Genomic DNA, 115,343 nt, shown 5'->3' with positions numbered 1-115,343 from the left:
AGGCGTCAACGTCAACTTTGACCCATGTGTGGACATCCTTTACAATTGGAGAAACACAATCGTCAATACGCGTGCTTACGGCACGGATGCTGAAACTGTCATCAAGTACACAAATGCTTATTTGGACGGATTGACTGCGGAGAACGGCGAAAACATGGAAGATGGCGTGATCCAGTGCATCAAACACTTCCCTGGCGACGGAACCGAAGAACGCGACCAACATTTGGTTTTGGGAGTGAATGAATTAAGTTCTGAAGAATGGCGCGCTTCATTCGGTAAAGTGTACCAAAATCATATCGATCGCGGCGTTGAAATGATCATGGCAGGACACATTGCTGTCCCTGCTTTGCAAAAAGAATTGAACCCTGCTTTGGAAGACAAAGATATCATGCCTGCAACATTGGCTGAAGAATTGATCCAAGATGCATTGAAGACTGAACTAGGCTTCAACGGCTTGGTCATCACGGATGCAACGCACATGTTGGGTATGACGTCCGCTATGCGCCGTGAAGATTACGTTCCGAAATCGATCGCTGCCGGCTGCGATATGTTCCTGTTCTTCAACAACATCGAAGAGGACTTCGGCTTCATGCTGAAAGGTTACCAAAACGGCGTCATCACGGAAGAACGTTTGACTGATGCTTTGCGTCGTATCTTGGGCTTGAAAGCTAAATTGCACTTGCCTGAAAAACAAGCAAACGGTACTCTGTTGCGCACGCGTGAAGATTTGAACGTCATCGGCTGTGAAGAACATCTGCAATGGAGAGCGGAAGCTGCTGATAAAGGGATCTCTTTGATCAAAGATACCCAAAACAACTTGCCGATCAATCCAGTCGACCACAAACGCATCCGTCTTTACATGCTGGAAGGCGAAAAAGGCGGCATCACGGATAACGGTTCGAAAGCGCAACAACTGTTCGTGGATGAACTGACGAAACGTGGCTATGAAGTGACTGTAAATGAACGCGGCTCTCGTGTTAAAGGCGCAACTTTGAAATACCGTGACGAAGTTGATTTCGCTTTGGAAGTTGCTGACATCGCTGGCTACGGAGCACAAAATAATTACCGTATCCAATGGAGCACTGCCATGGCAAATGAAGTTCCTTGGTTTGTTTGGGAAGTTCCGCATGCCTTCGTATCATTGAACTTCACGACACACCTGCATGATGCGACTATGGTGAAGACATTCATCAATGCTTACCACAACAATGAAGAAACCATCAAACAAGTCATTGATAAACTGGAAGGCAAATCCGAATTCAAAGGCGGCCACAACGACCTCGTTTGGACCGACAAATGGCAAGCAAAATTATAATCAGTGTGTGATGAATCCTGAGCTCAGAGTTTGAGCACTAACGAGGTTCAGGACCAAACAGCCTGGTCTTGGCTGAGTGGGCCTGAACAGCGTTAGGCGGAGAACTCTAGGATTCAGAACCGTTCTAAAACAGAGTGTGATGATTCGCGTTTAGATACCCGGACGTTGGAGCACCCAGCGTAGTGAACCTCTTTTGTTCACCACGCTGGGTGTGAAACGGGAGCGGTATCTGCGAATCAGAACTCAACTACTAGGATACGATGAATTGCGTTTAGAGGGTGAGCACTAAGGGGACATTACGAGAACGGCCGCTTTTTGGCCGTGACGTAATGTCAACTTAGGCGGAACCCTCTGCAATTCAGAGTTCAACTAAAAAGTGTGCGATGAATCCTGAGCTCAGAGTTTGAGCATCTGAATCGTGACCATTGAAGCAATGTACCATTTTGTTCACAAATCACCCAAAACACTGTTGTACCAAATAAAGTCGAGAAAATTTTTCTCGACTTTGTTTTTTTGAACAACAAAAAGCACTCTTGGTCAATGATTTAAATAATCTAAGCATTCCAGGACATTGAATTGTAAACGCTGTTATTTTATACTTTGAAGTGTCAAAGAGAGGGAGGTGACACGTATCGTTGAAAAATTGTTGATCGGATACCACGTCAAAGGACAAGCATATGCCCTTGACTTCCATACACATCCGCAATATGAAATATTCTTGTTCCATGGCGGAAATTGTCGGTTCCTGGTCGGTAATAAAATCTATTATCTTCAGCCTGGCGACTTGCTGATGATGGATGGGATGACGGTTCACCGTGCCTACGTAATTGGAGACAAGGATGCCTATGAACGCAGCATCGTCCATTTCGATGCCGACTGGATCACCCCTTTACTGAATGATCTGAACATTGACTATTTGTTGCGTTTCTTTACTGAAAATCGTAACGGCCTCATTCGGACTTTCCGAAAGAAGAATGAACTCCTTTTAGAAAATGCTATCCGGGAAATGAATCATTTGCAGCAGTTGGACCAATCCTATGCAAATGAAGCGAAACGCAAACTGGCTTTAGTCCAGTTGCTTCTGATGATAGATTCTTCAACGGATAAGATCGTAGAAAAAGGACAGGCTTATGTCGATGAAAAGACACAGATAGCCGAAAAGGTTTCGGAATATATTTTTAAGCATTACCGGGACTCGTTCAACATCGATGATATCGCCTCTGCCCTTAATTTGAGCAAATCCTATTTGTCGCATGCTTTCAAAGAAATCACAGGAAACACGATCATGGCTTATGCGATGGGATACCGGTTATCCCAAGCGTGCACGGCACTATTGATGGAACCAACCAAATCGATCAAAATGATTTCCGGCGAATGTGGGTTTGAAAGCGATGCCCATTTCAGCAGATATTTTAAACAGAACATCGGCACTACACCCAGTAATTACAGGAAAAATAATAGAATCAGCATACAAAAAGGAGAATGATGAAAATGACAGAAAAAGTGAAATTAGGAATTATTGGTTATGGTGCAGAAGGCGGTATGTACGCAGGGTTCTTCAAGAACAACGATGAGCGCCTGAACGATAATATCGAGTTGGCAGCGGTCTGCGACATCGATCCTGCTAAAAAAGCGAAAGTCGCTGAAGACTTCCCTGGACTGCCTTTCTTCGACAATTACCTGGACCTTTTGGAATCCGGTATTGTAAACGCAATCGTAACGACTGTTCCGCACTATGACCACTGCGTGATGGGGATCGCTGCACTTGAACGCGGCATCCACTTATTGGGAGAGAAGCCGGCGGGTGTTTATACGAAAGATGTGGAGCGTTTGATCGAAACATCGAAAAAACACCCGGAAACTACTTTTGCGATTTTCTTCAATCAACGTACAAACCCACTTTACCGTAGAGTAAAACAATTGATGGATGAAAAAGCGATCGGCGACTTGCAGCGTGCTACTTGGATCATCACAACTTGGTGGAGACCGCAAGGCTACTACAATCAAAGCGCATGGCGTGCAACCTGGGGCGGAGAAGGCGGCGGCGTTCTTGTGAACCAAGCTCCTCACCAATTAGACCTGCTGCAATGGATCTGCGGAAAGCCTGAAAAAGTCTACGCGAAACTGCAATATGGCGCAGGCCGTAACATCGTTGTTGAAAATGAAGTGAATGCACTCTTGGACTTCGGCAACGGCGCTACCGGTTCATTCATCACTTGCACAAACGATATCGTCGGCACGGACCGCTTCGAAATCTTTGGGACGAAAGGGAAAATCATCGTTGAAGATTCGAAAAAACTGATTGTGAAGCAATTGACTGCTCCGGAAGCTGAACTGTCCGAAAATATGGACATGCAGGATGTCATGAGACTCTTCATGGGACAGGTCAACATGGAGGACTACGTAAAGGTCACTGAAGAAGAATTTGTGACGCCTCAAGGACTGCAACACATTTCTGTGTTGAATAATTTTGCAGATCATACCGTAAACGGGGAGCCTTTGTTGGCCAATGGCGAAGAAGGCATCAACGGGGTGACCTTGGCGAATGCGATGCACTTGTCCTCTTGGTTGGATAAAGAAGTGGATTACAATGTGGATGGCGACCTGTATTTGGCTGAATTGAACAAACGCATCGCTGAAGAAGGAAAATTCGAACAAAAAAAATAAGAAAGTGACGTGATCAGGGATGTTAAGAGCGGCAATAATCGGATTAGGAGATGTATCGCCTGTCCACAAATATGCTATCGACGTCAGTGACAACGGTGAATTGGTTGCGGTTTGCGACGTAAATGAAGCCTTGAAGACCAAATATCCTGATGTACCTTTTTATACAGACGTAGAAGCGATGTTGGAAAAAGAGGATTTGGATGTTGTACATATCTGCTTGCCGCACTATCTGCATTATCCGGTCACGAAACTCTGTGTTGAAAAAGGCGTGCACGTTTTCCAGGAAAAACCTTTGGCTTTGGATTATGAGGAAGGCTTGAAGACGCTCGCTTTGGCAGAGGAAAGCAGCAAGAAAATCGGCGTGTGTTTCCAAAATCGTTACAACGAAACGTTTTTGGAACTCAAAAGATTACTCGCGGACGAAAACGTCGGAGCTGTGACGGGGGTAAAAGGCTTGGTGGCATGGCATCGGCCTGAAACCTACTACACCATCAAACCATGGCGCGGTCAGATGGAATTTGCCGGCGGTGGATCCATCATCAATCAAGCCATCCATACGCTTGATCTGATGCAGGTTTTGGGCGGCGAAATCGACCGATGCAAAGCCAGTCTGTCCAACATCACGGACTATGACATCGAGGTCGAGGATACTGCCGTCGCGAATTTCACCTTCAAGAACGGGGCGCGCGGATTTTACATGTCGACCAATGCCTATGTCGAGAATTCCAGCGTAGAATTGCAGGTCATCACCGAAAAGGCGAAATTCACGATCAAGGATAACTGTCTTTACCGCACGAATAGTTCGGGTGAAAAAGAACTGCATCTGCAGGACACACCGATTGAAGGAACAAAATTTTATTACGGACCAAGTCATTCTGCACTGATCCAGCGTTTCTACAATGCAATCGAAGCAGACTCGGATGACTATGTGACGGTCCGTGATGCTTTACCGGCGATGCTGATGATCGATGCAATGAAATTGTCATCAAAAGAAAAACGTACAATCGAAATGGAGGAAATCATAAATGGCTAAAGTTAAGATAGGTGTACAAGCGTCAACGGTCAAAAAGAGTTTTGAAGAAGTAGGACCTTATGAAACACTGAAGAAACTGCACGAAATCGGCTACAATTCGATTGAAATTTCGCAAGTGGCGACAACGCCTGAGAACATTGCTGAAATTCAAAAAGCGACCGCTGATTTCGGCATGGAAGTAGCTTCCATGAGTGCCTCCTTGAAACCGCAAGTAAAAGACGGCGAATCTTTGATGACACACTATGATAAAATCGTAGCGGACTGCAAAGCCGTGGGAACGGACCTGTTACGTATCGGCATGTTACCGATCGACGCGATGGCCAGTCTGGATAAAGTGTTGGAATTCTGCCATGACGTCAATGAAGTGACGCAAAAGCTGAAAGAAGACGGAATCACCTTGTATTATCATAACCATCACATCGAATTCCGCAAATATGACGGTAAATTCCTGCTGGACATCATTCGCGAAAAAGCGCCATTGTTGGGCTTTGAGTTGGATGTTCACTGGGTGCAACGTGGAGGTGCAAACCCACTGGAAGTCATCAAAGACTACAAAGGCAAAGTGGAATTGATCCATTTGAAGGACTACCGTATTGCTGAAATCCCACAAGATGGCTTCGATGCTTTATATAGTGGGGATCTTGCCAAATTTATGGATTACTTCACAAATACAATCCAATTCGCTGAATTGGGAACAGGCAGCCTACCTTTGAAAGAAATCATCGAGGAAAGCATCTCATCAGGTGCTCGCTACCTATTAGTGGAGCAGGATGACACGTATGGAGTGGATCCGTTCGAAAGCTTGAAAATATCCCGTGAGCACCTATTGGAATTGGGCTACGGAAACCTGTTCTGATAAAAGCGATGAAGAAGTTCGGAGAGGATTCTCTTCGGACTTCTTCCTATAATAATGAAGGAGGTCATACGATTGGGAAATAAAGATGGAATGAATTATGCTCCGAAAGGGAAAATAAACAGAGTAGTGGAACCGGGAGCGTTCAACGTGGGCGTTACGGCACTGGACCACGGACATATCAACGGCATGACGAACGGGTTGATTGAAGCCGGCGCTACAATCAAATATGTCTACGATCCGGATGCGGAAAAGGTAGCGAATTATCTGGAATCATTCCCGGATGTTACCGTTGCGGAGTCTTTGGAACAAATTTTGGAAGATCCGGAAATCCAGTTGGTTGCCGCTGCTGCTGTGCCTAACTTGCGCAGTGCGTTGGGAAATCGAGTCATGCGGGCAGGGAAAGACTATTTCACGGACAAGACCGGCTTCACGACACTGGAACAACTCGAAGAGACCAAAAAAGTAGTTGCAGAGACCGGTAAAAAATATTGGGTCTATTTCAGCGAAAGACTGCATGTGGAAGGTGCTGTATTTGCCGGCCAGTTGATCGAAGACGGCAGAATCGGCCGTGTCATCCAAGTGACCGGTTTCGGGCCGCATCGATTGGATAAAGAAAAACGTCCGGATTGGTTCTTCAAGAAAGAACAGTACGGCGGCATTTTGGCCGACATCGGCAGCCATCAGATTGAGCAATTCCTTTACTATACGGGAAATACCGATGCCAAAGTGCTGCACAGCAAAGTCGGAAACTACAACAATCCGAATACACCAGAATTGGAGGACTACGGTGACGCTACGCTGATCGGGGACAATGGCGCAACCTTCATCTTCAAAGTGGACTGGCTCACACCGGACGGACTCGGAACGTGGGGCGATGGCCGCACGTTCATCACCGGAACAGAAGGAACGATCGAAATCCGCAAATACATCAACGTAGCGACGGAGCAGACCGGCGATCACCTCTTCTTGGTGACGAAGGATGGCGAGGAGCACTATTCCTTGACAGGCGAAGTCGGGTTCCCGTTCTTCGGCGAAATGATCTTGGACTGCATCAACCGCACCGAAAATGCGATGACACAGGAACATATCTTCAAGGCGCAAGAATTATGCCTGAAGGCGCAGGAACAGGCACTGAACATCACTGCTGCAAGTCTATAAAAAAGTTTTCCCTTTCTTTGCTGCTGGGTGATCCGGATGGCGAAGGAAGGGTTTTTGTTGGTTTCGGGTTGGATGAGCATGCAACTTGAACTATGGCCGACAGCTTGTTATGATGCGGAAGAAGAATTATTGAGAATGAGGTGAAAGGATGCAAACATTGATCATCGTCAGCCATCCGACGCTGGCTGATTCGAATCTGCAAAGGTTTCTGTGGGAAAGTCTTCCGGCTGAAGGAGTGACGTGGTATCATCTCGAGTCGGTTTATCCGGATGGACAGGTCGATCGGGAAGCCGAACAACAGCAATTGCTCCAGTATGACCGCATCATCTTCCAATTTCCGTTCTATTGGTACAGCTCGCCAGCTCTATTGAAGCAATGGCAGGATGTCGTTTTGACAGATGACTTTGCCTACGGAACTGACGGAGGCAGGTTGTCGGGAAAAGAATTCGGCCTCGTTTTGGCACTCGGTGTGAATGAGCGCGAATACCAAGCCGGAGGTAGGGAAGGCTTCACGATTTCCGAACTGACCCGTCCTTACCAGGCGTTGGCGAAAAAATGCGGCATGGTGTACCTGCCGACGCTCACCGTTTCTAAATTCGATTACCTGAACGACAGCAAGAAGAAAGAGTTGCTGATCGCTTACCAGCAATACCTTACCAAAGACAATGATGCCAGCCTCAAGGCTTCAGAAAACTGGTTCAAACGCCAACTGCAGTCGCTTGGGCAAGTGGGACTTTCCGAAGATGACCAGCAACTGGTGGAGTATCTGCTTGCCATTTTGGAGGACAACCGTGAGCAATTGGATGACTTGGCGTGGACATTGGCACAGATGGAAGGCAATCAGTTTGGATAAAAGTAAAGCGGGGGACGAAAATGGAGACTGAAAATTGGGTGCAGGAACAACTGAATCACTTAATGGCAGCAAGTAAAGATTACCGGCAAAAAGCACTTTTCCAGGAAACGAAGAAGCTTTTCCAAGAGCAGTATCAACGGATCGAACAAATGGAGGGCGAATTGGACGGGCGGATCTGGAGCCCGAAAGAGTGGTCGGATTAGATTGCGGCATCGACTTTACCTTACTTCGACTGTCAGCTCCGGGAAACGGGGGCTTCACCGGAGTTCAGACGATATTCTGAGTTATTCTCCGGCAAGCGTAGCTTCGTCGTAGTTGGGGGTGGAAGTTATCGATGTACTCCGGCGAGTAGAAGTCTGGACGGAGCTGCATACGCATATTCCGTTTCGCTCATCCGGTCAGCGGCAGCTGGCCGCGCTCTTTAGGGACAAAAAAGATAGACACTTCACCTTTTTATGGGTAGTGTCTATCTTTTTTGTTTTTATTTGATTGGCAATTGGTAGACGTAATCGTCCATCACGAAGCCGCCTCCAATGGGGGAGACGATGGATTCCGTGCGGACAAAACCGTATTTTTCGTAGAATGCGATGGAACCTTCATTATATTTGTTGACGGTAAGCTCCAGAACTTTTTTCCGTTTTTGCTTTGCCAAATCGACCATTTTTTGCATGATTTGATAGGCGTAGCCTCGCCCACGGGCTTCCTTCAGCAAATAAAGTTTACTGATGAACAGCTTGTCGTCCTGCAATTGGATAGCCAGGTAACCGGCGGATTGCCCCTCGCTTTTGATGAGGAAATAATCCAATTTTCCTGTTTCGATATCTGCTTCCATATTCGCTTTGGACTGGATGTTCTCCAACATATAGGTTACTTGTTCCGGACCTAGAATCGGCAGATAGTATTCATGCCAGATGATGTCAGCCAAGCGGGACAGCTCGTTGATCTGCTCCATGCTTTCGACAGGTTCCAGCCGGAGTGACGTTTCGCGGGAAAGCAGCTGCGGGGTCGTCATATCAAGACACCAACTTTACCAGGAAATATTTCTTTTTGCCGCGGCGCACGAGGATGAAGCGGCCTTCGAAAGAGTTTTCGGCAGTGATGACGAATTCCAAATCCGTGACTTTATCGCCGTTGATGGAAATGGCGCCGTTTTGGATGTCTTCGCGTGACTGGCGGCGTGACGGTTCGATTCCCAGATCGACCAACCAAGTGACCAATTCCTGTTCCTTCAGGTCGGACTCAAAAGTCGGCATATTTTTGAAGCCTTCAGCGATTTCATCGGCAGTCAATTCCTTCACTTCGCCGGTAAACAGGGCTTCGGTGATCTTTAGAGCGTCCTGCAAAGCTTGTTCGCTGTGGACGAAGCGCGTCATTTCGGATGCCAAAACTTTTTGGGCTTCGCGTTTATGCGGCTCTGTTTCCACTTTTTCAGTCAGAGCATCAATCTCTTCCTTCGAAAGGAAAGTGAAGTATTTCAAGTATTTGATGACATCACGGTCGTCTTGATTCACCCAGAATTGGTAGAATTCGTAAGGGGTCGTTTTCTTAGGGTCCAACCAGACAGCACCGCCAGCAGTCTTGCCGAATTTCGTGCCGTCTGCCTTCAGCATCAAAGGAATCGTCAAGCCGAAAGCTTTTGCTTCCGTGCCTTCTTTTTTACGGATCAGATCCAAGCCGGCAGTGATGTTGCCCCATTGATCCTGACCGCCGATCTGAAGGTTGACGCCTTCATTCTGGAAAAGGTGCAGGAAGTCCATGGACTGCAGAATCTGGTAAGTGAATTCCGTGAAAGAAATACCGGTATCCAGACGGCTGGCTACGATATCTTTGGCCAACATCGCATTGATGTTGAAGTTCTTGCCGAAATCACGCAGGAAATCCAACAGCGTCAAATCTTTTGTCCAGTCATAGTTGTTGACGAGACGGATGTCGGCTGAACTGTCGGAAAGGAACAGTTTTTTCATTTGAGCGGTCAAAGCATTTGCATTCTCAACGACTTGATCCATCGATTGCAGAACCCGTTCCTCGCTCTTTCCGCTTGGGTCGCCGATCGAACCGGTTGCGCCGCCGATCAGGATGACGGGTCTGTGTCCTGCCAGTTGGAATCTCTTCAATACGATGAAGGGAATCAGGTGTCCGATATGCAGGCTGTCGCCGGTAGGGTCAACGCCGCAATAGAGGCCGATCTGCTCCTCCTCCGTTAATTTGCGTAAGCCTTCCGCGTCTGTTTGTTGATTGATGGCACCGCGCCATTCTAGCTCGTCGATGATATTCATGTGCTTCATTCCTTTTCTCATAAATTTATATGCAAAAAAATCCCTGTCCAGACAAGAAAATTCTTGTTTGAACAGGGACGATAGTTACCGTGTTACCACCCAGCTTGCAGAGTCATCCGAATCGGAAAAACTTTGCCACTCTGACATGTATCGTATGCCGGACGCTTATGCGCATAAGAAAGCTCCAAAGTGTAATTCGAATCCAGGTTTGCATCAGCTTCCACCAACCGCTGACTCTCTATGGGACAAAATCCCGATTCTACTGTCTTTTTCATCGCTTTTTATTGTATTGGTTAATTGCCGTAAGTATAGCGCAGCAAAACTTCAGATGTCAACCGTGACAATAAAAAAAGCAATGTTACATAAATGTTACAAAGTGGGGAAAGGTAGGAAATATTACTGATTACGCGGATTCAGATACATTAGGCCCGCCGTTTTACAGAAATGTTACAGTTAGGATACAACTTGTCGAAACCGGGTTAAACGAAAAAAAACTATGTTATGATTCATTATGTTGATGAATCTTAAGAAAAACTATAAAAAGTTAAAAGATATATAAGAATTATAACTAACGACAATCGAATGTAAGTGGAGGAATTAGACTTGAAGAAGAAATTAGTGGCTATCGCATTAGCAGGTACGATCCTTGCAACAAGTATAGTAACGCCTTTTACAGCTCAAGCAGATGAAATCTTAACAAAAATCCAACAGCAAGAAACTAAAATTTCTGAATTGGACAGCAAACAAAGCACGGCAGAAGAAAACTTGTCTGCAATCACTGCAGAAGTTGATGCAGCCGAAAAAAGAGCGGATACTCTTTTGGCAAACCGCGTAAAGACACAAGATGAGATTGTTGCTTTACAAGAAGATATTGCCGAATTGCAAGTTGTCATCGCACAACGCGAAGAACAACTGGATGAGCAAGCAAGATCTGTTCAAGTGAACGGTTCAAACGAAAACTACTTGAATTTTATCGTAGCATCCGAATCTTTCACAGATTTGGTATCCCGCATCGATGTTGTTTCAAAAATGGTTTCAGCCAATAAAGAATTGGTAGAGCAGCAAATTGCGGATCAAAAAGCTGTTGAAGATAAGAAAAGTAAAACTGAAGAAAACTTAAGCAAAATTAATGCAATGGCTATGGAGTTGGAACAACTTAAAGGCGATTTGCAAGTGAAGAAAATCGAACAGGAAAGCGCAATTGCCGCTTTGGCTGCTGAAAAAGCAACGGCTGAATCCGACCGTCAAATGTTCTTAGCGCAAAAAGAAGAAGCTGACCAAAGAGCCGCCGCAGAAGCTGCTGCCATTGCCGCTGCTGAAGCTGCCGCAGCAACTGTAGCTGCAACAGTCGCACAAGCAAGCTCAGAAGAATCTTCAACCGCTGCTTCATCCGTTGATATTGCATCAAGCACAGTTGCAAGTTCCGAGTCGGCTGCTCCTGCTCAAACAGTTGCCGCTGCACCAGTTGTTGAAAGTGCACCAGTTGTGTCTGCTCCTGCAGCAGCTGCACCAGTCGTCAGCGCACCAGTTGTGTCTGCGCCAGTCGTGACTGCACCAACATTATCGGCACCAACAGGCGATGTTGTTTCCATTGCCGCAAAATACATCGGCGTTCCTTATGTATGGGGCGGAAAAACACCGTCAGGCTTTGACTGCTCTGGCTTCACGTCTTATGTCTTCAGAGAAGCATACGGCATCGAAATCGGTGGCTACACAGTTCCTCAAGAAAACTCAGGTACACAGATTGCTGTATCATCCGCACAAGCGGGAGATTTGATCTTCTGGGGTTCAAGAGGCGCGACTTATCACGTTGCGATCTACGTAGGCGGCGGACAATACATCCACGCTCCGGCACCAGGCCAAACGGTTACTTATTCTTCTTACAACCTTTCCGGCGCATCATTTGCCGTACGTGTTGCAAGATAATCCAAAATTCACGACAGTCCTCCGGGGCTGTCTTTTTTTGATTTTTGCGTAGTATGAAGAGAAGCTGTTGACCTTAACGCAGCGTGAAGGTGTAAGATAGGATCATCGGAGGGGATAGAATGGAATATACAATCCAAAAATTGAGCCGATTGGCCGGCGTCAGCACGAGGACGCTGCGCTTCTATGACGAAATCGGCCTGCTGAAGCCCAAACGCACCAGTTCCTCTGGCTACCGCATCTATGGTGAGACAGAGGTGGACAGGCTGCAGCAGATCCTGTTCTTCAAACAGTTGTCTTTTTCGCTTGATAAGATCAAAGCCGCGATGGATGATCCGGCATATGATGCGGAACAATCATTGGTCGCACATAAACAGGCGCTGTTGGAGAAAAAGAAGGAAATCGAATTGCTGATCAAAACGGTGGATGCTACGCTTGAAGAAAAAAGAGGAGGCAGAAGGATGAGCGACAAAGAAAAATTCGAAGGCTTGAAGAAGGAACTGCTCGACGAGAACGAAATCCGCTACGGGCAGGAAATCCGCGAAAAATACGGAGAAAAGACCGTAGCGGCTTCGAACAATAAGTTCGCAGGAATGAGCGAAGCGGATTTTGACGCAATGCAGGAGATGGCAGCACGCCTGCAGGAGATGCTGACGGAAGCGATGGCTACGGGGGATGCCGGCGGAGAGGCTGCCTTGGCGGTTGCTGCGCTGCATAAACAATGGCTGAGCTATACTTGGCCGAGCTACTCTCCGGAAGCGCATCGTGGACTGGCCCAGATGTATGTCGACGACGAAAGGTTCACGGCATACTACGACAAAGCATCAGGCAAAGGGGCCTCTGCATTTTTGCGGGATGCGATCCACAACTATACGGATAAGTGACAAATGCTGGATGATGCTGTAGAGGCCGGGAGCTGTAATTTGCTTTCGGCTTTTTTGTGCATGGATCCGGAGGTACAGGCGTTGGCAAGAGGTTGCCGCATGTTTCGAATTTCGCCCCCAAACCCTTGACTTTTGTGGTAGAATGGTACGGTAAGTTGCGTACATTCGCAAAGAACTTAGAATTCAGGGAGGCGCACTCATTCGTGGCTAAAGACAAAAATACATTTTATATCACTACTCCAATCTATTATCCGAGCGGAAAGCTCCACATCGGAAATGCGTATTCTACTATCGCATGCGATGTAATGGCGCGCTATAAAAAACTGATGGGATTCGATGTGTTCTACCTGACCGGTTCAGATGAGCACGGACAAAAAATCGAGAACAAAGCTGCAGAATTGGGCATCACACCGAAAGAATATGTGGACGGCATGGCCCAGGATATGCAGGATCTATGGAAACGTCTGGACATTTCCAACAACAAGTTCATCCGCACCACTGATGATGATCATGTCCAAGCTGTTCAGCAGATTTTTGAACAATTATTGGAACAAGGCGACATCTATCTTGGCGAATACGAAGGCTGGTATTCTGTTTCCGACGAAGAGTTCTTCACGGAAACCCAATTGGCTGAAGTGTACCGCGATGCCGACGGAAACATCATCGGCGGAGTTGCGCCAAGCGGCCATGAAGTCGAATTGGTGAAAGAGGAGTCCTACTTCTTCCGCATGAGCAAATACGCGGATCGTCTTTTGGCGTATTACGATGCGCACCCTGATTTTATCCAACCGGAATCGCGCAAAAACGAGATGGTCAACAATTTCATCAAACCAGGACTTGAGGATTTGGCTGTATCACGGACGACCTTTACTTGGGGGATTCCTGTTAAAAGCAATCCGAAACACGTGGTCTATGTTTGGATCGATGCATTGGCGAACTACATCACTGCCTTAGGTTATGGTTCGGCTGATGACTCGCTTTACCAAAAATATTGGCCGGCTGATGTGCACATGGTCGGAAAAGAAATCGTCCGCTTCCACACCATCTATTGGCCGATCATGCTGATGGCACTGGATCTGCCGCTTCCGAAAAAAATCTTTGGACACGGGTGGCTTTTGATGAAGGAAGGCAAAATGTCCAAATCAAAAGGCAACGTTGTGTATCCGGATATGTTGGTGGAGCGCTTCGGGTTGGATGCTTTGCGCTACTACCTGATGCGCGAAGTGACCTTCGGCAGCGACGGCATCTTCACACCTGAGGATTACGTGAACCGCATCAATTATGATTTGGCCAATGATCTGGGCAACTTGCTGAACAGAACGATCGCCATGATCAACAAATATTTCGGGGGTAACATCCCTGCGGCACTAGCAGCGGAAACGGCTTTCGATGCGGAACTCAAAGCGATGGCAGCGGAAGTGACCGAGAATTACCAGAAGGAAATGGACAACATGCAGTTCAGTTCGGCCTTGTCCGAAACATGGCGCCTCATTTCCCGCGCGAACAAATACATCGATGAGACCGCTCCATGGGTCTTGGCGAAGGACGAGTCCAAGCAAGCGGAGTTGGGAAGCGTTATGGCGCATTTGGCTGAAACCTTGCGCGTCGTCGGCATCCTGCTGTCTCCATTCATGACGCAAGCGCCGTTCAGAATGTATGAACAACTTGGATTGGACTTCGAAAAACAAGGCGCTTGGGAAAACGTAGCTTTCGGAACGTTCCCGGCGGATGTGAAGGTAGTTGAAAAAGGCACGCCAATCTTCCCGCGTCTCGTTACAGAAGAGGAAGTCGCCTACATCAAGGAACAAATGGGCGGCGGAACTATCCCCGCAGAAGAGGAAACAGTTGCTGCAGAGTGGGATCCAACGACTACCGTGCTGACTTCTGAAAAAGAAAAGCAGATCAAATATGAGGACTTCGATAAAGTCGAGTTGAAGGTTGCTGAAGTCATCGATTGCCAGAAAGTCGAAGGCGCGGACAAGTTGCTGAAATTCCGTCTGGATGCGGGGGATGAAGGGCATCGCCAAATCCTGTCGGGCATTGCACAATGGTATCCGGATCCTGCGTATTTCATCGGCAAGAAAGTCATCATCGTCGCTAACCTGAAAGCGCGCAAAATGAAGGGTGAAATCAGCCAAGGGATGATCCTTTCTGCTGAAAAGGATGGCGTACTGCAAGTGATACTCGCACCTGAATCGGCAGCAAATGGTTCAACAGTGGCATAAAGGTTTTTGTGATTCAAGGAGCCTGGGACAGTTGTCCCGGACTCCTTTGTCCATTTTAGATGCAGAAGAATCAGGGCAGGCTTAGCCTTCCCGCAGGAACCGGAAAGGAATCTATGGATAAATTATTATTTGATACACATACGCATCTGAACGTGGATGCTTTTGCGGATGATGCTGCAGCGGCCATCACAAGGGCTCACGAAGCCGGTGTCGGCAGATTTGCGGTAGTTGGCTTCGATGCGGACACAATAAAAAAATCGCTTGAATTGAGCGCAAAATATCCCGAAATCTACAGCATCATCGGCTGGCACCCTACAGAAGCAGCGACTTACACTGCGGCAGTGGAAGACAGCCTGATGGCGTTGCTTGAAGAAAAGAAGGTTGTTGCCATGGGGGAAATGGGTCTGGACTATCACTGGGACACAGCGCCGCATGACGTCCAGTCGAAAATATTCAGAAGACAAATCACGATCGCCAAAGAATTGGAACTGCCGATCAGCATCCACATGCGTGATGCCATCGAAGATACGTACCGCATTCTGAAGGAAGAGGATGTGCGCGACATCGGAGGCATCATGCACAGCTTTAGCGGCGATGTGGACTATATGAAAAAGTTTTTGGGTTTGGGCATGCACATTTCAATCAGTGGCGTCGTCACTTTCAAAAAAGCGACGGAATTGCATGAAGTGGCCAAAGTTGTTCCGATTGAGAAGCTTCTGGTCGAAACCGATGCGCCGTATCTGGCACCAGTCCCTTTCCGTGGAAAGCGGAACGAGCCGGCTTATGTACGCTATGTAGCCGAAAAGATTGCTGAATTACGCGAGCAAACCTTCGGAGAAATCGCGTTGCAGACAACCAAAAACGCGAATAAATTATTTGGGTTGGAAGACAAATGAAAATAGAAGAAATTATAGTGGTTGAGGGGAAAGACGACACCAAACGGATCAAAGAAGCGGTTGAAGCTGATACGATCGAAACGAACGGTTCGGCAATCAATGAAGCAACGTTGCAGCTGATTGCCCATGCGCAAGCGACACGTGGCGTCATCGTCTTCACCGATCCGGATTATCCGGGCGGCAAAATCCGGGCAACAATCGTGGAACGGATACCCGGCGTCAAGCATGCATTCCTGCGCAAGGATGATGCGCAATCTCCGAAAGGGGGAAGTCTAGGAATCGAACATGCTTCCCCGGGGAACATAAGGGCAGCGCTGAAGAATGTTTATACGCAAAGACAGGTTGAAACGAGCGATATCGACAGGAAATTCCTGGATGAATGGCACTTGATCGGACACGCCGATTCAGGGCGCTATCGTGAATTGCTGGGGGATGTGCTCGGAATCGGCCATACAAACGGAAAACAGTTATTGAAACGCCTGCGCATGTTTCAACTGGAAAGAGTAGATGTTGATGCAGCGATGACAGCCATTTTAAAAGAACTGGATGAAAAGGATAGCCTGACCGCTCAGCGGCAGGAGGAGGAAAACAGATGAGTGCATTAGAACACCAGAAGGATATAGCGACACCAAGCAGAACGAACGCCATCTTAAAGAAATACCATCTGACCATGAAGAAAAGCCTAGGGCAAAACTTTTTGGTGGAACCGAATATATTGACGAAGATGGTGGCTGCAGCCGGCATCGACAAAAACACCAATGCGATCGAGATCGGTCCCGGTATCGGAGCCTTGACGGAGCGCCTTGCCAGAGAAGCCAAAAAAGTAGTGGCGTTTGAAGTGGACAGACGACTGGCGCCTATTTTGAAGACGGAACTTGCGGAATACGATAATATCGAAATCATTTTTCAGGATATTCTGCAGGCGAATGTTCCGCAGGTCATCGAGGAGCATTTTGAACCGGCTGAACGATTGGTGGTAGCGGCGAATCTGCCTTACTACATCACGACGCCGATTATCATGAATTTCATCGAGACGGATTTGCCGATCGATACGTTTGTGATGATGATGCAAAAGGAAGTCGCACAACGCATGACCGCCAAGCCCGGAACGAAAGCATTCGGTTCATTGACGATTGCGATCGACTACTATACGGAAGCCGAGATTGCCTTCATCGTTCCGAAAACCGTTTTTGTGCCGCAACCGAATGTCGATTCGGCAATCCTGAAGCTGCAACGCAGAGCGGAACCCAAAGTGAAGGTTACGGATGAGAAGTTCTTCTTTGATTTGGTCCGCGCCGGTTTCAACCAACGCAGAAAAACGCTCTGGAACAATCTGCAGTCGCGCTACGGCAAAACGGAAGAGGTCAAGGCTGCTTTGACAGCCGGACTTGAAGAAGCGGGCATCGAACCCTCAAAACGGGCAGAAGCCCTGAGCATCGAACAATTTGCGGATCTTGCCAACGCCTTGGTCAAGTATTTGGATGTTAAATAAGCGACCAAGTGCTTGCTTGATATTAGAGTTTCCGGAGACCCCGTCGAGAAGACAGCCCCACCTCGCAGCCCCCCTTTCAAATTAAAGGTGAAGGGGAGGTTGTGCTGATTTTCTGTCGGAAGTTTACTAAAAACTGTGAAAAAAGTTGATAAGATTTCTTTAAAGATTTATTCGTTTCATAGTTGCGTGCATACGTCCTCTGTGATATACTTGTTATTTTAATTTATCTGTGTTATACTGTAAATCAGTGAGGTGAAACAGAATGCCGGATAATTTGAGTCAGATTAAAGAACAACTGGAATGTCACTTAGGGCAAAAAGTTATGCTGACTGCGCAAGCAGGACGCAAACGCAAGACGGAACGAAAAGGTATTTTACGAGAAACGTATCATGCTGTATTTGTAGTCGATCTAGACCAAAACGAAAATGCATTTGAACGTGTATCATACAGTTATGCAGATGTTTTAACCGAAGCTGTAGAGATTTTATTTTATGATGAAGAAAAATGCCAGTACGCTTAAATTAGTTAAGAACTTATTCCAAATAAATCAAACAGACATCGAATTGTCTGTTTTTTTTTATCTAAAAATCACAAGCTATGGGCGGAATTGTGCGGGAAAAACGGTTCCGGGCAATTAATCATGCGATATTGCGCATTCAGAAACTAATTCTTGTTTGTTGGCATATATTTCTTTTAAAAAGAGCACGCTTAAGCTAGTATTGTATTATAAGAACAGTGGAGAGGAGCGTGGAGCGATGGAATGGATTGAACGTGCGCCGGCAAAAATAAATTTGGCGTTAGATGTACTGTATAAGCGGGATGACTATTATCATGAACTCGAAATGGTGATGGCTTCAGTCGACCTTGCGGACCATCTTACTTTTACTCCTCTCAAAGAAGATGAAATCAGGATCTACACAAATAAGGTGTTTCTGCCGGTGGATACGCGTAATCATGTGTATCAGGCGGTAAAGCTGCTCAAAGACCGTTGCGGGATAAAGAAGGGAATCAAGATTGAAATCGACAAAAAAATCCCTGTTGCAGCCGGATTGGGCGGTGGCAGCACAGATGCTGCCGCGGCTCTGCGCGCGCTGAATAAAATCTGGGATCTGCAGCTTTCTGTTGAAGAGCTCATTGCTATCGGCAATCAAGTAGGCTCGGATGTTCCCTACAGCATCGTGGGCGGTACCGCTTTTGTATCCGGCCGGGGTGAAATCGTCCGGAAATTGCGGCCGATGCCATCCTGTTGGGTGATTTTGGCGAAGCCGCGCCTAAGTGTCTCGACGAAGACGATTTTCCGTCTGTTGACTGTCGAGGAATTGCAGCACAAATCAACTTCCAGAGTCGTAGCGCAAGCCATAGAAGAAGGCGATTATGAACGGATGTGCCAGAATGTAGGAAATGCTTTGGAACAAGTGACCTTCAATAAACATCCGGAACTGCGCAAATTGAAGGACCGGATGGAGAAGTACGGCCTGGACGGTGTGACGATGAGCGGCAGTGGCCCGACCATCATCGGCTTCAGCAGGAATACATCGCGCATCAAACGTGCCTACAACAGTCTGCGCGGATTCTGCGAAGAAGTATACATGGTCCGACTGCTCAATGAAGAATAATCAGAAATGCAGTGTAAGACCGCTCTGCCTCAACCGCGGAACTCCTTAGGATGTTCGCGGTTTTTGCTTGTGAAACGGAAGCGAAATGGTTGACGCGTTGCGTGCAGGTGTGATAAAGTGTCTATCGGACCTTAAACAGGAATCATTACGTTTTGGAGGAATAATAAATGATGCTTAATAGATTAAAAGTGACAGGTATTTTATCTGCGGCAGCGTTTTTTTTAGTTGGATGCGGAGCAAGTGAAAGCAGCGAAACAGGCATTTCTGAGGACGGTATTAAGGTAGTCACAACCTTTTATCCGATGTATGATTTTGCGAAAAATGTAGTAGGAGACAATGGCGAAGTTTCCGTTCTGCTGGATGCTGGTCAAGAATCGCATGGTTATGAGCCGACACCGCAGGATATTGCGGCTATTGCTGAGGCCGATGTGTTCATCTATAACAGTGATGAAATGGAAACGTGGGTGCCCAGCGTCTTGGAATCGATTGGATCGAGCGATGTGATCGTTGTGGAAGCTGCAGAGAATATCGCGTTATTTGAAATGGTAGAGGATGCGGCTGCCGAAGAAGAACACGATGAAGAAGAGGGACATGAAGAAGGCGAAGATGCACACAATGTCGATCCGCATGTCTGGTTGGATCCAGTGTACGCACAAGAGGAAGTCGATGCCATTTTATCCGGAGTACTTGAGGCTGATGAAGCCAACAAAGAGAGTTACGAAGCAAATGCTGCTGTTTTTAACGAAAAATTGGCGAAACTGGATGCATCTTATCAGACTGCTTTTGAAATTGCCGAAAACCGCACATTCGTCGTCCAGCATGCAGCTTTCGGCTACATTGCCCGTCGCTACGAACTGACTGAGGTGGCGGTGTCGGATGTGTCATCCGATGCGGAACCGAATCCCGCCAAACTGGCTGAACTACAGCGGTTTATGATCGATAATCAAATCACTACCGTTTATTACTCGGACAGTGCCTCCTCAAAAACAGCACAAACCTTGGCTGAAGCAACAGGTGCCGCTCTGGAAGTGTTGAGTCCGCTTGAAGGGATAACCGATGAAGACCAAGAAGCGGGTAAAGATTACTTGAGTGTAATGGAGGAAAATTTGGAAGCTTTGAAAAAAGTGATCCAGTAACAGAAGAGAGGAATTCGAATGGATTACATCGATGTACAGCATCTTTCGTTCTATTACGATGATGAACCTGTCCTGCAGGATATAACCTTCCAAGTGCACGAAGGGGAGTTCGTCATTCTTACAGGCGAAAACGGTGCTGCGAAATCTACTTTATTGAAGAGCATCCTGGGACTGCTGAACCCTCGGGAAGGCAGCGCGACAATTTCTAAAGTGAACTATCGCGGAGAAAAGCTGACGATTGGTTATGCCCCGCAGCAAATTTCGTCGTTCAATATCGGCTTTCCAAGCAGAGTCTTGGAGTTTGTGGAATCCGGCAGATACCAAAAAGGTAGATGGTTCAAAAAATTGGACGAAGAAGATCATACCCATGTAAAAAAAGCTTTGGAATCCGTGGGTATGTGGGAGATGCGCAACAAAAAAATCGGGGAGCTTTCCGGTGGGCAAAAACAACGCATTGCCTTGGCACGTATTTTCGCAACCGATCCGGATTTGTTTGTGCTCGATGAGCCGACAACTGGAATGGACAAAGAATCGCGTGAGCGTTTCTACCGTTTGCTGAAGCACAATTCGCAGGTACACAACAAAGCGATCATCATGGTTACGCATGAGCACGAAGATATCAAAGAATTTGTGGATACTCATATCCAACTGGTCAGAAAGGAGGATTCGCCTTGGAGATGTTTCTCTATGGATTTATGCAAAGAGCCTTCCAAGCATCAACATTAATCGCAATCATGGCGCCCGTTTTGGGCTTGCTGCTGATTTTACGACGGCAGTCCCTGATGGCGGACACATTATCCCATGTATCCTTAGCGGGAGTCGCTTTAGGAATGCTTCTGAACATCAATCCGACGCTCACCACTTTAGGCATCGTTATTTTGGCGGCAATCGGAATCGAATATTTGCGCGTCATCTTCAAAGGGTATTCGGAAATATCGGTTGCAATTCTGATGGCTACGGGGATGGCAGTCGCTTTGGTGTTGATGAGCTTCGTGTCAGGGAAACAGAACGCAAGTGTCGAACAGTTCCTGTTCGGATCGATCATCACGATAAATGATGACCAGATTCTTATCTTGTTGGCTTTGGCAATCATAGTCGTTTTATTGTATCTGATTTTCCGCAAGCCATTGTACGTATTGACGTTTGATGAAGACACGGCCCATACAGCGGGCTTGCCGGTCCGCATGATGTCTCTGTCGGTGTCTGTAATAACAGGGGTTGCCATCAGCGTGGTGATGCCGATTACCGGATCATTGTTGGTTTCCTCGATCATGATTCTGCCTGCAGCCATCTCGATGAGGTTAGTGCATACCTTCAACGGGGTCATCCTGCTTGGGATAGGCATCGGTTTGACGGGAATGTACGGGGGATTGTTCGCATCCTATCAGTACGGGACGCCTCCGGGAGCCACAATCACCCTGGTTTTCGTGGCCATGTTCATTTTGACCAGTATCTACAAGGTCCTAGTCGAAAAGAAGTAGAATCTTAACAATAAGATATATGGACAAGAGCAGAACATTGCTCTTGTTTTTTTTGCTAAAATTCGATTAAAAACGAACGATAAACAATTAAAAGCTTTTATTTTTCAGCAATTAACTATATAATAGAGGAAAGAACGCAATATGAGGAGAGATTTGGAGTGAAAATAAAGCGCAGTGAACGGTTAGTTGATATGACCCGTTACTTACTAGAAAGACCGCATCGGTTGATTTCATTGACCTATTTCGCTAAACGATATGAATCAGCGAAATCTTCCATCAGTGAAGATCTATCCATCATCAAAAAAACATTTGAAGACCGTGGAACGGGGATTGTTGAAACGCTGCCGGGTGCAGCAGGAGGCGTCAAGTATATTCCGACAATCAACAAAGAAAATGCCCGCGAAATTATAGAAGAAATGTGCGAAATCATGAACAGTAAAGATCGTCTGTTACCGGGAGGATACGTTTATCTTTCTGATATGTTGGGCAATCCGGAAATTCTCCAGAAAATCGGACGTGTCATCGCGGCTCAATATGTTGACAAAAAAGTGGATGCTGTCATGACTGTCGCCACCAAAGGGGTTCCGATTGCGCAAGCAGTCGCTACGTATCTAAATGTACCGTTCGTCATTGTTCGTCGTGATTCGAAAATTACAGAAGGCTCAACTGTGAGCATCAATTATGTCTCAGGTTCATCAGATCGAGTAGAAAAAATGGAACTGTCCAAACGCAGTCTGCCCCGCGGTTCCAAAGTTCTGATCGTCGATGATTTCCTCAAAGGTGGAGGCACCATCAATGGTATGCGCAGCATGATTTCTGAATTTGAGTCGGAAACAGTCGGCGTAACCGTATTCGCAGAAGCGGGCTACAATTCCAAACGTGAAGTATTCGATTATACATCGCTTATCCGCGTAAACAATATTGATTTGAAAGACCATTCCATCAGTGTGGGCTTGGGCAATTATTTCGATCCAAGCACCGATTGAAAATAACTATGAAAAAAAGAGCTGGCTCCTTGAACGCATCAAGGGTCGGCTCTTTGTTGCGGATTGGCAAAACAGCGCTATTCACCGAGTTAAATTTCGGAAGAAATCACACATGATCTTTCCGGAAAGAAGTCTCCGGAATTTTTTTGTAGGCTAATTTTTCCAGAATGCTCCCGTAATCAGGATAGGTTTTGATTAATGCATCATAAGTCAATAATTCAAAATCATTATAATCGAATCCTGGGGAAACCATACAGCTCACAAGAGCATAGTCTCCGGACGAGCCTTCTACGCTGCTTCCGAAGATGACCCCTTTCGGAACTGTGAATTGGAAGAGTTCACCTTTTTCTGGATGGCGCCCCATACTGACCGCTTCATAACGGCCATCGGGATGCAACAGGTGGATCGTCAAGGCGCTGCCCTCATGGAAATACCAGACCTCATCGGCCTTCAAACGGTGAAAATGGGATGGGTTATCTGCAGTCAGCAAAAAAAGTATATTACTGTATAGGTAGCGTTCTCTCCGGTCGTCGGTGACGATCAGTTCAGGAGAATGGCCGGTTTCGCGAAAATAGCCACCTTCCGCGTGCGGTTGAAGCAACAACTCGTGTATCCAGAATGATGCAGTCGGTCTTGTCATTGGAACCAATCCTTTCAATGTATCTTTCTGTTCATCATTATAAACAAAAAACCGGTCAATAAAAAATAATGTATACGCATTCTTCGTATTTCCATTAGAAAATGAAAAGAAGTCTGTATTTATATACGGCATCATATTGAAAAAAGCAAGATTTTACGCTAAGATAATTTAGTTGAAGGAATAAAATGAAAAGATAGGAGTTGCTTATGGCTAATCGTTTTGCAATCATACTTGCTGCTGGTCAAGGAACGCGCATGAAAAGTAAGCTTTACAAAGTACTGCATGCAGTTTGCGGAAAACCAATGGTAGAGCACGTCGTGGATCAAGTAGAGGCTGCTGGCATTGAAAAGGTAGTGACAATTGTAGGGCACGGTGCGGATACTGTTAAAGGATGCTTGGGGGATCGTTCGGAATATGTATTGCAGGCGCAACAATTGGGAACAGGGCACGCTGTCCTGCAAGCGCAAGCTGTGCTGGAGAACGAAGAAGGCACTACGTTGGTCATCTGCGGAGATACACCGCTCCTGACGGCTGAAACTTTGGAATCCTTGTTGCAATACCATGAAGAGAAAAAAGCAAAAGCAACTATCCTGACTGCGCATGCTGCTGATCCGAACGGCTATGGCCGCATCATCAGAAATGCGTCAGATAATGTAGAAAAAATTGTGGAACAAAAAGATGCTTCTCCGGAAGAAGTGCTCGTGCAAGAAATCAATACCGGCACATATGCGTTCGATAACAAGTTTTTGTTTGCCGCGCTGCAATCAGTAGGCAACAACAATGCGCAAGGCGAGTATTACTTGCCGGATGTCATCGAAATCCTGAAGAACCAAGGTGAAATCGTGACAGCTTACCAGATGAGCGACATGGGCGAAGCTTTGGGAGTGAACGATCGTGTGGCGTTGGCTGAAGCCTCCGTCTACATGAAGAGACGCATCAATGAAAAACACATGCGCAACGGCGTTACCTTGATCGATCCGGATAATACCTACATCGAGTCGGATGTGGTCATCGGAAGCGACACAGTTATTGAACCGAATGTATTCCTGAAAGGGAAAACGATCATCGGGGAAGATTGCTTCATCGGATCGGGCTCAGAACTGAGCAACACAACAATCGGTGACCGCGTACAAGTCAGAAGTTCAAACTTGGAAGACTCCGTGATGGAATCGGACAGCAACATCGGTCCATTCAGCCACTTGCGACCGAACAGCCACATTGGAAAACGCGTCCACATCGGAAATTTTGTGGAAGTGAAGAATGCGATTTTGAACGAAGACACAAAAGTTGGACATTTGACTTATGTGGGAGATGCTGATCTCGGTAAAAACATCAACGTCGGTTGCGGCACTGTCTTCGTGAACTATGACGGAAAAAACAAACACCGTTCCAGCATCGGTGACAATACATTCATCGGCTGCAACGTGAATATTGTGGCGCCAGTCACTGTTGAAGCCAATACATTCCTTGCTGCAGGCTCGACCATCACGAAAGATGTGCCTGAAGGCGCGATGGGCATTGCCCGCAGCCGCCAGGAGAACAAGCCAGGCTACTGGGAAAAATTGCCGCCAGCCAAAAAATAAAACAAAACCTTATGTATGTATGGTAGAATAATTTTGAAATTATAATATCAACATGTGTTAAATTTGGTAAAAACAAAAGATCAACGGAGGATTATCATGACAGAACATTACAAAGATCCAAAACTTAAGATTTTTTCCTTAAGTTCAAATCGCCCTTTGGCTGAGAAAATTGCGGCTGATGTTGGTGTCGAGTTAGGAACCCTTTCTTCATCTCAATTCAGCGACGGTGAAATTAAGATCAACATCGATGAAAGTATCCGCGGTTGCCACGTTTACGTCATCCAATCGACAAGTTCTCCGGTAAACGACCACCTGATGGAACTTTTGATCATGATCGATGCTTTGAAGCGCGCGAGTGCCAAAACGATCAATATCGTGTTGCCTTATTATGGTTATGCACGCCAAGATCGCAAAGCGCAATCACGTGAGCCGATCACAGCGAAATTAGTGGCGAACATGATCACCAATGCTGGCGCTGACAGATTGTTGACCCTAGATATGCATGCTCCTCAAATCCAAGGTTTCTTCGATATTCCTGTCGATCATTTGTTGGGAGCTCCGCTATTGGCAAGCTACTTCTTGGACCATGAAGTTTTGCATGATGATGTAGTCGTTGTTTCGCCTGATCATGGTGGCGTGACCAGAGCCCGCAAACTGGCTGAATTCATCAAAGCTCCGATCGCCATCATCGACAAGAGAAGGCCGAAAGCGAACGTTGCTGAAGTCATGAATATCATCGGTAATGTCGAAGGCAAAAAATGTATCCTGATTGACGACATGATCGATACTGCAGGTACAATCACATTGGCAGCCCAAGCACTGCAGGATGCAGGCGCGTTGGATGTCTATGCTTGCTGCACACATGCTGTATTGTCAGGTCCAGCCATGGACCGCATCAACAACTCCGTAATCAAAGAATTGATTGTTACTGATTCGATCAATATCCCTGCTGAAAAAGTCAGCGATAAGATCGTAATGGTTTCTGTGTCACAATTAATCGCTGAAGCAATCAAACGTATCCACGAAAACCGCTCAGTAAGCCCATTGTTCCAAGAAAAATTTGTAATCATCGACTAAGAATGCGATTGTTGAAAAAAGTCCTCCCTTGGGAGGGCTTTTTTGTTTGAAGGTGCGGTTGTCCGTTGGTTAGGAGTTATGTGGAGAGAGCAGGCGTAGGCAGGTGTAGATAGTGGTGCTGGAAAAGATGAATAACTAAAAAGAATCCATGTTTTCGAGCCCAAACCAGGGCGAAAAGATGAATAACTAAAAAGAATCCATGTTTCCGATCCCCTTAACAGCCCCCAACCCCAAAAATCAAACCCCACATCACCGAAAACCACAAAAAACAAATAAACACCCGCATTCTCCTATAGGAGGGCGGGTGTTTTGGATTGGAAACGATTATTTTGCGTCCGCTTCGAGGCTGGCGAATCCTTCTTCCAACACTTTTTTCAGTGTTGTAGCGGATAGATCCATTTTTTCCTGTTCTGCATCAGATAAAGGAATTTCGATGATATTGCGGATACCGGAACGGTTGATGACTGCCGGAACGCCGATGAAGACATCTTTGTGGTTGTATTCTCCATCCAAATAGACGGATAAAGGCATAATCGCGTTTTCGTCATTCAGGATTGCTTTTGTGATACGGGCTAAGGCTACAGCGATTCCGTAGAAAGTCGCTCCTTTTTTCTCGATGATTTCATACGCAGCGTCGCGTACTTTGAAGAAGACGTCGACTAAAGCTTTTTCATCGACAGCAGAAGTTTGTTTCACCCATTCGTAAATTTGCAGGCCGCCAACGTTAGCGTGGGACCACACGGGGAATTCGGTGTCGCCGTGTTCCCCTAAGATATAGGCGTGAACATTACGGGTATCTACGCCTACAAGTGCAGCGATGCTTTGGCGGAATCGAGCGCTGTCCAGGGAAGTGCCTGAACCGATGACACGGTTAGCGGGAAGTCCTGAAAATTTCCAAGTTGCATAAGTAAGGATATCCACTGGATTGGATGCGACCAAGAAAATGCCGTCGAATCCACTAGCCATGATCTCTCCGATGATTGATTTGAATATGCGCAAGTTTTTGCTTACTAGATCGAGACGGGTTTCGCCAGGTTTTTGGGCAGCTCCTGCAGTCAATACTACGATATCAGCGTCGTGACAATCTGCGTACGATGCTGCGTAAATTTTCTTCGGTGAAGTATAAGCTAAAGCGTGGGAAAGATCGATCGCATCTCCCTCTGTTTTTGCTTTGTTGATATCGATGATACCCAACTCATGACCGATGTTTTGAGTAACCAATGCAAACGCATAGCTTGATCCAACAGCGCCGTCACCGACTAAAATAATTTTTTGTCCCGTATTTCCACTCAATTCTGCCATTATAATGCTCCTCTCGCTATTTGCTGGTTCTATTATAACACTAAACAAAGGTGATTACTCTTTGGGCCTATCCCGATCGGCAAAGATTTTCAGAACCAACGATGATTGCGCGACAGTGATAGAAAGTGAACAACCTGTGAAATGATATATAAATATATTATAAAATAAAACACTTCTATTTACAATGGGGGTTTGCGAGTTTGTTCACAACATTCATAATATTTTTTGCCCATGCCAATCCGATTTCTTACGAATATGCGAGGAGTATGGTATACTAAGTGCATGTAAACTGTGCGGAGGAAATTCGTGCGGCCTTTTTTGGCGTAAAGGGAAGAAGGTACTTGTTCCCAGACGGAGTGAACAACAACTGGAAAAATAGGGGAATATAAATGAAAATGATCGTTGGATTGGGGAACCCAGGTCCTAAGTATACCGATACGAAGCATAATGTCGGCTTTATTACTTTAGACGAGTGGGCCTTTCAGAATAAAGAGAAATACAATAAAAATAAATTTGAAGCGTTATACATAGAGACCACCGTAGACGGTGAAAAAGTTTTATTCGTCAAGCCGCTGACATTCATGAATGATTCGGGAAGAGCGGTGAGACCATTGATGGACTACTACAACATTGCAATCGAAGATCTGGTTGTCGTATACGATGATATGGATATGCCTGTAGGGAAAATAAGGCTTCGACAAAAAGGTGGAGCTGGCGGGCATAATGGCATCAAAAGCTTGATCCAGCACCTAGGTACTCAGGATTTCAACCGAATCCGCATCGGGGTCGGAAGACCTCAACACAATATGACGGTCGTTCAGCACGTTTTGAGTCCTTTTCCGAAAGATGAACACGCCGAAATGTTGCACTCCGTAAAAGAAAGTGTGGATGCAATCGACCACTTCATCAAAGGGAACAATTTTTTGGAAACAATGAATCAATTCAATAAAAGAGGTTAGGTTCAGCTTTAGCTGGACCTCTTTTGTGTCTGCTGTACAATCTGCAATAATGAATCGAGATGAAAGCGATAACCTTTTCTTCTGCAGAACATATGATTAATGAGGAGAATATCAATGAAAGATATAGAAAAATATTTAAAGGAAACAGTAAATATACAGACGTTATTGTCTGAAATCAATTCAGAACTACCACTGTTGGTAGCAGGGCTTTCCGGATCAGGCCGCAATCTGCTGACGAATATCCTGTTCGAAGAATTGCAGAAGACGATTGTTGTCTTGACCCCGAATTTGCTCCAAGCGACCCAAGTGTACGAAGACATTAGTCAAATGGCGCCGGAGGTTCCTTTGTATATCTTCCCGGTTGAGGAATCGGTTGCGGCGGAACTGGCGTTTTCATCACCCGAATACCGCAGTCAACGGGTTGAAACGTTGGGTTTTCTGAATAGCGGCAAAAAAGGGATCGTTGTGATCCCAGCTGCCGGATTCAAAAAAATCCTCTCTCCAGCTTCAATCTGGGAAACGCATTGTCTAGATTTTTCCGTTGGCATGGAGTTGGATATGGACAGCTTGCCTGAGAAATTGGTTGCAATGGGATATTCACGAGAACGGATGGTTGCCAGCCCAGGTGAGTTCAGCATTCGCGGAGGCATCATCGACATCTATGCCCTGAACGAAGAGAACCCCTTGCGAATGGAACTGTTCGATACCGAAATCGACACATTGCGTTATTTCGATGCCTACACCCAAAAATCCGTCGACTCTATCGAAACTGTCCGAATTTTGCCGGCGCAGGACACAATTTTCACGAAAGCGGAGATAGTCAAGCAGGCCAGTGCGGTAGAGAAAAAGGCTGAGAAGGCCATCAAAGGTATCAAGAATCAAGAAATCAAAGAAAGTATGACTCGTGTATTCTCCGAACTGACGGATAATATGAAACGTGGCGAACTGTCTAAGGATCCGCAGCTCTACACAAGCTTAGTCTATCCGGAACAGCCTACGATTTTGGACTATATCTCCGAAGATGCGCTGCTGATCGTGGACGATTACAGCCGCATACTTGAGGTTGAAAGGACAATAGAAAGCGAATCATCGGAATGGAAAATGTCCAAAGTGTCGGAAGGCGTATGCTTGCCTTCACAGGATTTCAGCGCGGATATCCGCGAGGTGATCAAAAAATCCAAACAGCATCGCATCTATTACGCACTGTTCCATAGGGGCTTCGGAAATATGCGCTTCCACGGAGTCTATCCTTTCCAATACCGAACGCTGAACAACTTCTTCAGTCAGATGCCGCAAGTCAAGCTGGAAATGGAACGTTGGCTTAAGCAGCATATGACGGTTTTTGTCATGGTCCCGTCTTTCGAACGCGCTGAAAAGGTGCAGCGGATATTCGCGGATTTCGGCGTCCATAGCTACATCAAAGGCAACGATCCGTTTATCGAGAATAAGGTGAATATCCTGGTCGGCGGAATGGCGAACGGATTCGAATTGCCGCAGGAAAAAGTGGTATTCGTCACTGAAAAGGAACTTTTCAATAAAGTCACTAAGAAACAGCCGCATCGCCAAAAAATGACGAATGCCGAGAGACTGAAGAGTTACACGGAACTGAATCCCGGTGATTATGTCGTTCACGTAAATCACGGGATAGGACTCTACACGGGCATGGAAACGATTGAAGTTGGAGGTGTCCACCAAGACTACATGTCGATCGCATACCAGGAGGGAGCCAAATTATTCATTCCTGTGACGCAAATCCATTTGATCCAAAAATATGTCTCCTCCGATGCCAAAACGCCCAAAATGCACAAATTGGGTGGGACGGAATGGGCGAAAACGAAAAAGAAAGTTGCTTCGAAAATCGAAGATATCGCTGATGAATTGATCGAACTGTACGCCAATCGCGAATCAGAAAAAGGGTACGCCTATCAACCGGATACGCCGGAGCAACTCGAATTCGAGAACGCCTTCCCTTACACCGAAACGGATGACCAACTGCGTAGTACTGCTGAAATCAAGGCGGACATGGAGAGCATCAAGCCGATGGATCGCTTGCTTGTCGGTGATGTAGGTTACGGAAAAACGGAAGTTGCGATGCGGGCCATCTTTAAGGCAGTGCAGGAAGGAAAACAAGCTGCTTTCCTTGTCCCTACGACCATTTTGGCGCAACAGCACTATGAATCGTTGACCCAACGATTTGAAGAGTACCCATTTGAAATCGGTTTATTGAGCCGCTTCCGCACGAAGAAACAGCAAGATGAAACACTTGCCGGCATCCGGAAAGGAACAGTTGATATCGTTATCGGCACGCACCGGATCTTATCGAAGGACGTTGTTTTCGCTGATTTGGGATTATTGGTGGTCGACGAAGAACAACGATTTGGTGTGAAACATAAAGAGCGCTTGAAACAACTGAAAGCTTCTGTGGATGTATTGACGTTGACGGCAACACCGATTCCGCGTACTCTGCATATGTCGATGCTAGGGGTCAGAGATCTCTCCGTCATCGAAACGCCGCCGGCAAACCGCTATCCGGTTCAGACATATGTGATGGAACAGAATAACGGAGCCGTCCGGGATGCGATCGAAAGAGAGTTGGCCCGCGGAGGTCAGGCTTTCTACCTCTACAATCGGGTGGAAACCATCGAGAAGAAAGCCCAGGAGATCCGCGAACTCGTCCCCGATGTCCGTGTCGCAGTGGCGCATGGCCAGATGACGGAAGTCCAACTCGAAAATGTCATCATGGATTTCATCGAAGGCCGCTACGATGTGCTGGTCACCACAACCATTATAGAAACAGGTGTAGACATCCCGAATGTCAATACGCTCTTCATCGAAAATGCCGATCGGATGGGCTTGTCGCAACTGTATCAATTGCGCGGACGTGTCGGTAGGACAAATCGGATTGCCTATGCCTATCTGATGTATCAGCCGAACAAGATACTGACTGAAGTCAGTGAAAAAAGACTGCAGGCGATCAAAGAATTCACGGAACTGGGCGCGGGCTTCAAGATTGCTATGCGTGACTTGTCGATTCGTGGAGCTGGGAACCTATTGGGTGCGCAACAGCACGGCTTCATCGACTCGGTTGGATTCGACCTCTACTCGGAGATGCTGGGAGAAGCAGTTGCGGCCAAACGTGGATTGAAAGCGAAATCGAAGCGTTCGATCGTCGAAATTGATTTGAGTATAGATGCTTATATACCAGCCGATTATATAGAGGATGAACGGCAGAAAATCGACTTCTACAAACGGATCCAGCGTATCGAAAGTGTCGCCGATCATGATGAAATCGATGCAGATCTGATTGACCGCTTCGGTGATTATCCGCAAGAGGTTTCCGATTTGTTGGAGGTTGGTCTGATAAAAAATTACGCAGAAAAGAGTCAAATCGAAACAATCAAGCGCCAAGGCGAAACGGTCGTCATCACCTTTTCTCAAGAAGCGACTGTCCGCTTGCAGGGGCCTGCAGTGTTTGAAGCCCTCAGCAACATACCATTGAAGGCGCAGATTAATCTGAATAATGCCAAATTGGTTGTCAGTGTGGTTATTGGGAAATTACCGAACCGCCAATGGCTGAATCATTTGAATGCTTTCATCAAAGCTTGCGTAGCTGAAACGGATGGAACAGATGGAAAATAATCGCTTGAAGCAGATGATGAAAGGTGCGCTGTTGCTGTCTTTAGCCGCTTTCATCAGCAAAATACTCAGTGCGGTGTATCGTGTGCCGTTCCAGAATATGGTGGGAAACACAGGCTTTTATGTCTATCAGCAAGTTTATCCTATCTATGGTATCGGTATGACGTTCGCTCTATCGGGTTTTCCGGTATTTCTTTCGAAGATGATTGCGGAAACGCCGGATAGCGGGACCCGCAGGATGATATTGAAACGCAGCCTGGTCATACTTGGCGTCTTCGGATTCATCCTGTTCATGGGGATTTATGGCTTTTCAGGTCGACTGGCGCTACTGATGGGGGATCCGGAGCTGAAGCCGATTTTGCAATCGGTATCCTGGATGTTTTTGTGGATGCCGATATTGGCAACATTGCGGGGGTATTTCCAAGGCAATTACCGCATGGAGCCGACAGCTGTTTCGCAAGTAGCGGAGCAGCTCGTGCGTGTCGGTGCGATTCTTTTTGCGGCGTATCTGTACACACAAACAAAAGGGGATCTCTATGCGATGGGCGCAAATGCCATGAGCGGTGCGACTATCGGTGCGATCCTTGGCAGTCTTATCCTGTTGGTCGCCTATCACAAAGAAAGGCAGAATGATGATACGCTGGTGCTGGATGGGCGACTTCTGAAACAGGAATCGTCGGATGCCCAATGGGGACGTCTGTTCCGCCGTTACGCGACTGAAGGGGCGACGATTTGCCTGTTGAGCGCTATCTTGGTCCTGTTCCAGCTCATTGATTCGTTTACACTCTACAACGGCTTGTTGGACGGCGGTAAAGCCAGCGACTTGGCCAAAAATGTCAAGGGAATCTATGACCGTGGGCAGCCGCTTGTGCAGTTGGGCATGGTGGTGGGGACTGGTTTTTCGGCCAGCTTCATTCCGATGATGAGCCAAGCGCACGCACAAAATCGCCAAAACGAATTCACCCGATCAGCCGTGTCGTTGCTGCGGATGACAAGCGTTTTTTCAGCAGCTGCGGTAACGGGATTGTTGGCTATTTTGCCGAATGTCAACAACATGCTTTTTGGGGACCGGGAAGGAATTGCCGTTCTGTCCGTATACATTTTGGCCATTTTTGCGGCTTCGATCATGACAGCCTATCATTCCATCCTACAAAGTTTGGGTCAGTACAAGATTTCTTTGGTTGCACTGGCAGCGGGGCTTACGGTCAAATTCTTCGGCAATTTGCTGTTGGTGGAACCGCTGGGGACGATGGGAGCAAGCATTGCTTTGATAGCCGGTTTGGCTGCCATGGTGTTGGTGCTTTGGATGAACAGTGAACGCGCCTTGCGGGATGTCTGGTTCACGGATCACTTTGTCCGCAAACTGCTGGCTGGATGCGTTGTCCTTTTTGTTACGGTATGGGCGTTGCGGGTCGGTCTGGAAAGGCATCTCTTCACTGATGGAGACCGGCTGACGGATTCCGTGATAGCCGCGGTGACAGTTTGTGCTGGTGTGGGCGTATTCTTATGGTATATTTTAAAGGTGAGGCTCTTAACTTTGCGGGAGTGGGTAAGTATTCCGTTCGGGAAAAAACTGCTGCGCAAATTGCCGGATAAAACGAGCGATTTAAAATAGGAAAGCTTTCCAGAAGGAGAATTATATGGGTAAAATTGAAATAATGGGGCTTGGAGCCGGAGATTTGGAACAACTGCCTTATGGCGTACACAGTCGCTTGCTGGCAGCTGACTTCGTCCATCTGCGGACCAAAGAGCACCCGGTCGTTGAAAATCTGAAGGCTGCAGGCGTGCAGTTTGAAAGTTTTGATGACATATATGAATCGAAGGATAATTTTGATGACGTATACCGTCAGATCGCAGATCAGTTATTGGAAAAGGCAAAAACGCAGGATCTGATTTATGCAGTACCGGGACACCCGTTGGTTGCGGAGGATTCCGTCAAGCATCTGCTGGAGAACGAGGCGGGGATCGAAGTGGAAATCGTAGGGGGGAAGAGTTTCATCGACGATTTCTTTCAGGCGGTAGCCATCGATCCGATCGAGGGTTTCCAATTGGTGGATGGGTTGACCTTCCACCAGGACCAGCTGAGCTTAGGCAATCACCTGATCATCATGCAAGTTTTCAATGAATTTGTGGCCAGTGATGTAAAATTGAAGCTGATGGAGAAATATCCGGATGAACACCAAGTGGCATTGGTCGATGCGGCAGGGACAAAGATGCAGAAAGTGACTTGGTGCCCGTTGTACGAGATGGACAGGCTAGAGGGCGTGCACAACTTGCTCTCCTTGTATGTTCCACCGCTTGAGAAAGATGAGCGAACGAAAAGCTTTGAGTTGACCCAAGCTTACATGGATGCCATCGTAGAAAAAGATGTTTGGGTGCAATCGCAGACGCACGAAAGCCTGTTGCCTTATCTGAAGGAAGAATGCGAAGAAGTGGCCGAAGCGATCCAGAACGATGATATCGATAACCTGATCGAAGAGTTGGGCGATATTCTGCTCCAGGTTCTCTATCACGCCTCCTTTGGCGAACGGGAAGGCTTCTTCACGATGGAGGATGTCCTGGAAACGTTGAACAGGAAATTGCGCAGACGCCATCCGCATGTTTTTGACGGAGTGAAAGCCGATACGATCGAAGAAATCGATAAGATGTGGCAAGCGATAAAAGCAAAAGAAAAGGGGAATTCCGATGAGACTAGATAAATTTTTGAAAGTATCACGCTTGATCAAACGCAGATCGGTCGCCAAAGAAGTGGCGGACAAAGGGCGCATCCTGATCAACGGCAAGCAAGCAAAATCGAGTTCGACTGTCAAAGTCGGAGATGAAATGACGCTGCAGTTCGGAAACAAAACCGTCGTCGTCCGCATCGACAAAATTGTGGAAACGACTAAAAAGGATGAAGCGCAGGAAATGTATACCCTCATCAGCGAAACGGTCGCACCCAGAACGGAAGAAAATCGCTTCTGATGATGCGAAAGGCCATGGACAATCCGCGCCGTTTCTTCTATACTTTTACATGAGTAAAACGATTCGGAGATAATGCGGGGTTGGAAGTTTCAAGGAGGCGATCAGGGTGAAGGAAAAGACGAAGAAAAGGCCAGCTGACAACGTAACCGTGATGCAAAATGATTTTACGAAGGCGCAGCACAGTCAGAAACGTATATTTCAGAGGGAAAAGAAAGCCCATATGAGAAGATTATCCCTGATTTTTGTCGTCGGCGCTGCCCTGATTGTGCCGTGCCTGTGGAAAACAGTCGGAAACTGGCTGGAAATCCGTAAGTTGGATGCTGCAATCGTTTTGGCCCAAACTGATAAAAAACAGGCTGAGGACGAAAATACGCAATTGACTTATGAAGTCAAACTGTTGCAGGATGACGAATACATCGCCAAATTGGCACGCGGTAAATATTATTTGAGCAGAGACGGCGAGATCATCTTTAGTTTGCCAGAGGATAATCAGACAAAAATGGCCGAGAAACAAGAGAATGCGGAAGATTTGGATTCATGAATACAGCGATGGATAAAGATTCTATTTTTTTCTGCATAATCCATGGTATAATTAGTTGAGCAAAAATGAAGGAGGAACTTTTTTTTTATGTCAATAGAAGTTGGTAACAAAGTATCAGGAAAAGTTACAGGGATTACAAATTTTGGTGCATTCATTGATTTAGGTGGCGGTAAGACAGGACTAGTTCATATTAGTGAAATTTCTGATACTTTCGTAAAGGAAATAAAGGACGTTTTGAAGGTTGGCGATGAAGTGACCGTTAAGGTGATGTCCATTGCGGATGATGGGAAGATCGGTTTATCCATCCGTAAAGCTGTGGACAAGCCAGCAGGGGAAGTTTCCAGACCTCAACGAGAAAGCAGACCGTATCAAAAAAGTACAACTCCTCGCCCGGAAGGCTCTTTTTCTAAAGGCAGAAAAGATTTCTCAGCCCATCAGGATAAAGGTCTTAAAAACGACTTTGACTCGTTGATGAGCAGCTTCTTGAAGGATAGCGAAGACCGTTTGACTTCCATCAAACGCAATACGGAAGGCAAACGCGGAGGCCGTGGCGGCAGACGTGGATAGAAAACAGTAATTTCTAGAGGATGGGCAAAAGGGAAACCGATTGTCACACCCTCTTTTTTGCTTTACGAAGAAAGAAAGCAGGGGTGCTATGCAGGAATATATTCTGCGTCTATGCAAAGAAGTGGAACGTCACCGACTATGGGAAAAAGAAAGCCGCTTGCTTGTAGCGGTATCCGGCGGCGTAGATTCCATGGCATTATTGGGGCTAATCCAACAATTGCCGCGGGAATGGCAACCACAGTTCGCAGTGGTGCATGTCCACCATCATCTCAGGGAAGAATCAGATGATGAATTCCGGATGATTAAAGACTACTGCAGGAATCAAGGAATAGCTTTTTTCGCCGAACATTGGTCAGAAGAAAAACATCCGAAGTCAAACCTGGAAATGGCAGCAAGGGAATTCCGCTATGCCTTCTTTGCCGACATGATGCAAAAATGGCCAGCGACCCACTTGGTGACAGCGCATCATGCGGATGATCAGCTGGAGACGATTCTGATGCGTTTGGTGAGGGGAAGCACGTTGAAGGGCATATCAGGCATCGCTTTTTCACGCGCTTTTGGCCGAGGGCAACTCGTTCGTCCGTTGCTGTCGTTCCAAAAAGACGATCTCTACCGGATCTGCGGGATGGCCGGAATCCCTTATCTGGAAGACAGCACCAATTCGGAACTGACGTTTTCGCGGAACAGATACCGGAACAGCATCATCCCGCTGCTGCAGTTGGAAAACCAACAGGCATCCAGGCATTTCGGCGATTTTTCGGAAGATCTCCAGGATGTGTTGAAGGTCGTTCAGCCAATTGTAGCGGATTCTTTTCGCTCGTTGTTCACCAGAGATGATGCGGATTGGGTTTTGGATCTGGTCGGGTGGCAGGCCTGTGACATTTCCTTGCAGCGGCTTGTGCTCAGCTATTTTGTGACGGAACAGCTGATACCGGCAGGATATGACTTCCGGAGGAGCCAACTGACTGCTGTGATGGATCTTGCCAAGAACCAATCTCCGCAAAAGCAAATATCTTTGGTGGGAGGGTGGCAGGCCAGAAAAAGGTATGATAAACTTATTTTCTTATCCCCTGATTCGGCCAGAACCGCTTTTTCTGCTTTTTCTGAAGAATTGGAGCTAAATAAATGGGTGACCTTGCCATATCATGGTAGAATAGGATTATTTCATAGCGATAATGCGTTTTCAAAAGAACTTCCGAAGAATGCTCTAAGCGTCGTCATCAAGGACGAAACGGCATATATGCCTATTACTGTGCGTTCCCGGCGTTCGGGGGATAAGATCGTTTTGAACAAAGACCAGCCATTCACAAAAAAAGTGAGCCGGCTTTTTGTGGATAAAAAAATTCCGGATGAAGAAAGACGAAAAGCCTGTATCGTCACTGATGGCGAGGGACGTATCTTATGGGTGCCGGGCTATGCCCAGTCCGTCTGGTTGTCCGAGAATGACAACGAACAAACGTGTTACAGATTGATCTACATAAAATAATTTTTTGAGGTGAAAGAAATGTTGCATCCTGATATCGAGGAAGTATTATACAGTGAAGGAGAAATCAGCGCAGTAGTCAAAGACTTGGGCGCGCAATTGACGAAAGAATATGAAGGGAAAAATCCATTAGTGATCGGTGTACTGAAAGGAGCCGTCATGTTCATGACCGACTTATCGCGTGCTATGGACTGCGACCTGGAGCTGGATTTCATGGACGTTTCCAGCTATGGAGCGGGAATGGAATCAAGCGGCGATGTGAAAATCCTGAAAGATTTGGATACGACCGTGGACGGACGCGATCTGTTGATTGTGGAGGACATCATTGATACTGGGCGGACTTTAAGCTACTTGATTGAAATATTCAAATACCGTAAAGCCAAATCCATAAAAGTAGTCACGTTGATGGATAAAAAAGAACGCCGCGTAGTGGATTTGGAAGCGGATTACATTGGTATCAACGTTCCGAATGAGTTCGTTGTTGGATACGGATTGGACTTCAACGAAAAGTACCGCAATCTCCCTTATATCGGTATTCTAAAAACCGAAGTTTATGAGTAAAATCATTCGTTAAAATTGGTCAGATATGATATGATTAATGGGATACTAGTATATTGAGCACACAAAAAAGATGAGACGTAAGATAAAGTCTGCGAAGAACGATATCTGACGAGGAGGTTCTAATGAAAAAAAATAATTTTCTTAAAAGCAGCGGCTTTTATGTTCTGATCTTCCTTGCGATCATTGCAGTGGTTTCGATGATTACAGGCGGCATGGAAACAGAGACGAGCCAAGAAATTTCATCAAGCGAATTTATGGATGCATTGAACTCGGAAGAGGTGGATAATTTTACGATCCAACCGGGTGCAGGCGTTTATGAAATCAGCGGTGAGTACCGCAGCGAACAAGAACTGGAAGTGGCTGATTCGTCAAGCGATTTACTATTGTTTGATGATACGACCAGTACAACAACAAAGAATTTTACAACCAGAGTTTTACCGAATGACGAAACACTGAAACAAATCACGGAAAGCGCTGAAACGACGGAAACACAAATGGTGTCGTTGGAAGAAGATCAGTCCGGTGCATGGATCAGTATCCTGTTCAGCGTATTACCGATCGTCATCTTCATATTCTTCATGTACATGATGATGGGTCAAACTGGAGGCGGACAAGGCGGTAACCGCAATGTGATGAACTTCGGCAAAACGAAGTCTGAAGATGCCACCAAAAAGCCTATCAAAGTACGTTTTTCTGACGTTGCTGGTGCAGAGGAAGAGAAACAAGAGCTTGTTGAAGTAGTTGAATTTTTGAAGGATCCACGTCGTTTCACTGCACTTGGAGCAAGAATTCCGGCAGGCGTTTTGCTTGAAGGACCTCCAGGTACAGGTAAGACCTTATTGGCCAAAGCTGTCGCTGGTGAGGCTGGTGTGCCTTTCTTCTCGATTTCCGGTTCTGAATTCGTAGAAATGTTTGTCGGTGTCGGTGCCAGCCGTGTGCGTGACTTGTTCGATCAAGCCAAAAAAGCTGCTCCTGCAATCATCTTCATCGATGAAATCGATGCAGTTGGGCGTCAACGTGGCGCCGGTATGGGTGGCGGCCATGATGAACGCGAACAAACACTGAATCAACTATTAGTTGAGATGGACGGTTTCTCGGGTAATGAAGGCATCATCGTAATTGCCGCAACAAACCGTTCCGATGTACTCGATCCGGCATTGCTTCGTCCAGGCCGTTTTGACCGCCAGATTTTGGTGGGAAGACCGGATGTAAAAGGCCGTGAAGCGATATTGAAAGTACATTCCCGCAACAAACCGTTGGCAAGCAACGTCGATCTGAAAGTTGTCGCGCAACAAACACCAGGCTTCTCTGGAGCAGATCTGGAAAACCTGTTGAACGAAGCTGCGTTGGTTGCAGCCAGACGGAATAAAACAAAAATTGATGCCCTTGATGTGGATGAGGCGCATGACCGTGTCATCGCCGGCCCTGCCAAGCGGGATCGTGTCATCAGCAAGCGCGAACGCGAAATGGTTGCCTACCATGAAGCCGGCCACACGATTGTCGGTATGGTACTGAGCGATGCGCGCATTGTCCACAAAGTTACGATCGTTCCACGCGGTCGCGCGGGTGGATATGCAATCATGCTCCCGAAAGAAGATCGATTCCTCATGACGAAGGATGAGTTGTTGGAACAAGTTGTCGGATTGCTTGGTGGACGTGTAGCGGAGGAAGTTGTCTTCAACGTCCAAACTACAGGCGCCAGCAACGACTTCGAACAGGCTACGGGCTTGATCAGAAGCATGGTTACCGAATACGGTATGAGTGATAAGTTGGGTACTGTACAGTATGAAGGAAATCATCAAGTATTCGTAGGTCGTGACTACGGTCAAACCAAAGCATACTCTGAAGATATTGCTTACCAAATCGACTCGGAAGTCCGTCGTATGATGAATGATGCGCATATCAGAGCGCGTCAAATCATCGAAGAACACCGTGAACAACTGAATTTGATCGCTGAGAAATTGTTGGAACTGGAAACATTGGATGAGAAAACAATCCGCAGCCTGTTCGAAACCGGCCAAATGCCTTCGGACTCAAATACAGAAGAATATCCAAGCGAAAAAGCACAGTCTTTTGAAGAGGCCAAACGGGCCCTTGAAAAGAAAGAAGCTGAAAAAATTCATCAGGAAGAGCAGATGCTTGCTGATGATGAATCCCAAGATTCATTACCTGCTGCCGATGGAAAAGCAGAAAATGAATCGGAAAATCAAGACACAGATACTGAAGAAAAATAAAACAAATAGAATTTTGCGAAAAGTCTGGGACGAAAATCCCGGACTTTTTGTCATTACCGCGTGGTTTCACAGTACCAAGTGAGCAAAGTGTGGTTGCTTTCAGCTTGACCTATAGTAGAATGATAGAGAAACAATTTAAGAATGCAATGGAGGATTATACATGAGTAGTTATTTAATTAAGGCGTTAGCCTATGAAGGACAATTCCGGGCCTATGCGATCGACGCTACAGAAGCGGTTGCTGAGGCTCAAAAAAGGCATGATACATGGAGTGCCTCTTCTGCAGCTTTGGGCCGCACAATGGTGGGGACTTTGTTGCTGGCTGCGGCTGGATTGAAGAATGAGGAAAAAATGACTGTGATCGTGAACGGAGATGGCTTGGGGGGCCGTATACTCGCTGATGCGAACGGAAAAGGCGATATCAAAGCCTATATTTCTAACCCGAATGTCAACCTTGCATTGAACGGTGATGGCAAACTGGATGTACGCGCAGTTGTGGGGACTGAAGGTACTTTGACCGTCATCAAAGATCTGGGTATGAAGGAACCGTTCACGGGACAAGTTTCTCTGGTCAGCGGCGAATTGGGCGAGGATTTCACCTACTATATGGCAAATTCTGAGCAAATCCCTTCAGCTATCGGGTTAAGCGTACTGGTTGATACGGATGATTCGATCAAAGCGGCTGGTGGATTCATGATTCAAGTGATGCCTGATGCCAGCGATGAAGCCATCACAAAAGTGGAACAAAATATCGCAGCTATTCCCTTAGTCTCCAGATTGATGGAAAATGGTGAAACGCCTGAACAGATCTTGGCGCGTATATTGGGCGAAGAAAATGTGGAAGTCCTGGAAAAGATGCCGGTTCGTTTCCACTGCGATTGTTCAAGAGAACGTTTCGCTGGTGGTTTGAGTTCAATCGGTAAAGATGAACTTCATGAGATGATTGTTGAGGATCACGGGGCTGAAGTGGTCTGCCATTTCTGTGGCGAAAAATACCATTATTCGGAAGCTGATCTTCAGGAATTGGTTACGGCCATTGATGAGAAGCGTGCCGCCAACATCTAAATTAGCCAGCGTTTCACTTGTAATGCGGTTTCGCGTAACCTACAATGAAACTAATCTGTTCGTTTGATGGAAGTGATCAGTAAAATTTAGCTTAGCTGGAGGAATCGACATGGTAAAAATAGTCTCTTCAATTGCGAGTTTGATCGGGGAAACACCGATAATCAAACTGAATAAAGTTGTGCCTGAGGGTGTGGCTGATGTTTACGTCAAGTTGGAGTCTTTCAACGCGGGCGGAAGCGTGAAAGATCGCATCGCTCTGAATATGATTGAAGTGGCTGAAGAAGAAGGACTTCTGAAACCCGGTTATACAATCGTTGAGCCGACAAGCGGAAATACAGGAGTGGGTTTGGCCATGTTGGCTGCTGCGAAAGGCTACAAAGCCATTTTTGTGATGCCGGATACGATGAGCATGGAAAGACGTTTGCTGTTGGCAGCATACGGCGCAGAATTGGTTCTGACGCCAGGAGCGGAAGGAATGAATGGTTCGATTGCAAGAGCAAGGGAAATCGCAATGCAACCGGAACACTTTATGCCGATGCAGTTTGATAACTCGGCCAATCCTGCTGTGCATGAAGCCATCACAGGTCCGGAAATCATCGAGGCTTTTGAAGGCAAGACGCCGGATGCTTTTGTTGCCGGAGTCGGAACGGGAGGAACCGTTACAGGAGTCGGCAAGGCTTTGCGCAAAGTCAATCCCAATGTGGAGATATATGCATTGGAGCCTACCGATTCGGCTGTGTTGAGCGGAAAGCCGAAAGGCCCGCATAAAATACAAGGTATCGGAGCCGGATTCATCCCGTCTGTATTGGATACGACACTGTACAACGGTACTGTCCAAGTCTCCAATGAACAAGCTTTCGAAATGGCTCGACGCGTTGCGCGGGAAGAAGGCGTTTTGGTGGGGATTTCAGGCGGAGCTGCCATCGCTGGTGCGATTGAAGTGGCCATCCGTTTAGGCAAAGGCAAATCTGTCGTGACGGTGGCACCGGATAACGGAGAACGCTACCTGTCCACGCCTCTGTTCAGCGTAGAATAATAGATGGAAAAAGAAGGGCAGGCCGATCGGATGGCTTGTTCTTTTTTCTTATCGGCGAGTCACCATACATAATTGGATAAGATATTTTTCTTTTCTTACGGATTGTAAGATGATAGAATGGTCCAAGAGTTTTTTAGCATCCAAAAAATGGATGGAATCAACATAAATAAATAAATAAAAAAGGGAGTAAAAAATGTATAAAATCGGTAATATTGAAATCAATAACCCCGTTGCAGTGGCACCTATGGCCGGGATCAGCAACGCGGCCTTCCGTGTCACGGTTAAAGAAATGGGCGCGGGCTTGGTTGTCTGCGAGATGATAAGCGACAAAGGGATTCAATTCCGCAATGAGAAGACCTTACGGATGCTACACATCGAGCCTAACGAATATCCGCTGAGTGTCCAAATCATGGGTGGCAATAAGGATACCCTGGTTGAAGCGGCAAAATACGTGGCGGAAAACACGGAAGCGGCCATCATCGACATCAACATGGGCTGTCCCGTCAGCAAAGTGATCAAGGCGGAAGCAGGAGCCAAGTGGTTGTTGGATCCGGGCAAAGTCTATGAAATGGTTTCCGCTGTCGTGGATGCCGTGGATAAGCCGGTTACCGTAAAAATGCGGACGGGTTGGGATTCCGATCATCTTTTTGCAGTGGAGAATGCTTTGGCGGCAGAACGCGCTGGTGCAGCTGCGGTTGCGATGCATGGACGCACGCGTGTACAGATGTATGAAGGACAGGCCGACTGGAACATCTTCAAGGACGTTAAACAGGCTTTGAAGCGTATCCCGTTATTGGGGAACGGAGATGTGAAGTCACCTGAGGATGCGAAACGGATGATGGATGAAACGGGCGTGGATGGTATTATGATAGGCCGCGCTGCCTTGAGCAACCCTTGGATGATCAAACAGACAGTCCATTATCTGGAAACTGGAGAAATGTTGCCGCAATCGACCCCGCGCGAGAAATTGGAAATTGCAAAACTGCATTTGGACAGATTGACCGATCTTAAGGGCGAAACCGTAGCTGTCAAAGAGTTCCGTAGCATCGCGGCTTATTACTTGAAAGGCATTCCGCGTGCTTCAAAAACAAAAGCTGCAGTCACATCAGCATCCAGACAACAAGAAGTAGTTGACTTGTTGGATCGCTTCATTTTCGAAGTAGAGGAACGCGAAGCTTCAAAAGAAGCGCGTACATTCGAAAAAATCGAAATAAATAGCTAAGACGGCTTGATTTTTCACTCTTTTATTGGCAATATTAAGAAGATTATGAATCAAGAAGATTTAAGAACGGAGTGACATCATTGAGTCAAGAAAAACATTCAGAAGAAATGAATGACCAGTTGCTGATTCGCCGTGAAAAGATGCAGGCTTTACGCGAAGAAGGAATTGAACCCTTTCAAAATGGTTTTGTAAGAACACATTTATCTGCAACAATCCATCAAGAGTTCGATGCTTTTACGAAAGAGGAAATCGAAGCAAAAGATGAGACCATCGTTTCAGTAGCCGGCAGAATCATGACAAAACGCGGAAAAGGGAAGGTTGGCTTTGCTCACTTGCAGGACAGTAAAGGCCAAATTCAGATTTACGTGCGCAAAGACGTGGTTGGGGAAGAGGATTATGCGATCTTTAAGCAAGCGGATCTTGGGGACATCATTGGCGTAACTGGCCCGATCATGAAAACTGATGCCGGTGAAGTCACCATCAAACCGACGCAACTTGTGCATTTGACGAAAGCATTGCGTCCGTTGCCTGACAAATATCACGGCTTGACGAATGTTGAACAGAAATATCGTCAACGTTATCTTGACTTGATCAGCAACAAAGAGAGCTTCAATAAGTTCGTGCAACGTAGCCAGATCATCAGCGAAATCAGAACTTACTTGAACGGGCTGGGTTATTTGGAAGTCGAAACACCGACATTGCACAACATGGCAGGTGGGGCTACCGCAAGACCGTTCATCACGCACCATAATGCATTGGACATGGAATTGTACATGCGCATCGCGTTGGAGTTGCATCTGAAGCGCCTTGTGATCGGCGGCATGGAAAAGGTTTATGAAATCGGTCGTGTATTCCGTAACGAAGGAATCGATACAACCCACAATCCGGAATTCACGATGTTGGAAATGTATACAGCCTATACGGACTTCCACGATGTGATGGAAGTGGTCGAAGGCATCTTCGAGACGGTTACAACAAAAGTCAAAGGCTCTTCAACAGTAGTCTATGACGGCACCGAAATCAACTTGGCCGGCCCATACCCGCGCATCCACATGGTTGACGCAGTCAAAGCCGTTACAGGCGTCGATTTCTGGGCACCGATGACGGATGCAGAAGCGCAAGCTTTGGCGGAAAAACACAATGTGCCTTTCACTAAGAACATGACTGTAGGGCATATCATCAATGAATTTTTCGAAGCGTTTGTGGAAGATACATTGGTTCAGCCGACATTCATCTATGGACACCCGTTGGCGATTTCGCCATTGGCACGCAAAAATGAAGAAGATCCGCGCTTTACGGACCGTTTCGAAATCTTCATTATGGGCAAGGAATACGGAAACGCCTTTACCGAGCTTACGGATCCGATCGATCAAAGAGAACGTTTCGAAGCGCAAGCGATGGAGAAAGAGCAAGGAAATGACGAAGCACATGGTGTGGATGAAGACTTCATAGAGGCTTTGGAATACGGTATGCCTCCGACAGGCGGCTTGGGTATCGGCATCGACAGATTCGTGATGATGTTGACGGATAGTCAATCAATCCGTGACGTTCTGCTGTTCCCTACGATGAGAAATCTAGAGATTTAACTTGAATGTGAGGGGCTGCCGCAATTTGCGGTAGCCCTTTTAAATGAAAAAAACGAAAAAAACGGGAAATATTGAAAATAAAACAAGACAAACTGTTGACGGTCAGAAATATACGTGGTATGATTCAAAAGGTGATTTTTGTACACAGATCCCTGAACATATCTTTCAGTCGTGCTGACTGGTGTATGATAGTCACAGAAAGAATAGTAAGTCGAAAATTTCGATTTATTTATTTTTTTAACTAAAAAGGAACCACCTGGATGTGTGGACCTAGCTATCCCATCGAGGAAGGAGGAAAATCAATGCCTACAATTAATCAACTAGTGCGTAAACCGCGCCAATCTGCTATTGAAAAATCAAAATCTCCTGCTTTAGGAAAAGGTTACAATAGCTTCAAAAAATCACAAACAAATACAAACTCACCTCAAAAACGTGGTGTTTGTACGCGTGTGGGTACAATGACTCCGAAAAAACCTAACTCAGCGTTACGTAAGTACGCTCGTGTACGTTTGTCTAACTTGTTAGAAGTTACAGCTTACATTCCTGGTATCGGACATAACCTACAAGAACACAGCGTGGTGCTGATCCGTGGCGGACGTGTAAAAGACTTGCCAGGGGTACGTTATCATATCGTTCGTGGAGCTCTTGATACAGCCGGTGTAAACAACCGTATGCAAAGCCGTTCTAAATACGGTGCTAAGAGACCTAAGAAAAAATAATTAAACATCAAACCTATAAATAGAAAAGTTAAGGAAGGAGGAATTTGAATGCCTCGTAAAGGTCCAGTTACAAAACGTGAAGTAATGCCAGATCCGATTTACAATTCTAAATTGGTGACTCGTTTGATCAACCGTATCATGGTTGATGGAAAACGTGGTAAAGCTGCTACCATCTTATATAACGCATTTGAAATGATTAAAGAATCTACAGGAAACGACCCGTTGGAAGTTTTCGAACAAGCTATGAAAAACATCATGCCTGTTTTAGAAGTAAAAGCACGTCGTGTAGGGGGTTCTAACTACCAAGTTCCTATCGAAGTACGTCCAGATCGTCGTATGGCTTTAGGCTTGCGTTGGTTGGTAAACTACTCTCGTCTACGCGGTGAAGATACCATGGAAGAGCGTCTGGCTAAAGAAATTATGGATGCTGCCAACAACTCTGGTGCTTCAGTCAAGAAACGTGAAGATACACATAAAATGGCAGAAGCTAACAAAGCTTTCGCTCACTACCGTTGGTAAAATTTTCTTGCAAGAATTTTTTCTTGCAAGAAATTTGCTTTATGGTTGCGTAAGTCACCATTTTTCCAATAAAATGGACTTGCAATTACTTTTAAAAGAGAGAGGTGTTGAAATAAGATGGCACAAAGAGAATTTTCTCTAGAAAACACGAGAAATATCGGTATCATGGCTCATATCGACGCAGGTAAAACAACGACGACTGAGCGTGTATTGTACTATACCGGTAAAATCCATAAAATCGGTGAAACCCACGAAGGGGCTTCACAAATGGACTGGATGGAACAAGAACAAGAACGTGGGATTACCATCACTTCAGCTGCCACTACTGCACAATGGAAAGGGTATCGCGTAAATATCATCGATACTCCTGGTCACGTTGACTTCACTATCGAAGTTGAACGTTCTCTGCGTGTTTTGGATGGAGCTGTTGCTTTACTTGATTCACAATCAGGTGTAGAACCTCAAACTGAAACGGTTTGGCGTCAAGCTACAACTTATGGTGTACCTCGTATCATCTTCGCAAACAAAATGGACAAATTGGGAGCAGATTTCTTATACTCTTTAGGCACTCTCCATGATCGTCTACAAGCTAACGCGCATCCGATTCAATTGCCGATTGGTTCTGAAGATACATTCAAAGGAATTATCGATTTAGTCGAAATGAAGGCTGAAATCTATGACAACGATGAAGGTACTGAATACCATGAAGAAGAAATTCCAGCGGAATATCTTGAAGCAGCTGAAGAGTGGCGTACTAAATTGGTTGAAGCTGTTGCTGAAACTGATGAAGCTTTGATGGAAAAATATCTTGATGGTGAAGAAATTACGAAAGAAGAATTGAAAAAAGGTATTCGTACTGCTACATGTAATGTAGAATTTTTCCCGATGCTTTGCGGTTCTGCTTTCAAAAATAAAGGTGTTCAATTATTGCTTGATGCAGTTATCGACTACCTTCCATCACCATTGGATGTTCCGGCTATCACAGGTACTGACGATGACGGTGAAGAAATAAGTGTCCCTGCAAGCGACGAAGCGCCATTTGCAGCTCTAGCATTTAAAGTTATGACTGACCCGTTCGTGGGCCGTCTGACATTCTTCCGCGTATACGCTGGTACTTTACAAAGTGGTTCTTACGTTCAGAATGCTACAAAAGGCAAACGCGAACGTGTTGGACGTATCCTGCAGATGCATGCTAACAGCCGTAGTGAAATTCCTGAAGTATTCTCAGGAGACATCGCTGCAGCAGTTGGTTTGAAAGATACAACTACTGGAGATACTTTGTGTGATGAAAAGATACATGTTATCCTTGAATCCATGAACTTCCCGGAACCAGTTATCGAAGTTGCGATTGAACCTAAATCAAAAGCTGACCAAGATAAAATGGGTATCGCGTTACAGAAACTTTCTGAAGAAGATCCTACTTTCCGTGCTTCCACTAACCCAGAGACTGGTCAAACAATCATCGCGGGTATGGGTGAATTGCACTTGGACATCATCGTTGACCGTATGAGACGTGAGTTCAAAGTTGAAGCTACAGTAGGTGCTCCTCAAGTATCTTACCGTGAAACATTCCGTCAAACTGTTCAATCTGAAGGTAAATTCGTTCGTCAATCAGGTGGTAAAGGTCAATTCGGTCACGTATGGGTTGAATTTACTCCTAACGAAGAAGGCGCTGGATTTGCGTTTGAAAATGCTATCGTCGGTGGGGTTGTTCCTCGTGAATACATCCCTGCAGTTGAAGCTGGTTTGAAAGACGCAATGGAAAATGGTGTATTGGCTGGTTATCCTTTAGTTGACGTTAAAGCTAAATTGTATGATGGTTCTTACCATGATGTCGATTCATCTGAAACAGCATTTAAAGTTGCTGCTTCACTTGCTTTGCGTAACGCAGCTAAAAAAGCTGACCCTGCAATCCTTGAGCCAATGATGGCTGTAGAAATTACAGTTCCTGATGATTATCTAGGAGATGTAATGGGACACGTAAGTTCTCGTCGTGGACGTATCGAAGGTACTGAAGCACGCGGAAATGCACAAATCGTTAAGAGCAGCATTCCATTATCAGAAATGTTTGGATATGCTACAACTCTACGTTCTTCTACACAAGGCCGTGGAACATTCTCAATGACATTCGATCATTACGAAGCTGTTCCTAAAGCTGTTCAAGAAGATATCATCAAGAAGAGCGGAAAAAATAGCGAAGAGTAATCTCGCTGTTGCTTAGCTTGTATATTGCTTTTTCGAGCACAAATCGGTATACTTTATACGATAGACGTTTAGAGTCTAGACAAATTATAAGCACTCAATATGAGGAGGAAATGATTTAAAATGGCAAAAGTAAAATTCGACCGTTCAAAACCCCATGTAAACGTTGGTACAATCGGACACGTTGACCATGGTAAAACAACATTAACAGCAGCTATCACAACAGTTTTAGCTAAAAAAGGGTTCGCTGAAGCATCTAACTATGCTGCAATCGACAACGCTCCAGAAGAAAGAGAACGTGGTATCACAATCAACACTTCTCACGTTGAATACCAAACTGAAACTCGTCACTACGCTCACGTAGACTGCCCAGGTCACGCGGATTATGTTAAAAACATGATCACTGGTGCTGCACAAATGGACGGCGCTATCTTAGTAGTTTCTGCTGCTGATGGCCCAATGCCACAAACTCGCGAGCACATCTTGTTGTCTCGTCAAGTTGGTGTTCCTTACATCGTAGTATTCTTGAACAAAGTCGACATGGTTGACGATGAAGAGTTATTGGAATTAGTTGAAATGGAAGTTCGTGACCTGTTAACAGAATACGATTTCCCTGGTGACGATGTTCCTGTAATCGCTGGTTCAGCTTTAAGAGCTTTGGAAGGCGACGAGTCTTACGAAGAAAAAATCTTAGAATTGATGGCAGCTGTTGACGAGTACATCCCAACTCCAACTCGTGACACTGACAAACCATTCATGATGCCTATCGAGGACGTATTCTCAATCACTGGACGTGGTACTGTTGCTACAGGCCGTGTTGAGCGTGGACAAGTCCGCGTTGGTGACGAAGTTGAAATCGTCGGTATTGCTGAAGAAACTAAGAAAACAGTTGTTACCGGTGTTGAAATGTTCCGTAAATTATTGGATTACGCTGAAGCTGGCGATAACGTAGGAGCTTTGTTGCGTGGTGTTACACGTGAGCAAATCCAACGTGGTCAAGTATTGGCTAAACCAGGTACAATCACTCCACATACAACTTTCTCTGCTGAAGTTTATGTACTTTCAAAAGAAGAAGGCGGACGTCACACTCCATTCTTCACAAACTACCGTCCACAATTCTACTTCCGTACAACTGACGTTACAGGCGTATGTAACTTACCAGAAGGCGTTGAAATGGTAATGCCTGGCGATAACGTTACTATGGAAGTTGAACTGATCCACCCAATCGCTATCGAAGAAGGAACTAAGTTCTCTATTCGTGAAGGCGGCCGTACTGTAGGCGCTGGCGTTGTAGCTTCAATCTCTAAATAATTTTATTTCAAAATAAAATTTAATGTGATTAAAAAAATCCCGAGAGCTTCTGCTCTTGGGATTTTTTTTGATTCAGACAAATGGATATTGACGTGAACCGGGACTGATACAAGACAAAAGAAGATCATCGGATGCGACTCCGGATGATCTTCTTTTATTTGGACTTATTCGGTTGGATATTCCAAAGCTTTCTTGCCCTCGTCGCCTGTGCTGACTCGGATGACATTTTCTACATTATAGATGAATATTTTCCCATCTCCGATGTTGCCTGTGTACAATGCTTTTCTGGCAGCAGCTACTACCTCGTGGACTGGCACGGTGCTGACGACAACTTCGACACGAATTTTCGGCAGCAGATCGGCTTCGGTCTCGACGCCTCGGTAATAAGTTGAATGGCCTTTTTGCATACCATAGCCGAATACGTCGAAAACTGTCATGCCAGTGATGCCGATGTTATTGAGGGCTTTTTTCAGACCTTCGAATTTGCTTTCGTTCGTGATGATTTCAATTTTGGTGATTTTATTATTCGCGCCACTGCTGGCTGTTGTAGTTCCAGATGCTTGGTACTCCACAACTACCGATTGATTCAAGTCTTCTGGATTCGAGTTTGCGAAAGCCAGTTCGGGACCGTTACCCGTGAAAGAGCGCTCCTGAAATTTTTGGAAGGCCGTTCTCAATTCGCCCAGTACGACAGATCCATCGGAATTCGAATGGTTCGGTTCACTTAATGCTACAGCGATGCTGCCGTAAGCAGTTTCTCCGTGTATGGCATAGTCCAATCCGATTTCTTCCTCTTGTGCAGAGACGCGCAGTTGCATGAATTGGCTGATCAGTTTTAATAAGAGATAAGATACAATACCGGCATATGTAACTACCGCAAGGATGCTGATTACTTCTGCAACCAAAAGTCTAATATTTCCGTCCAATAAGCCGCCTTCGATAGCAGGGTTGATTGAACTTGTTGCGAAGATTCCTGTCGCAATCCCGCCCCAGATTCCGCCGATACCGTGGCAACCGAATGCATCAAGCGCATCATCATAAGCAAATTTTTTCTTCAGAACGGTGACACCGTAGAAACAAACGATACCGCCGATCAATCCGATCATAAGGGAAGCGAACGGACTGACGAAACCTGCACCAGGAGTGATGGAAACGAGCCCTGCCACAATTCCGCTGACAAATCCGAGCGCTGTCGGCTTCTTGTGGATCAACCATTCGCAGAACATCCAACTTAGACCTGCAGCTGCTGCGGAAGTGTTCGTTGCGATGAAGGCATTCAAGGCGATGTCGTTGATTGCCAGTGCGCTTCCAGCGTTGAAACCGTACCAACCGAATAGAAGAAGACCGGCACCAATCATTGTCATCGGAATATTATGTGGCTTGATCGAGTCATGGTTGCTTCGTTTGCCGATGTAGATGGCTGCCACCAAAGCCGATACGCCTGAACTAATGTGTATGACACTGCCGCCTGCAAAATCAAGTGCATCCAATTCGCGGATCCAACCGCCATTTCCCCAGATCCAATGAGCGATAGGATCATAGACGAATGTCGTCCATAACAGGATGAACGCTAAGAAGGCTGGGAACTTCATGCGTTCCGCGATACTTCCAGATACCAAAGCCGGCGTGATGACAGCAAATGCCAATTGGAACATCAAGAATAGTTGGTGGGGAATCGTGGGTGCATAGTCGATCGGTGCAAAACTAACGTTGTTGAGTAGGGCGAAAGAACCATCACCGATCAACGGTCCGTAACCACCGAAAACAAATGAATAACCGAAGAGAATCCATTGGATAGATACTACGGCAATGGCTGCATAGCTATGCATCGTTGTGCTGAGGATATTTTTTTTCCGTACCATCCCTCCATAAAAAAGGGAAAGCGCTGGTGTCATTAATAAAACCAAGATTGTTGCAAGGAATACGAAAGTTGTGTCAGCGTAATTTATATTCTCCATTGATAATCTCCTTCCGCTGGCATCTGACGAGTGACCAGCTGCTTGTGATGTTGTTAACTGTACACGCTGAACAAAAGAAAATCATCTAAATGATGACGGGCATTGTGATATTAATTGACACGGGAAGGTACCGAAATGCTTTATGAAAAAGAATGTATCTCTGTTTCGCAATTGGTGTGCGGACTCTCATCGGATAAGGGCTGTAGCTGCATGAAAAAAGTAAAAAAGATGTAAGTGGCGAAAAAGCAAACTGACATGAACTGGCTGCTGCAACAAAATATTATTCTTGCATGAGCCTCCCGAAAAAATTGTGTTTCTTCTATATAAATATAAAGGGCTCTGATAATCCGAGAAAAGCAGTCCGCGATAAAAAAAGGCGCGGTAATAGTTGCGGCGCAGAAATTCAAATTGTTTGCTATCCCGATCGGTTTCTGTATAATAGTGAAAGGGCAAAAAAAGTATTCTGAGAGCAAGAGCAGAAGATTTTGAAAAAATCGGCACTAATTTTATTATTATTTTCAGAAAAGACTTGCTTTGCTTAATGCGATTATGTATAATATATTGGTACGGCATTCATGGTTATGAATAATGTATTGGTTATCGTACAATCGGGAACCGCAGCTAAGAGACGAGAGGTTGCGACACACCCGGTCGCTTTGTCACGGCGGGTGTGCCGGGGAATTTTCGTGGAGCTAGTCTTATGAATTACATCTGACGAAGGAGGGAACAACATGGCAAAACAAAAAATACGTATTCGTTTAAAAGCATATGAACACCGTGCTCTTGATCAATCAGCGGATAAAATCGTGGAAACAGCAAAAAGAACGGGAGCTACCGTTTCTGGTCCGATTCCATTGCCGACTGAAAGATCACTATACACAGTGATCCGTGCTACTCACAAGTACAAAGATTCTCGTGAGCAGTTCGAAATGCTTACACACAAACGTCTGATCGACATCATCAACCCAACAACAAAAACTGTTGACGCTTTGATGAAGCTTGATTTACCAAGCGGCGTAGACATCGAAATCAAATTATAATCAAACCTATCATATAAAAAACAAACGGAGGTGTTACCATGACCAAAGGAATCTTAGGCAAAAAAGTAGGAATGACTCAATTCTTTACTGCAAACGGTGAGTTAGTACCAGTTACAGTTATCGAAGCTACTCCAAACGTTGTTTTACAAGTTAAAACTAACGAAACAGACGGCTACGAAGCGGTACAACTAGGCTACCAAGAAATGCGTGAAGTATTGTCAAACAAACCTGCTAAGGGTCATGCAGCAAAAGCAAAAACTGCTCCTAAGCGCTTCATTCGTGAATTTAACAATGTTGAGCTAGGAGAATACGAAGTAGGAAAAGAAATCAAAGTTGATATCTTTGCAGCCGGCGACATTGTTGATGTTACTGGTACCACTAAAGGACATGGCTTCCAAGGCGTAATCAAACGTCACGGACAAAGCCGCGGACCAATGGCCCACGGATCTCGTTACCATCGTCGTCCGGGTTCAATGGGTGCTGCTTCATTCCCATCCCGCGTATTCAAAGGCAAAAAATTAGCAGGACGTATGGGTAACGATCGCGTTACTATCCAAAACCTTGAAGTCGTTATGGTTGACGTTGAGAAAAACGTAATCCTGATCAAAGGGAACGTACCTGGTTCTAAAAAATCATTAATCGAAATCAAAGTAGCCCGCAAAGCTGCAAACAAATAATATAAAAGAGAGGAGGAACGAGAAAAATGCCAAACGTAGCCTTATTTAAACAAGATGGAACACAAAACGGTGAAGTAACTTTGAATGATGAAATCTTTGGGATCGAGCCTAACGAAAACGTTGTATACGATGCAATCATCATGCAACGCGCTTCATTAAGACAAGGAACTCACGCAGTGAAAAACCGCAGCGCTGTCAGCGGTGGTGGTCGTAAACCATGGAAACAAAAAGGAACAGGCCGTGCACGTCAAGGTTCAATCCGTTCACCACAATGGGTTGGCGGCGGAGTTGTCTTTGGACCAACACCTCGTTCTTACAGCTATAAATTAAACAAGAAAGTTCGTCGCTTAGCTATCAAATCAGTTCTTTCAACGAAAGTTGCTGAAGGAGACTTGATCGTAGTTGAAACATTGAACTTCGATGCACCAAAAACAAAAGAATTTGCAAATGTGTTGAAAAACCTTAACGTTGATACGAAAGTATTGGTTGTTGTAGAAAACGACAACGATTTTGCAGCATTATCAGCACGTAACCTTCCTGGTGTAACAGTCGTTAACGAAACAGGAATCAACGTATTGGATGTTGTTTCAAACAACAAATTAGTCTTGACACAAGCTGCTCTTTCTAAGGTAGAGGAGGCTCTTATATAATGGAAGCAACAGACGTTATCAAACGCCCAATCATCACGGAAGCTTCTATGCTTGCAATGGATGAAAAGAAATATACCTTTGAAGTAGATGTACGTGCTAACAAAACATTGGTTAAACAATCTATCGAATCATTGTTCGGTGTAGATGTTAAAAACGTAAACATCATGAATGTTCGCGGCAAACTTAAACGTATGGGTAAATACAAAGGCTATACAAAAAAACGCCGTAAAGCAATCATCACTTTGACTGAAAATTCTAAAACAATCGAATTATTCGAAAATTAATCTTTTGAAATAATCAAATAGGAGGGGAAAAAACGTGGCGATTAAGAAATACAAACCTACCACAAACGGCCGTCGTAATATGACTGGTTCTGATTTCGCAGAGATCACAAAAACAACACCTGAAAAATCTTTGATCGAACCAATCAAAAGAAAAGCCGGTCGTAACAACCAAGGTAAAATTACCGTTCGTCATCAAGCTGGTGGACACAAACGTGCTTACCGTGTGATCGACTTCAAACGTAATAAAGATGGAGTTATTGGTATCGTCAAAGCTGTCGAGTACGATCCAAACCGCACCGCAAACATCGCATTGATCCAATATGTTGATGGAATCAAAACTTACATTATTGCCCCTAAAGGCATCGAAGTAGGCCAACAAATCGAATCTGGAGTAGGATCTGATATCAAAATCGGAAACGCAATGCCATTGGCAAACATCCCAGTCGGTACTGTTATCCACAACATCGAAACAAAACCAGGCAAAGGCGGTCAATTGATCCGTTCAGCCGGTACAAGTGCTCAAGTACTTGGACAAGAAGGTAAATATACATTAGTTCGTTTGAACTCAAGCGAAGTACGTTTAATCCTTTCAACTTGCCGTGCAACAATCGGTTCAGTAGGTAACGAACAACACGAATTGATCAACATCGGTAAAGCAGGACGTAACCGTTGGTTGGGTAAACGCCCTACAGTCCGCGGTTCTGTAATGAACCCGAACGATCACCCACACGGTGGTGGTGAAGGTAAATCTCCAGTCGGACGCAAAGCGCCAGTTACTCCTTGGGGTAAACCAGCTCTTGGTTACAAAACTCGTAGCAAGAAAGCTAAATCTAGCAAGCTGATCGTTCGCGGACGCAAAAAATAATTATCACAACAATAATTGACTGAAGCAACACATAATCGAAAGGAGGCTTCACCATGGGTCGTAGTTTGAAAAAAGGACCTTTTGTCGATGAACATTTAATTAAGAAAGTTGAAGCTGCTCTAGCTAGCGAAAAGAAACAAGTAATCAAAACTTGGTCTCGCCGCTCTACAATTTTCCCACAATTCATCGGTCAAACGATTGCAGTTTATGATGGAAGAAAACACGTTCCAGTTTACATTCAAGAAGACATGGTAGGACACAAATTAGGAGAATTCGCTCCAACAAGAACATACCGTGGCCATGCCGCAGACGACAAGAAAACAGGTCGCCGTTAATTACGAGGGGAGGAAATAACATGCCAGAACAAATCACAGCTGCAAAAGCATCTGCACAAACTGTTCGCATTGCCGCTCGTAAGGTTCGTTTAGTAGTGGATCTTATCAGAGGCAAGAGCATCGGAGAAGCAATCTCCATTCTGAAATTCACACCGCGTGGCGCTTCGCCCGTTGTAGAAAAAGTGTTGATGTCAGCAATTGCCAATGCAGAACATAATTATGATTTAGATATCGAAAACTTGGTAGTAAGCGAGGCTTATGTTAACGAAGGACCAACGATGAAACGTTTCCGTCCACGTGCAAAAGGTTCAGCTTCACCAATCTTGAAACGTACTAGCCACATCACAATCGTGGTATCAGAAAAGAAGGAGGGATAATCTGTGGGTCAAAAAATTCATCCATTAGGATTGCGTGTCGGCATCATCCGTGATTGGGATGCTAAATGGTACGCTGAAAAAGATTTCGCAGCTTTCTTACATGAAGATTTACGTATCCGTAAATATATCGAAAAGAACTTAAGCGAAGCTTCTGTTTCTAAAATCGAAATCGAACGTGGCGCTAACCGCGTAAACGTTTCTATTCATACTGCCAAACCTGGTATGGTAATCGGTAAAGGCGGTTCTGAAGTTGAAAAAACTCGTAAAGAGTTAAATGAACTGACTGGTAAAAAAGTACACATCAACATCGTGGAAATCAAAAGACCAGATTTGGACGCTAAATTGGTTGCTGAAGGTATCGCTAAACAGTTGGAAAACCGTGTAGCTTTCCGTCGTGCTCAAAAACAAGCTATCCAACGTACAATGAGATCTGGCGCTAAAGGGATCAAAACTATGGTTTCTGGTCGTTTGAATGGTGCAGATATCGCTCGTGCTGAAACTCATTCTGAAGGAACTGTTCCATTGCATACATTGCGTGCGGACATTGACTACGCTTGGGAAGAAGCAGATACAACTTATGGTAAATTAGGTGTTAAAGTTTGGATTTACCGTGGTGAAGTTTTACCAGCAAAAAAAACAACTGAGAAAGGAGGGAAATAACCAATGTTAGTACCTAAACGTGTAAAACACCGTCGTGAGTTCCGTGGAAAAATGCGCGGAGAAGCTAAAGGCGGAAAAGAAGTAGTATTCGGTGAATATGGTTTGCAAGCTGTTGACTCTCATTGGATCACAAACCGTCAAATCGAAGCAGCTCGTATCGCTATGACTCGTTACATGAAACGTGGTGGGAAAGTTTGGATCAAAATATTCCCTCACAAATCATATACATCCAAAGCTATCGGAGTCCGTATGGGTTCTGGTAAAGGGGCTCCTGAAGGTTGGGTATCTCCAGTTAAACGCGGCAAAATCATGTTCGAAGTAGCAGGTGTTCCTGAAGAAGTGGCACGCGAAGCTCTACGTCTTGCATCTCACAAATTGCCAGTTAAAACAAAAATTGTAAAACGTAAAGAAATTGGTGGTGAATCGAATGAAGGCTAATGAACTTAAAGAGTTATCCACTGCTGAAATGATTGAAAAAGAAAAACAATTCAAAGATGAATTATTCAATCTACGATTCCAACTTGCAACCGGCCAGTTAGAAAATACTGCCCGCTTGAAAGAAGTACGCAAATCAATTGCACGTATTAAAACTGTATTGCGACAACAAGAATTGCAAAAATAGTAGATCAGCAAAGGAGGTCACAACGAAATGACTGAACAACGTAACCAACGTAAAGTCTACCAAGGTGTTGTTGTTTCCGATAAAATGGATAAAACAATCGTTGTAGAAGTATCTACAACAAAAACACATCCAACTTACGGCAAACGCGTTAAGTACTCTAAAAAGTACAAAGCACATGATGAAAACAACCAAGCAAAAATGGGAGATGTAGTTAGAATTATGGAGACTCGTCCTCTATCTGCTACTAAAAACTTCCGTTTACTGGAAGTTGTTGAAGAATCAGTAATCATCTAATCAGACAAATAAATATTTTTATATCCGGAAGGAGGATACTGACGTGATACAAACAGAATCCCGCTTAAGAGTTGCCGACAATTCAGGCGCTAAAGAAGTGTTAACTATCAAAGTTTTAGGTGGTTCAAACCGCAAATTCGCAGGAATTGGTGATACAATCGTCTGCACAGTAAAACAAGCTACACCCGGTGGTGTTGTCAAAAAAGGTGATGTAGTTAAAGCTGTTATCGTTCGTACGAAACACGGCGCACACCGTAAAGATGGTTCTTACATCAAATTTGACGAAAATGCTTGTGTAATCATTCGTGACGACAAGAGCCCTCGTGGAACACGTATCTTTGGACCAGTTGCACGTGAATTGCGTGACAACAACTACATGAAGATCGTTTCCCTAGCTCCAGAAGTATTGTAATCAACTGTCATAAATGAAGGAGGTGCAACAAAGCATGCACGTAAAAACTGGTGATAAAGTTAAAGTCATTACTGGAAAAGATAAAGGTAAAGAAGGAGTCATCCTTAAAACTTTCCCTAAAAAAGATCGTGTTATTGTCGAAGGCATTAATATTGTCAAGAAACATCGCAAAGCTTCCCAAACAAACCCAACAGGTGGAATTCTTGAAGAAGCAGCACCTATCCATGTTTCTAACATTATGTTAATTGATGCTAAAACTGGCGAACCTACTCGCGTAGGATCTAAAGTCGTAGATGGCAAAAAAGTCCGCGTTTCCAAAAAAACCGGCGAAATCATTGATTAATTATTAGAGGAAGGAGGATATTCTAAATGAACCGTTTAAAAGAAAGATATACAAAAGAAATCGTTCCATCATTGATGGAAAAATTTGAATACACTTCAATCATGCAAGCACCAAAAATTGACAAAATTGTCATCAACATGGGTGTGGGTGATGCTGTTTCAAATACAAAAAACTTGGATAAAGCAGTTGAAGAATTAACTTTGATCTCTGGTCAAAAACCAGTCATCACGTTAGCTAAAAAATCAATCGCAGCATTCCGTTTACGTGAAGGTATGCCTATCGGCACCAAAGTTACTCTTCGTGGCGAAAGAATGTACGACTTCTTGGATAAACTAGTAACAGTTTCATTACCACGTGTACGTGACTTCCGTGGGATCAGCAAAAAATCTTTTGATGGTCGTGGAAACTATACTTTAGGTATCAAAGAACAATTGATTTTCCCAGAAGTTGACTATGATAGAGTCGACAAAGTGCGTGGTATGGATATCGTTATCGTAACTACAGCTAACACTGACGAAGAATCAAGAGAATTATTGACTCAACTTGGAATGCCATTCCAAAAATAAGCTAAGGAGGCGAATAATAATTGGCTAAAAAATCCATGATTGCTAAAAACAAGCGTCCCGCAAAACATTCTACTCAAGCTTACTCTCGTTGTGAACGCTGCGGACGTCCACATTCAGTTTATCGCAAATTCAAACTTTGCCGTATTTGCTTCCGTGAACTTGCCTATAAAGGACAAATTCCCGGCGTGAAAAAGGCTAGCTGGTAATTTAACCATACTCGCAAAAGGAGGTATAATGTAAATGGTCATGACAGATCCAATCGCAGATTTCTTAACTCGTATTCGTAATGCCAACATGGTACGTCACGAATCTTTAGAAGTGCCTGCATCAAAGACAAAATTAGAGATCGCTAACATTCTTAAGGCTGAAGGTTTCATCAAAAACTTTGATTACACTTCAGACGACAAACAAGGTGTTATCCGTGTATTCTTAAAATATGGTCCAAACAACGAACGCGTCATCACTGGTTTGAAACGTATTTCAAAACCAGGTTTGCGTGTATACGCTAAAACTGGCGACATCCCTAAAGTATTGAATGGTTTAGGAATCGCAATCGTGTCTACTTCTGAAGGTGTTATCACCGACAAAGAAGCAAGAGCGAAAAACATCGGCGGCGAAGTATTAGCTTATATTTGGTAATTTAAAAAAATAAGAGAAAATAAGGAGGTGCAGCCCTGTGAGTCGTATTGGTAATAAAGCAATCGAAATCCCAGCTGGCGTAACCGTTACTCAACAAGGTAACACTGTTACGGTTAAAGGCCCTAAAGGCGAATTAACTAGCACATTTAATGAAATGATCGGTATCAATATCGAAGGAAACACTGTTACTTTCACTCGTCCTAACGAAGAGAAATTCACTAAATCCATTCACGGTACTACACGCGCGTTGTTGAACAACATGGTTGTAGGTGTATCTGAAGGATTTGCGAAAGAATTGGACTTAGTAGGGGTTGGGTACCGTGCTCAATTGCAAGGTAAAAAACTTGTATTGAACGTAGGATATTCTCATCCAGTGGAATTCACACCTGAAGACGGTATTGAAGTGGAAGTACCAACTAACACTAAAATCATCGTTAAAGGTTACGATAAAGCTAAAGTAGGCGCTTTGGCAGCCAACATCCGCGGCGTACGCCCACCAGAGCCTTACAAAGGCAAAGGGATCAAATACGTTAACGAAATTATCCGTCGTAAAGAAGGTAAGACAGGTAAATAATAGTCCGCTATTATTACTTGCTTCCTGAACGACCCAACAAAATTAAATTAAAGAGGTGACAATTGTGATTACTAAACCAGATAAAAACAAAGTGCGCCAAGCTAGACACGCACGCGTAAGAAGAAAAATCTCTGGTACTGCAGAGTGCCCACGCTTGAACGTTTTTCGTTCCAACAAAAACATCTACGCTCAATTAATTGATGACGTAGCGGGTGTGACGCTAGCAAGTGCCTCTACAAAAGAATCAGAAATCGCAAGCGGTACTAAAACTGAAGCTGCTGCTGCAGTTGGAAAACTAATTGCTGAACGTTCTGTTGCTAAAGGTATCAAAAAAGTAGTCTTTGACCGTGGTGGCTATCTGTACCATGGTCGTGTGCAGGCTTTGGCTGAAGCTGCCCGCGAAAATGGACTAGATTTCTAGGAAAAGGAGGATAACCACACATGGTTTATGTTGACCCAGCTCATATTGAATTAGAAGATCGCGTTGTTGCAATCAATCGTGTAACAAAAGTTGTTAAAGGTGGACGTCGTCTGCGCTTTGCTGCTTTAGTTGTTGTAGGAGACAGAAACGGACATGTAGGATTCGGTACTGGTAAAGCAGCCGAGGTTCCAGAAGCTATTCGTAAAGCTATCGAATCTGCTAAAAAGAGCCTTATTGAAGTTCCAATGTCTGAATCAACAATCCCACACCAAGTTATCGGAACTTTCTGTGGCGGTAACGTAATGTTGAAACCTGCTAAATCCGGTTCCGGAGTATCCGCAGGCGGACCAGTCCGTGCCGTTGTTGAATTAGCTGGTATCGCTGATATCACAAGCAAGTCCCTTGGTTCTAACACACCTATCAATATGGTACGTGCTACAATCGATGGCTTGAAACAATTGAAAAATGCTGAAGATGTTGCGAAATTACGCGGCAAATCAGTTGAAGAATTACTAGGATAAGGAGGACTACATCATGGCAGAAGTAAAGATCACTTTAACACGCAGCTTGATCGGACGTCCTCAAAACCAAAAAGATACTTGCAAGGCTTTGGGATTGTCCAAAATCGGCAAAACTGTTGTGAAACCAGCTAACCCAGCTATCTTGGGCATGATTAACACAGTAAGCCACTTAGTAACATCAGAAGAAGTTAAATAATAAATATCAGATTGAAGGAGGTGCCAAGTTACTATGAAACTTCATGAATTAAAACCTGCTGAAGGCTCACGTAAAGAACGTAACCGTGTCGGTCGCGGATCTTCATCCGGTAATGGTAAAACATCCGGTCGTGGACATAAAGGCCAAAAAGCCCGTTCAGGCGGCGGTGTGAGACTTGGATTCGAGGGTGGACAAACTCCATTGTTCCGTCGTCTTCCAAAACGTGGATTCACGAATATCAACCGTAAGGAATATGCTGTCATCAACTTAGAAATCTTAAACCGTTTCGAAGATGGTACAGAAGTTACTCCAGCTTTATTAGTTGAAACTGGTATTGTCAAAGATGAAAAATCAGGCATCAAAGTTTTAGGCAACGGAAGCGTTGAGAAAAAACTGACAGTTAAAGCTAATAAATTCTCCGAAGCAGCACAAAAAGCTATCGAAGCTGCAGGTGGGACTGTTGAGGTGATCTAATGTTTGCTCTTCTGAAAAATGCATTTCAGGCGAAAGACATTAGAAATAGAATCTTTTTTACTCTAGGTATGCTGATTGTGTTCCGTCTCGGAACACATATTACTGTACCGGGTGTTGATGCGGGTGCCATCGCAAACTTGGCATCGACGGGCTTGTTCAGTCTGTTGGACACATTCGGAGGTGGAGCACTGAGTCAGTATTCCATTTTCGCTATGGGTGTCTCGCCATACATCACTTCTTCTATTGTTGTTCAATTGTTACAAATGGATATTGTTCCCAAATTCGTGGAATGGTCTAAACAGGGTGAAGTAGGTAGAAGAAAATTAAATCAAGTAACAAGATATTTGACAGTCATTTTAGCATTTGTACAATCTGTCGGTCTATCGATCGGTTTCAACCAACTCTCAGCATTTGGGCTGGTAAATGATCCGGGGACGACAACTTATATGATCATCGCGTTAGTGATGACGGCAGGTTCGATGCTTGTTGTTTTTATCGGAGAATCGATTTCAATGCATGGGATCGGAAACGGAACCTCATTGATCATTTTCTCTGGTATCATCGCAAGAATCCCTTCAGATCTTTACACTTACTATAATGATCGTTTTGTGGATGCAGGATCCGATTTGATGAACAATATTTTGTTCTCGGTCGCGCTATTGATAGCAATATTATTGGTGGTCATACTCGTTGTGTACGTTCAACAAGCTGAACGTAAAATCCCCATTCAATATTCCAAGCGTGCTTCCGGTTCGAATCAATCCGCGCATTTGCCTTTGAAAATCAATTCAGCTGGAGTCATTCCAGTAATCTTTGCCAGTTCTTTCATGATGACACCGCAGACGATCCTTGGATTTTTCGCGGCAAGTCAAAGTGAAGCCAGCTGGTATCAAATTTTGTCAACCATCTTTAATTACCGTGAACCCATCGGTGCAACAATCTATACGGTATTGATCGTTGTCTTCACTTACTTCTATGCCTTCATTCAGATTAACCCTGAAAAAATGGCAGAGAACTTGCAAAAGCAAGGCGGCTATATTCCAAGTGTACGCCCGGGTAAAGGGACAGAAGATTACATTTCCGGTATGATTATGCGATTAAGTACGGTCGGCGCGCTATTTCTTGGACTGATTGCGCTATTGCCGATCATTGCCTCAGGTTTGTGGGATTTGCCGAACTCGCTCGCCCTTGGCGGTACAAGTCTTCTGATTGTAGTTGGTACTGCATTGGAAACGGCAAGACAAATTGAAGGTCGAATGGTTAAACGTAATTACCAAGGATTTATTCAATAGTAAGTTTGTGAGGGGGAAAGTGATTTCCTCGTCACATATGCTTACATCTTTAGGAGGCAGTAAAATGATGAACCTAATTATTATGGGTCTTCCCGGTGCTGGAAAAGGAACACAGGCTGAAAAGATCATCGCGAAATACAATATTCCGCATATCTCTACAGGGGACATGTTCCGAGCTGCTATGAAAAATGAGACAGCCTTGGGCCTGGAAGCAAAATCATATATGGATAAAGGCGAACTTGTTCCAGATGAAGTTACAAACGGAATCGTTAAAGAGAGATTAGCAGAATCTGATACTGAAAAAGGCTTTTTGTTGGATGGTTTTCCAAGAACCCTCGTACAAGCAAAAGCACTTGAAGCTATCATGAATGAACTCGACAAAAAAATCGATGCTGTTATTAACATTGATGTGAACCCTGAGGTTTTGATGCAACGTCTAACGGGTAGAATCATTTGCCGCTCTTGCGGAGCGACTTACCACAAAACAAACAATCCTCCTAAAATAGAAGGAACGTGCGATCGTTGTGGCGGACACGAATTCTATCAACGCGAAGATGATAAACCTGAAACCGTAGAAAATCGCATTCAGATTAATCTTGAACAGTCTCAACCAATCATTGCATTTTACAGCGAAAAAGGATTGTTGCACAATGTGGATGGCGAAATCGGCATCGACAAGTTGTTTACTGAAATCCAAAAGATTATAGAATAGTTGCAAATGTCATTTGAAGTTAATCGTAAATTTCTTTTCAATAGATACTTGCTATGGTATAATCTAGCAGTTAGAGTAAAAATTGCCAAGACATGAGATTAATCAGCTCAACAGAATGTTAGGAGGTTAGCAGGCGTGGCGAAAGACGATGTCATTGAGATCGAAGGAGTTGTCGTTGAAACTTTGCCCAATGCAATGTTTAAAGTCGAACTTGAAAATGGTCACATAGTATTAGCTCACGTATCTGGTAAAATTAGAATGCATTACATCCGCATTTTGCCAGGCGATAAAGTTACGGTAGAATTATCTCCGTACGATCTTACTCGTGGACGCATTACTTACCGCTTTAAATAATTGCACTCCATCACTAAATAGGAGGGAATTTAAATGAAAGTTAGAGCATCAGTAAAACCCATTTGCGAAAAATGCAAAGTCATTCGCCGCAATGGTCGTGTTATGGTGATTTGCGAAAATCCCAAACACAAACAACGCCAAGGATAATAACAAGGAGGTGCCTATAAATGGCTCGTATCGCAGGAGTAGATGTTCCGCGTGACAAACGTGTAGTTATTTCATTAACTTATATTTTTGGTATCGGATTAAACACAGCTCAAAAAGTTTTAGCAGCAGCTGAGGTTTCAGAAGATACTCGTGTTCGTGATTTAACGAATGATGAATTAGACCGTATCCGTATTGAAGTGGATAAATTAAAGGTTGAAGGTGATCTTCGTCGTGAAGTAAACCTAAATATTAAACGATTGATCGAAATCGGATCTTACAGAGGAATGCGTCACCGTCGTGGTTTGCCTGTTCGCGGACAAAACACAAAGAACAATGCACGTACTCGTAAAGGCCCAGCTAAATCAATCGCTGGTAAGAAAAAATAATAATTAAGTGAAGGAGGTCAAAACTTCATGGCTAAAAAAGTAGCTCGCAAACGCCGCGTAAAAAAGAATGTTGAAGCTGGTGTAGCACATATCCGCTCAACTTTTAATAATACTATTGTTATGATTACAGATGTTCATGGAAATGCTATTTCATGGTCGTCAGCAGGTTCATTAGGATTCAGAGGTTCTCGTAAATCTACTCCTTATGCTGCACAAATGGCTGCAGAAGCAGCAGCTAAAGTTTCTATGGAACATGGCATGAAAACAGTCGAAGTAGCTGTTAAAGGTCCTGGTTCTGGACGTGAAGCTGCCATTCGTTCATTACAAGCTGCAGGATTGGAAGTTACCGCAATTCGCGATGTAACGCCCGTTCCTCATAATGGATGCCGTCCACCAAAACGTCGTCGTGTTTAATTGAGAATTGTACTGTTATGTAACGAAACGCAATGGACTCACTAACATGAACTTCACGTTTTGAAAGGGGTAAATTGATAAATGATCGAAATTGAAAAACCAAGAATTGAAACGATTGAGATCAGCGAAGATGCCAAATTCGGTAAATTCGTTGTAGAACCACTAGAACGCGGTTATGGAACAACACTTGGGAACTCATTACGTCGAATTCTATTATCTTCACTTCCTGGTACAGCTGTAACAACTATCCAAATCGATGGTGTTCTACATGAATTTTCAACGATTGATGGTGTTGTCGAGGATGTTACCCAAATCATTCTGAACATCAAAAAATTAGCTTTGAAATTGTATACGGACGAAGACAAGACAATCGAGATTGACGTAAAAGGTCCAGCAGTCGTGACTGCAGCGGATATTACCCATGACAGCGATGTGGAAATCTTAAACCCTGATTTATATATATGTACAGTTTCAGAGGGAGCACATTTTCATGTTCGTTTGGATGTAAAAAATGGCCGTGGCTATGTTCGTTCCGAATATAACAAAACGGAAGATATGCCGATCGGTGTTTTGCCAGTCGACTCCATTTATACTCCAATCAGCAAGGTGAATTATCAGGTTGAAAATACTCGCATCGGACAAAAAAATATTTACGATAAATTAACGTTGGATGTCTGGACAGATGGTTCCATCAGCCCAGAAGAAGCAGTCAGCTTGGCTGCCAAAATTTTAACGGAACATTTGAATATTTTTGTTAATCTGACCGATGAAGCCCGCAAGGCCGAGATAATGGTTGAAAAAGAAGAAACACATAAAGAGAAAATGCTGGAAATGACTATCGAAGAATTGGATTTATCCGTACGTTCTTATAACTGTTTGAAACGCGCAGGCATCAATACAGTTCAAGAATTGACAGACAAGTCTGAAGCAGAGATGATCAAAGTACGTAATCTGGGACGCAAATCACTTGAAGAAGTGAAGAACAAGCTGAATGATCTTAATCTAGGCTTGCGTCAAGAGGACTAGTACTGCACAAAGGAGGAAAACCTAGGATGGCTTACCGTAAATTAGGACGCACAAGCGCTCAAAGAAAAGCAATGCTTCGTGATTTGACTACTGATTTAATCATCAACGAACGCATCGTTACAACTGAAGCACGTGCTAAAGAAATTCGTTCAACTACTGAAAAAATGATTACTTTAGGCAAACGTGGAGATTTAGCTGCTCGTCGTTTGGCTGCAGCATACGTTCGTAACGAAGTAGCAGATGTTCGTGAAGAAGATGATAAAATCGTTGTTCAATCAGCGTTACAAAAATTATTCTCTGATATCGCACCTCGCTATGCAGAACGTCAAGGCGGATACACTCGTATCTTGAAGACTGAACCTCGCCGTGGCGATGCAGCACAAATGGTTATCATTGAATTAGTATAATTCAATCGCATAAAGATGAAACGTTCACTTTTAGATGAAATAGAGTGTTATGATGATGGGTCTGCTTATTGCCTCCCTAGTCTAGCTCAAGGTTCTTCCGAAGATCGCATGATTTTCGGAAGGGCATTTTTTCATCAAAAAAAGTGCCTTTTTTTATCAAAAGAAACTAGAAAATGCCAATATATTTTCTAGTTTCTTTTGATATATAAATAAAAGCGTTTTATTTCCTTGCTGTGTCAAGACAGTGGATGAAAAATACGGGAGAGTAGTTTATACTTACTAAAGTAGACATTTCCTTGCCGTATTTTTCATCTTTTTTTATACCCGCTTGTCTGCGGGCGGATGATCGGATACGGCCTTATAGATTCAATAAAAGAGAAAGTAGGACTGCAATCATGAATGAAATTATCGAGTTGCGCAATGTGACTTTTTCCTATTCAGAGGAAGATGCAAGACCGGCGTTGAACAACGTTTCGTTGACAATCCAGCAAGGTGAATGGATTGCCATCATCGGGCCTAATGGTTCAGGCAAGTCAACTTTGGCCAAAACGATCAATGGCCTGATAGAAGCGAACTCCGGAGAAGTCATCATCGAAGGAGTAGCTCTGAATGCAGAGACGGTTTGGGATGTCCGTAAGAAAATCGGAATGGTATTCCAGAATCCGGACAATCAGTTTGTCGGTTCAACAGTGCAGGACGACGTTGCTTTCGGCTTGGAGAATGTCGGCATTCCCCGTGAGGAAATGGTCAAGCGGGTAGCCGATGCGGTTGCGGCTGTCAATATGGCCAACTTCTTGGACAAGGAACCGGCAAGACTTTCGGGCGGGCAGAAGCAACGGGTGGCGATTGCTGGAATCGTGGCTTTGTCTCCTGATATCATCATCCTCGATGAGGCAACGACCATGCTGGATCCGGAAGGCCGTCATGAAGTCATCGAGACCATCCAGGAAATAAAAGAAAAAGAAAATCTGACGGTGATCTCGATCACCCATGACATTGATGAGGCTGCAAAAGCGAATCGCATCTTTGTGATGGAGGCTGGGCAATTGACACGGATCGGCTCGCCGGAAGAAATATTCAGTTTGGGCAAGGAAATCATCGATATCGGTTTGGATATACCGTTCCCAGAAAAACTGAAATACCAATTGAAGAGACAGGGACTGGAAGTTCCTGAAAACTATTTGACTGAGGAAGGGATGGTGAACTGGTTATGGACATTACTTTCGAAAAAGTAGGCTACTCGTATTCAGCCGGAACGCCTTTCGAAAGCCGGGCTCTTTATGATGTGAACCTGAATATCCCGGACGGCAGTTATACGGCATTGATCGGGCATACCGGCAGCGGAAAATCAACAGTCACGCAGCATCTGAATGCTTTATTGAAACCCACTGAAGGCAGTGTGAAGATAGGGGACCGCATCATAACGAACAAATCGAACAACAAAAATCTGAAGGACCTCCGGAAAAAGGTAGGGATTGTGTTCCAGTTTCCGGAGTCGCAACTGTTCGAGGAGACGATCGCTAAGGATATCGCCTTCGGACCGATGAACTTCGGCGTCAGTGAAGAGGATGCAATGGCGATTGTGAAGCGCGTATTGCCTTTGGTTGGCTTGGATGAATCCTTCATGGATCGTTCCCCATTCGACCTCTCAGGGGGTCAAATGAGACGCGTAGCGATAGCCGGCGTATTGGCCATGGAACCGGAAGTGCTGGTTCTGGATGAACCAACGGCAGGATTGGATCCTGCGGGCAGACGGGAAATCATGAATATGTTCAATCAACTCCATATCGACAAAGGTCTGACGATTGTATTGGTCACGCATCAGATGAATGATGTCGCGACTTATGCGGATCATGTTGTCATTCTCGAAAAAGGGACAGTCGTCAAAATGGGACAGCCCGATGAGATTTTCCAGGATGCCCAATGGCTGCAAGAAAAGCAGTTGGGCTTACCGGATGGGCTAGCATTTCTGGATAGGTTGAGTAAACGGACCGGAGTAGACTTCGGCGACGAAAGACCGCTTCGTACCGAACAGCTGGCGGCTGTGTTGATCGCTAAAATCAACGAAAATAAAGGCTCCAAAAATGCCGCTAAGGAAGAGGGTGGCAATCATGTTGGATAAATTACTGTTCGGGCGCTATATCCAAGGCAGCTCGTTGGTCCATAGACTGGATCCGCGCGCAAAGCTGATCGGGGCTTTCTATTTCATCATCGTCATCTTCCTGGCCAACAACTGGCAGACTTATTTGATCATGACGTTGTTCACTTTCTTGTGCGTTATTCTGTCTGATATTAAACTGTCAGTCTTTCTGAACGGCGTGAAACCGCTGATTTGGTTGATCTTGTTCACGGTATTGCTGCAGATCCTCTTCACAAGGGGAGGGGAAACGTACTTAGTGCTGGGACCGATCAGCATCACCTCATTCGGGGTCATCAATGGTGCCTTCATCTTCATGCGTTTCGTTCTCATCATCTTCATTTCGACGCTACTGACGCTCACGACGATGCCGTTGTCGTTGACCGATGCGATTGAAAAGCTGTTGGGACCATTGAAACGATTCAAAGTTCCTGTCCATGAAATTGCGCTGATGCTTTCCATCGCGTTGCGTTTCGTGCCGACGCTGATGGATGAGGCTTCAAAGATCATGAATGCACAACGGGCCCGCGGTGTCGAATTCGGCGAAGGCAATATCGTCAAGCAGATGAAGGCCGTCACACCGATTTTGGTGCCGCTCTTCGTCAGCTCCTTCAACCGGGCTGATGAATTGGCAAATGCCATGGAGGCACGTGGCTATCAAGGCGGAGAAGGCCGGACGAAGTACCGCATCCTTGATTGGCAGAAGCGCGATACGTTGAGTATGCTGGCGTTTGTCGCATTGACAGGGTTGTTATTGTTCTTCCGCTCATGAGCGCATATGGGCTGATTAAGCCGCCAGAGAACGAGTCTGGGGACCGGGTAGCAATTCCGGTCCCTTTTAAAATGGAAAAACTACCACATACATCAGCAAAATAAGAAAGGGGCATACGCCAACCATGACTGCACAACGGTACAAATGCATCGTGCAATATGACGGAACAAGTTATGTGGGCTATCAGGTCCAACCTAACGGCAACAGTGTCCAGACGGAAATCGAAAAGGCGTTGAAAAAAATGTCGAACGGGCAGATCATTCCGATCCAAGCTTCCGGAAGGACCGATTCGGGCGTCCATGCGCTTGGACAGGTTATCCATTTCGATTACCCGGCTGCGATTAAGCCGGATCATCTGCTGCGGGCGCTGAACAGCCTGCTGCCCGATGACATTTTAATCAAATCGGTGGAACACGCTGCAGAGGATTTCCATTCGCGCTACCACGCGCTAGGGAAAAAATATATTTACCGGGTCGATCTTGATCGCTTCCCGAATCCCTTCAAACGACTCTACACGACGCACCATCCTTACCGCTTTAATATGGAGAATTTGGAGCAGGCCATCAAAAAACTGGAAGGCGAACACGACTTCACCAGTTTTTGCTCGACAAAGACGGATAAAACCGATCTGGTCCGCACCGTCTATGAAGCCAGCGTCAGGAAAGACGAAGTGAATAACGAGCTGGTCTTCACTTTCAGGGGTAACGGCTTTCTCTATAATATGATCAGAATTTTCGTGGGGACACTTTTGCAGATCGCAGACGGCCTGAAAAAGGTCGAGGAAATCGACCGCCTTTTGGAAGTGAAAGACCGCCGCAAAGCCGGACCGACAGCCCCGTCGCAGGGATTGTATCTCGTGGAAGTCTACTATGATGAAGAAAAATTAAGGAACGGTTAGGGGGAAAAGCGATGTTTGAAAAAGAAAGAGCGGAGATCGATATAATCGACCGGGAGTTGGTAAAACTGTTCGAACGCCGGATGGATGCAGTGACGGAGATCGCGCGGATCAAGAAAGAGCATAAGCTGCCGATTCTTGACCAATCCAGGGAAGATAAGGTGTTGGATAAAGTGCGCCGTCTGACCGAGAACAAAGCCTACGAAGACAGCGTGGAAGACCTCTTCCGCTCCTTGATGACGATCACAAAGGCATTTGAAACCAAACAGAACGAAGAATAAAAAAGTATGCTGAAAAAGCGGCTGCGGAAAAGACGAAATCTTTTCCGCAGCCGCTTTTTGTGCGCTTGAGCAACTTTTATTTTTCGATCTATCTTCTCAGACTATGGCTGTTACAGCAGCCTTCGCAAAGGCCTGGCGCAGATCGGCGATCAAATCATCCGCATCTTCGATTCCAGTCGAGATGCGCAGCAGATCGTCGGTCAAACCATAAGATTCGCGGACTTCAATCGGAATGTCGGCATGGGTCTGGGTGGTCGGATAGGTAATCAGGCTTTCGACGCCACCCAAGCTTTCAGCGAAAGTGAAAATATTCAGGGCATCCAAGACGACAGGGATAGTTGCTTTATCATGCAGCGTGAAACTGAGCATGCCGCCTTTACCCGGATAATAGACCGATTTGATCAGTTTTTCCGATTCGAGATAAGCAACGACTGCCTGTGCATTCGCTTGATGCTGCTTCATGCGCAACGGCAATGTCTTCATTCCGCGGACTAAGAGCCAACAGTCGAAGGCATCCAAAGTACCGCCGGACGTATTCAGCTGGAAAGCCAACTGTTCACCGAGTGCTTTATTGTTCGTTACGACAGCCCCCGCCAACAGGTCATTATGGCCGCCGAGGTACTTGGTGGCGCTGTGGACGACGATATCAGCGCCCAAATCCAAAGGACGCTGCAACAGAGGTGTGTAGAAGGTGTTATCCACAATCACCAGCAGACCGTGTTTTTTGGCGATCTCAGCCACCGCGGCGATATCCGTTTCCTTCATCAACGGATTCGTCGGCGTTTCGATGTAGACTGCGGCCGTATTATCCTGGATGGCGGACGTGATATCAATCGGGTCATCGACATAAGTGAAGGAATAGAAGCCTTTTTTCTCCATATCCTGGAAATAGCGGAAGCTGCCGCCGTAAAGATCCCTGGATGCAACAAAATGGCTGTTGGCCGGAAAAATGCTGAAAGCAAGCTGGATGGCGCTCATGCCGGAGCTGGTAGCAAACCCTTGAACGCCATTTTCAAGAACAGCCAAACCTTCCTGAAGGATGTCCCTAGTCGGATTGGCGGTGCGTGTGTAGTCATAGCCGGTTGATTGGCCCAGACCAGGATGTCCATAAGCTGTGGACAAATAAATCGGTGCACTGACGGCGCCGGTATGCGGATCTTTTCTGTTGCCTAATTGTGCAAGATAGCTTTGAATGCTGATATTTTCCATCGTCGATTCTCCTTTATGCGAAATGACATACACAAGTATATTGCCATCCTTTTATCATTTAAAATTTATGTTAGTGCAATGGTAGCACGAGGGTTTGAAGTGGTCAATATTTTTATGTATTTTAAGTCAGTGATGGTGAGATGAATAATCGATCATGCTTGAACGGTTATTTCTCTCGAATGGTGTTAAAATACTGAAACTCGCGTATAATGGAAGTATAAGAACGAATGAAGGAGCGTGTAAGAATGGTAACGTTCACAAAGGAACTCAAGCGGATCCCACGCGGCGATGTGCCGGATTTTGTGGCTGCTGCTATGCCCCAATTTTATGAAGCAATCGGTTGTCCGAACGATGTGATCCTTTCCGTGCAGGCCAGCATGGCGCATTACTCGACCCCGAAAAAGAATGTCCCGGTTGAAGAATATGAAGCTTTTGAAGTGACGCTCACAAAAAAAGGCGCGTTCGTTGCGGTGGAAGACATCGTGAAAGACCATGCTATTATCGAAGCATTCAAACCCTACAAGACATCCGGAAAAGGGGCCTATCCGTTTGTGCCGGCCGAGGTCATCGAGCAATTATATTTACATCTGAAGAAATAATCAGAGAAGCCTTCACAATCGCAGCTATGTGGTATGTGGAGACTTTTTTTGGGAGATGAAAGGGACAAATTATTTCTTTTGGATCATTGACAATCCTTTTGGAATGTCGTATCATATAAGACGGTATTGTTTGCCCCACGATGAGCCCCGGAAACTCAATTGGATCAAACAGACAGAGAAGAATATGGAGGAAACAAACGTGCGTACAACATACATGGCTAAAGCAAGCGAAATGGACCGTAAATGGTTCGTAATCGACGCAACTGACATCCCATTGGGACGTTTATCAACACAAGTTGCAACTATTTTACGCGGTAAAAACAAACCAACTTTCACACCACACGTAGATACTGGTGATTATGTGATTGTTATCAATGCAGACAAAGTTACATTAACAGGTAAAAAAGCATCTGACAAAATTTATTCCCGTCATTCAGGTTATCCAGGTGGGCTAAAACAAATTTCAGCTGGTGAATTACGTGCTAAGAACTCAAGAAAATTAGTTGAATTGTCTGTTAAAGGCATGTTGCCAAAGAACTCTTTAGGCGCTAAACAATTCACTAAGTTACACGTATACGGTGAAGCAGTTCACCCACACGAAGCTCAACAACCAGAAGTTTTAGACATCACTAACCTAATTTAAGGAGGGAAATTCATTGGCACAAGCACAATATATCGCAACTGGTCGTCGTAAGAATTCGACTGCACGCGTACGTTTATTACCAGGAACAGGTAAAATCATTTTCAACAAAAAAGACATGGAAGAATACATCCCATTCGCTTACTTATATGAAGTAATCAAACAACCTTTAAACCTTACAGGTACTTTAGGTAGCTACGATATCTTCGTTAACGTAAACGGCGGCGGATTCACTGGACAAGCTGGAGCAGCTCGTCACGGTATCTCTCGTGCATTGCTAGAAGTAGATCCTGACTTCCGCGCACCATTAAAAGCAGCTGGTCTGTTAACACGTGACCCACGTATGGTTGAACGTAAGAAACCAGGTTTGAAAAAAGCGCGTAAAGCTTCACAATTCTCTAAACGTTAACATTTATTGTATCAACGTTCTGAAAAATCAATTAACAACCTTAAAGCATCGGCATCTTGCTGGTGCTTTTTTTATGGCATAAATTCAATAAAATGAAAGTATGGAGCATTCCATCAACAAAGGCGGTGTAAACAGTGAGTCCAAAAGAGAAAATGTTAGAGATAATCAAGAATAAACAAGGCGGCGGAAAATCCAAGCAAATCGACACGCCGAAAAATGATATCAAGAATATGCGTAAAGGTCCAAAAATTTTTAATAAGTAAGCCGGCTTATAAAACTTTGGAGCAATGAAAGACTGAAATACTGTACAAGTAATTAGCGTTGTATGAATGAACAAGTTCTGATCGCTAGCATATCTCAAATCTGGAGATCTCATTCGAAAGAATGCGGTCTTTTTGTTTGGAGTCAGAATTAAGTGTAAGATCATTTGAAAAAAGAGAAAACACTCTCGAGAGCTTTGTGATTGCACCTCACCAAATGTAGGAATATAGTAAGGGAAACAATACAAAAGAATAGCCTGTATTCTGCAAAGGACTGGAGGAATTTTTTTTGTGTACGGCAGTGACATATGAAGGGATGAATTTTTATTTTGGCAGAAATCTGGACTTAGATGTTTCGTTCAACGAGAAAGTAACGATTACTCCACGGCAGTTTGAATTTCGGTTCAGGAATGAAGCAGCAATCAAGTCTCACTGGGCGATGATCGGGATGGCTGCGGTAATCGATAATTATCCGCTGTATTATGATGCAATGAATGAAAAAGGGTTATGCATGGCGGGACTAAATTTTCCTGGGAATGCCTGTTATTTGTCCAGAAAAGAAGGAATGGAAAATATTGCTCCTTTCGAATTCATTCCCTTTATTCTCGGCAACTGCAGCAGTGTGGAAGAAGCCGTGGCTGTATTGAAAAATACGATTCTGATAAATGAACCATTCAATGATCTTCTGCCCTTGGCACCGCTGCATTGGATCATCTCAGATCAGAAGCGCTCGATTGTTGTGGAACCTATGTCGCATGGATTGAAGATATTTGATAATCCAGTGGGTGTCCTGACGAATAACCCAACGTTTGATTATCATTTGACGAATCTGAATAATTACCTGAATCTTACATCAGCCCCTCCGAACAATCGATTCTCCGGAAAAGTGGATTTGTCGGTATCTAGCATCGGTATGGGCAGTATCGGCTTACCAGGAGATCTTTCTTCTCCATCGCGATTTGTGCGTGCTGCTTTTACGAAAGCGAATGCGACGGAAGAAACAGATGAAGGCTCAGAGGTGGCTCAATTTTTCCATATTTTGGATGCTGTGGCCTTTACAAAAGGGTGTGCCGTCAACGAAGATGGCAGAGAAGAACTAACGATCTATTCGGCATGCATGAATACGCAAAAAGGCATTTATTATTACAAAACTTACAGTAACAATCAAATCAGTGCAGTCTATTTGAATCGTGCAGATTTGGACGGCAGTAAGCTTGAAACCTTTGAATTGATTACTTCTCAGCAAATCCGAGACATCAATTAATAGCTGTAACGGTTCAAATTAGAAATCGATTGATCAGTCCATCTATTTTCATTGCAAGGCCTTGTCCCAAAGACGAGGCTCTTTTTGGATAGCGGGTAATTTTAAGCAAGTTACTTTACAAAAGTTAGTTCCTGCGTTATGATTGACAGGTCAACAGTTGACAAGTCAATTGTTTGATCAGTCAGGATAATCCGCAAAATCGAGGTGAATTGGTATGAACTTGAGAGAAATCAGCAGATTGCTTTATCAGATTAAGCTCACAAATCAGGAGATCAATACGCTGTTCGAAAAAGAAACAGGTTTCAGCTTGACGCGCTATGAGATGCTGATGTTCCTGAAAGACAAGGGGACGTGTTCCCAAAATCAGATTCAGACAGAACTGAAGATAGACAGCGCGGCTATTACACGCCATCTGAAAATATTGGAACAAAAGGGCTATGTCATCCGGGAACGGAATGCTGAGAACAACCGAGAGGTCTTTGTTCAATTATCCGACAAGGCGATCCAAGATTTGGAGGCTTGCGGAAAAAAACATGATCAGGGGAAATCCTCCCTATCGCTTTCATTAAGCGACGAGGAAGCAGAGCAATTATCCATTTTGCTGAATAAACTATACTTACAAAGTTAAAAAGGAAGAGGCTATAAACATGACCAATAAATTTATCAATAACGATTTTTCGGATATCGCATTCGGAAGAAAATCGATCCGTCTTTATGATGAAAATTTTAAAATCAGTCAAGCAGAAATGTTGGAAATGATTCAGGAAGCTACGACTACACCTTCATCCGTGAATATGCAACCTTGGCGTTTTGTGGTTGTTGAGAGTGAGGAAGCAAAAGCCAAATTGAAACCGCTGATCCGTTTCAATACCAGACAAAATGATACTTCGTCAGCAATGGTTCTGATATTCGGCGATATGCAATGCTACGAGTACGGAGAAGAAATCTACGATGCAGCTGTTGCACAAGGCAAAATGTCCGCCGAAGTCCGAGACCAACAATTAGCCGCAATCATTCCTTACTACAAGAACTTTTCTAAAGAGCAGATGAATGATGTTGTCAAAATCGATTCGAGTTTGGCAGCGATGCAATTCATGCTGGTTGCCCGGGCCCATGGCTATGACACGAACCCTATCGGCGGCTTTGAAGCAGATCAGTTGGCGGATGCGTTCGATCTCGACAAGGAACGGTATGTGCCGGTTATGATCTTGTCAATCGGTAAAGCAATGGAAGAAGGCTATGAATCCGTACGGTTTGCGCCAGAGAAAATCACTAATTTTAAGTAGGTGGAGAAATGATAGTAATCAATGCAGAATTTTATATTGTACCTGAGCAAAAAAAACAATTTTTAAATGAAATTTCGGAATTAATTCAGGCATCCAGAAAAGAAGAAGGTTGCTTGTTTTATCAACTTTACGAAGCAGTTACAGATGAAAATAATTTTGTAATGGTTGAAAAATGGGAAAATCAACAAGCAATTGAGTTACATAATGCAACGTCTCATTTGCAAAACTTCGCTAAGAAAGTTCCGGATTATAGTCGCGATGCACCTAAAATAACGGTTAGTTTTGTAAAAGAGTAATAAAATATCGTTCCGTTAAAATAGTTATACTAAACTCTATCCAAAAAGACCTCATTACTTTATAGTATGAGGTCTTTTTGATATAGATTTTGCTTTTGGAGATGAAAAGCATCTCTGCACAGTGCTTATGCCTTAACCGACGCGCTTGTACCAGCATCCACATCATCGCTGTGGTGGTCTTTGACGGAAGCGCTGGAAACGGCATCGACATCGCCAATCAGTTTTTGGCCGGTCTGGGCCAGATACCAGTCAATGATCGGTTTGAAGTCGAGGATATATTCGTTGACGCCGGCATAGTTGCCGTCTTTGTCATGCAGCGCTTGATAATTATGCACGACATACTTGTCCGGTCCATGCGTCGGAACGTTGACACGGAAGGCATCCATTGTGCCGGAACGCAATTGTTGCAGTACCCATTCCACTCCTTTATGCACTCTTTCCGGGTGGCATTTGGAGAGCGGGTTTCCGACTTGGCCGGGCACGCGCGCAGCCAGCATTTCTTCGGCAGGTTTCGTATGGTTGTAGTAAAGGAATTGGTTGTTGCTGTCTGCATACGTCAATTCCATCGGCATCGACGCCAGGAAGTAATTCAGCTGATCAACAGTCAACAAGCCGCGTTCCAGTTTGACGTAGGTATTGCCTTCCACAGCGCCCACAAGCTCAGCCGCTTGTTCCAACCAGTCATCTGCTTCCTTATCGACGCCTTCAATCGTTGTTGCGATTTTTCCTGTAGCGTATAGGTCTTCCGGTTCGAGCACCGGTTTTTTCGGTCCTTCAACAGCAGAGACCAACGTGATGAACTGAGTGAATTTTTCCAGACAAGTGCCCAGAAAATCGATGGTGCGCTTGTCTTTCAGATTTTCCTGTTCATCGAAGGCTTCTTTGACTTTTCCCAGCAAAAATTCATTGCCTGGAAGGACGATGGCATTGACGCCTGGTGCATCGAGAATTTGGCGCAGGTGCAGTTGGGCACGGGAGGAGCCTTGATCATAGTAGGAAGCTCCAACGATCATGACCGGTTTGTTTTCCAATGGATGGATTTTGAAGGATAACCACTCCAGCACACTCTTCAAGCTTGCAGGGATTGTATGGTTGTGTTCAGGAGTAGCGATGATGATGCCATCCGCCTGCAGGATTTTTTGGTTCAACTTTTGCACAGCAGCGCTGTTCGTTTGGTCATCACTCTGATTGAACAAAGGGATGTCCTTGATTTCCAAAATCTCCAGGTCGAACAAGTGGCTGAATTGCTTTTTGATGTATTTCAACAAGATGCGGTTATATGACACTTCCGCGTTGGAACCTACAATACCGACTAATTTCATAATGTTTGTCTCCGATCTCTAGTTATTTTCCCAAGAAAAGTTTTCAGCTGCTTTAACGTGTGCGGCGTGGGTGTGCGATAGTTGTTTCATGATGTTGATGAACATTTGGAAGTCCTCGAACAAGCCTTCCAGCTCCTGGATCTGTTCTGGATTTTTCAGGTTGTTGTCTGCGTCGAAAGCCTGCAAAGAATGGCTAAGCAGGAACTCAGAACTTGGCATGATGCGGGCTTTCAATTCCGGCGCATCCAAGATCTGACGCAAATGCGCTTGCGCCCGTGACGAACCCAGTACGCCATAGGAAGCCCCTGTGATCATGACGGGCTTGTCGACGAAGGGGTAGATGCCGTAGGATAACCAGCTCAAAGCGCTCATCAGGGAAGCAGGAACTGCGTGATCGTATTCTGGTGTGCTGATGATGACGCCGTCAGCTGCTTCGATCTTTTCCGCCAAGGCTTTCGCCTCAGCCGGGATCTGCATGTCTGCCGGTTTGTCGAAGATCGGCAGGTCCTTGATTTCGACAATCTCGATGTCTGCCTTATCGGAAAAATGCTTTTGGATGTATTGCAGCAGCATACGGTTAGTGGAGTGGTCCGAGTTTGTGCCGACGAGGCCGATTAATTTATTCATGTGAATACTTCCTTCCAATTTGTAAATTTTTTATGAATCATTTAAACACGTGATTGAGAAAGTTGTTTGCGTTGCAGCCGGTTTTCCAAGCCTTTGGAGCAGTAGAGGCTACCGTCTTTCGTGATCAGGATGCCGTTGATGGCTTCCGAGTGATCTAATGCGGCTAGGATCACGTCGGCAGGTTGGCCGAATAAACGCGTCGTCCAGATTTCCCCATCGACAGAGTCATCGGCAACCACAGTCAAGCTGATGACATCCGTTTCTGCCGGATAGCCGGTCTGTGGGTCCAGAATATGGTGATAGTGCTTGCCTTGGGCTTCCAGCTGCCGTTCATACACACCAGAGGTAACCGCTGATTGGTTCTGGATTTTCAATACCGCGCTATAATGCGCGCGGGGAAGCATCGGATTTTGGATGCCGATGCGCCAATAGGGATCTTCATTGTTTTGGGATGGTCCGAACACAACGACATTTCCACCCAAATTGATGAGAGCTGAGGCTACACTGGCTTTCTTGAAGTAGTCCGTCAGGAGATCGGCAATATAGCCTTTTGCCAAAGCCCCCAAGTCTATGGACATACCTTCTTGCTGAAGGAAAACGGTCTGATCCTTCTCGGACAAGAGGATTTTATTGGGATCGGTGATTTCAAGAAGCCGCTGAATCTCTTCGGCATCCGGGACTTTGGCATCACCGAAACCGATCCGCCAAGTCTGCACCAGCGGTCCGATGGCGATATTCAGACGACTGTTGGGGGCTAAGCTATGGTATTTACCCACCTTGATCAAGTGGAACAAATCAGGATGGACAGCAAGAGGAGCTTTGCCTGCCAAATGGTTGATCTGCATCAGCTCCGACTTTGGATCATTGGCGCTGAAAAGTTGTTCGTATATTCGTAGGCGTCGGATCGCCTCCTCCAAAATAGCGTCCGGGTGCGTGTGCGTCACAAGCAGATCGATGATTGTTCCCATCAGACGGACCGTTGCTTTTTTTTGTTCCATATTTTCCACCACCTTCAGGATAACCGTGTCATTCTGTTGCGGGATTCCCCGAAAGGATCGCGCTTTCCAACTGCGCCAATTCTTTCAGCGCAATCGTGTTTTTGTTGATTTTTGAATAGGCTCTGGCATCATGGATCAATTCCAGCACTTCTTGCTGCGGCTTCCCCTGGATGATGGCATTTTTGGCCAACTGGATGGCTGCACGGGCAAGATAGTAGGTCACGTGATTGTCTGAACAAATGGAAACAGCATAAGATAGCAACGCGTTGCTCAGTTCGATCTCATCGATTTGGGAGAAGAAAGTGCCGCTTTGGAATACAATATTCAGTACACGCCAAATGTCTTCTGTCGTTTTGATCGGGTAAGCATAAATTTTTTCGAGCACTTTGCTGAAATAGAACTCTGCCTTATCCGAACTTTTTTCGCGGCTGTAAACCATGCCGATACCTGTATAAGCCAGCAAGCGAAAGATTTCAGTCTCTGCCCTATCATCGGCCAGCAAAATTTGATCGAAAGTGAACAAAATATCTGTCACTGAAATCTGCTGCGCAATCATGACGAACCCGTTCAAATAATGGAAGCGCAGAGCGAGGCTGTTTTCTTCGATTTCGCTCAAAGCGATGCTTCGCAGCAAGTCCGAAGCCTGGTCGTATTCACTTGTGATCAAAAAGAATTCTGCTTTATTCATTTTTTCTGTCGCTTCTGTATACTTGACGCCTACTTTAGGGAACAACTCTCCTAAGGGAAGGTTCAAGCGATTGCACAGTTTAATCAGAATTTTAAGATTCGGGACTTGCCCGTTGTTCTCGAAGCGGCTCAGTGTAGCTTGGGTACAGATCCCCTCTGCCAGTTCCATCTGCGAAAGGTTCAACGCTTTGCGGGCTTCAATAAATCGTTCGATGTTCATATTTACCTCCCTAATCATCCATGTGGCTCGGATGGCTACGACAAAGATTCGGATTCGTTTTGTATTTAATTTCACATTGCTTATATGAGTGATTATACGCTTACTGAATATAAGGGTCAATAGAATATATAAAAAAATATATAAAATGACGATTGGAAGATGCGCCTCGTCTCCTGAAAAGGCTTATCATTTCCAAATTGTAAGTAAATATATTAGACTATTCATACAAAGACAAAGGAGTGAATAAGATGACTGAACCTATTTTGAAGGATCCACGCGAGTTGTATCACACTGGAAAATTTGCAGATCAGGATCAACACACCCCAGCTTTGCAAGATAAGATGCTACCTGAACCCGATTGCGGGGAGGAAAGCTACGTAGGCAACCACTTGTTGGAGAATCGCCGGGTATTGATTACTGGTGGCGATTCCGGAATCGGACGGGCTGCAGCGATAGCTTATGCCAGAGAAGGCGCCGATGTAGCGATTCAATTTTTCCCTGGTGAAGAACGCGATGCAAAAGAAGTCGCTGAATATATAGAGAAGGCGGGCAGGAAGGCTGTATTGCTTCCATACGACCTTCGGGATGAAAGCAAATACCAAGAAATAATCGATAAGACCGTCGAGGTATTGGGTGGTCTGGATACGCTTGTATTGAATGCCGCCCAACAGATTGCGCGGGAGTCCATTTCGGAATTGCCGTTGGAACAAGTCAAAGATACGTTCACAGTCAACATCATCTCGATGTTCGGACTGGTGAAAGCTGCTGAGCCGCATCTGCCGGCGGGAGGTGCAATCATCACGACAACCTCGATCCAGGCTTATGATCCGAGCGGTCATCTGATGGATTATGCCGCAACCAAATCCGCAATAGCCAGCTTCACGATCAGCTTGGCGAAACAGTTCGCAAAGAAAGGCATCCGCGTGAATGGAGTAGCACCGGGACCAATCTGGACGCCGTTGCAATTGGATCACGGACAACCCGACGGCGCCTTGCCGGAATTCGGACAGAAAACCTTATTGGGAAGGGCAGGACAGCCGGTCGAATTGGCGCATGTCTATGTCTTCCTGGCGTCCAACAACGCCAGCTACGTGACCGCCCAAATCTATGGCGTGACCGGCGGCGATGTAATCGATTTGTGATTTCTCAATCATCGATCGGAAATTGTTGAAGACACTGTACAGAAAAAGTAATTTCAAAATAAGAAGAAGGACGAAAGCAGCCATGTGCTCTTGTCCTTTTTTCGCCTTTGCTTTTGCGCTTAACGGCGGTATCCAGCAGTATGCTGTAGCCCATTAGCAAGAAAGCACACCGCTGTTTGTGGCTTTGCCGATTGTCATTGTCTTGGCTGCATTCGTCCTCTACCTGATTTGGAACAAAAAAATCATAAAAAAATAAGTCCAATTTTTAAAAACTGGCGTATTACATGCTCTATCCACATCAAAAGGGATAGAGTTTTTATTTTGTGGAAATGAAAACCATGGACCAAGCCCATGATTTCGGATAGCCTCCATCAGTGTAAAAAAATCCTCACTAAGTGGCAGAATATATTCGATTTGCCAACCAATAAATATCCATGACTTATGAGGATTCAGCTACAGAACGTGCCGCATTTGCTGGAGTCGACCATGACTGAGCTGCATGGCGCGCACGGTTATCTGATCAATCAATTTTTGTCCCCACTGACTAACGAACGGATGCATACGACGGTTCGCTGGAAAACCGTTACTTGTTTCCAAAAGAAATCATCGAGCGAATACGCTTCTCCTTCAAAGGTTCCTTATGGATCAGATTATCCCTGACAGCATACGATGATTCAGAAAAACAAAATAGCTTGAATGATTGGTAAACAATCGGGAAATGGCTTGAAAAAGACGGCATCGATTACATCGACGTTTCCACAGGAGAGCTTCTTGACAAGAAACCGAACATTCCCGTCCGCCCAGGCTATCAAGTCCCTTACACCAATGCGATGAAAGAAGCTGTTTCGATTCCGGTTTCTGCGGTCGGCCTGCTAGACAATCTAGGCTTGTGCGAACACATATCCTCCAAACCAACCAAGCAGCCTGATCCTGCAAGGCAGAGCGCATATCCGCAACGTAAATTGGTTGGCCGATGCTGCTGAGGAGCTTCGCGACACAAATTTTAAAATGTATAATCATTCTTACCAAAGAGGGCAGAGAAGGAGATAGAGTGGTTGCGAGGGAAATTATGCCTGTTAAAATTCAGAACAATATGCAAAATCCGGTTTTAGCAAAACTCTCACAGTTTCAGAAATTTCAATATTTCAATCAATTTCTAAATTGGATAAAGAATTTAAGAGATTTAAAGCATCAGCAGAAATGTCGATGCTTTTTTGATATACTATAACAAAATATCCTTTTAACGGCTGGAGGTTTAAAATGAATTCTTATAGTATTAGAAAAGTAATGAAATTTAATATCACAGAAAAAATTGAGATAAAAAGAACAGAAAACTCTTCTAAAGTTATAGGGACAATAATTCCTAGCAAGAAAAATGGTGTAACTGACACTCAAAAGATAAATGGAGAACAGTTTGAAGTATTCAACTGTGAATTTTATGTAGAAAAACACGGTGACATCATTGTCGATGGAACACCTTACACTGAATTTAAAGTAATTAATCCTTTTAAACTATATTTCTCTAATAGAAGCGGGTTATTGATTGGTCATGTAGGTTTGTCAATAGCTACTCCATTTTTAAAATACTTAAAAGATAGTAATCCATCAATAGTAAATTATTCATACATTAATTTTGATTTTACAAAAATTGTTAGGAATAAGGCTCTAGTTGATCAAGTTTGGTTCGGCACAACTGATGTACATGCAAGGACTAAGGGGTTTAATGGGACCGAGGTTAATAAAAATAAAGAAGCTATGAAAGCAATAAATGATGGCAAAGCTACATATATTAAAGTTTCTATAGATGTTAACTCAAACGGAAAAAATAAAAAAAGGATAGTCGGATTTTCTAAAAAAAGTGGAATAGTTATAGTGAAAAAAAATGATCCATCAATAGACACTCTTGAAAAAGAGTTGAGTCTTTTGATGGACACTTATAAAACATATTCAGAATTTAAGTAATATCTGATAAAGCTAAATAGTTGGAAACGACGTCATCTAGTACTTCTTGACTAGACGACACAATAGTAAGCTCATTATTTGTAATTTTAATTGTACAATTTTGTTGTGTAAATTCTAAAGAGAAAGACTCGATCTCTTTTTGGTCTATCCGCTTTGTCATTAATCCATAAAAAGGGTTTAATCCTGTGAAAGAAAGTAAAAGAGTATATAGAGGTTCATTAAACAACTCATTAAATTCGTTTGGATTTTTTTCGTTAGAGATACTTATATGTTGAGTCATTGTTTGGAAAAAGTTTAGTGCGGCCGTTAATTCTTTTCTTGATTGTTTATAGCTTAAAGTACATTTGTATGCAATAGTTAATTCAAATATGTCATCTTCAATAGTATTCAGACTTAGTGAATATTTTCTAATGTCAGGCAGTTCAATCTGGTATTCTAAATAATTTTCAGTGTCTTGTTGTATGGTAAAAGTATATTTTGATTTTTTTTTTAGGTAATCAATTAACTTTTTATTTGTTGTAATTAAGCAATCTTCATTGTTCGTCTGAATAGCATGAGAAATTTCCCAAGTGACTTGAGGTTTTTTAACCCATTCGTTCCATTTTCTGTTTATAAACGAGAAAATAATAATAGAATCATTATAAAAATATAGAAAGAGGCAGCTTAAAACACTTACCAATGTCCAGACAAATCCATAATCAGGTAGGTATTTAGTGCCAATTGCCTCTAAATATAAATATAAAAGAGAAAATAAAATGATGATAGGGTATTTAATTTTTTTATTCATTTAATCAGCTCCTTCTAAGGTTGGATAGATATCTGTTGATTAATGATACCAAAAATTGAAATATGAATCCAATAAATTCAATGCAGCGGCATATTGTGGCTGTGTCTTAACTGCCTTTAGTTCAAGGCAATAGTGTTGAGTTATTAAAAGCTGTTATGGCTTTAGCGTATCGTCTAGATTCATAGGATACTCTGATATTTTGTTAGAATAAAAAAAGCTCATTCGAAAAAAAGAATAAAAAATATAAAAATATTTTTGCCCATTGTGATAGAATAAACTTAAGTATGTATAACAAACACGGAGGTGAAGTGATGTTATCCAATTTTTCGTTTATTCCAGAGGATTGGGGAATTTTAAGAAGTTTGGGTGAAAGTGCTGAACAATTAATTTATCGTGATCCCAATGCATCTATTGTTAAAATACGCTCTTTAGCCGAAAAAATGACAACGGCAATCTATAAAATTGAGAACATTGAAGTCAAGGATTTGGATAGACAGATAGATAAATTAAATGATTTGGAAAATAAAGGGATCTTATCTGCTGACATCGCCTTTATATTCCATACTATCCGAATGACAGGAAATAAAGCAGCACACCAAGGATCTTTTGGCACTGTTCAAGAAGCAATGGATACACTTAAGTTAGCTTTCTATTTAACTTGTTGGTTTGTAGAAGTTTATGTGATCTACGATTTTATTTCTCCTGATTTTCGGATACCAGTTGACAGTGAAAAAATACAGGCTGAACAAATAAGAGCACTTGAAAAAAAACTTCAGGAACAAGAAGTTGAATTTGAGAAAAAGTTTAAAGAAATCCTGATTTATCCGCTAGGTAATGACGGAGCAGATAAGATGGCCAGACGTCAACGCTCACAAAAATATATTAAAAAAAATCCTCCAAACGAGGAGCAAACGCGTATTTTGATTGATGAGCAGCTCAGAAGTGCTGGATGGGAAGCGGATACAAGGCTGCTCAATAACAAGACTAAAAAAACGATGCCCGAAAAAGGACGTAAAATAGCTATCTCTGAATGGAAATGTGGTACCGGCTATGCGGACTATGCGCTGTTTGATGGGCTGAAATTAGTTGGAGTAGTTGAAGCAAAAAAATATAATAAAGACGTTGCAGGAGATATGCTTCAATCAAAAGAATATGCGCGGGATGTGCAAATTATACCAGGCATTGAACTAATTGGTAAATGGAAAGAGTATAATGTCCCATTTGTTTACGCGACTAATGGACGACCATATCTGAAACAGTTAGCTGAAAAATCTGGCATTTGGTTTTGGGATGCACGTACTCCATTAAAATCATCCTATGCCTTGGAGAGTTGGCATTCTCCAAAGGATTTAAGAAAGAAACTGGAAGTAAACGAAGCAGAGGCTGAAAAAGAACTTGCAGAGACGGCTTATCCTGAGTTTGCCGGAAGATACTATCAAGTTGATGCGGTAAAAGCTGTAGAGGAATCGCTATCAGATAATCAACGAAGAATGTTGCTAGCTATGGCAACGGGAACCGGAAAAACACGAACAGCATTATCACTTATGTATCGTCTCATCAAAACTAAGCGTGTTAGAAGAATTTTATTCCTAGTGGACCGGACTGCATTGGGAAGGCAAACCACGGATGCATTAAAGGATACCAAAGTTGAAAATATATCATTTTCAGACATCTATGATGTTAAAGAAGTGACAGATGTTATGCCCGAGGATGCAACCAAAATTCAAATTGCAACCGTTCAAGGGATGGTTCGCCGTTTATTTTATCAAGATGATCAAGAAAAGGTTCCTTCAGTCGGTACCTACGATTTCATTATAGTGGATGAAGCTCATCGAGGATACACTGAAGATAAAGAAATGACAGAAGATGAAATAACGTATTTTGACGAAAAAGAGTATATCAGCCAATACCGTCGGGTAATAGATTATTTTGATGCAGCTGTTCTGGGATTAACCGCTACTCCAGCTTTACATACCACTCAAATATTCGGGCCGCCTATCTATACTTATTCTTACACTGATGCAGTTGTTGATGGTTACTTGGTGGATCATGATCCACCTTACAAATTTGAAACAGAATTGTCAAAAAATGGAATAAACTTTGTAGAAGGTGAAGAAGTCACACTTTGGGATCCAGAAACTAAACATATTGATAAAGCACATTTAGAAGATGAGTTAAACTTTGATGTAAAAGAGTTCAATAAAAAAGTAATTACTGAATCATTTAACCAAGTTATTTTATCAGCTCTTGCTGACCATATTGATCCGAATGATGATGCAAAGACACTTATTTTTGCCGCTACTGATAATCATGCGGATATGGTTGTGCGCATTCTTAAAGAAGCATATACAGAAAAAGGGATTCCTGTAGACGATGATGCTATTGAAAAAATTACTGGATCAATCAGGCATCCTAATAAGGAAATCAAAAGATTCAAGAATGAAAAAAATCCTAATATTGTTGTTACTGTGGACTTGTTAACGACGGGAATTGATGTTCCAAGGATCAGTAATCTTGTATTCATGCGTAGGGTACGTTCAAGAATTCTATATGATCAAATGCTAGGTCGAGCCACACGACTTTGTCCGGAGATTGGAAAGTCAGCCTTTAAAGTATTTGATGCTGTACATATATATGATACTTTACAAGAAATTACGGATATGAAACCTCTCGTTGCGAATCCCAAACAAAAAGCACTGGATATCTACGAGGCAGCAATAAATTCTAAAACCGATGAAGAATTTGGTTTCTATAAGGCAGAGTTAATAGCGAAACTTCAAAGAAGAAAGCAATCCTTGTCTGAGAGAACGAAAGAAGAAATTAAAGAGCTGAATAATATCGATTATCTTGACTCTTGGATTCAGTCGATTAAAGGCATGGACAAAAAAGAGTTGGAATCAGAATCAGAGAATATTCAACGAATGATAGAATATCGCTCAGGCCAAGTGCCAATAATCGTTTCTAATAAAGAGGATAAGCTTATTTCAACAGATCGTGGTTACGGTGAGGGCAATGTGAAGCCAGCCGATTATCTAAGTGGTTTCAACAAGTTTATACGAGAAAACATCAACCTCATTCCAGCTTTGAAAATTGTGGTAAGTCGCCCTAAGGATTTAACTCGGGAAGACTTGCGGACCATTCTGTTAAAGTTAAAAGAGCATAAGTATGATGAAAGGGCATTGCAGACAGCTTGGCGAATTACTAAAAATGAAGTAATTGCGGCAGATATCATTAGTTTTATCCGGCAGGCAGCTCTAGGTAGCACTTTGGTAGATCATGAAACTCGTATAAAAAATGCAATGAAAAAAGTATATGGAATGAATAATTGGACGACTAATCAAGAAAATTGGCTGATTCGAATTGAAAAACAACTCCTTCAGCAATCTGTATTGGGACCAACCGCAAAGGAAGCTTTTAACGACAATGGAATATTCCAACAAAATGGAGGCTATCCCCGTATGAAGGCAACGTTTGGTGATCAAACAGAATCAATCATTGATGTTATCAATGAAAATTTGTATGCTTAAAAAATCAGCCTCGATTTTTTTCGAGGCTTTTTCTCTGTTATAATACTAATGTTAGACAATTGGAGGACAATACAATGACAAATAATGAAATCGTAGCAAAATTATGGAGCATGGCCAATGTTTTACGAGATGATGGAATCAGCTACCAAAATTATGTTACTGAGCTGACATACTTACTATTTTTAAAAATGATGAAAGAACAAGGAACTGAATCAGCGATACCAGAGGGGTATCATTGGGATGATCTCTTGGCAAAAGAAGGATTGAAATTAAAAACCTTTTACAAACAATTGCTATTAGACCTAGGTAATCCAGAAATCGCTAAAGATAATCGCTTAAATATGATTTATGACGATGCATCGACAAGTATTGATGAGCCAGCTAACTTGGAAAAAATTATAAAAGACATAGATGCATTAGATTGGTACTCTGCTAAACATGAAGGGCTTGGCGATTTGTATGAAGGCTTGTTGGAAAAAAATGCTAATGAGACTAAATCGGGTGCGGGACAATATTTTACACCACGTATATTAATTGATGTAATGGTTCAATTAACCAGACCTGAATTAGGTGAGAAACTAAATGATCCAGCAGCTGGGACTTTTGGATTCATGATTGCAGCGGACCATTACTTGAAAGAGAAATACGACCAATTCTTTGATTTAACTCCTGAGCAAGTTAAATTTCAAAAGAAAGAAGCACTTTCTGGTATGGAGTTAGTCCAAAATACTCATCGCTTGGCTTTGATGAATGCGCTACTTCACGATATTGAAGGTCAGTTGGAGCAAGGAGATTCGCTATCTACTAACGGAAAGTGGATGAAAGGTTATGATGTTGTTCTGACAAATCCACCTTTTGGTACTAAAAAAGGTGGAGAGCGTGCGACGCGTGATGACTTGACCTACGAAACTTCAAATAAACAATTAAATTTTTTACAAACTATCTATAATTCCCTCAAAACAACAGGTAAAGCACGTGCAGCTGTTGTTGTTCCAGACAATGTATTGTTTGCAGATAATGTTGGAGAGCAGATTCGAAAAGATTTATTAAATAAATGTAACTTACATACAATCCTGCGTTTACCAACCGGTATTTTTTATGCACAGGGTGTTCAAACAAATGTTTTATTCTTTGGTCGGGGAGCAAGTGAGAAAGAAAATACGAAAGAAACTTGGATATATGACATGCGCAGTAATATGCGTTCACTTGGGAAACGTAGTCCCCTTAGAAAAGACGATTTCAAAGAGTTTATCGAATGCTTTAATTTAGATAATTTAACTCAGCGGCAAGAAACTTGGAGTTTAGAAAATCCGAACGGGCGTTGGCGTAAATATTCAATCGAAGACATCCGTAAGAGGGCAAATACAAATCTGGATATTTTCTGGATGGAAGCGGAAAAAGATGGACCAGCCTATTCAATATCTGAATTGCTTGATTTGATGGAACAGAAATCAACTGCAATTTCAGAATCGATTACAAAGCTACAAGAATTACTGGGAGATGTAAGCGAATGATTGATACAAAGGCCCTTCGAAAAAAAATCCTTGACTTAGCAATGCATGGAAAATTAGTTGAGCAAGACCAAGAAGATGATTCAGCAAACGAATTGCTTGCAAGTATCAAAGAAAAAAAAGAAATAGCAATACTGAAAAAAAGAATGCAAAATGATAAGAACTTTCTCAAAATTACAGAAAAGGAACAACCTTATGAAATACCTGAGGAATGGGTCTGGGCAAGATTGTCAAGTATTTCAAAAGATATATTTGCTGGCGGTGACAAACCGAAAGAATATTCTAGAGATAAAAATGAGAAGTATAATGTGCCAATTTTTGCTAATGGTGCAACCAATAACGGGTTATATGGATATACTACTGAACCAAAAGTACTTGAAAAGGCACTTACTATTTCCGCTCGAGGAACTATTGGATATTGTGCAATTAGGAACGAACCTTTTGTACCAATTGTAAGGCTTCTTACGATCATACCTTTTGAAGAACATATTAGTATAGACTTTATTAAATATTATTTTGAATTCAGTATTGAAACAGGAGAAGGGACGAGTATTAAGCAACTTACTGTACCTTCAATTAAATCGAGGCTGATTCCCATTCCACCATTGAAAGAGCAAAAACATATTGTTTCGAAAATAGATGAGCTATTCTCATTTATAGAGGTGATAGAAAAAGAATTTACTGAATACAATCAACTTACTATGAAACTAGATGAAAAAATTCTTGATTGTGCAATGAGAGGCGGATTAGTTGAACAAGATCCATGTGATGAACCCGTTAGTGAATTACTCACACGAATCAAGATAAAAAAAGAGCAAATTTTATATAATAAGAAAATAAAGAAGATAAAATTGTCCGAAGATAAAAGTGAAATAGATGGATATATTGAAATACCTGAAAGCTGGGAATGGGTAAAATTAACAGATATTTGTACAAAGATTACAGATGGTTCACATAATCCTCCTAAAAACTCTGGGTTCGGAGTTCAAATGATTTCTGCGACAAATATAACTGATGAAGGGATAGATTTTACAAAAACAAGTCGTTATCTTACCAAAGAACAATTTTTACAGGAAGATAAGCGGACCGAAATAAGAAGAGGAGATGTTTTACTTTCAATTGTAGGATCCATTGGGAAAGTATCAGTTGTTGACACTGATATTCCATTTACAGCACAAAGAAGTGTGTCAGTATTGAAGACGTTAATCGATTCTAATTTTTTGGGATACCAACTAAAAAGTGATTATTTTCAGCGATCATTAATGAGGAAAGCTTCAGGAAACGCTCAAAAAGGAGTATATTTGAGAACACTCGGACAAATGATGATTGCATTACCACCCATTAATGAACAAAAACGTATTGTCAAAGAAATAGGAAAATATAAACATTTACTGAAAAACTAATCAGGCTAACTTATGAATTACCATTTGGATTCCCGGAATAACCTTACTAGGAATATATGTAAAAACGTAATAAACACTGATTATATAGTATTTTAAAGTTTGATTAGCCTAGTTATGCATTATATGCTTAACCAGGCTGAAGTGCTGTATTGTCAAGGGTTTATCAGACCTAGTTACGAATTTGCTAGGAATACAGGCGACTACTTATAATAAATTATGCCGCCGGGACCAATCTGGACGCCGTTGCAATTGGATCATGGGCAACCCGAAGGCGCTTTGCCGGAATTTGGACAGAAAACCTTGTTGGGAAGGGCGGGACAGCCGGTCGAACTGGCGCATGTCTACGTCTTCCTGGCATCCAACAACGCCAGCTATGTGACCGCCCAAATCTATGGCGTGACCGGCGGCGACGTAATCGATCTTTAAGAATAATTGCAGAAAGAGGAACGGAGGCATCTGAGGATTGCTTTCGTTCCTCTTTTTGGAGTCTGCAACATAAAAATAAAAAAATTCAAAAATCTCTATTGACTTTGGGAATCGGTTCCATTATACTCTGTTTATGAAATCGATACCACAACTATGAGAGGAGTGATTCGCATGGCGACGATCAAGGACGTTGCGAAAAAGGCAGGGTTGTCCGTTTCGACAGTATCCCGGTATCTGAACGATCATCCTTATATTTCGGATGAGAAAAAGAAACGCATCAAAGACGCGATGGATGAATTGAACTATTCGCCCAGCATGGTGGCGACGCAATTGCGTTCCAAAAAAGGCACCATGATTGGGATCTTGGTTTCGCGCATAACGAATCCATTCTTCTCCTACCTGGTGGATTCGATTGAAAAGAACAGCAAGCTTTTGGGCTACAATGTGTTGGTTATGCAGACCTATGATGATCCGGCGGCCGAACTGAAGATGCTGGAGCTGCTGAAGCAACAGGTGATTACTGGTTTGATTATGTGCTCAGTAGAAGGGAATCCCGATGGTATAGAAACGTACCAAGAGTACGGACCCATCGTTTTCTGCAATGAAAGGATTCCGGGTTCAACGATTCCGCAAGTCTATACCGACCAGGAACAGGCGACTTTTGAAGCCACAAACTACCTGATCGAAAAAGGCTACAAAAAAATCGCATACTGCACGGGCGGCAGCCTGACAAAGGGAGGCCACGGAAATGCCCGGACCGCAGGATTCGAGAAGGCGCTCTTGGAAAGCCGACTTCCGATGAAGAAGGATTGGATCTTCAAGGAAGTCCATACTATTGCGGATGGCCATCGCATTGCAGAGAACCTTTTGACTTTGCCGGAAAGCAACCGCCCGGATGCAATTTTCACAGGCAGTGACGAAGTGGCCAGCGGCATTTTGCAGAAGTTCTTGGAGGCAGGGAAGAAAGTTCCCGAAGATTTGGCGATCATGGGCTTCGACAATCAGCCGTTCACGGCGATGCTTGCAGTCAAGTTGACGACGATCGCGCAACCGGTCGACGCGTTGGGAAGAGAAGCCACGAAGGTGTTGGTAGCGCAGATCGAAGAGACTGCTTATCAGATAGATACGACAGATTTGAAATTAGAATTGATCAAACGGGAATCCGCTTAGGCGGGTTCTCAAAAAACAGAAATATGGTATCGATACCACAAGTGGAGGAGTCAGCATGAAAAACGCAATCAGGGAAAGAAAGGACAGCGAACACATGGAACAAAAGCAATGGTGGAAAGAGGATGTCGTCTATCAGATTTACCCGAAAAGTTTTTATGATAGCGATAACGACGGTAGCGGCGATATCAAAGGCATCACGCAGAAATTGCCTTACCTGGAGGAACTGGGGATCACGACGCTGTGGATCTGTCCGATCTTCACTTCGCCGATGGTAGACAACGGCTACGACATTTCCGATTACCAAGGGATCCAGCCAGAGTTCGGTTCGATGGCTGATTTTGAAGAATTGCTGGAGGAAGCCAAGAAGCGGAACATCAGCATCATCCTGGATCTGGTCGTGAACCACACTTCCGATGAACATGACTGGTTCAAGCAGGCTTTGCGCAATCCGAAAAGCAAGTACCGGGATTATTACATATTCAAAGAAGGCATGGATGGAAACCCACCGAACAACTGGCGGTCGATTTTCGGTGGCAGCGTCTGGGAGGAGGTTCCGGACGAAGAAAACATTTATTATTTCCATACCTTCGATAAACGACAACCGGACTTGAATTGGGAAACCCCGGCCTTGCGTGAGGAAATTTACGCGATGATCAATTGGTGGCTGGAAAAAGGCATTGCCGGTTTCCGCATCGACTCCATCACCTTTATCAAGAAGGATCAGGATTACGGTGACGTTCCTGCTGATGGAGCCGATGGATTGGCCAGTGTCAAGCACAAGGGCAGGAACCGACCAGGAATCTCCGACTTCTTGGCGGAGCTGAACCGGAAAACATTCAACAACTTTCCATGTGTTTCTGTTGGCGAAGCGCCTGGTGTGACTTATGATGAATTTGACCAATACATCGGTGAAGGCGGCTACTTCAACATGATCTTCGATTTCCGTTATGCGGATATCGATGTGGAGAACGGCAGCGAATGGTTCCGCAAAACCGACTGGAAACCGAAGGAACTGAAGGAACTGATTTTCGAAAGCCAAAAAGCTATCCAAAAAGCCGGCTGGGGAGCGAACTTCCTGGAAAACCACGATCAGCCGCGGTCCCTTTCCAAATACATCAAGGATGAAGCTTATCAGAACGTAATCGGAGCGAAAGCTTTGGGAACCCTCTTCTTCTTTTTGCGGGGAACGCCATACATTTATCAGGGGCAAGAAATCGGCATGAAGAATTTCAAACGGGATTCGATCAGTGAATTCAATGATGTATCCAGTCTGGATAATTATCCGCGCGCGATGCTGGAAGGCTTCACCGCGGAAGAGTCGCTTTCATTTGTGAACCAGCGCTCGCGCGACAACGGGCGTACACCTTTCCAATGGGATGACACGAAAAATGCCGGCTTCAATAAAGGGACGGAACCTTGGCTCAAACTGGTGGGCGATCACGAAGATGTCAACGCTGCGGCCCAAGTGAACAATCCGGATTCCATCTTCAGCTTCTATAAAAAGATGATCCAGCTCAGAAACCATTCCATCCATAAGGAAACGCTGATCTATGGAGAGTTCAGTCCGTTAAAGACGCCTGATGAGGTAATCGGCTATGAACGCGTCAGGGATGAGGCCATCCAGATTTTTGTGAACATGAGCAATCAGGAAACCGCAATCGAGAAGGTTTCCGGCTCAATCTTGTTGAACAACTACGAAACCATTGAACAATCCGGAACGCAATCGATTTTGAAACCATACCAAGCCATCGTGATCAGAAAGGATGAAGAAAATGTCTAAATTATCGAATTACCAGGAGATTGCCAAAAAAATAGTAGCGATAGTGGGGGACGATAATATCGTCTCCGCTACCCACTGCGCGACGCGTTTGCGCCTGCAGGTGAAAGACCGCAAAGCCATCGATGACGATCAGGTGGAGGAAGTGGCAGAAGTCAAAGGCGTATTCTATAACGCCGGCCAATACCAGATCATCCTCGGATCCGGCATCGTCAACAAAGTCTACGCCGAATTGCAAATGCTGTATTCCTTCAATGAAGCTTCCAAAGATGAAATCGCAAAGGATGAATCATCGGCACTGCAGCGGGGAGTCCGCAATATCGCGGATATCTTTGTCCCGATCATCCCGATTCTGGGCGCAACCGGATTGTTTTTGGGACTAAAAGGCATGCTGTTCAATGAGACCGTACTGGGTGCGATGGGGCTTACGCCTGATGCCATCCCGGCTTGGCTGAGCGCCAGCGTCACTGTGTTGACGGATACTGCTTTCGGCTTCCTGACCGCCTTCATCTGCTGGTCGGCGTTCAAAAAGGTCGGCGGTTTGCCGATCATCGGCTTCCTGATCGGATTGATGCTGGTTTCGCCGGCCTTGCCGAATGCCTATGCGGTAGCGGGAGGGACTGCTGAACCGATCATGGCTTTCGGCGTCATTCCGTTGGTCGGTTACCAAGGATCGATATTGACGGCTTTGATTACCGGGATCATCGGTGCCAATCTGGAGAAGAAGCTGCGCAAGGTGATGCCGAACGCGATGGACCTGATCTTCACCCCTTTCGTGGTCATCCTGGTTTCCGTATTCATCGCGCTGTTTGTGCTCGGACCCTTGGTGCACGGATTTGAAGCCCAAGCTGTCAAACTGATCGAAATGTTCCTGCATCTGCCTTTGGGCATCGGCGGCCTGATTATCGGGTTCATCTATCCGATAGCGGTCATGACCGGGATGCACCACATGTTCATCATGATCGAAACGTCGCTCATCGCTACGACCGGATTCAACCCGCTGATCACAGTTTGTGCGATGTACGGATTTGCGAACGCTGCCGTATGTTTGGCGATTGCTTTGCGGACCAACAGTGCCGCCGTAAAAACGGCCGGCATTTCCGCGACCGTCACCCAGATGCTGGGCATCAGCGAACCGGCGCTGTTCGGGGTCGTGATGCGCACCGGTATGAAGGCAATCGGTGTGATGTTGGCGAGTTCCGCGTTGGGAGGCATGGCCCTTTCGCTGCTAGGGATTCAGGCGAACAGCTATGGATTGGCTGTGTTGTTGTCTCCATTGATGTATATCTATGATCCGTACCAATTGACGATGTACGTGGTGATCGGCATCGCAACCTTCATCCTGGCCTTTGTGTTGACGAACGTGCTGGTGATGGGGAATGAAACAATTGTGACGAAGGTCAAAATTCAGCATTAACTTTCAGACCGACTATCCATGTTAACATGCGGATAGTCGGTCTGTTTGGTATCGTTTTCATCATTGGCAGAACAAGAACATGACAGATATCGTGAAAAACGTTCACAAATTGTTAATAATAAATCCGCTGTATGCGCAAAAAAAGCGTGGTATATTTTGTGTGTAAATGTTACGTCGTTTCATTTGGGAACGTTTATCGTTTTTTAATCGCAACCTAGTATCGCATAGTGATATTGTTTCTATCCATTTTATCAACTGGTTCGGCGTCGATTTATCAATATAAGAAAAGGGGTCATGAAATGCAACACGCAAGCGCAAATAAAGTACAAAATGTAACCGATGACAAAAAAAATGTAAGGGAATTCGGATTACTGGATAAATTAGCCTATATGGCGGGGGACATCGCAAATGATTTGTTCTTCATTTTCTCAAGTTCTTTCTTGATGTTGTTCTATACAAAAGTATTGGGAATCAGCGGGGCAGTTGTTGGTACGTTGTTCTTGTCGGCACGGGTTGTCGATGCTTTCACGGATATGGGGATGGGACGTCTCGTTGATACGCTGAAGCCTTCAAAAGACGGTCGTTTCCGGGTTTGGATCAAGCGTGTAGCACCCTTCGCTGTTATCGCCGGGTTCCTGATGTTCTTATCAGTCGTTCAAAACTGGTCTATGACTGCAAAAATCGTCTACATTTTCGTGACATACCTATTCTGGGGCAGCTTCTGTTATACGGCGATCAACATCCCTTATGGATCGATGGCATCCGTGATCAGTGACAAACCTGAAGATCGTGCTTCACTTTCTGTGTTCCGCAGTATGGGAGCCAGCATCGCCAGCATCTTCATTTCCTTCTTTGTTCCATTGTTCGTTTACACAACTGATGCAAATGGTGCACAAGTGGTTATTCCGGAACGTTTCACAATCATTGCTGCTATCTTTGCAGTTCTAGCTTTTGCGCTTTATCAATTCTGCTATCACTTTACAATCGAACGCGTACAGATTCCACAAAAACCGGATACAGAAAAAGAATCCTTCGGTAAAGAATTCGCAAAAATCGCAAAAGGTCTGTCTTCAAACCGTGCGTTAGGCGGTATCATCGCTGCTGCAATCTTCCTGTTGTTGTCCATGCTGTTGGTTAACACAATGAACGCATTTCTGTACGCCGATTATTTCAACAGTTCAAAAACATTGGCAATAGCAGGTGTTCTGGGGACTGTCGGAACACTGTTGATTGCGCCTTTCGCAAACAAAATCGCTTCTCGCTTCGGTAAAAAACAATCAGCGACAGTATCGTTGTTCTTCTCGGCAATTGTATACGCAATCCTGTACTTCATCCATACAGACAATGTCATGCTGTTCTTGCCGATGGCGTTTATTGCAAGTCTGGGCATGAACTACTTCAACGTCGTCATCTGGGCATTCATCACGGACATCATCGACTACCAAGAAGTCAAAACCGGAAGTGCGGATAGCGGTACAGTATATGCTGTCTACTCTTTCTCAAGAAAACTTGGTCAAGCCTTGGCCGGCGGTTTGGGCGGTTTCGCTTTGGCTGCTATCGGTTATGCTTCAGCGGCTGCAACCCAAGACCAAGCTGTTCTTGACAGTATTTACGATGTAGCTACGATCGTACCGGCTATCGGTTACACTTGCGTTGCGCTATGCCTATGGTTCATCTATCCATTGACCAAAGAAAAAGTTGCAGAAAACGTAGCGATCTTGTCAGAACGCCGTAAAGCAGCAAAATAATAAGTTAGCTCGTTAAAGGGGCGCCATCCTGTTGGGTCAGGGTGGTGCCTCTTTTTTTGCTGTCATTTATGGAATGTCTGAGCCCCAGCTCCGGCCAAGCTAACGCTTGCTGGAGAAGCTGAAACTATTTCATTCCCAGCTTCGGCGAACATCGGCTTGCCGGAGCTGGGGCTCTGATTCTGTGCGCTTCTCCGGCCAGACCAGCCTTCTCCGGAGAAGGAGTATCCCGATCGCATCCTGTGCTTCGGTCCCAGCCTGCTCAATAACACAAAACAAACAAGGGGCTCCCTCAAATGAGAGATCCCCTTGTTTGTTTTGCCTCATTCAAACTGGACAAAAATGTCCAGATCATAAGGTGTATAAGCGATTTCGACTGTTTTTGAATCATCCGAATAAGCTTTGTAGCGTCCTCCGGTGACATATACGAATGCGGTGAAATCATTTTTTCCATAATAAGGATTTATTTCGTTCCACTGTTTTGCAGGAAGTTTTCCCAAGGACATGCCTTCAATCATCAGATTGCCGTCTTTGATGGCAACATTCACCGTTGTGACTTGTTCGTATTCATAGATCCGCCGCTTAGTCCGAGCAATTGCTTCATCATCAAGACTTCCGAACGATTTGCAGAATGGATCTTCCTGAATGATGCGCTCTGCAACTTTTTGGATAAGACTATTTTCCGCGAATAATGCGCTACCTTTCCAGCGTGTCTGGAACAGTATTCGGCCGACGCCGTTGTTTCCTTGTTCTGAAGTGTCGGAAACAGGCTGAACCTTTTCTTTGGATCCTTTTTTGAAAAAATCTAGTATACCCATGATACACCTCCGTTTGTTTATAACGTTTCCTTCTATTGTATCACAGAGTTTTCTCGCTCCGCTCATTTTCAACTATTCTTAACCTTTAATAAGGATGTGCTGTGCTATAATGGGACAATAGCGCTTATTCCTGCAGCCTTTTTTCGGCTCCAGGAGTAGCCAGACGAAGAAGTAAGGGGATATCCGATTGGAAAAATTGAAAAGAAAACTGATGACTTTCATGCGCGGCAGATACGGTGCCGATCAGCTTTACAACGCGTTGATCATTTCCGGTATGGTGCTGTACTTTTTGGGTGCAATGACGGACTTGGGTGTGTTGGTTATAGTGGCGCAACTCCTGATTTTCTGGGCGCTGTTCCGAGTCTATTCGAAACAAATCTATAAACGCGCGGAGGAAAATCGCAAATTCCTAAAGTGGTGGCAGCCGAACCAGAAAAAGCTTAAACTATTTTTCAGAAGATTCAAGGAAATCAAGGTGGCCCGTTTCCGCAAGTGCCCGAATTGCAAAACGACTTTGCGTTTGCCTGTCAAGCGCGGCAAGAAGACAGTGAAATGTCCGACCTGCCATCAAAAATTCGAATCCCGTATCATTTTATAATCAAAAGAGGTGGGTATCCTGATCGAGGATGCCCATTTTTATTATGGTTTGCCTTTGGGGCAACTGTGGGATGTCCGATAACCACGAAGAATCGGACAAGCAGCAAGCAAGCATATCGGCCTATACGAAAAAGCACAAAATACTCAAAAAAGAAGCCCCACACAATAAAAAATTGTGCGTAGGCTTCTTTTGTTTACGCTTCGTGGATGAGTACTTCTTCTTGGGTTCCCAAAAGGATCGTCTTCTCGGAAGGGCGCAGGCTGCCTTTATTTTCGTCACGACCCTGCAGTACGATGCGCGGATTTTCGTCCTCAATTGTGCGGAAAGCTTCGCGCGCCAATTTTTGAGTGTCATCGTTCATGTAACGGTTGAAGAGAACGCAGAGTTTGGCGTCCTTCAGTTCCATCATCATATCGTAGTCGCCGGTGCTGTCTCCGAAGAGCATCAGCGGTTGTTTTTCGTTGTGCTTCGGCATCAGCTGTTCTGTGATGACGGCTGTTTTACCGGGACCTTTCGTAATATTTTTGCCTGGTTGCATGCTTGGCTGGATCAGGCCGTTTTCATCCTTGTTGTAATACATGCCGATGATGTGTTCGTTGTCCAATCCGTAACCGAAGTCCGGATGCGTTGCGGCGACTTGGACGACATCTACAGGTGAAGCCGAAATGACATAGACGACGATGCCGTTTGCCTGCAGAACATGATAGAGTTCCTTCAACTCATTCGGGAAGGCTAAACCAGTATCGTAATGCGATACGATGACGCCGGCTTTGCTCGTCAAATCAGCCGGGCTCGTCAAGGTCACGCGTTCGAATTTTCCGTACTGCAACCAATAAGAAATCGATTGGTAAGCCAACTGGCGTAACTCTTCGCTGCTGCGTTGCGCAAAAAGGTAAGTCATCCAAGGATAGCCGGCTTTTCTTTTGAAGTCACCGTTGATGACCGTGTAGAACAAACGAATTTTTGCGGCGAATTCTTCATAGTAAGAAGACTTTTTTGCTTCTTCCAACGAGAGGGTCCCGCCTTGCATAAAACCTTCATATTGCTTGTACAACCAAGCATAGGCTACTTTGATATCGTCAGCGATATTGCCGATCGTAGCAAGCGGATTGGTCTTATTGAGGAGCGTGTCCACTGTTGCGCCGACATTCTCGAGGCCATCCGTCAAAATCGCATGGAACTGATCAGGCGTCAAACGGTAATCCAAATGTAGCAACATATAAAGCATCAAAGTATCTTCTATATCCATGATGGCGGAAGTGTTGTCGAAATCAAAGACAACATAAGGAGGGGCAGCCGGATCGAATGAACTGCTTTGGTTCCCGTAAGAAGAGATGACAGCATTCAGCGCTTGGTGTGTATGTGGTGCCCAGTTTTTGGAAGAAAGAATTTTATTATGTTTTTCTGGCAAAGTAAGTACCCCTTTATCATGGAATTTTCATACGCAGTCATTTTATCAAAAAACGGCTGAAAGATATACTGAAATGTGCTCCTTTAGTTCAATCAAACAAGAATATTGAAATGAAATGAGAATTATCGATAAGTTTCTATGTCGGTTATTTATTTTAAATGAAGCTTTTTGCCTCAGGATGCTACATTAAAGCAGAAAGATTTATATAAAAGCGAGAATCGTGGAAGGCTTTCTCATAAAACAGGCATAAAATAGGCGGTTTTTAACAATTAAGTAAGAATACGGGAAATTCGTGTTAGAAATTCTAACATTCTCGCGGAAGAATTTAATTGATTTTTAATCATGCTTTCATTATAATTTTGCTTAACGGTATAAATATAAGAAGAGGTCCTTTCTTGACAAGGATCCAATCCATGCTCTTGAAATTAAAGCAGCGTGATGGCGAGCATAAAAGGGGTTGAGGCAAAATTGATTAAGTTAGAGCACGTAAACAAGTATTTCGGCGCCAACCATGTGTTGAAGGATATCAACCTTGAAGTTGCCGAAGGGGAAAAAGTGGTTATTATCGGGCCTTCCGGTTCAGGTAAAAGTACGACAGTCCGTTGTATGAATTTCCTCGAAGAGCCTACAGACGGAAAAGTTTTTATAGACGGCACAGAAGTCACACCTAAGAACAAGTTGGACATTGTCCGTCATTCCTCTGCAATGGTTTTTCAACAATTTAATTTGTATCCGCATATGACCGTGTTAGGCAACCTGACAATCGGCCCTATGAAGCTGCAAGGGAAAACCAAAAAAGAAGCGGAAGAGATGGCTTACGAATATTTGGATATCGTCGGATTGCGAGAAAAGGCGAACGTCTATCCTTCAACACTCTCAGGCGGACAACAACAAAGAGTAGCAATCGCAAGAGCACTTTGTTCACAGCGAAAGATCATTCTTTTTGATGAACCCACTTCGGCATTGGACCCTGAAACGGTTCAGGAAGTATTGGATGTCATGATCAAACTTTCCAGCATGAACATCACGATGGTTGTGGTGACGCATGAAATGGGCTTTGCGAGACAAGTTGCCGATCGGGTAATCTTCATGGCTGACGGCATGATTGTTGAAGAAGGCACTCCGGAGCACTTTTTCGACAATCCGACAAACGAGCGGACGAAAGCCTTCTTGGGTAAAATTTTAAGATAACCGATCTTTTCGGAATACAACATTATAGGAGGAATTGGGTATGAAAAAGAAAAATCTATGGGTTTCGTTATGTTTATCGGCTGCATTGTTCTTGGGTGCTTGCGGTAGTGATGCTACGGATACAGCAGATTCTGCGGCTGGTTCCGCAACAGATGCTTCCGGTCAAGTGACCGCAGAAACAATCAAAGAAGCAGGCGTATTGAAAGTCGGCGTTAAAGAAGATGTGCCGAATTTTGGATTAAGAAACACTGAAACAAACGAAATCGAAGGTTTTGAAATCGACATCGCAAAAAAAATCGCTGAAGAAATCTTAGGCGATGCTGAAGCGATTGAATTGGTTCCGGTAACTGCAAAAACGCGTGGTCCATTATTGGATAACGGCGAAGTGGATATGGTCATCGCAACGTTCACTGTTACAGAAGAACGTAAAGAAACTTACAACTTCTCTGATGCTTATTACGTAGATGCAGTCGGCCTTTTGGTCAAGAAAGACAAAGGCTATACAGGCTTGTCTGACATGGATGGGGCTACGATCGGGGTTGCCCAAAGTTCAACAACTGCTGATGCAATCAATGCTGAAGCTGAACAATATGGTATCTCTTTGAGCTACTCAGAATACGCTACTTATCCAGAAATCAAAGCTGCGTTGGATTCAGGCCGTGTGGATGCATTCAGCGTGGACAGATCCATCTTGGCTGGCTACTTGGATGATTCAACTCAAATCCTGAAAGACCGCTTCGCTACACAAGATTACGGTGTTGCGATCAAGAAATCAAACACAGAATTGGCAACGACTGTTAATGACTTAATCACTGCATGGGGAGAAGACGGCACCCTTGATGCAATGATTACTGAGTGGGGATTGGGCGAGTAATGAGAAGTACCAATCCATTCGCTCTCTGGCGTTGGGAAAGCCTTCTTGAAAACAGCAGCGACATTGGAGCCGGATTTATCCGGACACTCCAAGTCGCTGTGTTGGCGTTGTTGCTGGCTTTGGTCATCGGGGTTGTCGTGGGGACCATGTCCACGGCAAAAGGCCGATTGCCTCGTGCTGTTGCCAGAATATACGTGGAAATGTTTCAGAATATCCCGTTGGTTATCCAAATCTTCTTCATGTACAACGGGCTTGCGATGGCAGGCTTGGTGCTGAGCGAATTTACGATCGGGGTAGTCGGTGTAGGGATGTATCACGGTGCCTACATCGCTGAAGTCGTTCGTGCAGGTATCCTCGCTGTTCCGAAAGGCCAAGAAGAGGCAGCTTACTCAGAGGGCTTCAACTATATCCAAACAATGCGTTACGTCATCTTGCCGCAGATGGTCAAAATCATTTTGCCGCCTTTGACCAATCAAGCCGTCAACTTGATCAAGAATACTTCCGTATTGGCGATCATCGCCGGAGCGGATCTGATGTATGTAGCCGATTCTTATGCTTCCTACAGTTTGAACTACGGACCTGCTTACGCAGTTGCCGGATTGCTTTACTTCCTGCTTTGTTTCCCGCTTGCAACATTTGCGCGGAAATACGAGCAAAAACTGAAAGACAATGATACGGTTGTTGTCAACCTTGGCGTAGATATTCCGGAGGTGATGGAATGATGGAATCGATCAGAACAGTCTTCACACCATCGAATGTGTCGTTCATGATGGAAGGATTGAAACTGGCATTGCTGATTTCTGTCGGTGTCGTCATCCTTTCGATCATCTTCGGTACGGTATTGGGCCTGTTGCGTAATTATGAGAAAAAAGTATTCGGAAAACTGGCTGGTGCCTACATCGAGCTTTTCCGGAATACACCGTTACTTTTGTGGATGCTTTCGTGTTCTTTCTTGATACCTGGCAGCACAATAACCTTGAAAGGATCTTTTGCCTTGTTCCTGTACACATCGGCCGTTGTAGCCGAAATCGTGCGCGGAGGATTGAATTCGATACCGAAAGGGCAATTCGAAGCTGCCCATTCTCAAGGTTTTTCCTTCATGCAGTCTTTGTGGTACATCGTTTTGCCGCAAGCATTCAAGAAGATTGTCCCTTCACTGCTGTCGCAAGTGATTACTACCATCAAGGATACTTCTTTCTTGGCCGGTCTGGGGATCATGGAATTCACAAGAAGTGGGCAAGTTATCCTCGGAAAAGTGACGAAAACACAGGAAGTGTTCATGATTTATGCCTTTCTGGCGTTGGTGTATTTCATCATCTGCTTCACGCTTTCGGCAGTCGTCCGAAGCTGGCACAAGCGCAATGCGCAGAATGCTTAAAATTTGAAAAGCTCCCGAATTACAGCGATGTATTATGCTGTAATTCGGGAGCTTTTTGTTTGATTGAAAAAGTTCTGTACAGGTGGTTTCCTTTGGGCTGTCGGATAAACCAGAAGAATCCGACAACCGGAGAGCAAACGTTCTGTGATTTGTCGGATAACCTAGAAGAATCCGACAACCGGAGAGCAAACGTTCTGTGAGTTGTCGGATAAACCAGAAGAATCCGACAACCGGAGAGCAAACGTTCTGCGAGTTGTCGGATAACCCGGAAAAATCCGACAACCTGAGAGCAAACGCTCTGTGAGTTGTCGGATAACCCGGAAGAATCCGACAACCGGAGAGTAAACGTTTTGTGAGTTGTCGGATAACCCGGAAAAATCCGACAACCTGAGAGCAAACATTCTGTGAGTTGTCGGATAACCCGGAAGAATCCGACAACCTGAGAGCAAACGCTCTGTGAGTTGTCGGATAATCGCAAAGAATCCGACAACCGGAATACTAACGCTCTATGTGATGTCGGATAAAGTATGGCATTTGAGTAGTTTTTAATTCTAAAAAAGTTTCAGTTGTAAACTGAAGAAACCCACGCCTGGATTTGTTTCAAATGTAGTATCGACCGCGATTTTTGCCTATCATTCGATAATTTTTCTTGAGAACTCTATACACGCGCATGTCGTTGCCGCAACCACACCAATCCATCATACGGCGGGATGTCAATTTAATTTCCGGGAACAGTGTGTGAAAGTCCTCGATGCTTGATCGTATGGCCTTATTGACGTTCATTTTGTTTCCGCATTTGGTACAAACTTGGGAATATCCGCTAAATTTCTCCGCTAAAGTTCCGCATTCTGGGCACGTGATGCCTTTTTTTAAATCTGAATAAGTATATTGCGTCTTTTTTCTTGGATAGCTGGAATCATGGAGATTCATCAGCGTTTCAGCCAATTTTATTTGCTCGGCATTCAGCTCAGGGGCTGCCTGGATGTTACGAAAATGACCAGGAATCTGGCTAGGAAGTATAAAATTGGAGTCATTTGGCGTCCCCAACAATGTGAATTCCGGATTGACAAAGATGACATAGGCGTCAACCTTTAACGAATATCCTTTTTCCTGGAGTAAAAGTTCCAGACGTACTTTCGTTTTCTGCAGCTGCAAGGATGGATTCTCCAACTCTGTTCCGGTTGTTTTTGTGAATTTCTCCGCTCCCCATTTATAGATACCTTCAAAATTCTTGATTTCATACAGGATAAGCAGATTGGTGCGAATCATTAGAGCATCTACTTGGAAAGGAGCACGCCTTATTTCTAACTGAAGATCATTCAAAAAGAAATGATCTAATTTGAATTGCTTGGTGTACGCATCAAATACGAGCTCCCCTTCGAAACCCTTTTTCAGATTGAGGAAATAATAGTAATCATCTCTTGATATTTTCGTGCGAGTAAGTAATATTTCTAAAATTCGTAGATGCTCGGGTTTAATCCGTTCTTTGTACGCGATAACAATCACCTCAATTATTTTTAGTACTACTATAGTGACTATACGCAAGAACGTGCGAATGAATTTATTGTAAACAGTTTCTATTCCGGTTGCCGGATAACCCGGAAGAATCCGACAACCTGAGAGCAAGCATTCTGTGATTTGTCGGGTAACCCGGAAGAATCCGACAGCCAGAGAGCAATCGTCGTGCTCGTTGTCGGATAACCCGGAAGAATCCGACAGCCAGAGAGCAATCGTCGTGCTCGTTGCCGGATAACCCGGAAGAATCCGACAACCGGAGAGCAAACGTTGCGCAAGGTGTCGGATAAGCAAAAATTATTCAGTTTTTCAATCTACCGGAAGGCACAAAAAGGCATTTATCTTTGCATAACCCATCAAACCATCGACGCGTCGTAGATGGATTGGATCGATTCGGCCAGGGTGTTCCGGAATTCATCATCGCTCAGGCCGGCGCTCAGACCTTCGGACAACGCCCGCGAGAAGCTCGCGATCAATCCGGGATTGTGGGTCAATTTTTCATTGGCTTCTTCCCGAGAATAACCGCCGGATAAAGCCACAACCCGCACCACTTGCAGATGGGCGATCAGTTCCTTGTAGAAATCATCAACCGTTGGAATCGAAAGCTTCAGCATCACGAACTGATCCGCCAGCAGCCCATCCAGCGCCAACAACAATTCTTCCTTGAGGATCGTTTCCGATTCAGCTTTGTCTGCACTATGGATGTCGACTTCCGGTTCGATGATCGGGATCAGTCCCGCAGCAATGATCTGCTTGCCGACTTCGAATTGCTGGGCGACGACTTTTTTGATGCCTTCACGATTGGCTGATTTGATCACGGAACGCATCTTGGTGCCGAAGATGTGGCGCTCGTTTGCGTGCGCAAGCAGGGTGTCCAGATCGGGATTCGGTTTCATCAACTGGACGCCATCAGCTTCCGCATCAAGCCCTTTATCGACTTTCAGGAAGGGTACGATGCGTTTCTTTTCCCATAGGTAGTCGGCCGTGTAGAGGTCATCGATTTTGCGGTCCATCGTTTGTTCGAACAGGATGGCTCCCAAGATGTGTTCCGAACTGAAAGCCGGCGAAGTGATGATGCGGGAGCGCATCTCATGGACTAGTGTGAACATTTCTTCTTCGCCGTTGTAGCTATCTTCCTGAATGCCGTATAAAGCCAGTGCCTTGGGAGTGCTGCCGCCACTTTGGTCCAACGCTGCAATGAAACCTTTGCGATTTTTCATGATATCGAATTGTTCTTTGTTCATGATACAAACTCCTTCGATTTTCAGATTTCCGAAATCCGAATCCGGCCCTGCTTTTTCGTGGAATCAGGATTTCTAAGGTCAGTATAGCACTAGTTCATTCTCCAGGAAAAAATTTGGAACTATTGTGATAAAATGGATGTATCGCTATATTTTGATGTGGGAACAACGAACTACGGATATTAATATGGGAAGCTTTTTACATATAATTCATGATCAAGGAGTGAGTATTCTGGCCGACGCAATCGAGTACAGTAAAATGAATGAAGCGAGTTATCTGTCCGCGGACAATTTCCAGCGTTACCGCACCATTATGCATTATTTCTATCAGCAGCATCGGAAGATGAACGATTTGCTGTACCGCGGGGATGTCCTGGAGTACATGCAGAGTCTGGAGGGCTTTGCGGGCTATACCGAAAAAGAATTGGATCAGGACTTGACCAGCCTGGTGGGGTGGCAAAACTTGGAGACTCGTCAAGAAATGAGTGAGCCGAAGAGTATAGCGGAATACAAAAACAAACATTTCCGCTACCAGATTTCCGAAACCAGCATCGCCATCGAAGAGATGCTGGAGAAATTGAGCGGCAAGACCGGCCACAACAGAGGGGCCTTGGATAAGAATACTTTTGAAAGGTTTCTGTCAGCCATAAGGGAGTTGGATCAACAATCCGACGAGAAGGAACTGTTCAATATTTGGCAGGACACCGTCACGCATTTTACGAGCATCAAAACCAATACATCCGACTACATCGGCTATCTGAACAGCGAACGGACGGAAAGCCAGATGCAGACGGAGGCGTTCCTGGTATTCAAAGACCAGTTCGTTTTTTATCTGCGGGACTTCATCGTTACGATGCAGAACACTTCCTATCAGATCCAGCACGCTTTGCAGGGTGTATCCGAGGATAAACTGCTGCTCGTCGCCAGATGCGTCATCAACCATGAAAAAGAGATTCCCCGGTTCGACGACACGGTTCTGGATGAGGGGAAACTGACGGTGGAGCTGTTTGGGATTTGGGACACGATGCTTGCTTGGTTCATCGATGGGCAAGGGAAGTCCAGTGAGTACAGTTCCTTAATGAAACAGACCAATCAGGCCATCAGCAAAATCACCCGGATGATCCAACGTTTCAGCGACCGCATGCAACAGCATCAGAGCCGGAAAAAGGACTATATCCACTTGGCTGAGTGGTTCCTGCACTGTCGGTCCGTTGAGGAAGCGCATCAGCTTTCCTCGCAGGTATTCGGTGCCTTTCACACGCAGCACTATTATGTGAAGCCTTTCGAAACCAGCAACAAATTTGCGGACATCTGGGATATTCCGGCGACCGTCCATGAAACGATTCCGCGGATCAGGGAGTACCGGGAAAGGACAAGCGCCACCGCTTTCACCCGCAATACCCAGGCGAAGAATAAGGCCGTCGCGGCCCATCTGAAGCAACGCCAGGAACTTGAAAAATCGCTGCAGCACTATATCCGGAACGGGAAAATCGATCTGCTCGAACATCCCTATATGGATGCGCCGATCCGGAAACTATTGTTGAAGTGGCTGAGTCTGTCCTTCCAGAACGAGGAACGGACCATCGCGACTGAATTCGGCCAAGTGTTTTCGATCAGGGTGGACAGGAACAAAAAGGTTACGCTGGAATCCGAAGATGGCTTTTTGGAGATGCCGAATGTCGTCTATACGCTGATCGACAAGGAAAAGACAGGGGGTGAAAGGAATGCCGGCAACCAGTGAGGAAATCCGCGAGGGACTCAGCATCCTCTTTGAAAATTTTTGGATCATACGGGAAACCGACAAGGACGCCTACCACCAGCTTTTGCGCATCGAAAACGACCTGAAGCGCGTCATCCAGAGAATATTCGGGCTGCGCCTGATTGTGCATGCTAAATTCATCAAGTTGGAAAAAATCCCATTTGAATCCCAGGATTGGATGGGCATCATGACTTTCAACGAGCCGATGGATTATGCCCTGTTTGCCTGTGCGATGGCCTATACGGAGGATAAAAGCGAAGGCGAGGCTTTTCTGATCAATGAACTCGTTGATGAACTGGACCTGTTTTATCCTGAACGGGACCTCCTGGACTGGACCAATTTCAACCACCGAAAAAGCCTAGTGCGCGTCCTGAACGTGATGACTGACATGCAATTGATCGATACGATCGAGGGCAAGACCGATGATTTCGCGACCTCCGAGTCCATTGAAGTCCTCTACAAAGTCAGCCCCTACAGCAAATATTTCATGCGTTCCTATCCGGAAGATATCACCCAATTCCAGGATTGGCGGGACTTGGTGCAGATGGAACGGGAGCGGGCCGACGAGGAGACGAGCACGGTCGCTTTCAGGCGGCTGATGATGGAACCGGCGATCCTCCGAACCGAAGAGAACGACAGGCTGTTCTATTACCTGCGCAATCAGCAACAGTACATCAGTTCTTTTTTTGAAAAAAATACGCCGTACACCTTCGAGTTGACGAAGGATGTGGCGATGCTGACGCTTGAGGAACGATTGAAGCAACAGACCTATTTTCCGATGCTGAAATCCGCGGACGAGAGCCTGCTGCAGCTGGCGGAAATGATCCGGGAATCGGATTACGCCCCTGACGCTTATGGGTGCATCCATTTATCGAAAAATCAATGGCTGGCTCTGATCGGTCAGCATGCCACCCAGAACAGGAAGGGCTGGTCGAAGGAATACCGCGAGAGCGCCGATAAGAAACTGGCCAGACTGATGCTGGAGAACGGCAGCAAGTGGCGTTTCTTCACGGAGGACGGAGACGGGAACGTCACGATCCTCCCGACATTTGCGCGCAATACAGGAAAGTATCCACAGGACTTCCTTCATAAATTGCTGGAGCAAGACGATTTGCCTGAGGAGGAATTTGATGGAGATGAGGGAGACAGCAGTGAACAAAACGAATAAATGGGTAATGAACAGAGCCGGAATCGTCAATTTCTGGTACTACGACGAACAATATTTTGAGTTCGCTGACGGGAAAATGTTGTTGCGTGGCTCCAACGGATCGGGTAAATCGGTGACGATGCAGAGTCTGCTGCCTACCTTGTTGGACGGCAAAACGGACCCGACTCGGCTGGATTCTTTCGGAAGCCGCGCCAGAAAGATGGAAGATTATCTTTTGGGTGAGGAGCAGGTGTCGAAGATTCAGGAACGGACGGGTTATCTCTTCCTGGAATTCAAACGGAAAGAACAGGATTCCTATCTGACGGTCGGCATCGGACTGCAGGCCAAACGGGGAGGCTCGTTGGGGAAATGGTACTTCGGAATCACGGACGGCAGGCGAATAGGCATGGACTTCAGCCTGTTTGAGGAGCTGAAAAGGGAGCAGCTGCAGCCTCTGTCCAAACGGCAATTGATCAACCGGATTGCCGAGGGCGGAAAAGTGATGAATTCCCAGAAGGATTACCAGGAATTCGTGAACGAACGCATCTTTGGGTTCGACAGTCTCGGGAAATTCGAGGACTGCATCAAATTGTTGATGGAATTGCGCAGTCCGAAATTATCCCGGGAATTCACCCCGACAGCGATCTACAACATTTTGACGAATGCGCTGCCAGCGCTGAAGGAAGACGACCTCCAGCCAGTTTCACGGACACTGGAGCAGATTGATGCCAGCCGCGAAAGGCTCAGCCAGTTCGAACGCGAAGCCAAAGCAGTAGGCAAAATCAAGCAGAGCTACGAGGGCATGTATGAAGAGAAACTGAGGCAGTTGGCGAACCGTTGGCTGGAGAACGACAGGATAACAAAGCAGAAGCAAGCCAAGATAGACGCGGATACGGCACAACAAGAAGAACTCAGCGGCATTTTGGCTGGGCTGCAGAAGGAACAGGCGGAGCTGGAACTGAATCTTTCGCTCTGGCGGAAGGAACAGGATGAGCTGAAGCAGAATAAAGCCTATCAGCTGATCGAAAAGGGGACACAACTCAAGAATGATCTGGAGAGCAGTAAGAATGCTCTGCAGAGGCACAGCGACAAAGTCAACAAAAAGGAAACGCAGGTTGCTGAAACACGCGAAAAGCTGGAACGCCACATCCAGAATTTGGAACGGGCCGAAAAGGAATTGGCCGCTTTGACCGATGAAATGGCGGAACACGCGGAAGGCTCCGGATACCTTTCCGAACATGAGCAGCATTTGGCTGACTTCGAAAGGAAGGCGGGGCAGCATTCCTTCGATTATTGGAAATCACAGAACCGCGAATATCTGAAGCATCTGCGCGACATGGTCTCGCTGTTTAAGGAACTGAACGCAACTTTGGGCATTCAGAAACGCATCGACAAGGAACTTGGCGACATAGCCGAAAAATTGGAAGCAGACCGTAAAAATCAGCGCCATTGGCAGGGCATATTTACGGATGAAAAGGAAAAGCTGATCAGCGATTTCAGCCACTGGCAAAACCAAGCGCATTTCACGGTGCCGCAAAACGAATACAGCGAGGTACTTCGCAAACTAGAAGGGCTGTATGCGAAAACGATCCGATTCGCGCTCGTGACTGAGCCGATCTACGCGGCTGCCAACAATGAGAAACAGCGCGTCAGCAATGAGCTGCTGCCGATCAGGAGCCGGATGGAATTGGTAGGGAATACCATCACGGAGCACGAAAAAGAAATCCGTGCCTGGAAGGATAAAAAGGATCCGATTCCGGAACGTAGCCAAGCCAGCCGGAACTACCGCGAACAATTGGTGCAAGCGGGCATTGCGGCTGAACCTTTCTACTCCTGTGTCGATTTTAGGGCCGACTTGGCCGATGAGAAACGCAATGCCATCGAGAGCGCATTGATGGAGACCGGTTTTTTGGATGCCTTGCTTTCCGAAACGAGTTTGGATTTGGAAGGCGACAGACAATTGTTGCCGAATCCGCAGTTCTTCACGCAGACATTGGCTGATTTCCTCGTCCCCGACAGCAGCGGGCGCAGTTTGGATGCCGGCTATGTGCAGGACATCCTCCAATCGATTGCAGTCATCGACTGTTGCGAGTCCGACTCCGCGGCTCCGATCATTGTGGAAGACGGAAGCTACCGCTTGTTTTCGCTGAGAGGGAAAGCGGACACGGACCATCAGGCTAGCTACATCGGCAAAGCCAGTCGGGAACGCTACAGGGTCGAAAAAATCCGCTCTTTGGAGGAGGAAATCGATAGGCTGCAGGAAGAGCTGCAAACATCAGCTGAGATAGAGAGCCGATTGTTGGCAGACTTGGCCGCAATCGATGCCGATCTGACGCGGCTTCCTGTCGACAAGGAACTTGCCTTCGCCAACCAGAATATTTTGGAGATGGAAGGAGAAATCAGTCGCGGCGAAAACGAATTGGCGCGAAAACAAAGGGAACTGCAGGAAATCAAAAATCAGGCGGATAACTTAAGGATCACGCTGCATCAAAAGGCTAAAGGCAACACGATCGGCTTTACCTTGGTTGAATACGAAGAGGCCGAAAAGTGCCAAGAAGATTATCAGGCTGCCTTCCAAGACTGGACGGGCACAGTCTCTGACCGGAAGCACATTGACGACAACAGAGCGGGAGCCGAAGAATTGCTGCGCGTGCAGCGTGAGGAGCTCCAGGAAATGCTGGCGGAATTCGATGAAGAGGCAGCCAAGCAACATACGCTCGAACGGCAATTGGCTTCGAATCTGGAACTGCAGAAAATCAACAATGTAGCCGAAATCACCGAGCGGATCGAATACTGCATCCGGAACATCCGGAAAGGGGGAACCCGCAAGGAGTCTATCCAAGATGAGCGAATTGAACACAATAACAAGCTCACGGTCATCAGTCTGAACCTGAAACAAATCGAAGAACAGATCCGCTTCGAAAAACCGTACACGCAACTATGGCGGGATACCTTTGCGAAGGAAGTCGCCAGATACGGCAAAGGTGGGGATAAAGTTCTGGTTGCTTTAGCCGAAGACTACTTAAGGAATTGGACCAACCAAGAGAATCGCTTGACGCAGTTGGAAGGAAATCTGGATGCCGTCCATCGGCAAATGGAGTCGGACCTGATCGACTACCGTCCCAAAATCATCCAAGACCAGATTATTGCTGCTCCGGCTTGGTTCAACGAGTTCGAGGCTCAGGAATTCCGCGATAAAATGGAAATTTGGCGTCACGCAAACCAAATCAGGATCTACCAAGTGAACTCGGAGGGTGCCTGGAGAAGTCCTGATGACCTGAGAAAGCGCCTGGAGGATCAGATCGAACAAGCAAAATTGGTGCTGCGAAGAAGCGATGAAGAGCTTTTCGAACAAATCATTTTCCATTCAATCGGGAATGTGCTGCGGACGCTGATCGGCAATGCCCAAAAATGGGTGTCCAAGATGAACGATATCCTCGAGCATCAGGATAATTCTTCCGGGCTGACGCTCTCAATCAGATGGAAACCGAAGGCGGCGGAAAGCGACGAAGGCTTGTCGACAGCGCGACTAGTGGAACTGTTGCGCAAAGATCGGAACATCATGAAGGAAAGCGATACGGAAGCGATAAAGCAGCATTTCCAGGAACGCATCGAGCAGGCTAAACAGATGCGCGACGAATCCAATGGCGAAGACAGTCTTTATCAGGTGTTGCAGGATGTGTTGGATTACCGGAAATGGTTTAGCTTCGAACTGTGTTATCACCGGAAAAACGAAGTCATGAAGGAACTTTCCAACAACAAGTTCAATCAGTTCAGCGGGGGCGAAAAAGCGATCGCGATGTATTTGCCGCTCTTCACCGCCATGTATTCACGTTACCAGGACGCCGGGAAGGACGCCCCTTACATCATCACGCTGGATGAGGCGTTTGCCGGCATCGACGATCTGAACATCGCCGAACTGTTCAAGGCCACGGAGCAACTGGAGTTCAATTATATGATGAATTCCCAGGCGCTCTACGGAGAATACCATACGGTCTCCAGCCTGAACACGTACGAACTGATTCGGCCCAAGAATGCGCCGACCGTCTCGACGATCCAGTACCATTGGGACGGGAAAGTGAAAACGCTGATGCTGCCTGATGAAGATGATCTTTTTGAAGATGCCGGTCCGAAAAGTGCTGGGGGTGGACAAACTGGATGAGAAACTGAAAGAAGAAGCCATCCGCTATTTTGCGGGCAAGCCGGTTATGGTCATCTGCATCAAACAAATCCATAAAAAATACGAGAGCTTCGGGCGCTTCACTGGCACCATCAGCAAGTCGCTTTTCAAAAAAGTCGATACAGAACCGTTGTTGACGTTCATGGGCCTTGCGCAATGGGAATGGGAAAAAACCAAGAGCATCAAAATCAGCGATTTCCTGCGCAATTATGAGCAGAGCAAATTCGAGCCGATCCCTTTCGAGCTGGTTGTGGAGAGCGTAAGCGGCAAGCAGCTCAAAACGAAACAGGAGCTCGCGGAAGATGCCGAAACGGAATACGGCTCTTTCCTGGTGGAGATTGGTGAGATTTATCCACTGTTCAGGATGGTCTTCAGCCGCAACCGCAACACCGCATACTTGGGCTGGTTCCTAAAGGAGCCAACTGCTTGCTTGGCTGCCTTCAGGAACGTTGCGGAAGCCCTGAGGAATCTCCCGCAGGAATACACGAAATTACCGGTCTTCGCCCACCGTATCACCGGCAATCCGCATGCTTTCGATTCGAGTGGCCTGACTGGACAGTTGCTTTTCACGATGCTTTATCAACAGTATGCCGAGGCCGAGTCAGCCCAAGCGATGAACGGATTCTTGTCGAAAGCGGAACTGGAAAATGAAATCTACGGACTGTTCAAGATCATCAAGGATGACATCATGAATTTCACCGCCGTGAACGGGCTCATCGCCTATCGCGGGAAGGAGCCAATCGCCATGTGGCAGGATGCCTGTCTGGATCGGATCCCGTGGAATGTTCCGGTGCGCCAGCTTTTGGATATCTCATGGATCCGGCCCGGCAAAGGCAAACAGATTTTCCTGATCGAAAATTCAGGCGTGTATTCCATCTTGCTGGATGCTTTCCCGGACTGTCCGATGGTCTGCACGAATGGCCAGTTCCGCTATGCGGTCTGGCTGCTGTTGGAACGGATTCCGGATGAGGGGATCACCTTGTACTATTCCGGCGATTTCGATCCGGAAGGCTTGCTAATGGCGGATACGTTGAAACGACGGTATGGTGAAAAACTTCAGTTGATCGGGATGACCACCGACCACTATTTGGCCTCAAAACCGGTAACGGAAATCGATGACAAAAGGCTGCAGAAGCTGAAGCGGGTTCAAGCGGGTGAGCTCCGCGGTCTGGCGGACCTGATGGCGGAAAAGAAAGTCGCCGGCTATCAGGAAGGGATTTTGGATGCGTTGCTGGCGGAAATGAGGCTTCTCTGCGAAGGTGAATACTGATGTTTTGTGAGCTTAGAGGAAGTTTGTTCACAGTGTGTAACGCGTAAGGTTCATTTTTTTTGTTGAAACCTTTTTGATTTAGGAGTAGAGTTGCTTTATGGGATTTTTCAAGCACTTATAAAGCATATCAACAAAATCGAACGAAAGAAGGCGTGCAGATGATTTTTTGGCTGAAATCGGACAAAACAAATGCGGAATATACGGAACTTAATGTCTACAAACGGGGCATCCTGATGGGTGGGATTTCCCATCACAAGGACGACGATTTCTGGCAATGGTGGGTAGAAGGCGTCGGCAAGAAGAAAACCCGCAAAATGTACAAAGAAGCAACTGAGGACGAAGCCAGACGGGCTGTGGAGTACGAAATCTGATATCGAAATAGTTGCGCAGGGCAAGGATCATTCTTGGGATGAGACTTGGCCTGCGTTTTTATTTTGGGGTTATCGGCTGTTGCATTTTAAAGTTGTCCGATAACCGGGAAGAATCGGACAATCGTAGAAGGAATGTAGTGTGGGTTGTCCGATAACCCGAAAGAATCGGACAA

The 115,343-nt window shown here is 44.9% G+C and carries 116 protein-coding genes, 1 pseudogene and 1 other annotated feature (1 of these 118 cut by a window edge); of the genes and pseudogenes, 102 read left to right on the top strand and 15 right to left on the bottom strand.

Annotated features, from left to right (window positions below):
- The 8 genes from BMZ71_RS01735 to BMZ71_RS01700 form a co-directional block, all read left to right on the top strand.
- A protein-coding gene (locus tag BMZ71_RS01735; RefSeq protein WP_086987861.1) for a glycoside hydrolase family 3 protein crosses the window boundary here: on the top strand, positions 1-1,315 show its 3' portion. Its footprint begins 428 nt before the window's first position; only the last 1,315 of its 1,743 coding nucleotides appear in the window; the start codon falls outside the window, past its left edge; it ends in the stop codon at positions 1,313-1,315.
- A gap of 622 nt (positions 1,316-1,937) precedes the next feature.
- The gene (locus tag BMZ71_RS01730; RefSeq protein WP_068559069.1) at positions 1,938-2,801 is read left to right on the top strand and encodes an AraC family transcriptional regulator; all 864 of its coding nucleotides are present in this window, start codon (positions 1,938-1,940) and stop codon (positions 2,799-2,801) included.
- A 5-nt stretch (positions 2,802-2,806) separates the two neighbouring features.
- Positions 2,807-3,982, top strand: coding sequence for a Gfo/Idh/MocA family protein (locus BMZ71_RS01725; protein WP_086987962.1), 1,176 nt, complete (start codon positions 2,807-2,809; stop codon positions 3,980-3,982).
- A gap of 19 nt (positions 3,983-4,001) precedes the next feature.
- Entirely contained in the window at positions 4,002-5,015 is a 1,014-nt protein-coding gene (locus tag BMZ71_RS01720) for a Gfo/Idh/MocA family protein (protein WP_086987862.1), read from the top strand.
- A complete protein-coding gene (locus BMZ71_RS01715; protein WP_068559065.1) occupies positions 5,008-5,871 on the top strand; it encodes a sugar phosphate isomerase/epimerase family protein in 864 nt (287 codons plus the stop codon). Before BMZ71_RS01720 ends, BMZ71_RS01715 begins: the two co-directional genes overlap by 8 nt.
- A 72-nt stretch (positions 5,872-5,943) precedes the next feature.
- Positions 5,944-7,029: a Gfo/Idh/MocA family protein gene (locus tag BMZ71_RS01710; protein ID WP_086987863.1), complete on the top strand. Its 1,086-nt coding sequence runs from the start codon at positions 5,944-5,946 to the stop codon at positions 7,027-7,029.
- A 148-nt stretch (positions 7,030-7,177) separates the two neighbouring features.
- Positions 7,178-7,882, top strand: a complete 705-nt coding sequence (locus BMZ71_RS01705; protein WP_086987864.1) for an NAD(P)H-dependent oxidoreductase — start codon at positions 7,178-7,180, stop codon at positions 7,880-7,882.
- A gap of 20 nt (positions 7,883-7,902) precedes the next feature.
- Positions 7,903-8,085, top strand: a complete 183-nt coding sequence (locus BMZ71_RS01700; RefSeq protein WP_086987865.1) for a hypothetical protein — start codon at positions 7,903-7,905, stop codon at positions 8,083-8,085.
- 278 nt (positions 8,086-8,363) lie between these two features.
- Here the strand turns inward: BMZ71_RS01700 and BMZ71_RS01695 are convergent, their stop codons facing one another.
- Entirely contained in the window at positions 8,364-8,894 is a 531-nt protein-coding gene (locus BMZ71_RS01695; RefSeq protein ID WP_086987866.1) for a GNAT family N-acetyltransferase, read from the bottom strand.
- 1 nt (position 8,895) lies between these two features.
- The gene (gene tyrS, locus BMZ71_RS01690) at positions 8,896-10,158 is read right to left on the bottom strand and encodes a tyrosine--tRNA ligase (RefSeq protein WP_086987867.1); all 1,263 of its coding nucleotides are present in this window, start codon (positions 10,156-10,158) and stop codon (positions 8,896-8,898) included.
- A gap of 70 nt (positions 10,159-10,228) precedes the next feature.
- Positions 10,229-10,442: a binding site (T-box leader), on the bottom strand.
- Between the two features lie 319 nt (positions 10,443-10,761).
- Here tyrS and BMZ71_RS01685 point away from each other — a divergent pair.
- The 12 genes from BMZ71_RS01685 to purR all read left to right on the top strand — a co-directional run bounded on the left by BMZ71_RS01685 (position 10,762) and on the right by purR (position 22,797).
- Positions 10,762-12,084, top strand: a complete 1,323-nt coding sequence (locus BMZ71_RS01685; protein WP_086987868.1) for a C40 family peptidase — start codon at positions 10,762-10,764, stop codon at positions 12,082-12,084.
- A gap of 119 nt (positions 12,085-12,203) precedes the next feature.
- Positions 12,204-12,965 (top strand): MerR family transcriptional regulator, encoded by a 762-nt coding sequence (locus BMZ71_RS01680; protein WP_086987869.1) that lies wholly within the window; start codon positions 12,204-12,206, stop codon positions 12,963-12,965.
- A gap of 203 nt (positions 12,966-13,168) precedes the next feature.
- Complete coding sequence (metG, locus tag BMZ71_RS01675; protein WP_086987870.1) at positions 13,169-15,190, top strand: methionine--tRNA ligase; 2,022 nt, start codon at positions 13,169-13,171, stop codon at positions 15,188-15,190.
- A 113-nt stretch (positions 15,191-15,303) separates the two neighbouring features.
- Positions 15,304-16,086, top strand: a complete 783-nt coding sequence (locus BMZ71_RS01670; RefSeq protein ID WP_086987871.1) for a TatD family hydrolase — start codon at positions 15,304-15,306, stop codon at positions 16,084-16,086.
- Positions 16,083-16,682, top strand: a complete 600-nt coding sequence (gene rnmV / locus BMZ71_RS01665; protein WP_086987872.1) for a ribonuclease M5 — start codon at positions 16,083-16,085, stop codon at positions 16,680-16,682. Before BMZ71_RS01670 ends, rnmV begins: the two co-directional genes overlap by 4 nt.
- Entirely contained in the window at positions 16,679-17,578 is a 900-nt protein-coding gene (gene rsmA / locus BMZ71_RS01660; RefSeq protein ID WP_086987873.1) for a 16S rRNA (adenine(1518)-N(6)/adenine(1519)-N(6))-dimethyltransferase RsmA, read from the top strand. The genes rnmV and rsmA overlap by 4 nt, the downstream gene beginning before the upstream one ends.
- A gap of 262 nt (positions 17,579-17,840) precedes the next feature.
- Positions 17,841-18,098 carry a Veg family protein gene (locus BMZ71_RS01655; protein ID WP_068559042.1) on the top strand — a complete coding sequence of 86 codons (258 nt, stop codon included), beginning with the start codon at positions 17,841-17,843 and terminating at the stop codon, positions 18,096-18,098.
- A 235-nt stretch (positions 18,099-18,333) separates the two neighbouring features.
- A complete protein-coding gene (gene ispE, locus BMZ71_RS01650; RefSeq protein WP_068559040.1) occupies positions 18,334-19,194 on the top strand; it encodes a 4-(cytidine 5'-diphospho)-2-C-methyl-D-erythritol kinase in 861 nt (286 codons plus the stop codon).
- Positions 19,195-19,361: 167 nt separating this feature from the next.
- Positions 19,362-20,330 carry a metal ABC transporter solute-binding protein, Zn/Mn family gene (locus tag BMZ71_RS01645; protein ID WP_218142754.1) on the top strand — a complete coding sequence of 323 codons (969 nt, stop codon included), beginning with the start codon at positions 19,362-19,364 and terminating at the stop codon, positions 20,328-20,330.
- An 18-nt stretch (positions 20,331-20,348) separates the two neighbouring features.
- Positions 20,349-21,056, top strand: a complete 708-nt coding sequence (locus tag BMZ71_RS01640) for a metal ABC transporter ATP-binding protein (protein WP_086987874.1) — start codon at positions 20,349-20,351, stop codon at positions 21,054-21,056.
- Positions 21,002-21,811 (top strand): metal ABC transporter permease, encoded by an 810-nt coding sequence (locus BMZ71_RS01635; RefSeq protein WP_086987875.1) that lies wholly within the window; start codon positions 21,002-21,004, stop codon positions 21,809-21,811. Before BMZ71_RS01640 ends, BMZ71_RS01635 begins: the two co-directional genes overlap by 55 nt.
- A gap of 158 nt (positions 21,812-21,969) precedes the next feature.
- Complete coding sequence (gene purR / locus BMZ71_RS01630) at positions 21,970-22,797, top strand: pur operon repressor (protein ID WP_086987876.1); 828 nt, start codon at positions 21,970-21,972, stop codon at positions 22,795-22,797.
- Positions 22,798-22,903: 106 nt separating this feature from the next.
- On the opposite strand, the gene BMZ71_RS01625 is transcribed toward purR, so the two are convergent.
- Positions 22,904-23,437 carry a cupin domain-containing protein gene (locus BMZ71_RS01625; protein WP_086987877.1) on the bottom strand — a complete coding sequence of 178 codons (534 nt, stop codon included), beginning with the start codon at positions 23,435-23,437 and terminating at the stop codon, positions 22,904-22,906.
- A 206-nt stretch (positions 23,438-23,643) separates the two neighbouring features.
- Here BMZ71_RS01625 and glmU point away from each other — a divergent pair, with 206 nt between their 5' ends.
- The gene (gene glmU, locus BMZ71_RS01620) at positions 23,644-25,020 is read left to right on the top strand and encodes a bifunctional UDP-N-acetylglucosamine diphosphorylase/glucosamine-1-phosphate N-acetyltransferase GlmU (protein ID WP_086987878.1); all 1,377 of its coding nucleotides are present in this window, start codon (positions 23,644-23,646) and stop codon (positions 25,018-25,020) included.
- 96 nt (positions 25,021-25,116) lie between these two features.
- Positions 25,117-26,097 carry a ribose-phosphate diphosphokinase gene (locus BMZ71_RS01615; protein ID WP_068559030.1) on the top strand — a complete coding sequence of 327 codons (981 nt, stop codon included), beginning with the start codon at positions 25,117-25,119 and terminating at the stop codon, positions 26,095-26,097.
- A gap of 324 nt (positions 26,098-26,421) precedes the next feature.
- Here BMZ71_RS01615 and BMZ71_RS01610 read toward each other — a convergent pair whose 3' ends face one another.
- Entirely contained in the window at positions 26,422-27,399 is a 978-nt protein-coding gene (locus tag BMZ71_RS01610; RefSeq protein ID WP_068559028.1) for an L-lactate dehydrogenase, read from the bottom strand.
- Positions 27,400-27,788: 389 nt separating this feature from the next.
- Between BMZ71_RS01610 and pth the strand changes: the two genes are divergently transcribed.
- The 18 genes from pth (at position 27,789) to tuf (ending at position 50,002) form a co-directional block, all read left to right on the top strand.
- On the top strand, positions 27,789-28,358 hold the full coding sequence (gene pth, locus BMZ71_RS01605; protein WP_068559026.1) for an aminoacyl-tRNA hydrolase: 570 nt from the start codon (positions 27,789-27,791) through the stop codon (positions 28,356-28,358).
- 114 nt (positions 28,359-28,472) lie between these two features.
- The gene (gene mfd / locus BMZ71_RS01600; RefSeq protein ID WP_086987879.1) at positions 28,473-31,997 is read left to right on the top strand and encodes a transcription-repair coupling factor; all 3,525 of its coding nucleotides are present in this window, start codon (positions 28,473-28,475) and stop codon (positions 31,995-31,997) included.
- Complete coding sequence (locus BMZ71_RS01595) at positions 31,987-33,609, top strand: putative polysaccharide biosynthesis protein (protein WP_086987880.1); 1,623 nt, start codon at positions 31,987-31,989, stop codon at positions 33,607-33,609. The genes mfd and BMZ71_RS01595 overlap by 11 nt, the downstream gene beginning before the upstream one ends.
- A gap of 25 nt (positions 33,610-33,634) precedes the next feature.
- Entirely contained in the window at positions 33,635-34,693 is a 1,059-nt protein-coding gene (locus tag BMZ71_RS01590) for a MazG nucleotide pyrophosphohydrolase domain-containing protein (protein ID WP_086987881.1), read from the top strand.
- Entirely contained in the window at positions 34,680-34,958 is a 279-nt protein-coding gene (locus BMZ71_RS01585) for an RNA-binding S4 domain-containing protein (protein ID WP_068559018.1), read from the top strand. The genes BMZ71_RS01590 and BMZ71_RS01585 overlap by 14 nt, the downstream gene beginning before the upstream one ends.
- Positions 34,959-35,064: 106 nt before the next feature.
- Positions 35,065-35,499: an FtsB family cell division protein gene (locus BMZ71_RS01580; RefSeq protein ID WP_086987882.1), complete on the top strand. Its 435-nt coding sequence runs from the start codon at positions 35,065-35,067 to the stop codon at positions 35,497-35,499.
- Between the two features lie 87 nt (positions 35,500-35,586).
- Entirely contained in the window at positions 35,587-36,066 is a 480-nt protein-coding gene (locus BMZ71_RS01575) for a S1 domain-containing RNA-binding protein (RefSeq protein ID WP_068559014.1), read from the top strand.
- 88 nt (positions 36,067-36,154) lie between these two features.
- Positions 36,155-37,552, top strand: a complete 1,398-nt coding sequence (tilS, locus tag BMZ71_RS01570) for a tRNA lysidine(34) synthetase TilS (protein ID WP_086987883.1) — start codon at positions 36,155-36,157, stop codon at positions 37,550-37,552.
- A gap of 18 nt (positions 37,553-37,570) precedes the next feature.
- Complete coding sequence (gene hpt, locus BMZ71_RS01565) at positions 37,571-38,110, top strand: hypoxanthine phosphoribosyltransferase (RefSeq protein ID WP_086987884.1); 540 nt, start codon at positions 37,571-37,573, stop codon at positions 38,108-38,110.
- A gap of 122 nt (positions 38,111-38,232) precedes the next feature.
- Positions 38,233-40,344 (top strand): ATP-dependent zinc metalloprotease FtsH, encoded by a 2,112-nt coding sequence (gene ftsH, locus BMZ71_RS01560; RefSeq protein WP_086987885.1) that lies wholly within the window; start codon positions 38,233-38,235, stop codon positions 40,342-40,344.
- A gap of 160 nt (positions 40,345-40,504) precedes the next feature.
- Positions 40,505-41,407: an Hsp33 family molecular chaperone HslO gene (gene hslO, locus BMZ71_RS01555; RefSeq protein WP_068559008.1), complete on the top strand. Its 903-nt coding sequence runs from the start codon at positions 40,505-40,507 to the stop codon at positions 41,405-41,407.
- Positions 41,408-41,516: 109 nt separating this feature from the next.
- A complete protein-coding gene (gene cysK / locus BMZ71_RS01550; protein ID WP_086987886.1) occupies positions 41,517-42,443 on the top strand; it encodes a cysteine synthase A in 927 nt (308 codons plus the stop codon).
- Positions 42,444-42,636: 193 nt separating this feature from the next.
- Positions 42,637-43,665, top strand: coding sequence for a tRNA dihydrouridine synthase DusB (dusB, locus tag BMZ71_RS01545; protein WP_086987887.1), 1,029 nt, complete (start codon positions 42,637-42,639; stop codon positions 43,663-43,665).
- A gap of 107 nt (positions 43,666-43,772) precedes the next feature.
- A complete protein-coding gene (gene lysS, locus BMZ71_RS01540) occupies positions 43,773-45,251 on the top strand; it encodes a lysine--tRNA ligase (RefSeq protein WP_086987964.1) in 1,479 nt (492 codons plus the stop codon).
- Positions 45,252-45,553: 302 nt separating this feature from the next.
- The gene (gene rpsL, locus BMZ71_RS01535; RefSeq protein ID WP_068559003.1) at positions 45,554-45,970 is read left to right on the top strand and encodes a 30S ribosomal protein S12; all 417 of its coding nucleotides are present in this window, start codon (positions 45,554-45,556) and stop codon (positions 45,968-45,970) included.
- 48 nt (positions 45,971-46,018) lie between these two features.
- Positions 46,019-46,489 carry a 30S ribosomal protein S7 gene (gene rpsG / locus BMZ71_RS01530; RefSeq protein WP_068559002.1) on the top strand — a complete coding sequence of 157 codons (471 nt, stop codon included), beginning with the start codon at positions 46,019-46,021 and terminating at the stop codon, positions 46,487-46,489.
- A gap of 117 nt (positions 46,490-46,606) precedes the next feature.
- Entirely contained in the window at positions 46,607-48,694 is a 2,088-nt protein-coding gene (fusA, locus tag BMZ71_RS01525) for an elongation factor G (protein ID WP_086987888.1), read from the top strand.
- A 120-nt stretch (positions 48,695-48,814) separates the two neighbouring features.
- The gene (gene tuf / locus BMZ71_RS01520) at positions 48,815-50,002 is read left to right on the top strand and encodes an elongation factor Tu (protein ID WP_086987889.1); all 1,188 of its coding nucleotides are present in this window, start codon (positions 48,815-48,817) and stop codon (positions 50,000-50,002) included.
- A gap of 164 nt (positions 50,003-50,166) precedes the next feature.
- Here tuf and BMZ71_RS01515 read toward each other — a convergent pair whose 3' ends face one another.
- Complete coding sequence (locus BMZ71_RS01515; protein ID WP_086987890.1) at positions 50,167-51,960, bottom strand: ammonium transporter; 1,794 nt, start codon at positions 51,958-51,960, stop codon at positions 50,167-50,169.
- Positions 51,961-52,691: 731 nt separating this feature from the next.
- On the opposite strand from BMZ71_RS01515, the gene rpsJ reads away from it, so the two are divergent.
- The 34 genes from rpsJ (at position 52,692) to BMZ71_RS01345 (ending at position 70,733) form a co-directional block, all read left to right on the top strand.
- A complete protein-coding gene (gene rpsJ / locus BMZ71_RS01510) occupies positions 52,692-53,000 on the top strand; it encodes a 30S ribosomal protein S10 (RefSeq protein ID WP_068558995.1) in 309 nt (102 codons plus the stop codon).
- A 38-nt stretch (positions 53,001-53,038) separates the two neighbouring features.
- The gene (gene rplC / locus BMZ71_RS01505; protein ID WP_068558993.1) at positions 53,039-53,677 is read left to right on the top strand and encodes a 50S ribosomal protein L3; all 639 of its coding nucleotides are present in this window, start codon (positions 53,039-53,041) and stop codon (positions 53,675-53,677) included.
- Positions 53,678-53,703: 26 nt separating this feature from the next.
- Entirely contained in the window at positions 53,704-54,327 is a 624-nt protein-coding gene (gene rplD, locus BMZ71_RS01500; RefSeq protein WP_086987891.1) for a 50S ribosomal protein L4, read from the top strand.
- Complete coding sequence (rplW, locus tag BMZ71_RS01495) at positions 54,327-54,611, top strand: 50S ribosomal protein L23 (RefSeq protein ID WP_068558989.1); 285 nt, start codon at positions 54,327-54,329, stop codon at positions 54,609-54,611. The genes rplD and rplW overlap by 1 nt, the downstream gene beginning before the upstream one ends.
- Before the next feature lie 34 nt (positions 54,612-54,645).
- On the top strand, positions 54,646-55,476 hold the full coding sequence (gene rplB, locus BMZ71_RS01490; protein ID WP_086987892.1) for a 50S ribosomal protein L2: 831 nt from the start codon (positions 54,646-54,648) through the stop codon (positions 55,474-55,476).
- A 53-nt stretch (positions 55,477-55,529) separates the two neighbouring features.
- Entirely contained in the window at positions 55,530-55,811 is a 282-nt protein-coding gene (rpsS, locus tag BMZ71_RS01485; protein WP_068558985.1) for a 30S ribosomal protein S19, read from the top strand.
- 20 nt (positions 55,812-55,831) lie between these two features.
- A complete protein-coding gene (gene rplV, locus BMZ71_RS01480; RefSeq protein ID WP_068558983.1) occupies positions 55,832-56,188 on the top strand; it encodes a 50S ribosomal protein L22 in 357 nt (118 codons plus the stop codon).
- 3 nt (positions 56,189-56,191) lie between these two features.
- Positions 56,192-56,848, top strand: coding sequence for a 30S ribosomal protein S3 (rpsC, locus tag BMZ71_RS01475; RefSeq protein ID WP_068558982.1), 657 nt, complete (start codon positions 56,192-56,194; stop codon positions 56,846-56,848).
- Positions 56,849-56,851: 3 nt separating this feature from the next.
- Positions 56,852-57,286, top strand: coding sequence for a 50S ribosomal protein L16 (rplP, locus tag BMZ71_RS01470; protein ID WP_068558979.1), 435 nt, complete (start codon positions 56,852-56,854; stop codon positions 57,284-57,286).
- Positions 57,276-57,470, top strand: coding sequence for a 50S ribosomal protein L29 (gene rpmC, locus BMZ71_RS01465; RefSeq protein WP_068558977.1), 195 nt, complete (start codon positions 57,276-57,278; stop codon positions 57,468-57,470). Before rplP ends, rpmC begins: the two co-directional genes overlap by 11 nt.
- Positions 57,471-57,497: 27 nt before the next feature.
- Entirely contained in the window at positions 57,498-57,764 is a 267-nt protein-coding gene (gene rpsQ / locus BMZ71_RS01460; protein WP_068558975.1) for a 30S ribosomal protein S17, read from the top strand.
- 43 nt (positions 57,765-57,807) lie between these two features.
- A complete protein-coding gene (rplN, locus tag BMZ71_RS01455) occupies positions 57,808-58,176 on the top strand; it encodes a 50S ribosomal protein L14 (protein WP_068558973.1) in 369 nt (122 codons plus the stop codon).
- A 34-nt stretch (positions 58,177-58,210) separates the two neighbouring features.
- Positions 58,211-58,519 (top strand): 50S ribosomal protein L24, encoded by a 309-nt coding sequence (rplX, locus tag BMZ71_RS01450; protein WP_068558971.1) that lies wholly within the window; start codon positions 58,211-58,213, stop codon positions 58,517-58,519.
- Between the two features lie 26 nt (positions 58,520-58,545).
- Positions 58,546-59,085, top strand: coding sequence for a 50S ribosomal protein L5 (gene rplE / locus BMZ71_RS01445; protein ID WP_068558969.1), 540 nt, complete (start codon positions 58,546-58,548; stop codon positions 59,083-59,085).
- A gap of 20 nt (positions 59,086-59,105) precedes the next feature.
- Positions 59,106-59,291, top strand: a complete 186-nt coding sequence (locus tag BMZ71_RS01440) for a type Z 30S ribosomal protein S14 (protein WP_072763659.1) — start codon at positions 59,106-59,108, stop codon at positions 59,289-59,291.
- Between the two features lie 34 nt (positions 59,292-59,325).
- Entirely contained in the window at positions 59,326-59,724 is a 399-nt protein-coding gene (rpsH, locus tag BMZ71_RS01435; RefSeq protein WP_086626913.1) for a 30S ribosomal protein S8, read from the top strand.
- Between the two features lie 37 nt (positions 59,725-59,761).
- Positions 59,762-60,298 carry a 50S ribosomal protein L6 gene (rplF, locus tag BMZ71_RS01430; protein WP_086942213.1) on the top strand — a complete coding sequence of 179 codons (537 nt, stop codon included), beginning with the start codon at positions 59,762-59,764 and terminating at the stop codon, positions 60,296-60,298.
- A 64-nt stretch (positions 60,299-60,362) separates the two neighbouring features.
- Positions 60,363-60,719, top strand: a complete 357-nt coding sequence (gene rplR, locus BMZ71_RS01425) for a 50S ribosomal protein L18 (protein WP_072763662.1) — start codon at positions 60,363-60,365, stop codon at positions 60,717-60,719.
- A 20-nt stretch (positions 60,720-60,739) separates the two neighbouring features.
- Positions 60,740-61,240 carry a 30S ribosomal protein S5 gene (gene rpsE, locus BMZ71_RS01420; protein ID WP_068558962.1) on the top strand — a complete coding sequence of 167 codons (501 nt, stop codon included), beginning with the start codon at positions 60,740-60,742 and terminating at the stop codon, positions 61,238-61,240.
- Between the two features lie 13 nt (positions 61,241-61,253).
- Complete coding sequence (gene rpmD / locus BMZ71_RS01415; protein ID WP_068558960.1) at positions 61,254-61,436, top strand: 50S ribosomal protein L30; 183 nt, start codon at positions 61,254-61,256, stop codon at positions 61,434-61,436.
- A 33-nt stretch (positions 61,437-61,469) separates the two neighbouring features.
- Positions 61,470-61,910 carry a 50S ribosomal protein L15 gene (gene rplO / locus BMZ71_RS01410; RefSeq protein WP_068558958.1) on the top strand — a complete coding sequence of 147 codons (441 nt, stop codon included), beginning with the start codon at positions 61,470-61,472 and terminating at the stop codon, positions 61,908-61,910.
- Positions 61,910-63,202 carry a preprotein translocase subunit SecY gene (gene secY, locus BMZ71_RS01405; RefSeq protein ID WP_086987893.1) on the top strand — a complete coding sequence of 431 codons (1,293 nt, stop codon included), beginning with the start codon at positions 61,910-61,912 and terminating at the stop codon, positions 63,200-63,202. Before rplO ends, secY begins: the two co-directional genes overlap by 1 nt.
- Before the next feature lie 67 nt (positions 63,203-63,269).
- Positions 63,270-63,914, top strand: a complete 645-nt coding sequence (locus BMZ71_RS01400; RefSeq protein ID WP_086987965.1) for an adenylate kinase — start codon at positions 63,270-63,272, stop codon at positions 63,912-63,914.
- Between the two features lie 135 nt (positions 63,915-64,049).
- Positions 64,050-64,268, top strand: a complete 219-nt coding sequence (gene infA / locus BMZ71_RS01395; RefSeq protein WP_068558953.1) for a translation initiation factor IF-1 — start codon at positions 64,050-64,052, stop codon at positions 64,266-64,268.
- 33 nt (positions 64,269-64,301) lie between these two features.
- A complete protein-coding gene (rpmJ, locus tag BMZ71_RS01390) occupies positions 64,302-64,415 on the top strand; it encodes a 50S ribosomal protein L36 (protein ID WP_062470716.1) in 114 nt (37 codons plus the stop codon).
- A gap of 20 nt (positions 64,416-64,435) precedes the next feature.
- Entirely contained in the window at positions 64,436-64,801 is a 366-nt protein-coding gene (rpsM, locus tag BMZ71_RS01385) for a 30S ribosomal protein S13 (protein WP_068558950.1), read from the top strand.
- A 27-nt stretch (positions 64,802-64,828) separates the two neighbouring features.
- Positions 64,829-65,215, top strand: coding sequence for a 30S ribosomal protein S11 (gene rpsK, locus BMZ71_RS01380; RefSeq protein WP_068558948.1), 387 nt, complete (start codon positions 64,829-64,831; stop codon positions 65,213-65,215).
- A gap of 81 nt (positions 65,216-65,296) precedes the next feature.
- Entirely contained in the window at positions 65,297-66,241 is a 945-nt protein-coding gene (locus BMZ71_RS01375) for a DNA-directed RNA polymerase subunit alpha (RefSeq protein ID WP_086987894.1), read from the top strand.
- 26 nt (positions 66,242-66,267) lie between these two features.
- Entirely contained in the window at positions 66,268-66,648 is a 381-nt protein-coding gene (gene rplQ, locus BMZ71_RS01370) for a 50S ribosomal protein L17 (protein WP_068558943.1), read from the top strand.
- A 395-nt stretch (positions 66,649-67,043) separates the two neighbouring features.
- The gene (locus BMZ71_RS01365; protein ID WP_086987895.1) at positions 67,044-67,883 is read left to right on the top strand and encodes an energy-coupling factor ABC transporter ATP-binding protein; all 840 of its coding nucleotides are present in this window, start codon (positions 67,044-67,046) and stop codon (positions 67,881-67,883) included.
- A complete protein-coding gene (locus BMZ71_RS01360) occupies positions 67,859-68,770 on the top strand; it encodes an energy-coupling factor ABC transporter ATP-binding protein (protein WP_086987896.1) in 912 nt (303 codons plus the stop codon). The genes BMZ71_RS01365 and BMZ71_RS01360 overlap by 25 nt, the downstream gene beginning before the upstream one ends.
- Entirely contained in the window at positions 68,760-69,557 is a 798-nt protein-coding gene (locus BMZ71_RS01355) for an energy-coupling factor transporter transmembrane component T family protein (RefSeq protein WP_086987897.1), read from the top strand. Before BMZ71_RS01360 ends, BMZ71_RS01355 begins: the two co-directional genes overlap by 11 nt.
- A gap of 124 nt (positions 69,558-69,681) precedes the next feature.
- Positions 69,682-70,455 (top strand): tRNA pseudouridine(38-40) synthase TruA, encoded by a 774-nt coding sequence (truA, locus tag BMZ71_RS01350; RefSeq protein ID WP_086987898.1) that lies wholly within the window; start codon positions 69,682-69,684, stop codon positions 70,453-70,455.
- Between the two features lie 11 nt (positions 70,456-70,466).
- Positions 70,467-70,733, top strand: coding sequence for a chorismate mutase (locus tag BMZ71_RS01345; protein ID WP_086987899.1), 267 nt, complete (start codon positions 70,467-70,469; stop codon positions 70,731-70,733).
- Positions 70,734-70,829: 96 nt separating this feature from the next.
- Here the strand turns inward: BMZ71_RS01345 and BMZ71_RS01340 are convergent, their stop codons facing one another.
- Positions 70,830-71,942 carry a PLP-dependent transferase gene (locus BMZ71_RS01340; RefSeq protein ID WP_086987900.1) on the bottom strand — a complete coding sequence of 371 codons (1,113 nt, stop codon included), beginning with the start codon at positions 71,940-71,942 and terminating at the stop codon, positions 70,830-70,832.
- 245 nt (positions 71,943-72,187) lie between these two features.
- On the opposite strand from BMZ71_RS01340, the gene BMZ71_RS01335 reads away from it, so the two are divergent.
- From BMZ71_RS01335 to BMZ71_RS01305, 8 genes are all read left to right on the top strand, one after another.
- Positions 72,188-72,541 (top strand): hypothetical protein, encoded by a 354-nt coding sequence (locus tag BMZ71_RS01335; RefSeq protein ID WP_086987901.1) that lies wholly within the window; start codon positions 72,188-72,190, stop codon positions 72,539-72,541.
- 199 nt (positions 72,542-72,740) lie between these two features.
- Positions 72,741-73,184, top strand: coding sequence for a 50S ribosomal protein L13 (gene rplM, locus BMZ71_RS01330; protein ID WP_068559350.1), 444 nt, complete (start codon positions 72,741-72,743; stop codon positions 73,182-73,184).
- Positions 73,185-73,197: 13 nt separating this feature from the next.
- Positions 73,198-73,590 (top strand): 30S ribosomal protein S9, encoded by a 393-nt coding sequence (rpsI, locus tag BMZ71_RS01325; protein WP_068558925.1) that lies wholly within the window; start codon positions 73,198-73,200, stop codon positions 73,588-73,590.
- A 134-nt stretch (positions 73,591-73,724) separates the two neighbouring features.
- A complete protein-coding gene (locus BMZ71_RS15420; protein WP_068558923.1) occupies positions 73,725-73,853 on the top strand; it encodes a hypothetical protein in 129 nt (42 codons plus the stop codon).
- A 286-nt stretch (positions 73,854-74,139) separates the two neighbouring features.
- A complete protein-coding gene (gene bsh / locus BMZ71_RS01320; RefSeq protein WP_086987902.1) occupies positions 74,140-75,114 on the top strand; it encodes a choloylglycine hydrolase in 975 nt (324 codons plus the stop codon).
- A 214-nt stretch (positions 75,115-75,328) separates the two neighbouring features.
- Complete coding sequence (locus BMZ71_RS01315) at positions 75,329-75,742, top strand: MarR family winged helix-turn-helix transcriptional regulator (protein ID WP_086987903.1); 414 nt, start codon at positions 75,329-75,331, stop codon at positions 75,740-75,742.
- Positions 75,743-75,761: 19 nt separating this feature from the next.
- Positions 75,762-76,400 (top strand): nitroreductase family protein, encoded by a 639-nt coding sequence (locus BMZ71_RS01310; protein WP_068558917.1) that lies wholly within the window; start codon positions 75,762-75,764, stop codon positions 76,398-76,400.
- 8 nt (positions 76,401-76,408) lie between these two features.
- Positions 76,409-76,696, top strand: a complete 288-nt coding sequence (locus BMZ71_RS01305) for a putative quinol monooxygenase (RefSeq protein WP_086987904.1) — start codon at positions 76,409-76,411, stop codon at positions 76,694-76,696.
- A gap of 125 nt (positions 76,697-76,821) precedes the next feature.
- Here the strand turns inward: BMZ71_RS01305 and BMZ71_RS01300 are convergent, their stop codons facing one another.
- Genes BMZ71_RS01300 through BMZ71_RS01285 form a run of 4 tightly spaced genes read right to left on the bottom strand, consistent with a single transcriptional unit; the run spans position 76,822 to position 80,550 of the window.
- Positions 76,822-78,018: an NAD(P)H-dependent oxidoreductase gene (locus tag BMZ71_RS01300; protein WP_086987905.1), complete on the bottom strand. Its 1,197-nt coding sequence runs from the start codon at positions 78,016-78,018 to the stop codon at positions 76,822-76,824.
- A gap of 18 nt (positions 78,019-78,036) precedes the next feature.
- A complete protein-coding gene (locus BMZ71_RS01295) occupies positions 78,037-78,645 on the bottom strand; it encodes an NADPH-dependent FMN reductase (RefSeq protein WP_086987906.1) in 609 nt (202 codons plus the stop codon).
- Between the two features lie 41 nt (positions 78,646-78,686).
- Positions 78,687-79,643: an FAD:protein FMN transferase gene (locus tag BMZ71_RS01290; RefSeq protein WP_086987907.1), complete on the bottom strand. Its 957-nt coding sequence runs from the start codon at positions 79,641-79,643 to the stop codon at positions 78,687-78,689.
- 28 nt (positions 79,644-79,671) lie between these two features.
- On the bottom strand, positions 79,672-80,550 hold the full coding sequence (locus BMZ71_RS01285) for a helix-turn-helix domain-containing protein (protein ID WP_086987908.1): 879 nt from the start codon (positions 80,548-80,550) through the stop codon (positions 79,672-79,674).
- A 248-nt stretch (positions 80,551-80,798) separates the two neighbouring features.
- On the opposite strand from BMZ71_RS01285, the gene BMZ71_RS01280 reads away from it, so the two are divergent.
- Both BMZ71_RS01280 and BMZ71_RS01275 read left to right on the top strand, forming a co-directional pair.
- A complete protein-coding gene (locus tag BMZ71_RS01280; RefSeq protein ID WP_068558906.1) occupies positions 80,799-81,692 on the top strand; it encodes an SDR family oxidoreductase in 894 nt (297 codons plus the stop codon).
- Positions 81,693-82,952: 1,260 nt separating this feature from the next.
- Complete coding sequence (locus BMZ71_RS01275) at positions 82,953-83,654, top strand: hypothetical protein (RefSeq protein WP_086987909.1); 702 nt, start codon at positions 82,953-82,955, stop codon at positions 83,652-83,654.
- Here the strand turns inward: BMZ71_RS01275 and BMZ71_RS01270 are convergent.
- The gene (locus BMZ71_RS01270; protein WP_086987910.1) at positions 83,647-84,441 is read right to left on the bottom strand and encodes a hypothetical protein; all 795 of its coding nucleotides are present in this window, start codon (positions 84,439-84,441) and stop codon (positions 83,647-83,649) included. The two genes, BMZ71_RS01275 and BMZ71_RS01270, sit on opposite strands and share 8 nt — an antisense overlap.
- A gap of 311 nt (positions 84,442-84,752) precedes the next feature.
- Between BMZ71_RS01270 and hsdR the strand changes: the two genes are divergently transcribed.
- The 8 genes and pseudogenes from hsdR to BMZ71_RS01230 all read left to right on the top strand — a co-directional run bounded on the left by hsdR (position 84,753) and on the right by BMZ71_RS01230 (position 97,420).
- Positions 84,753-87,968 carry a type I restriction-modification system endonuclease gene (gene hsdR, locus BMZ71_RS01265; protein WP_177187454.1) on the top strand — a complete coding sequence of 1,072 codons (3,216 nt, stop codon included), beginning with the start codon at positions 84,753-84,755 and terminating at the stop codon, positions 87,966-87,968.
- Positions 87,969-88,042: 74 nt separating this feature from the next.
- The gene (locus BMZ71_RS01260) at positions 88,043-89,482 is read left to right on the top strand and encodes a class I SAM-dependent DNA methyltransferase (protein ID WP_086987912.1); all 1,440 of its coding nucleotides are present in this window, start codon (positions 88,043-88,045) and stop codon (positions 89,480-89,482) included.
- Positions 89,479-90,882 carry a restriction endonuclease subunit S gene (locus BMZ71_RS01255; RefSeq protein WP_086987913.1) on the top strand — a complete coding sequence of 468 codons (1,404 nt, stop codon included), beginning with the start codon at positions 89,479-89,481 and terminating at the stop codon, positions 90,880-90,882. Before BMZ71_RS01260 ends, BMZ71_RS01255 begins: the two co-directional genes overlap by 4 nt.
- 222 nt (positions 90,883-91,104) lie before the next feature.
- Positions 91,105-91,308 (top strand): annotated as a pseudogene (locus BMZ71_RS01250) (SDR family oxidoreductase); the annotation flags it as partial.
- A gap of 171 nt (positions 91,309-91,479) precedes the next feature.
- Positions 91,480-92,478 (top strand): LacI family DNA-binding transcriptional regulator, encoded by a 999-nt coding sequence (locus BMZ71_RS01245; RefSeq protein ID WP_086987914.1) that lies wholly within the window; start codon positions 91,480-91,482, stop codon positions 92,476-92,478.
- Positions 92,479-92,533: 55 nt separating this feature from the next.
- A complete protein-coding gene (locus tag BMZ71_RS01240) occupies positions 92,534-94,258 on the top strand; it encodes an alpha-glucosidase (protein ID WP_086987915.1) in 1,725 nt (574 codons plus the stop codon).
- Positions 94,251-95,672 carry a PTS transporter subunit EIIC gene (locus BMZ71_RS01235; RefSeq protein WP_086987916.1) on the top strand — a complete coding sequence of 474 codons (1,422 nt, stop codon included), beginning with the start codon at positions 94,251-94,253 and terminating at the stop codon, positions 95,670-95,672. The genes BMZ71_RS01240 and BMZ71_RS01235 overlap by 8 nt, the downstream gene beginning before the upstream one ends.
- A gap of 299 nt (positions 95,673-95,971) precedes the next feature.
- Positions 95,972-97,420: an MFS transporter gene (locus tag BMZ71_RS01230; RefSeq protein WP_218142752.1), complete on the top strand. Its 1,449-nt coding sequence runs from the start codon at positions 95,972-95,974 to the stop codon at positions 97,418-97,420.
- Between the two features lie 320 nt (positions 97,421-97,740).
- Here BMZ71_RS01230 and BMZ71_RS01225 read toward each other — a convergent pair whose 3' ends face one another.
- Positions 97,741-98,235: a hypothetical protein gene (locus tag BMZ71_RS01225; RefSeq protein WP_086987917.1), complete on the bottom strand. Its 495-nt coding sequence runs from the start codon at positions 98,233-98,235 to the stop codon at positions 97,741-97,743.
- 187 nt (positions 98,236-98,422) lie between these two features.
- On the opposite strand from BMZ71_RS01225, the gene BMZ71_RS01220 reads away from it, so the two are divergent.
- On the top strand, positions 98,423-98,833 hold the full coding sequence (locus tag BMZ71_RS01220; protein ID WP_086987918.1) for a hypothetical protein: 411 nt from the start codon (positions 98,423-98,425) through the stop codon (positions 98,831-98,833).
- A gap of 193 nt (positions 98,834-99,026) precedes the next feature.
- Here BMZ71_RS01220 and BMZ71_RS01215 read toward each other — a convergent pair whose 3' ends face one another.
- Complete coding sequence (locus BMZ71_RS01215) at positions 99,027-100,244, bottom strand: HAD family hydrolase (protein WP_086987919.1); 1,218 nt, start codon at positions 100,242-100,244, stop codon at positions 99,027-99,029.
- Positions 100,245-100,712: 468 nt separating this feature from the next.
- Between BMZ71_RS01215 and BMZ71_RS01210 the strand changes: the two genes are divergently transcribed.
- The 4 genes from BMZ71_RS01210 to BMZ71_RS01195 are packed head-to-tail and all read left to right on the top strand — an operon-like array spanning position 100,713 to position 103,687.
- Entirely contained in the window at positions 100,713-101,435 is a 723-nt protein-coding gene (locus BMZ71_RS01210; protein ID WP_086942428.1) for an amino acid ABC transporter ATP-binding protein, read from the top strand.
- 40 nt (positions 101,436-101,475) lie between these two features.
- On the top strand, positions 101,476-102,309 hold the full coding sequence (locus BMZ71_RS01205; protein ID WP_086987920.1) for a transporter substrate-binding domain-containing protein: 834 nt from the start codon (positions 101,476-101,478) through the stop codon (positions 102,307-102,309).
- Positions 102,309-103,031, top strand: a complete 723-nt coding sequence (locus BMZ71_RS01200; protein WP_086987921.1) for an amino acid ABC transporter permease — start codon at positions 102,309-102,311, stop codon at positions 103,029-103,031. Before BMZ71_RS01205 ends, BMZ71_RS01200 begins: the two co-directional genes overlap by 1 nt.
- Complete coding sequence (locus BMZ71_RS01195) at positions 103,028-103,687, top strand: amino acid ABC transporter permease (RefSeq protein WP_086987922.1); 660 nt, start codon at positions 103,028-103,030, stop codon at positions 103,685-103,687. Before BMZ71_RS01200 ends, BMZ71_RS01195 begins: the two co-directional genes overlap by 4 nt.
- Before the next feature lie 600 nt (positions 103,688-104,287).
- Here BMZ71_RS01195 and BMZ71_RS01190 read toward each other — a convergent pair.
- Both BMZ71_RS01190 and BMZ71_RS01185 read right to left on the bottom strand, forming a co-directional pair.
- A complete protein-coding gene (locus BMZ71_RS01190) occupies positions 104,288-105,496 on the bottom strand; it encodes a nuclease-related domain-containing protein (protein ID WP_086987923.1) in 1,209 nt (402 codons plus the stop codon).
- 62 nt (positions 105,497-105,558) lie between these two features.
- Positions 105,559-106,446 carry a fructose bisphosphate aldolase gene (locus tag BMZ71_RS01185; protein WP_086987924.1) on the bottom strand — a complete coding sequence of 296 codons (888 nt, stop codon included), beginning with the start codon at positions 106,444-106,446 and terminating at the stop codon, positions 105,559-105,561.
- 256 nt (positions 106,447-106,702) lie between these two features.
- On the opposite strand from BMZ71_RS01185, the gene BMZ71_RS01180 reads away from it, so the two are divergent.
- The 5 genes from BMZ71_RS01180 to BMZ71_RS01160 all read left to right on the top strand — a co-directional run bounded on the left by BMZ71_RS01180 (position 106,703) and on the right by BMZ71_RS01160 (position 115,170).
- A complete protein-coding gene (locus BMZ71_RS01180) occupies positions 106,703-108,184 on the top strand; it encodes a TIGR02677 family protein (protein ID WP_177187452.1) in 1,482 nt (493 codons plus the stop codon).
- A complete protein-coding gene (locus BMZ71_RS01175) occupies positions 108,168-109,370 on the top strand; it encodes a TIGR02678 family protein (RefSeq protein WP_086987926.1) in 1,203 nt (400 codons plus the stop codon). The genes BMZ71_RS01180 and BMZ71_RS01175 overlap by 17 nt, the downstream gene beginning before the upstream one ends.
- A complete protein-coding gene (locus tag BMZ71_RS01170; protein ID WP_177187451.1) occupies positions 109,339-113,511 on the top strand; it encodes a TIGR02680 family protein in 4,173 nt (1,390 codons plus the stop codon). Before BMZ71_RS01175 ends, BMZ71_RS01170 begins: the two co-directional genes overlap by 32 nt.
- Entirely contained in the window at positions 113,450-114,799 is a 1,350-nt protein-coding gene (locus BMZ71_RS01165) for a DUF2399 domain-containing protein (RefSeq protein WP_086987928.1), read from the top strand. The genes BMZ71_RS01170 and BMZ71_RS01165 overlap by 62 nt, the downstream gene beginning before the upstream one ends.
- A 158-nt stretch (positions 114,800-114,957) precedes the next feature.
- Complete coding sequence (locus BMZ71_RS01160) at positions 114,958-115,170, top strand: hypothetical protein (protein ID WP_086626957.1); 213 nt, start codon at positions 114,958-114,960, stop codon at positions 115,168-115,170.
- The last annotated feature ends 173 nt before the right edge of the window (positions 115,171-115,343 follow it).

This window comes from Trichococcus flocculiformis, from assembly GCF_900113645.1.
Lineage (GTDB): Bacteria > Bacillota > Bacilli > Lactobacillales > Aerococcaceae > Trichococcus > Trichococcus flocculiformis.
Note: the sequence above shows the minus strand (reverse complement) of the source record. Positions and strands in the feature narration are given on the sequence as shown.

Coding starts and splice junctions, on each gene's coding strand:
- BMZ71_RS01645 (WP_218142754.1), top strand. CDS start 19,362: ATGATGCTTAATAGATTAAAAGTGACAGGTATTTTATCTGCGGCAGCG.
- BMZ71_RS01290 (WP_086987907.1), bottom strand. CDS start 79,643: ATGGAACAAAAAAAAGCAACGGTCCGTCTGATGGGAACAATCATCGAT.
- rpsQ (WP_068558975.1), top strand. CDS start 57,498: ATGACTGAACAACGTAACCAACGTAAAGTCTACCAAGGTGTTGTTGTT.
- BMZ71_RS01240 (WP_086987915.1), top strand. CDS start 92,534: ATGAAAAACGCAATCAGGGAAAGAAAGGACAGCGAACACATGGAACAA.
- rpsM (WP_068558950.1), top strand. CDS start 64,436: ATGGCTCGTATCGCAGGAGTAGATGTTCCGCGTGACAAACGTGTAGTT.
- tilS (WP_086987883.1), top strand. CDS start 36,155: ATGCAGGAATATATTCTGCGTCTATGCAAAGAAGTGGAACGTCACCGA.
- BMZ71_RS01185 (WP_086987924.1), bottom strand. CDS start 106,446: ATGAACAAAGAACAATTCGATATCATGAAAAATCGCAAAGGTTTCATT.
- fusA (WP_086987888.1), top strand. CDS start 46,607: ATGGCACAAAGAGAATTTTCTCTAGAAAACACGAGAAATATCGGTATC.
- hpt (WP_086987884.1), top strand. CDS start 37,571: ATGTTGCATCCTGATATCGAGGAAGTATTATACAGTGAAGGAGAAATC.
- BMZ71_RS01610 (WP_068559028.1), bottom strand. CDS start 27,399: ATGGCAGAATTGAGTGGAAATACGGGACAAAAAATTATTTTAGTCGGT.
- rplE (WP_068558969.1), top strand. CDS start 58,546: ATGAACCGTTTAAAAGAAAGATATACAAAAGAAATCGTTCCATCATTG.
- rpmJ (WP_062470716.1), top strand. CDS start 64,302: ATGAAAGTTAGAGCATCAGTAAAACCCATTTGCGAAAAATGCAAAGTC.
- BMZ71_RS01170 (WP_177187451.1), top strand. CDS start 109,339: ATGAGGGAGACAGCAGTGAACAAAACGAATAAATGGGTAATGAACAGA.
- glmU (WP_086987878.1), top strand. CDS start 23,644: ATGGCTAATCGTTTTGCAATCATACTTGCTGCTGGTCAAGGAACGCGC.
- rpsH (WP_086626913.1), top strand. CDS start 59,326: ATGGTCATGACAGATCCAATCGCAGATTTCTTAACTCGTATTCGTAAT.
- rplX (WP_068558971.1), top strand. CDS start 58,211: ATGCACGTAAAAACTGGTGATAAAGTTAAAGTCATTACTGGAAAAGAT.
- BMZ71_RS01725 (WP_086987962.1), top strand. CDS start 2,807: ATGACAGAAAAAGTGAAATTAGGAATTATTGGTTATGGTGCAGAAGGC.
- BMZ71_RS01340 (WP_086987900.1), bottom strand. CDS start 71,942: ATGGAAAATATCAGCATTCAAAGCTATCTTGCACAATTAGGCAACAGA.
- BMZ71_RS01165 (WP_086987928.1), top strand. CDS start 113,450: ATGAAGATGATCTTTTTGAAGATGCCGGTCCGAAAAGTGCTGGGGGTG.
- BMZ71_RS01280 (WP_068558906.1), top strand. CDS start 80,799: ATGACTGAACCTATTTTGAAGGATCCACGCGAGTTGTATCACACTGGA.
- BMZ71_RS01355 (WP_086987897.1), top strand. CDS start 68,760: ATGTTGGATAAATTACTGTTCGGGCGCTATATCCAAGGCAGCTCGTTG.
- truA (WP_086987898.1), top strand. CDS start 69,682: ATGACTGCACAACGGTACAAATGCATCGTGCAATATGACGGAACAAGT.
- lysS (WP_086987964.1), top strand. CDS start 43,773: ATGAATGACCAGTTGCTGATTCGCCGTGAAAAGATGCAGGCTTTACGC.
- BMZ71_RS01160 (WP_086626957.1), top strand. CDS start 114,958: ATGATTTTTTGGCTGAAATCGGACAAAACAAATGCGGAATATACGGAA.
- tyrS (WP_086987867.1), bottom strand. CDS start 10,158: ATGAATATCATCGACGAGCTAGAATGGCGCGGTGCCATCAATCAACAA.
- BMZ71_RS01295 (WP_086987906.1), bottom strand. CDS start 78,645: ATGAATAAATTAATCGGCCTCGTCGGCACAAACTCGGACCACTCCACT.
- BMZ71_RS01200 (WP_086987921.1), top strand. CDS start 102,309: ATGAGAAGTACCAATCCATTCGCTCTCTGGCGTTGGGAAAGCCTTCTT.
- BMZ71_RS01255 (WP_086987913.1), top strand. CDS start 89,479: ATGATTGATACAAAGGCCCTTCGAAAAAAAATCCTTGACTTAGCAATG.
- BMZ71_RS01270 (WP_086987910.1), bottom strand. CDS start 84,441: ATGAATAAAAAAATTAAATACCCTATCATCATTTTATTTTCTCTTTTA.
- BMZ71_RS01235 (WP_086987916.1), top strand. CDS start 94,251: ATGTCTAAATTATCGAATTACCAGGAGATTGCCAAAAAAATAGTAGCG.
- BMZ71_RS01585 (WP_068559018.1), top strand. CDS start 34,680: ATGAGACTAGATAAATTTTTGAAAGTATCACGCTTGATCAAACGCAGA.
- BMZ71_RS01275 (WP_086987909.1), top strand. CDS start 82,953: ATGAATTCTTATAGTATTAGAAAAGTAATGAAATTTAATATCACAGAA.
- rpsL (WP_068559003.1), top strand. CDS start 45,554: ATGCCTACAATTAATCAACTAGTGCGTAAACCGCGCCAATCTGCTATT.
- BMZ71_RS01310 (WP_068558917.1), top strand. CDS start 75,762: ATGACCAATAAATTTATCAATAACGATTTTTCGGATATCGCATTCGGA.
- BMZ71_RS01335 (WP_086987901.1), top strand. CDS start 72,188: ATGGTAACGTTCACAAAGGAACTCAAGCGGATCCCACGCGGCGATGTG.
- BMZ71_RS01365 (WP_086987895.1), top strand. CDS start 67,044: ATGAATGAAATTATCGAGTTGCGCAATGTGACTTTTTCCTATTCAGAG.
- BMZ71_RS01720 (WP_086987862.1), top strand. CDS start 4,002: ATGTTAAGAGCGGCAATAATCGGATTAGGAGATGTATCGCCTGTCCAC.
- rpsK (WP_068558948.1), top strand. CDS start 64,829: ATGGCTAAAAAAGTAGCTCGCAAACGCCGCGTAAAAAAGAATGTTGAA.
- BMZ71_RS01515 (WP_086987890.1), bottom strand. CDS start 51,960: ATGGAGAATATAAATTACGCTGACACAACTTTCGTATTCCTTGCAACA.
- BMZ71_RS01700 (WP_086987865.1), top strand. CDS start 7,903: ATGGAGACTGAAAATTGGGTGCAGGAACAACTGAATCACTTAATGGCA.
- BMZ71_RS01195 (WP_086987922.1), top strand. CDS start 103,028: ATGATGGAATCGATCAGAACAGTCTTCACACCATCGAATGTGTCGTTC.
- rplP (WP_068558979.1), top strand. CDS start 56,852: ATGTTAGTACCTAAACGTGTAAAACACCGTCGTGAGTTCCGTGGAAAA.
- rpsJ (WP_068558995.1), top strand. CDS start 52,692: ATGGCAAAACAAAAAATACGTATTCGTTTAAAAGCATATGAACACCGT.
- rpmD (WP_068558960.1), top strand. CDS start 61,254: ATGGCAGAAGTAAAGATCACTTTAACACGCAGCTTGATCGGACGTCCT.
- rpsE (WP_068558962.1), top strand. CDS start 60,740: ATGGTTTATGTTGACCCAGCTCATATTGAATTAGAAGATCGCGTTGTT.
- tuf (WP_086987889.1), top strand. CDS start 48,815: ATGGCAAAAGTAAAATTCGACCGTTCAAAACCCCATGTAAACGTTGGT.
- ispE (WP_068559040.1), top strand. CDS start 18,334: ATGGAATGGATTGAACGTGCGCCGGCAAAAATAAATTTGGCGTTAGAT.
- BMZ71_RS01595 (WP_086987880.1), top strand. CDS start 31,987: ATGGAAAATAATCGCTTGAAGCAGATGATGAAAGGTGCGCTGTTGCTG.
- BMZ71_RS01205 (WP_086987920.1), top strand. CDS start 101,476: ATGAAAAAGAAAAATCTATGGGTTTCGTTATGTTTATCGGCTGCATTG.
- rplW (WP_068558989.1), top strand. CDS start 54,327: ATGGAAGCAACAGACGTTATCAAACGCCCAATCATCACGGAAGCTTCT.
- rpsS (WP_068558985.1), top strand. CDS start 55,530: ATGGGTCGTAGTTTGAAAAAAGGACCTTTTGTCGATGAACATTTAATT.
- ftsH (WP_086987885.1), top strand. CDS start 38,233: ATGAAAAAAAATAATTTTCTTAAAAGCAGCGGCTTTTATGTTCTGATC.
- rpsG (WP_068559002.1), top strand. CDS start 46,019: ATGCCTCGTAAAGGTCCAGTTACAAAACGTGAAGTAATGCCAGATCCG.
- BMZ71_RS01305 (WP_086987904.1), top strand. CDS start 76,409: ATGATAGTAATCAATGCAGAATTTTATATTGTACCTGAGCAAAAAAAA.
- BMZ71_RS01575 (WP_068559014.1), top strand. CDS start 35,587: ATGTCAATAGAAGTTGGTAACAAAGTATCAGGAAAAGTTACAGGGATT.
- rsmA (WP_086987873.1), top strand. CDS start 16,679: ATGAGTGCATTAGAACACCAGAAGGATATAGCGACACCAAGCAGAACG.
- BMZ71_RS01625 (WP_086987877.1), bottom strand. CDS start 23,437: ATGACAAGACCGACTGCATCATTCTGGATACACGAGTTGTTGCTTCAA.
- BMZ71_RS01245 (WP_086987914.1), top strand. CDS start 91,480: ATGGCGACGATCAAGGACGTTGCGAAAAAGGCAGGGTTGTCCGTTTCG.
- BMZ71_RS01615 (WP_068559030.1), top strand. CDS start 25,117: ATGACAGAACATTACAAAGATCCAAAACTTAAGATTTTTTCCTTAAGT.
- BMZ71_RS01230 (WP_218142752.1), top strand. CDS start 95,972: ATGCAACACGCAAGCGCAAATAAAGTACAAAATGTAACCGATGACAAA.
- rplO (WP_068558958.1), top strand. CDS start 61,470: ATGAAACTTCATGAATTAAAACCTGCTGAAGGCTCACGTAAAGAACGT.
- cysK (WP_086987886.1), top strand. CDS start 41,517: ATGGTAAAAATAGTCTCTTCAATTGCGAGTTTGATCGGGGAAACACCG.
- mfd (WP_086987879.1), top strand. CDS start 28,473: ATGAAAGATATAGAAAAATATTTAAAGGAAACAGTAAATATACAGACG.
- BMZ71_RS01175 (WP_086987926.1), top strand. CDS start 108,168: ATGCCGGCAACCAGTGAGGAAATCCGCGAGGGACTCAGCATCCTCTTT.
- BMZ71_RS01260 (WP_086987912.1), top strand. CDS start 88,043: ATGACAAATAATGAAATCGTAGCAAAATTATGGAGCATGGCCAATGTT.
- BMZ71_RS01680 (WP_086987869.1), top strand. CDS start 12,204: ATGGAATATACAATCCAAAAATTGAGCCGATTGGCCGGCGTCAGCACG.
- BMZ71_RS01315 (WP_086987903.1), top strand. CDS start 75,329: ATGAACTTGAGAGAAATCAGCAGATTGCTTTATCAGATTAAGCTCACA.
- BMZ71_RS01705 (WP_086987864.1), top strand. CDS start 7,178: ATGCAAACATTGATCATCGTCAGCCATCCGACGCTGGCTGATTCGAAT.
- pth (WP_068559026.1), top strand. CDS start 27,789: ATGAAAATGATCGTTGGATTGGGGAACCCAGGTCCTAAGTATACCGAT.
- BMZ71_RS01400 (WP_086987965.1), top strand. CDS start 63,270: ATGAACCTAATTATTATGGGTCTTCCCGGTGCTGGAAAAGGAACACAG.
- BMZ71_RS01285 (WP_086987908.1), bottom strand. CDS start 80,550: ATGAACATCGAACGATTTATTGAAGCCCGCAAAGCGTTGAACCTTTCG.
- BMZ71_RS01360 (WP_086987896.1), top strand. CDS start 67,859: ATGGACATTACTTTCGAAAAAGTAGGCTACTCGTATTCAGCCGGAACG.
- BMZ71_RS01300 (WP_086987905.1), bottom strand. CDS start 78,018: ATGAAATTAGTCGGTATTGTAGGTTCCAACGCGGAAGTGTCATATAAC.
- rplD (WP_086987891.1), top strand. CDS start 53,704: ATGCCAAACGTAGCCTTATTTAAACAAGATGGAACACAAAACGGTGAA.
- hsdR (WP_177187454.1), top strand. CDS start 84,753: ATGTTATCCAATTTTTCGTTTATTCCAGAGGATTGGGGAATTTTAAGA.
- hslO (WP_068559008.1), top strand. CDS start 40,505: ATGAGTAGTTATTTAATTAAGGCGTTAGCCTATGAAGGACAATTCCGG.
- BMZ71_RS01655 (WP_068559042.1), top strand. CDS start 17,841: ATGCCGGATAATTTGAGTCAGATTAAAGAACAACTGGAATGTCACTTA.
- rpmC (WP_068558977.1), top strand. CDS start 57,276: ATGAAGGCTAATGAACTTAAAGAGTTATCCACTGCTGAAATGATTGAA.
- rplV (WP_068558983.1), top strand. CDS start 55,832: ATGCCAGAACAAATCACAGCTGCAAAAGCATCTGCACAAACTGTTCGC.
- dusB (WP_086987887.1), top strand. CDS start 42,637: ATGTATAAAATCGGTAATATTGAAATCAATAACCCCGTTGCAGTGGCA.
- rnmV (WP_086987872.1), top strand. CDS start 16,083: ATGAAAATAGAAGAAATTATAGTGGTTGAGGGGAAAGACGACACCAAA.
- BMZ71_RS01375 (WP_086987894.1), top strand. CDS start 65,297: ATGATCGAAATTGAAAAACCAAGAATTGAAACGATTGAGATCAGCGAA.
- BMZ71_RS01670 (WP_086987871.1), top strand. CDS start 15,304: ATGGATAAATTATTATTTGATACACATACGCATCTGAACGTGGATGCT.
- BMZ71_RS01590 (WP_086987881.1), top strand. CDS start 33,635: ATGGGTAAAATTGAAATAATGGGGCTTGGAGCCGGAGATTTGGAACAA.
- rplQ (WP_068558943.1), top strand. CDS start 66,268: ATGGCTTACCGTAAATTAGGACGCACAAGCGCTCAAAGAAAAGCAATG.
- BMZ71_RS01695 (WP_086987866.1), bottom strand. CDS start 8,894: ATGACGACCCCGCAGCTGCTTTCCCGCGAAACGTCACTCCGGCTGGAA.
- BMZ71_RS01225 (WP_086987917.1), bottom strand. CDS start 98,235: ATGGGTATACTAGATTTTTTCAAAAAAGGATCCAAAGAAAAGGTTCAG.
- secY (WP_086987893.1), top strand. CDS start 61,910: ATGTTTGCTCTTCTGAAAAATGCATTTCAGGCGAAAGACATTAGAAAT.
- BMZ71_RS01640 (WP_086987874.1), top strand. CDS start 20,349: ATGGATTACATCGATGTACAGCATCTTTCGTTCTATTACGATGATGAA.
- BMZ71_RS01715 (WP_068559065.1), top strand. CDS start 5,008: ATGGCTAAAGTTAAGATAGGTGTACAAGCGTCAACGGTCAAAAAGAGT.
- BMZ71_RS01180 (WP_177187452.1), top strand. CDS start 106,703: ATGAATGAAGCGAGTTATCTGTCCGCGGACAATTTCCAGCGTTACCGC.
- rplC (WP_068558993.1), top strand. CDS start 53,039: ATGACCAAAGGAATCTTAGGCAAAAAAGTAGGAATGACTCAATTCTTT.
- BMZ71_RS01345 (WP_086987899.1), top strand. CDS start 70,467: ATGTTTGAAAAAGAAAGAGCGGAGATCGATATAATCGACCGGGAGTTG.